The sequence below is a fragment of the Ignavibacteria bacterium genome (genome assembly GCA_017302895.1).
GTDB lineage: Bacteria > Bacteroidota > Ignavibacteria > Ignavibacteriales > Ignavibacteriaceae > UTCHB3.
The window spans coordinates 692,059-807,401 of sequence record JAFLBV010000001.1 but is presented as its reverse complement, the minus strand read 5'-3'; the positions used below and the strand labels follow the sequence as shown (position 1 = coordinate 807,401).

The 115,343-nt window shown below is 43.3% G+C and carries 77 protein-coding genes (2 of these 77 only partly in view); 43 read left to right on the top strand and 34 right to left on the bottom strand.

The annotated features are described in order from the left end of the window. The 6 genes from J0L60_03100 to J0L60_03075 all read left to right on the top strand — a co-directional run. Positions 1-69 carry the 3' end of a MarR family transcriptional regulator gene (locus J0L60_03100; GenBank protein ID MBN8545098.1) on the top strand. It extends 363 nt beyond the left edge of the window, so the window shows 69 of its 432 coding nt (coding positions 364-432); its start codon lies beyond the left edge, outside the window; its stop codon occupies positions 67-69. Between the two features lie 60 nt (positions 70-129). Continuing rightward, positions 130-1,014: an NmrA family NAD(P)-binding protein gene (locus J0L60_03095; GenBank protein ID MBN8545097.1), complete on the top strand. Its 885-nt coding sequence runs from the start codon at positions 130-132 to the stop codon at positions 1,012-1,014. Between the two features lie 225 nt (positions 1,015-1,239). Continuing rightward, positions 1,240-3,471, top strand: a complete 2,232-nt coding sequence (locus tag J0L60_03090; GenBank protein MBN8545096.1) for a T9SS type A sorting domain-containing protein — start codon at positions 1,240-1,242, stop codon at positions 3,469-3,471. Between the two features lie 239 nt (positions 3,472-3,710). Then, positions 3,711-4,562, top strand: coding sequence for a T9SS type A sorting domain-containing protein (locus J0L60_03085; protein ID MBN8545095.1), 852 nt, complete (start codon positions 3,711-3,713; stop codon positions 4,560-4,562). Between the two features lie 217 nt (positions 4,563-4,779). Beyond that, positions 4,780-6,837: a pullulanase gene (locus J0L60_03080; GenBank protein ID MBN8545094.1), complete on the top strand. Its 2,058-nt coding sequence runs from the start codon at positions 4,780-4,782 to the stop codon at positions 6,835-6,837. Between the two features lie 204 nt (positions 6,838-7,041). After that, on the top strand, positions 7,042-8,040 hold the full coding sequence (locus tag J0L60_03075; protein ID MBN8545093.1) for a site-specific DNA-methyltransferase: 999 nt from the start codon (positions 7,042-7,044) through the stop codon (positions 8,038-8,040). Positions 8,041-8,087: 47 nt separating this feature from the next. Here the strand turns inward: J0L60_03075 and J0L60_03070 are convergent, their stop codons facing one another. The 3 genes from J0L60_03070 to J0L60_03060 form a co-directional block, all read right to left on the bottom strand. Then, entirely contained in the window at positions 8,088-10,661 is a 2,574-nt protein-coding gene (locus J0L60_03070) for a BamA/TamA family outer membrane protein (GenBank protein ID MBN8545092.1), read from the bottom strand. 98 nt (positions 10,662-10,759) lie between these two features. Continuing rightward, on the bottom strand, positions 10,760-13,378 hold the full coding sequence (gene clpB, locus J0L60_03065) for an ATP-dependent chaperone ClpB (GenBank protein ID MBN8545091.1): 2,619 nt from the start codon (positions 13,376-13,378) through the stop codon (positions 10,760-10,762). Between the two features lie 160 nt (positions 13,379-13,538). Then, positions 13,539-15,791 (bottom strand): tetratricopeptide repeat-containing sensor histidine kinase, encoded by a 2,253-nt coding sequence (locus J0L60_03060; GenBank protein MBN8545090.1) that lies wholly within the window; start codon positions 15,789-15,791, stop codon positions 13,539-13,541. Positions 15,792-16,168: 377 nt separating this feature from the next. Here J0L60_03060 and J0L60_03055 point away from each other — a divergent pair, with 377 nt between their 5' ends. Next, positions 16,169-16,327, top strand: coding sequence for a hypothetical protein (locus J0L60_03055; GenBank protein MBN8545089.1), 159 nt, complete (start codon positions 16,169-16,171; stop codon positions 16,325-16,327). An 87-nt stretch (positions 16,328-16,414) separates the two neighbouring features. On the opposite strand, the gene J0L60_03050 is transcribed toward J0L60_03055, so the two are convergent. Genes J0L60_03050 through J0L60_03010 form a run of 9 tightly spaced genes read right to left on the bottom strand, consistent with a single transcriptional unit; the run spans position 16,415 to position 30,080 of the window. Continuing rightward, positions 16,415-18,430, bottom strand: coding sequence for an agmatine deiminase family protein (locus J0L60_03050; GenBank protein ID MBN8545088.1), 2,016 nt, complete (start codon positions 18,428-18,430; stop codon positions 16,415-16,417). Positions 18,431-18,437: 7 nt separating this feature from the next. Beyond that, entirely contained in the window at positions 18,438-19,619 is a 1,182-nt protein-coding gene (locus J0L60_03045; GenBank protein ID MBN8545087.1) for a SpoIIE family protein phosphatase, read from the bottom strand. Then, entirely contained in the window at positions 19,619-20,635 is a 1,017-nt protein-coding gene (locus tag J0L60_03040; GenBank protein MBN8545086.1) for a chemotaxis response regulator protein-glutamate methylesterase, read from the bottom strand. The genes J0L60_03045 and J0L60_03040 overlap by 1 nt, the downstream gene beginning before the upstream one ends. After that, positions 20,632-23,334 carry a response regulator gene (locus tag J0L60_03035; protein ID MBN8545085.1) on the bottom strand — a complete coding sequence of 901 codons (2,703 nt, stop codon included), beginning with the start codon at positions 23,332-23,334 and terminating at the stop codon, positions 20,632-20,634. Before J0L60_03035 ends, J0L60_03040 begins: the two co-directional genes overlap by 4 nt. Positions 23,335-23,336: 2 nt before the next feature. Then, positions 23,337-24,008 (bottom strand): chemotaxis protein CheW, encoded by a 672-nt coding sequence (locus tag J0L60_03030; protein ID MBN8545084.1) that lies wholly within the window; start codon positions 24,006-24,008, stop codon positions 23,337-23,339. Continuing rightward, positions 24,005-25,270, bottom strand: coding sequence for a hypothetical protein (locus J0L60_03025; GenBank protein MBN8545083.1), 1,266 nt, complete (start codon positions 25,268-25,270; stop codon positions 24,005-24,007). Before J0L60_03025 ends, J0L60_03030 begins: the two co-directional genes overlap by 4 nt. Beyond that, the gene (locus tag J0L60_03020; protein MBN8545082.1) at positions 25,263-25,721 is read right to left on the bottom strand and encodes a purine-binding chemotaxis protein CheW; all 459 of its coding nucleotides are present in this window, start codon (positions 25,719-25,721) and stop codon (positions 25,263-25,265) included. Before J0L60_03020 ends, J0L60_03025 begins: the two co-directional genes overlap by 8 nt. Positions 25,722-25,724: 3 nt before the next feature. Continuing rightward, a complete protein-coding gene (locus J0L60_03015; protein MBN8545081.1) occupies positions 25,725-27,854 on the bottom strand; it encodes a methyl-accepting chemotaxis protein in 2,130 nt (709 codons plus the stop codon). Positions 27,855-27,857: 3 nt separating this feature from the next. Further along, a complete protein-coding gene (locus tag J0L60_03010; protein MBN8545080.1) occupies positions 27,858-30,080 on the bottom strand; it encodes a methyl-accepting chemotaxis protein in 2,223 nt (740 codons plus the stop codon). Between the two features lie 232 nt (positions 30,081-30,312). Here J0L60_03010 and mutS point away from each other — a divergent pair, with 232 nt between their 5' ends. Further along, positions 30,313-32,907: a DNA mismatch repair protein MutS gene (gene mutS / locus J0L60_03005; GenBank protein MBN8545079.1), complete on the top strand. Its 2,595-nt coding sequence runs from the start codon at positions 30,313-30,315 to the stop codon at positions 32,905-32,907. A 9-nt stretch (positions 32,908-32,916) separates the two neighbouring features. Here mutS and J0L60_03000 read toward each other — a convergent pair whose 3' ends face one another. Beyond that, complete coding sequence (locus J0L60_03000; protein MBN8545078.1) at positions 32,917-33,714, bottom strand: SUMF1/EgtB/PvdO family nonheme iron enzyme; 798 nt, start codon at positions 33,712-33,714, stop codon at positions 32,917-32,919. A 15-nt stretch (positions 33,715-33,729) separates the two neighbouring features. Beyond that, positions 33,730-35,853, bottom strand: coding sequence for an SUMF1/EgtB/PvdO family nonheme iron enzyme (locus tag J0L60_02995; GenBank protein ID MBN8545077.1), 2,124 nt, complete (start codon positions 35,851-35,853; stop codon positions 33,730-33,732). A 226-nt stretch (positions 35,854-36,079) separates the two neighbouring features. Between J0L60_02995 and tkt the strand changes: the two genes are divergently transcribed. Beyond that, entirely contained in the window at positions 36,080-38,014 is a 1,935-nt protein-coding gene (tkt, locus tag J0L60_02990; GenBank protein MBN8545076.1) for a transketolase, read from the top strand. Positions 38,015-38,081: 67 nt separating this feature from the next. Here the strand turns inward: tkt and J0L60_02985 are convergent, their stop codons facing one another. Beyond that, positions 38,082-39,020 (bottom strand): DUF4922 domain-containing protein, encoded by a 939-nt coding sequence (locus tag J0L60_02985; GenBank protein MBN8545075.1) that lies wholly within the window; start codon positions 39,018-39,020, stop codon positions 38,082-38,084. A 76-nt stretch (positions 39,021-39,096) separates the two neighbouring features. Between J0L60_02985 and J0L60_02980 the strand changes: the two genes are divergently transcribed. Then, positions 39,097-39,714, top strand: coding sequence for an HAD family phosphatase (locus tag J0L60_02980; protein ID MBN8545074.1), 618 nt, complete (start codon positions 39,097-39,099; stop codon positions 39,712-39,714). Positions 39,715-39,768: 54 nt separating this feature from the next. Here the strand turns inward: J0L60_02980 and J0L60_02975 are convergent, their stop codons facing one another. From J0L60_02975 to J0L60_02965, 3 genes are read right to left on the bottom strand one after another with little or no spacing between them, the layout of a single operon-like run. Beyond that, positions 39,769-40,731, bottom strand: coding sequence for a GDP-L-fucose synthase (locus J0L60_02975; GenBank protein MBN8545073.1), 963 nt, complete (start codon positions 40,729-40,731; stop codon positions 39,769-39,771). Between the two features lie 51 nt (positions 40,732-40,782). Continuing rightward, positions 40,783-41,442, bottom strand: coding sequence for a ligase-associated DNA damage response endonuclease PdeM (gene pdeM, locus J0L60_02970; GenBank protein ID MBN8545072.1), 660 nt, complete (start codon positions 41,440-41,442; stop codon positions 40,783-40,785). 23 nt (positions 41,443-41,465) lie between these two features. Then, on the bottom strand, positions 41,466-43,937 hold the full coding sequence (locus J0L60_02965) for a ligase-associated DNA damage response DEXH box helicase (protein ID MBN8545071.1): 2,472 nt from the start codon (positions 43,935-43,937) through the stop codon (positions 41,466-41,468). A 246-nt stretch (positions 43,938-44,183) separates the two neighbouring features. Here J0L60_02965 and J0L60_02960 point away from each other — a divergent pair, with 246 nt between their 5' ends. The 7 genes from J0L60_02960 to J0L60_02930 all read left to right on the top strand — a co-directional run bounded on the left by J0L60_02960 (position 44,184) and on the right by J0L60_02930 (position 55,913). Then, entirely contained in the window at positions 44,184-44,429 is a 246-nt protein-coding gene (locus tag J0L60_02960) for a DUF433 domain-containing protein (GenBank protein MBN8545070.1), read from the top strand. After that, on the top strand, positions 44,426-44,776 hold the full coding sequence (locus tag J0L60_02955) for a DUF5615 family PIN-like protein (GenBank protein MBN8545069.1): 351 nt from the start codon (positions 44,426-44,428) through the stop codon (positions 44,774-44,776). The genes J0L60_02960 and J0L60_02955 overlap by 4 nt, the downstream gene beginning before the upstream one ends. A 144-nt stretch (positions 44,777-44,920) precedes the next feature. Then, positions 44,921-46,033, top strand: coding sequence for an alkene reductase (locus tag J0L60_02950; protein MBN8545068.1), 1,113 nt, complete (start codon positions 44,921-44,923; stop codon positions 46,031-46,033). A gap of 160 nt (positions 46,034-46,193) precedes the next feature. Continuing rightward, positions 46,194-49,574, top strand: a complete 3,381-nt coding sequence (locus J0L60_02945) for a S8 family serine peptidase (GenBank protein MBN8545067.1) — start codon at positions 46,194-46,196, stop codon at positions 49,572-49,574. A 387-nt stretch (positions 49,575-49,961) separates the two neighbouring features. Next, a complete protein-coding gene (locus J0L60_02940) occupies positions 49,962-51,269 on the top strand; it encodes a hypothetical protein (GenBank protein ID MBN8545066.1) in 1,308 nt (435 codons plus the stop codon). Between the two features lie 11 nt (positions 51,270-51,280). Next, complete coding sequence (locus J0L60_02935; GenBank protein ID MBN8545065.1) at positions 51,281-53,038, top strand: right-handed parallel beta-helix repeat-containing protein; 1,758 nt, start codon at positions 51,281-51,283, stop codon at positions 53,036-53,038. A gap of 166 nt (positions 53,039-53,204) precedes the next feature. Further along, positions 53,205-55,913: a hypothetical protein gene (locus J0L60_02930; GenBank protein MBN8545064.1), complete on the top strand. Its 2,709-nt coding sequence runs from the start codon at positions 53,205-53,207 to the stop codon at positions 55,911-55,913. A 107-nt stretch (positions 55,914-56,020) separates the two neighbouring features. On the opposite strand, the gene J0L60_02925 is transcribed toward J0L60_02930, so the two are convergent. Then, the gene (locus tag J0L60_02925; GenBank protein ID MBN8545063.1) at positions 56,021-59,950 is read right to left on the bottom strand and encodes an alpha-amylase; all 3,930 of its coding nucleotides are present in this window, start codon (positions 59,948-59,950) and stop codon (positions 56,021-56,023) included. A gap of 105 nt (positions 59,951-60,055) precedes the next feature. Next, positions 60,056-61,360: a thymidine phosphorylase gene (locus J0L60_02920; protein ID MBN8545062.1), complete on the bottom strand. Its 1,305-nt coding sequence runs from the start codon at positions 61,358-61,360 to the stop codon at positions 60,056-60,058. A gap of 198 nt (positions 61,361-61,558) precedes the next feature. On the opposite strand from J0L60_02920, the gene J0L60_02915 reads away from it, so the two are divergent. The 8 genes from J0L60_02915 to mfd all read left to right on the top strand — a co-directional run bounded on the left by J0L60_02915 (position 61,559) and on the right by mfd (position 72,691). Beyond that, positions 61,559-62,551 (top strand): acyl-ACP desaturase, encoded by a 993-nt coding sequence (locus J0L60_02915; protein ID MBN8545061.1) that lies wholly within the window; start codon positions 61,559-61,561, stop codon positions 62,549-62,551. A gap of 76 nt (positions 62,552-62,627) precedes the next feature. Further along, on the top strand, positions 62,628-63,983 hold the full coding sequence (mnmE, locus tag J0L60_02910; protein MBN8545060.1) for a tRNA uridine-5-carboxymethylaminomethyl(34) synthesis GTPase MnmE: 1,356 nt from the start codon (positions 62,628-62,630) through the stop codon (positions 63,981-63,983). Beyond that, on the top strand, positions 63,980-64,339 hold the full coding sequence (locus J0L60_02905; protein MBN8545059.1) for an endonuclease domain-containing protein: 360 nt from the start codon (positions 63,980-63,982) through the stop codon (positions 64,337-64,339). The genes mnmE and J0L60_02905 overlap by 4 nt, the downstream gene beginning before the upstream one ends. A 690-nt stretch (positions 64,340-65,029) precedes the next feature. Further along, complete coding sequence (gene mnmG / locus J0L60_02900; protein MBN8545058.1) at positions 65,030-66,907, top strand: tRNA uridine-5-carboxymethylaminomethyl(34) synthesis enzyme MnmG; 1,878 nt, start codon at positions 65,030-65,032, stop codon at positions 66,905-66,907. 23 nt (positions 66,908-66,930) lie between these two features. Further along, the gene (rsmG, locus tag J0L60_02895) at positions 66,931-67,611 is read left to right on the top strand and encodes a 16S rRNA (guanine(527)-N(7))-methyltransferase RsmG (GenBank protein ID MBN8545057.1); all 681 of its coding nucleotides are present in this window, start codon (positions 66,931-66,933) and stop codon (positions 67,609-67,611) included. Next, on the top strand, positions 67,608-68,543 hold the full coding sequence (gene murQ / locus J0L60_02890) for an N-acetylmuramic acid 6-phosphate etherase (protein MBN8545056.1): 936 nt from the start codon (positions 67,608-67,610) through the stop codon (positions 68,541-68,543). Before rsmG ends, murQ begins: the two co-directional genes overlap by 4 nt. Beyond that, entirely contained in the window at positions 68,536-69,291 is a 756-nt protein-coding gene (locus J0L60_02885) for a phosphatase PAP2 family protein (GenBank protein ID MBN8545055.1), read from the top strand. The genes murQ and J0L60_02885 overlap by 8 nt, the downstream gene beginning before the upstream one ends. Positions 69,292-69,295: 4 nt before the next feature. Beyond that, a complete protein-coding gene (gene mfd / locus J0L60_02880; protein ID MBN8545054.1) occupies positions 69,296-72,691 on the top strand; it encodes a transcription-repair coupling factor in 3,396 nt (1,131 codons plus the stop codon). Positions 72,692-72,699: 8 nt separating this feature from the next. Here the strand turns inward: mfd and J0L60_02875 are convergent, their stop codons facing one another. Next, complete coding sequence (locus tag J0L60_02875) at positions 72,700-72,909, bottom strand: hypothetical protein (GenBank protein MBN8545053.1); 210 nt, start codon at positions 72,907-72,909, stop codon at positions 72,700-72,702. 116 nt (positions 72,910-73,025) lie between these two features. Here J0L60_02875 and mscL point away from each other — a divergent pair, with 116 nt between their 5' ends. After that, positions 73,026-73,439 (top strand): large-conductance mechanosensitive channel protein MscL, encoded by a 414-nt coding sequence (gene mscL / locus J0L60_02870; protein MBN8545052.1) that lies wholly within the window; start codon positions 73,026-73,028, stop codon positions 73,437-73,439. Between the two features lie 43 nt (positions 73,440-73,482). Here mscL and hslU read toward each other — a convergent pair whose 3' ends face one another. The 6 genes from hslU to rpmH form a co-directional block, all read right to left on the bottom strand. Continuing rightward, positions 73,483-74,850, bottom strand: coding sequence for an ATP-dependent protease ATPase subunit HslU (gene hslU / locus J0L60_02865; protein MBN8545051.1), 1,368 nt, complete (start codon positions 74,848-74,850; stop codon positions 73,483-73,485). After that, positions 74,847-75,404, bottom strand: a complete 558-nt coding sequence (hslV, locus tag J0L60_02860) for an ATP-dependent protease subunit HslV (GenBank protein ID MBN8545050.1) — start codon at positions 75,402-75,404, stop codon at positions 74,847-74,849. Before hslV ends, hslU begins: the two co-directional genes overlap by 4 nt. A 110-nt stretch (positions 75,405-75,514) precedes the next feature. Further along, positions 75,515-78,247, bottom strand: a complete 2,733-nt coding sequence (locus tag J0L60_02855) for a patatin-like phospholipase family protein (protein MBN8545049.1) — start codon at positions 78,245-78,247, stop codon at positions 75,515-75,517. A gap of 28 nt (positions 78,248-78,275) precedes the next feature. Beyond that, positions 78,276-80,141 carry a membrane protein insertase YidC gene (gene yidC, locus J0L60_02850; GenBank protein ID MBN8545048.1) on the bottom strand — a complete coding sequence of 622 codons (1,866 nt, stop codon included), beginning with the start codon at positions 80,139-80,141 and terminating at the stop codon, positions 78,276-78,278. Between the two features lie 69 nt (positions 80,142-80,210). Continuing rightward, on the bottom strand, positions 80,211-80,627 hold the full coding sequence (gene rnpA, locus J0L60_02845; protein ID MBN8545047.1) for a ribonuclease P protein component: 417 nt from the start codon (positions 80,625-80,627) through the stop codon (positions 80,211-80,213). Continuing rightward, entirely contained in the window at positions 80,624-80,776 is a 153-nt protein-coding gene (rpmH, locus tag J0L60_02840; protein ID MBN8545046.1) for a 50S ribosomal protein L34, read from the bottom strand. Before rpmH ends, rnpA begins: the two co-directional genes overlap by 4 nt. 397 nt (positions 80,777-81,173) lie before the next feature. Here rpmH and dnaA point away from each other — a divergent pair, with 397 nt between their 5' ends. The 3 genes from dnaA (at position 81,174) to J0L60_02825 (ending at position 84,553) form a co-directional block, all read left to right on the top strand. Further along, positions 81,174-82,583, top strand: coding sequence for a chromosomal replication initiator protein DnaA (dnaA, locus tag J0L60_02835; protein MBN8545045.1), 1,410 nt, complete (start codon positions 81,174-81,176; stop codon positions 82,581-82,583). A 320-nt stretch (positions 82,584-82,903) separates the two neighbouring features. Next, positions 82,904-83,530, top strand: a complete 627-nt coding sequence (locus J0L60_02830) for a DUF47 family protein (protein ID MBN8545044.1) — start codon at positions 82,904-82,906, stop codon at positions 83,528-83,530. Positions 83,531-83,566: 36 nt separating this feature from the next. Further along, the gene (locus tag J0L60_02825; GenBank protein ID MBN8545043.1) at positions 83,567-84,553 is read left to right on the top strand and encodes an inorganic phosphate transporter; all 987 of its coding nucleotides are present in this window, start codon (positions 83,567-83,569) and stop codon (positions 84,551-84,553) included. A 62-nt stretch (positions 84,554-84,615) separates the two neighbouring features. Here J0L60_02825 and J0L60_02820 read toward each other — a convergent pair whose 3' ends face one another. The 6 genes from J0L60_02820 to J0L60_02795 all read right to left on the bottom strand — a co-directional run bounded on the left by J0L60_02820 (position 84,616) and on the right by J0L60_02795 (position 92,572). Continuing rightward, positions 84,616-87,021: a S49 family peptidase gene (locus tag J0L60_02820; GenBank protein MBN8545042.1), complete on the bottom strand. Its 2,406-nt coding sequence runs from the start codon at positions 87,019-87,021 to the stop codon at positions 84,616-84,618. Between the two features lie 146 nt (positions 87,022-87,167). Further along, positions 87,168-87,731 (bottom strand): hypothetical protein, encoded by a 564-nt coding sequence (locus J0L60_02815; protein MBN8545041.1) that lies wholly within the window; start codon positions 87,729-87,731, stop codon positions 87,168-87,170. Between the two features lie 4 nt (positions 87,732-87,735). Further along, positions 87,736-88,581 (bottom strand): zinc metalloprotease HtpX, encoded by an 846-nt coding sequence (gene htpX, locus J0L60_02810; GenBank protein MBN8545040.1) that lies wholly within the window; start codon positions 88,579-88,581, stop codon positions 87,736-87,738. A gap of 74 nt (positions 88,582-88,655) precedes the next feature. Beyond that, positions 88,656-90,647: a T9SS type A sorting domain-containing protein gene (locus J0L60_02805; GenBank protein MBN8545039.1), complete on the bottom strand. Its 1,992-nt coding sequence runs from the start codon at positions 90,645-90,647 to the stop codon at positions 88,656-88,658. 110 nt (positions 90,648-90,757) lie between these two features. Continuing rightward, positions 90,758-92,248 (bottom strand): ATP-binding protein, encoded by a 1,491-nt coding sequence (locus tag J0L60_02800; protein MBN8545038.1) that lies wholly within the window; start codon positions 92,246-92,248, stop codon positions 90,758-90,760. A 102-nt stretch (positions 92,249-92,350) separates the two neighbouring features. Next, positions 92,351-92,572, bottom strand: a complete 222-nt coding sequence (locus J0L60_02795) for a hypothetical protein (protein ID MBN8545037.1) — start codon at positions 92,570-92,572, stop codon at positions 92,351-92,353. A 204-nt stretch (positions 92,573-92,776) separates the two neighbouring features. Between J0L60_02795 and J0L60_02790 the strand changes: the two genes are divergently transcribed. From J0L60_02790 to J0L60_02770, 5 genes are all read left to right on the top strand, one after another. Next, the gene (locus tag J0L60_02790) at positions 92,777-92,962 is read left to right on the top strand and encodes a hypothetical protein (protein MBN8545036.1); all 186 of its coding nucleotides are present in this window, start codon (positions 92,777-92,779) and stop codon (positions 92,960-92,962) included. Between the two features lie 614 nt (positions 92,963-93,576). Then, positions 93,577-93,738 (top strand): hypothetical protein, encoded by a 162-nt coding sequence (locus J0L60_02785; protein MBN8545035.1) that lies wholly within the window; start codon positions 93,577-93,579, stop codon positions 93,736-93,738. A gap of 31 nt (positions 93,739-93,769) precedes the next feature. Further along, on the top strand, positions 93,770-93,961 hold the full coding sequence (locus tag J0L60_02780; protein MBN8545034.1) for a hypothetical protein: 192 nt from the start codon (positions 93,770-93,772) through the stop codon (positions 93,959-93,961). Positions 93,962-94,247: 286 nt separating this feature from the next. Then, on the top strand, positions 94,248-96,155 hold the full coding sequence (acs, locus tag J0L60_02775; GenBank protein MBN8545033.1) for an acetate--CoA ligase: 1,908 nt from the start codon (positions 94,248-94,250) through the stop codon (positions 96,153-96,155). A gap of 209 nt (positions 96,156-96,364) precedes the next feature. After that, complete coding sequence (locus J0L60_02770; protein MBN8545032.1) at positions 96,365-99,685, top strand: choice-of-anchor A family protein; 3,321 nt, start codon at positions 96,365-96,367, stop codon at positions 99,683-99,685. Positions 99,686-99,745: 60 nt separating this feature from the next. On the opposite strand, the gene J0L60_02765 is transcribed toward J0L60_02770, so the two are convergent. Then, on the bottom strand, positions 99,746-100,240 hold the full coding sequence (locus J0L60_02765; GenBank protein ID MBN8545031.1) for a DUF1648 domain-containing protein: 495 nt from the start codon (positions 100,238-100,240) through the stop codon (positions 99,746-99,748). Positions 100,241-100,532: 292 nt separating this feature from the next. Between J0L60_02765 and nifJ the strand changes: the two genes are divergently transcribed. The 9 genes from nifJ to ppc form a co-directional block, all read left to right on the top strand. Beyond that, positions 100,533-104,120, top strand: coding sequence for a pyruvate:ferredoxin (flavodoxin) oxidoreductase (gene nifJ / locus J0L60_02760; GenBank protein ID MBN8545030.1), 3,588 nt, complete (start codon positions 100,533-100,535; stop codon positions 104,118-104,120). Between the two features lie 44 nt (positions 104,121-104,164). Beyond that, a complete protein-coding gene (locus J0L60_02755) occupies positions 104,165-105,157 on the top strand; it encodes a dihydroorotate dehydrogenase-like protein (protein ID MBN8545029.1) in 993 nt (330 codons plus the stop codon). A 203-nt stretch (positions 105,158-105,360) separates the two neighbouring features. Further along, positions 105,361-107,343: an oligopeptide transporter, OPT family gene (locus J0L60_02750; GenBank protein ID MBN8545028.1), complete on the top strand. Its 1,983-nt coding sequence runs from the start codon at positions 105,361-105,363 to the stop codon at positions 107,341-107,343. A 168-nt stretch (positions 107,344-107,511) separates the two neighbouring features. Beyond that, positions 107,512-108,693: an ATP-binding protein gene (locus tag J0L60_02745; GenBank protein ID MBN8545027.1), complete on the top strand. Its 1,182-nt coding sequence runs from the start codon at positions 107,512-107,514 to the stop codon at positions 108,691-108,693. A 64-nt stretch (positions 108,694-108,757) separates the two neighbouring features. Then, entirely contained in the window at positions 108,758-110,452 is a 1,695-nt protein-coding gene (locus tag J0L60_02740) for a proline--tRNA ligase (GenBank protein MBN8545026.1), read from the top strand. Positions 110,453-110,532: 80 nt separating this feature from the next. Beyond that, positions 110,533-112,374, top strand: coding sequence for a PQQ-binding-like beta-propeller repeat protein (locus J0L60_02735; GenBank protein ID MBN8545025.1), 1,842 nt, complete (start codon positions 110,533-110,535; stop codon positions 112,372-112,374). Between the two features lie 6 nt (positions 112,375-112,380). Next, a complete protein-coding gene (locus tag J0L60_02730) occupies positions 112,381-113,022 on the top strand; it encodes an HAD family hydrolase (GenBank protein ID MBN8545024.1) in 642 nt (213 codons plus the stop codon). 88 nt (positions 113,023-113,110) lie between these two features. Further along, the gene (locus tag J0L60_02725; protein MBN8545023.1) at positions 113,111-113,662 is read left to right on the top strand and encodes a hypothetical protein; all 552 of its coding nucleotides are present in this window, start codon (positions 113,111-113,113) and stop codon (positions 113,660-113,662) included. Positions 113,663-113,728: 66 nt separating this feature from the next. Beyond that, positions 113,729-115,343, top strand: the 5' portion of a protein-coding gene (gene ppc / locus J0L60_02720; GenBank protein ID MBN8545022.1) for a phosphoenolpyruvate carboxylase. Its footprint extends 1,148 nt past the window's final position; 1,615 of the gene's 2,763 nt are visible here — the first part of the coding sequence; the start codon lies at positions 113,729-113,731; the stop codon falls past the right edge of the window.

The following is a 115,343-nucleotide window of genomic DNA, read 5'->3' as shown; positions in this document are numbered from 1 at the left end:
GGCGAAACTCATGCAAACCTGCTTACAGTATCGATTTTTGACGCAGCAGTTAAACTTGACAATGCCTGATTTTTTTATCCCCATATTTGTATGTAAAAACAATCATTTTTAATAACCAAAGGAGCAGCCATGTTTGTAATAACAGGAGCAACCGGTAACACCGGTAAAATAATCGCAACCCGACTACTTGAAGCCGGCAAAAGTGTAAAACTTATCGGCAGAGACCCCGAAAAGGCAAATGATCTAATTACCAAAGGTGCTGAATTCGCAAAGGGGAGCCTTGACGATGTTGAATTTCTTACTACGGCATTTGAAGGTGCAGCAGCAGTTTATGCAATGATTCCACCTGCCTACAGGGAACCAGATTTTTACGGCTTTCAAACGAAAACAGTTGATACACTGGCAACAGCAATCAAAAATTCGGGCGTAAAATATGCAGTGTCCCTGAGCAGTCTTGGAGCGCAGCTCTCAGAAGACACAGGCGTTGTTTTCGGATTGCATTATATGGAAGAGGAATTCAACAAAATTGAAGGGTTAAATGTCCTTCACCTCAGACCCACATTTTTCATGGAGAACCTTTTTGGTCAGATTCCCCTAATTAAGGAGAGCGGTATCATGGGCTCACCTGTCCTCGCAAACATTAAAATGCCTATGATTGCGACTGTCGATATCGGAAACTACGGTGCCGAAAGAATTCTTAAACTCGATTTTACAGGGAAGTCCGCTCAATATCTTCTCGGTGAAAGAGACCTGACCTATCCTGAGATTGCCTCCATTCTCGGAAAAGCCATTGGCAAACCCAACCTCTCCTATATTGAATTCCCGTTCGAAGGGATGATTGCTTCCATGGTGCAGATGGGTGTTGGTGAAAGCATGGCAAACCGCATGGCTCTTTTCCTGCAGGTCGCCAACACCGGTAGGATTACAGAGGGTGTAATCAGAGATGCAGAGAGCACAACTCCAACCAGCATAGAAGAGTTCGCCAAAACATTCGCTTATGTTTATAACTCGTAGCGAAAGCGTTTAGCCGTCTTTTCAATTATAAGGCTGTTCGAATATCATGTTCGAGCAGCCTTTTTTGTTTCTCCCGCCGTAGCTCAAACTGAGACCCACAAGAAGCAGTACACCAGCCTGTAACACAAATCACAACCTCCTTAATAATGAATATTTTCGCTTGTTATTTAAATTATTTTTACGATTTTAATACCCGTATTTAATAATATTTAACCGAGATATAATATGAAGAAGACACTTCTACTCATTGCAATGTTTTGTCTTACCTTGAACGCCCAGTTGTGGCGAGGACAGACAATTAATCCGCCCTACCGGCTCAACGATGTCGATTTTCAAACAGATATTGGTATGGCAGTCGGAGAGGGCGGAGCTGTATTTATAAAGCTGGGTGATTCCCCCTGGACGATTTTCCGAACGGGGGCTCAAACCGAGTGGTTGAATGCCGTGGACATAGTCGGATCCAATGCATGGGCAGTTGGAGAAAATGGAGTAGTATTGAAATTTAACTTCAATACACAGGAATGGACCCAAATACAGTTGAACACTAACGAAAACCTTAAGAAGGTTTATTTTGCCGGTCCTGATATAGGCTATATCGTCGGATATGGAAGTACACTATTCAAGACCACCAATGCCGGAGCAACCTGGACAAAGCAGAACTTCAACTCCAATGAATACCAGTTGACATCCATTGCATACGGAACCGACATGTTCGGTGCCATGGGTTCCCTTGCGGCTTCTTCCACAATCAGCAGATTGCTCGTTACCGAAAACGGAGGTGCCGGATATCTTCCGCTTTCGCTTCCCTATGTCGGAGCGATATTTAATGTTTCCGTCCCAAACGATCAGGTCATTTATGCAGCCGGCGAGTTTGGATTGCTGAAATCAACCAACCGGGGACTTTCCTGGATTAATCTGACTCCCAACATTCCGGGTTTTATATATCCCGGTGACATGTTTTTCTTCGATGCAATGCGGGGTGTAATTGTATTGAACGACGGAATAATTCACAAAACAACCGATGGAGGAGCGACATGGAACCACGAAAATGTTTTTCCTTATAATAGCAATGTTGCATTGGGACTGTACACACAAGATCTTGAAAACATTCATGTGGTCGGTTATGGAACAATGCAGGCATGGCAGAGGAGAGCGCCCTTGATGCTTTGGCTCGAGGATGTTGCGCTTTTTGCGGGCGACACGGTAAAAATACCGCTAAAAATCACAAACCCCAACGGATATAAACTGTACTCGGGACAGATTTACCTGAACAACTTTTCTCCCAAGCTCAAGTTTATAGGTGTTAAACCTGAGGCAGGTACTCTCATGAACACTTCGGGCTGGTCATTTTACACAAATCAGACCAACGAAAATCTTCGATTTATCTCTTACGGATCTGATTTTATTAACACCAATGGAATTCTATGTTACCTGCAATTCAAAGCGACTCCAACTGATCCGACAAAAAGAGATACTGTATTCATCAATTTCGACTCTGCATATTTTAACACAAATGATTACCCTGTTATGACAAAAGCCGGAAAGGTTGTGATAAAGACCCGGTTCCCCGGTGATGTGGATCTGAACGGGGTTGTTCAGGCTTTTGATGCATCAATGGTGTTAAGATACCTGGTCAATCAGATAACCCTCGACGACGAACAGCGTGGAAATGCTGAGGTTACAAACAACAGCACAATCACTGCGGCCGATGCATCAACTATTGCACAATATGTTGCGGGGTTGATACCTTCACTTCCGTGGGGTAATTTCCCGCAGGCAGCCGGTACACCTCAGATTGTGGATGTTAATGCACCCTCAGGACAGATTATCGAAGTGCCGGTATACTTAAACAACCCGGAAAACCTGTTTACTCTCGAGGGAAATATTTCGTTTGATGCCACTGCTTTTAATTTTGAGGGATTGCAATTTGCCCCTCAATTTTCGGGTGCACTCCGGGAAGTACGACATGAGGATGGAGTGGTGAAATTCGCCATAGCATCGCTTCAGGAGGTTCCTTTAACACCCGGTATTCCCGTTGTTAAACTCCGTCTTTCATATAACGGCAGCTTGAACAACGGCCAAAGTACGGTGAGTTTTACAAATCTCCGACTAAACGAAAACATTTTTATACCTGATGCCGGGCAGTCGATAATCCATATCGTAACCGGAATCACTGAGAGTGAAAATGTACCTCTCGAATTTGCGCTAAAACAGAATTACCCCAATCCGTTTAATCCAACAACAATGATCGCCTTCGCGCTCCCAAAAGAGGGCTTTGTCTCTCTCATTATCTACAACTCGTCGGGAGAAAAAGTAACTGAACTTATAAACAGAAATCTTGAAGCCGGCTACCATGAGATTGGATTCAGTGCCGCAGATTTGCCGAGCGGAATTTATCTCTATAAACTGACTGCAGGAAATAACACATCCACAAGAAAAATGATCCTGATGAAATAGAAAACTGAGAACTTGAGTGACTTGAGTACCTGAGTACTTGAGTCACTCTGGTACTCAAGTACTCACTTCATACCTGATTCATTCCGAAAACAATCTAATAATACCTTTCATTTATTAAATCTTCGTGTTATTATCTTCGGATTATAGATTTGCGATGTCTTTTCGACGAATTAATCGATTATTATTTTTTATTATAAAGAATAATCAGAGTCAAAAATCTCATCATCAGGAGAACAGCAATGAAAATGATCGCATTATTTATACTATTGGCATCAACTCTGGCATTCAGTCAGATACCGAACGGTGATTTTGAAACATGGAACAGCGACGGTCCCTCGGGATGGGCAACACCAAATGCTCCAATGTTACCGCAGTTGGTTACTCAATCACCCAATGCAAAAACAGGCAGTTTTGCCGTAAAAGGAGAAGTGGTTCAGTGGTCACCGGGTCTCGTCGTGGCTCCCTTCATCCAGTCGGGTGACGATGCCTCCGGTTTTCCATATACCCAAAGGCCTGTCAAGTTTACCGGCAACTACATACTCAACCCTGTGGGGAGTGACAGACTTTCCGTATCAGTGTTGTTGATGAAAAACGGTGAACTGGTTGGAATCGCAGCCCGTACATATTCTACTGCAACACAAAACTATCTGCCACTTGAAGTACCGTTTCAGTACATGAACGATGACACACCGGATACCTGCGTAGTTACAATCAGCATTATCGGTCCTGTAGCGGGAAGTGACTACCACCTCGGAACCTCATTTCTTGTCGACGACCTGAAGTTTTCCGATTCCCCTGTTTCAGTAGAAGAAGAACTTAACAATCCGAAAGCCTTCAGTTTAATGCAAAATTATCCTAATCCTTTCAATCCGTCTACTGTTATCAGATTTAACCTGCAGGCAAGTGGAATGGTTGAACTGGGTATATTCAATGCAGCAGGTGAAAAAGTGGCAGAACTCGTGAACGGTCAGATGGAGTCGGGCAATCACGAAATAAGTTTTAATGCGCAGAATCTGCCGAGTGGCACCTATTTTTATCGCCTTACATCAGGGAACATCACTGAAACAAAGAAAATGCTCCTTATAAAGTGAAAAAGGGCCTTTCTTCAGGTCTCAGTTAAAGAGGAAGTATAAAAAAAAGGAATTGATGACTTCTCTCCGGGGCTCAATTCCTTTTTTCTTTTATTCTGCACCCCCTGTTTTATTTACCTTTCACAGTCATCTTCCGCTACATCCCTGTTTTAGTGGATAGTTCCCCCGATTTTCTTAAATTTAGAATTGTATTATTCTAAAAAACGGATTGACTATTATGATTTCAAAATATCGATTTTTCTCACTATTGGTTACACTGCTCATCATGTCGCATACGATTATCAAAGCACAGAAAGAAGATGAATTTCTAAACGCCTACTCTGACAAGAAACTTGGTTCGTTTGTCGAGAAAGGAAACACTGTTTTTCGTGTATTCGCTCCCAGAGCAGTATCTGCAACCCTTAAAATCTTCAAGAAAGTTGACGACGACTACGGTCAGGAACTGAAGATGGATAAAGACAATGACGGAGTCTGGGAAGCAACCATTCAGGGAGAGCAATATGGTTTATACTATGGTTATATCATTATAAATCCCGAGGACAGCGTACTTGAAAAATCAAAAGTGGTGATTCTCGATCCTTACGCAAAAGCAGTTGCAACATTCAATACCTATATGAACCCAAGGCTGGGAATTGTGGTGAAGGATGGTGGTTTCGACTGGGGAAAGGACAAATGGATTCAGAGAGACTGGAGAGACCTGATTGTTTACGAGATGCACTTAAGGGACCAGACTGCACACCCCTCGTCAGGAGCAAAAAACCCGGGTACCTACAAGGGGCTCATCGAAAAAGGGAAAAAGGGTGGTATCGACTACATCAATTCACTGAATGTTAATACTGTGGAGCTCCTTCCTGCTCAGGAATTCGGGAATATTGAAATACCCTACAGAGATGCAGAGCACAACAGATTTAACACATGGAATCCTTATGAGAGAAACCATTGGGGCTACATGACCGCTGCTTTCTTTGCTCCTGAAGCATATTATGCTGAAAACTGGGCAAAATTGAGATGGAATCAGTGGATGGGTCACGAAGACAAAGCCCGTCACGATTTCAAACAAATGGTAAAAGCTTTTCATAAAGAAGACATCGCTGTGATGATGGATGTGGTTTACAATCACATCTCCGAATATGAACTCGGAAGCTTTAAAGAAATTGACAAAAAATATTACTTCAGACTGAATGATGACGGCAGTTTTAAGGCTGAAAGCGGTTGCGGAAACGACTTCAGAACAGAAGCTCCAATGGCGAGAAGACTGATCATCGAAAGCCTGAAATACTGGATGACAGAATATCACATCGACGGTTTCAGATTCGATCTTGGAAAACTGATCGACTGGAAAACGATCGAAGAGATCATCAAAGAGTTAAGGAAAATAAATCCGCAGGTCGTTATTGTTTGTGAACCATGGGGTGGCGGCTATGATCCAAAAGGATTCTCCGAAAGGGAATGGGGTTCATGGAACGATCAGATCAGAAACGGTGTGAAGGGTGAAAATCCAAAAAACAACCTCGGTTGGATTTTCCAAAAGTGGTTCGGCGACAACTCCCCGCAAAGATTAAAAAGTTATGTAAACGGTACACTGATCAGGGATGAAAAAGGGCTCTTTGTAAAAAAAGAACATTCCGTGAATTATCTCGAGTCACACGACGGTTACACTCTGGGAGATTTTATCAGAATCGGACTTGGAGACCTTAAGGAAGGTGTCACAATTCTCGACATCGATAAAAACGCCAAACTCACCACCGAACAAATGAAACTTAACAAACTCGGTGCACTTTTCCTCTTCACCTCGCAGGGTATGACCATGATTCATGCAGGTCAGGAATTCGGGCGTTCGAAAGTAGTCCCCGCTGATGTCGATGTAAACGATCCTCTAAGAGGCAAGGTTGACCACAATACCTACGACAAAGACAACGAAGTAAACTACATCAACTACCGTCATGTCGAGATGAACAAAGAACTGGTTGACTATTATGCAGGTCTGGCAAAGCTCCGCTCTTCCTTCAAGGCGTTTAGAAGAGCTGACTATGAAGAAGTGAAATTCATGGATTTGAAAGATGAATTTACACTCGGATACGAACTTAATCACAACAAAGAACATTTTGTGGTGCTCTTCAACGCAAACCGGGACAAAAAAGTTGAATTCTCTCTTCCAAAAGGGGAGTTCGAAGTGCTGGTTAATGACAAAAAAGCAGGAACAAAGAGTCTCGGGAAAGCAAAAGGGAAAATTACACTTCCGGCTTCCTCGGGCGTGGTTCTAAGGAAAAAGTAATAACATATTCCGGATACCCGGTGGATGAAAGGAACTTGAGCCTGTCTCCTGTTCCTTTCATCCTTTTATTTTATTATACCAATCCGCTCGCTGTTTGAGCAAATTGCGATAAAACACACATTAGGGAACAATTTGACTCAAATTTCCATTTTATATTAATAATAGTGTATATTGGTACAAAATTCTAATTTTTTCGGAGAAGACATGCCTGCACCAAAGGCAAAAAGAAACAAGACAATTTCACTGACAGAAGAGCAGCTCGAGAATTATTCTGCGAAGTTAATCGATTTCAACGAAGCCGTTACCCTTGACAAGATACTTGATAAAACCATAAACCGTAATCTTTTTGATATTATCAAGTACCTTCCTGACGAGTTTGTTGATTTATTGATTATCGACCCGCCATACAATCTCGATCGTGATTTTGGTTCTGCCAAGTTCAGAAAACTTCCTGTGGAAGAGTACTCGATGTACCTCAGAAGCTGGCTCCCTCAGATGCTCAGACTCCTGAAACCCGAAGCCTCCATTTATATCTGCGGCGATTACCTTAGTTCACTCTCCATATTTTCAGTGGCCAGTGAATACTTCAAATTGCGAAACAGAATCACCTGGCAGAGAGACAAGGGGCGCGGAGCGAGCAAAAACTGGAAGAACTCGATGGAGGATATCTGGTTTTTCACGATGGGAAACGATTATACCTTTAACCTCGATGCCGTAAAAGAGAAAAGAGCTGTTATCGCTCCTTACAAAGAAGATGGTGAACCAAAGGACTGGATGGATTCAGACGAGGGGAGATTTAGAATGAGTCACCCTTCAAACATTTGGACTGATATCACAATTCCATACTGGTCGATGGCTGAGAATACCGAACATCCGACGCAGAAACCCGAAAAACTGATGGCAAAACTGATTCTTGCATCCTCTAACGAGGGGGATGTGATTTTCGATCCTTTCCTTGGTTCCGGGACCACTTCGGTTGTTGCCAAAAAACTGAACAGGCACTATGTCGGCATCGAAATCGACAAAAATTACGCGGCCACTGCTGAATACAGGCTCGAACTTGCCGAGGCTGACAATACCATTCAGGGGTACTTCGAGGGTGTATTCTGGGAGAGAAACTCACTGAAACATCAGAAAAAATCGAAGAAGAAGAACGACAGTGATAACGATGAAGAAGAAGGCGGTTTCTTTAACTTTATGTAAACATCAGGCAAAGACTCAAAAAACAACCTTTGGGTCTTTGCTTCATATCAAAAATTCACCTTGGTGGAAAGAGAAAGATTAACTGTCTCCTGTGAGAACGCGATAGAGGAAGCAATCACCAAAGACCTGTCAAAAATATGCGACCAGATTCCCACCCCATTACTCACATGCCAGAGTGTCGAAGATTCACCATTGTTGAATACCCGTCCTGCCTCGGAGAAAAGATACAGCCCTATATTAGATGTCACCAGGGTTTTAAGCCGTCCGAGTGATATTCTGAGCTCCGCACAGCCATACAGAGAAGCATCGCCGGAGAATCGTTCGTTCCTGAATCCCCTGAGATTTTTCGATCCGCCAAGGAATGCCGACATGAAAAACGGGAAGTCACCCGAAACCTTCTCTCCTGTCACCCTTAATGCCAGGGCAGAGTTCTTAAGTAGTGGAAGCGGGATGTAGCCCCTGACATCGAAATTGCCGGAGTATGTCTCTCCTCTTGTATCGAAGAATTTTGGAGTGTAAAAACCGGATGCCTTAAAGTAGTAACCCGCAAGAGGAAGATCAGGATGATCCCTTTTATCGATCAAGAACCCGGTACCAAAGGTAATTGTGGTGAGTACCCCAACTCCATATTGTCCCGCCGGAAAATTCACCAGGCCACCCGGGTAATTTACTTCAGTGTCATTTCTCGATAGCCTTATCTGATAGAAATTGTGTAATCCCGAAAAGAGATCATAATCAAGAGAAACTTCAGCTGCATAGTGAACCCTGGAGATATTATGTCCCCCTTTTGAGGAAAATTCCGAATCGAATGCTGTTTCATTCCCGTAACCGTAGTACCTGTTAAAATCGATGGATTTTCGAAATGCTTTGAAACCGATGGTCGTACCTTCAATGATTGAATTGAAGTAACCTTCGAATTCAGCATCATAGTCCTTTGGTCTCGTGGCATACGAAACAACAAATGAAATTTTTGAATCCCAGGGTTTCTTCCGAAAATCGTAATTAGTGAAAACGGGACCGCCCCCGAACTGGAGTCCGAGTGTACTCGAAAGATCAAAAACCGGATTAATACTCATCCCCCTGCCGTGCTGTGGAACCACAGGATCAAAAAACTCCTTAACTTCGTTTTCTGAGAAAGGTTTTTCTACTCTGAAAACAGTTCCGGGACCTTCAACCACCACAGTTGCAGGGTCATCGTCGAAAAAGATGTTTTTGTTCTCTGCCCTTCTGAACGGCAGAAAATTCAGGAACCAGCCTTCTACCTTTGAAGAGTCAATAAAATAATCTTTTCCTCTACCCCCGTCGATTCTGATAAGGGGACCTGACTCTGCGTATCCGGTGATCTTAACCTTGTCATCCCCTCCAACTAAATGGATTCTGATATCTTCCGTGATACGGCTGTCAAATTCCTTCTTGTAATGCACGGTTGTCTTCCCCTCCGGATCGGACTCCGGATTTGAGAAAGCAATAACCGTTGAAGTGTCAGTCCTGATTATCTCAACTTTGTCATTGAGGTCCGTGGAGAAAATATCAACCACCTTGTTGATATAATTGTAGTAACCTGCTGAAAATTCTTTCAAACTCCCACTTCTCTCAACAAGTTTGTTTTTCAGAGAAGCGGCGGCACCGGGGCGATACTCCTTGGGAAAACGGTTTAGAGCCGTGTCAAAAAGTTCATCTGTCAGTTTAGTCACTACGAAATTTGTAACAGAATCCCAGTCGTTACGGGAAATTTCGGAGAGGAACCTTTTATCGAGGAATCTGCCCGTCCGGGTTGCGAGGTCGGGAGAGGGGAACGAACCATTGAATGAGGTCCACTCGGGAAGAAGAAAGGAAGCCGCTTTTGGATACAGGCCATCGAATCGTGAGAATGCCTTGTCTCTGTTTTTTGGAAGAGGTTTCCAAATATAACCGCCGGAACTGGTGGATTTTACCCAGTCCCACTGATCAGGTCCTCTGTTCCAGTCATTCACAAACACATCAAACAGCCTTGCCTTCAAATAGGCGTTGCCGTCAACTTTTTCGTTTTGTTCTCTGAGCAGTCTTTCTATCAGATTTTCTGTCGAGATTACGGTGGTGTCAATCGACCTTGAGTCAATTTCAAGGGTACCGGGCAAATTCTTAAACTCGTCTCTGAAATCGCCCAGCTTAACATCATCCGGCATAAAACAGAGCAGCGGGGTTGAATGCAGGATGCCAAGGGAATCCATCATTGGTGAAAGTATCAGTGTGACGGCGGGGGGAGCGGCAGCCGTCATTTCTTGAAAAAACTTCCCGGCGAAAGTGTTTTTAAGATCGGGGTGAAGTGTAACATTGGTATTCTTGTTTAACGAGCGAAATTTCCAAATTTTGCCGCCACTTCCCTGCAAAAAGAGAGTAGAGGTTTCCGTGGAGTCATCCTTCCTTAAGGGGGTCAAACCACCGTCCAACTGTTTCAGGTCGAAGACGGGAAGTTTTACAAGGGTCGTCCAGAGGTCACGCCATAAGTCACCATATAGCATCCGGTGAATGCTCCCAGAGTTGTATTCTGCTCCGGCTGGGACTGTGATTGAATCGGGTTTCTGTGGTGATGCCGCAGAAAGGCACAAAAGGGAAAAAACCAGAATATGGAAGATTTTCAACGGCGATCTGAATTATTATTAAATAGAAACAAAATATATAAAAAGATTAAGTATCAGAGGCTGCCTTTATTGAGACAGCCTCTGAGCAAAACAGAAGATTATGATTTTTTAAAGACGATTCTTCCTCTGTCGTCAACTTCAGCTAAGACTGTATCACCATCAGAGATGTTTCCTGTAATCAGTTCCTGTGCTAGAGGGTTGATAACATATTTCTGAATGGTCCGTTTGAGTGGTCTGGCACCGAAAGTAAGGTCATAACCAAGGTCAGCAATCCAGTCTTCCGCCTCCTGAGAAATCGAGAAGGAGATCTCTTTTTTGGAGAGCATTTCTCTAACTGTCTCCAATTGGATCTCCACAATCTTTCTTATTTCAGAATGGCGCAGTGGTTTGAAGAGGATTACATCGTCAATCCTGTTGAGGAACTCGGGTCTTATGGTTTTCCTCAGCAGATCGGAGAGTTGCATCCTTAAAGTGCCCATCACCCTGTCGATATCTGCATCCTCCATATTTGTCAGGCTTTCCTGAATGATATGGGATCCAAGATTCGAAGTCATAATAATGATGGTGTTCTTGAAATCAACAGTCCGTCCCTGATTGTCGGTAAGTCTTCCGTCATCGAGAACCTGCAGCAGAACATTAAACACATCCGGGTGAGCCTTCTCGATTTCATCTAAAAGAATGACAGAGTAGGGTCTCCTCCTGACCGCTTCGGTAAGTTGACCACCTTCTTCGTAGCCGACATATCCCGGAGGTGCACCGATAAGCCGGGTAACGGAGAATTTCTCCATATACTCCGACATGTCTATTCTTATCATTGCATGTTCATCGTCAAAAAGGGCTTCCGCGAGGGCTTTTGCCAGTTCCGTTTTCCCGACACCGGTGGTACCGAGGAAAATAAAAGAACCAGTCGGTTTGTTGGCGTCCTGCAGCCCCGCTCTGGATCTTCTGACGGCATTCGCAACAGCATATACCGCTTCCTCCTGCCCGATAACCCGCTTGTGGAGCTGGGTTTCGAGGTTGATTAATTTTGCCCGTTCGCCTTCAAGCATCTTGGTAACCGGGATTCCTGTCCACCGTGAAACGATTTCTGCAACATCATCGGCTTCCACTTCCTCTTTCAGGAGCCGTTTTTCAGTTTGAACCTTGTTGAGATTATCCGTTTCTTCCTTAAGCTGTCTTTCGAGTTCGGGAAGTGTACCGTACCTGATCTCAGCCACTTTAGAGAGATTTCCCTCCCTTTCAAACATTTCGGAGTCGGCGCGGAGTTTTTCGATCTGCGATTTTATCTCACGGATATGCTGAATTTCCTCTTTTTCCTTCTCCCAATGGAGCCTGATTCCGCTTCTCTCCTCGGTGAGTTCAGCGAGTTCCTCATTGAGGTCTTCGAGCCTTTTCACGGAAGAATCGTCTTTTTCTCTCGAGAGAGCAACCTTTTCGATTTCGAGTTGTTTGATTTTTCTCTCGAGAATATCCAGTTCCTCGGGCATCGAATCGATTTCAATTCGAAGCCGTGAAGCGGATTCATCGATCAGGTCAATTGCCTTGTCGGGCAGAAACCTGTCGCTGATGTATCTATTGGAGAGTTGAACAGCGGCAACGATGGCACCGTCTGTAATTCTGACACCGTGATGCACTTCATATCTTTCCTTCAATCCTCTCAGGATTGAGATTGAGTCTTCCTCATTCGGTTCGGACACGATAACGGGCTGAAACCGTCTTTCGAGGGCGGCATCTTTTTCGATGTACTTTTTGTACTCATCAAGGGTGGTCGCACCAATGCAGTGGAGTTCTCCCCGTGCCAGTGCGGGTTTAAGTATGTTTGCAGCGTCCATTGCCCCATCGGTTTTTCCGGCACCGACAAGAGTGTGGAGTTCATCAATGAAAAGGACAATTTGTCCGTTCGAGTTCTGAACTTCCTTGATAACTGCCTTAAGTCTCTCCTCGAACTGTCCTCTGTATTGAGTTCCCGCAATAAGAGCTCCGATGTCGAGGGCGACAAGCTGTTTTGTTTTGATTGTCTCGGGAGCATCACCCGAAACAATTCGCTGTGCGATTCCTTCGGCGATAGCGGTTTTTCCAACTCCGGGTTCACCAATCAGCACAGGATTGTTTTTGGTTCTTCTTGAGAGCACCTGCATTACCCGTCTAATCTCGTCATTTCTGCCGATCACGGGGTCAAGTTTACCGGCACGGGCGAGATCGTTCAGGTTTCTGCCATATTTTTGAAGTGAAGCGTAAGTATCTTCCGCGTTTTGGGATGTTACTCTGCTCCCTCCTCTTATTCCTTCAACTGCACGGGAAAGGTCCTCTTTGGACACACCCGCATCTTTCAGGAGTCTTCCGGTCTCCCCGGGATCACCAGCGAGGGCAAGGAGCAAATGCTCGGTGGAGACAAACTCATCCTTGTACTCACTTGCGAGTTTCATTGCATTTTCAAAAAGACTTGAGGAGTTTGGCGAGAGTTTCAGGTCGCTTGCGGCACTTCCGGAGACTTTCGGAAGTTTATCCATTTCAGCTGATACTTTTATTCGAAGGCGGTCGGTGTTTGCTCCCGTTTTTTGGATCAGGGAATCGGCAATTCCACCTCTCTCTTCGATAAGAGCAGCGAGAATGTGTACGGGCTCTACTATTTGATTTCCGTAACTGCCGGCAATTTCAAGCCCTTTTTGGATGGCTTCCTGAGCTTTTACGGTAAACTTATTGATATTGAATGACATTTTAATTCCTCCAAACAAACCGCAGACAGTAATAACAAAACTGCGGAATTTGTTCTATTTTATGAGAGATTAATGAAAAATGATTTTCTTTGAGTTCAACAATCATTTCCATTAATTACAATCTGAAAATTAGACAAATTTCAGGATTAAAAAGTTCCTTTTATTCCCCTGCTTTTACGGGAAGCTCCAAAATAAACCGGGAACCGATTCCGGATTCGCTCTCGACGCGAATAGAGCCGCCGTTTTTTTCAGCAAATTCCTTACAGAGACCAAGGCCAAGCCCGGTGCCTTTTTCGCCTCTGGTACCCTTTTGGGATTTGATAACATTGGCATTAAAAATGTTGGCTCGGGTTTCTTCATCCATTCCGATACCGTTATCCTTCACTTCAATAAAAACTCTGTTTTCGTCAAGTCTCGAATTCAACTCAATTCTACCATTCTCATCGGTATATTTCAGGGCATTATTTACAAGATTCCGGATGACAATCTCGAGCATGATGCGGTCAGCAAAAGCTACAGCAGATCCCGGTATGTTGTTTATCAACCTGACTTTCTTTTCAGATGCCTGAATTTCGAACAGCTTTACTATCTTGGAAGCCACTTCCCAAACCGACACTTCCGAAGGATTAAAATCGAGCTTTCCGATTCTTGAAGCTGAAATGTAGAGAAGATTCTCAAGCAGGTCAAAAGATTTCCGTGCCGTCTCATTCAGCATGGTAATGTACTGGATTTTCTGACTGTCGGTCAGTTCGTAATAGTCTTCCCTCAGTACTTCACTTAATCCGAGAAAACTCTGGAACGGACTTCTAAGATCGTGTGCGATGATAGAAGAGAGTTTGTCCCTCGCCTCATTAAGTTCGATCAATTCCCTGTTCTTTGCTGAAAGTTCATTCGATTGCCGCTCGATCATTTCCTTGTTTTTTTGCAATTCAATATTGGTGTGCTCTTTCTTTTTGTTCATCCTCAAAAGCAACCATGCAGTCACAACAAGAAGAATGAGCAGGACAACAACACCTGAGATGATTAACCGCTGTGTTTCATTTTCAAAAGTCTTCCTCTGCAGGTCGGTCTCATATTTCTGGAATTGAAATTTATTCTTCAGTCCGATGAGTTTTCTGCTCATTTCCTCGTCCTGAATTTGCTGAGCAAAAAGAATATGCTTTTTAATGTAAAAATAAGCGGAGTCTGTTTTCCCCGAGCGTTCATAGATTTCGCTAAGGAGTTTGAAAATATCCCTCAGCAGTACTTTGTTGTTAATCGATTCGGCATCCTTGATACCCGATGACAGATATTGTTCCGCAGCAACGATATCATTTTGGGCAAGCCTCACCTCTCCAAGACCCTTAAGAGCTTCTGCCTCTCTGAGCATTATTTTTTCTTTTTGCGCAAGCTGATACATCTGTGTAAAATGCCCCTCGGCAACTTCGTAATTTTTCTGCTTAAGATAAAAATTGCCGATCCCCTTCAGTGAGAGAATCTCCCCCGGGACATACTTTGCTTTTTTATAGGTCTCGAGAGAAAGTTTCAAATAGTATATTGAAGAGTCGATATTGATCGGTTCGAAGGCATATCCAAGCCCCTGATATGCGTATCCGACAACCTGTGTGTCCTTTGAGGCGATAGCGTAGGGCAGACTTTCCCTGTAATACTGAATAGCTTCTTCGTGCTGGGATGTCTGGTCGTATACCTGTCCAATATTGGACAGACTGATGGTGATTCCATAATTATTGTTAATCTCTTTTTGCAGAGCGAGAGATTTCATATAGTATTCAAGGGCTTTATCATAGATTGCCCAGTTAAAATAAATTGTCCCCAGATTGTTCAGGGTTGAGGCATGGTGGTCGTTGTTGGAGAGTTTGCTTCTTACATCGAGAGCTTTATTGAAGAAAATAATGGCACTGTCAAAGTTCGATTCCTGCCAGTACATGAATCCCACATTATTCAGAGCCGACCCTACACCGGTTGAATCGCCTGTGACTTCGCAAACAGAGGCCGCTTTTTTAAATGAAGCAATGGCATTGTTGCGGTCCTTAAGTCTAAAATAGGTCTTCCCTTGATTATCAAGTCCTTTTCCCAGTTGAAGACTCAAGCCGTGTTCCTCGGCAATCGCCACCAGTTTTTTGTAGGAATTGAGTGCAGATTTATAATCACCCGTGACATAGTGATATTCTCCCGCAAGGGACAGAGCTTCAACCTGCTCTTCGGGGCGGTCGCTTCTGTTCGCCATATTAATCAGAGAATCGAGAAGTTTTGGATATACGGGGTCGTCACCCGGAGTTTTTTTAATCTCCTCTTTTAGTGACTTGTATTCAGATGAGATGGAATGTACCTCACCCTTGTCACAACCGGTTGTGATGAGCAGAAGAAGAAATATGGTGAGTGCCGGCAAAAATACCGGAAATAGTTTGTGCACAAGATTCCTGCTGAATTGAGTAACCCGAAATAAATTAAAAATCTTTTCGGCGTATCGAAACTTACTAAATTTTAAGCTATGAAATGTTACCAAAAAACCGTTAAAACCGGCAATTTTCAAGCTTTTTGCAATGTGTTGAATAATTATTTTCCCTGTTGAATTTTTAAACAGGGTTAATCCCTTGTTTTATAAGCGGTTAACTGGTTTCCTCATTTTGTGTGTTGAATATTTCCACACTTTCCCGAAGCCCTCATTTTGTTACAAATCCTGTAACCTGTTGTTTATAAATGAGTTAGAGGCTTTTAGGTTTTCTTGGCACGCTATTTGCATATATAAAAGCAGAAATGTAAAACAAGTGCTCGGGAAGGAGACTCAAAATGGTAGTTATATTAGTATTATTGACATTTGCTGTATTGATAGTATTAGACGGACACAGAAGCCGTAAACAGGTTACAGCGCATGACATAGTCATGGATCACGGAGGCTTGGGTCTCACGATGGCTGATGGAAAGCCTGAAGAGAAGAAAAAACAATAAGTTTCATAAAATAAACCTGCCTGATTAATTAATCGCACAGAAGCAGGGCGGTGGTCTCCGTCCTGCTTCAACTATTTTAAACAGTATTTATTTTGAGAGTATCATTTTCTTAACAGAGGTGAAGCCCTTTCCGCTCCCTGTTGCAATGACATTCAATCTGTAGAAGTAAACCCCCGCCGGCATGTTTAATGCGTTGAACTCAACTTTGTGAATCCCTTTTTCCACCGGACCATCGAGAAGTTGTGCCACTTTTTCACCAATAGAGTTATAAACAGCGAGGTTCGCAATTCCCTCTTCTTTCATGCTGTAGAATATCACAGTAGAAGGATTAAAAGGGTTGGGGTAGTTCTGATAAAGTGTGAAATCAAACAGCTCCACTGATATATCACCACCGTTGTAAAGCTTGAATGAACCATCGTGGTCTATTTGTTTAAGACGGTAACTGAAGACCCCTGTACCGGGATTTCTGTCAGTAAATGTGTATTCTGTCGGTAAAGTGGTGGTACCTTTTCCGGGGACGATTCCGGCTGTTATCCAGTCGCTTCCTCCTTTTACGGCTCTCTCAACAACAAACTCTCTGTTATTCAGCTCGGAAGCGGTTGCCCATTTAAGCACCACATCTCCGTTTTGTGTGAAGAGATCGAATGAAACGAGTTCCACAGGGAGTGATCCATCAGCGGTAAAGTTGAAATTGTTTGCAGGAGCAGTAACAGGTTTTGTACTCATCCTGTTTGCAGTAACAGCCTCGATATAGTAATATACCTTCGTTCCCGTTGACACTTCGGGGATATATCCCGCAACTGTGTCACCTGATAAAATCTGCATTGGTACCTGACTCCAGCCCGCGGTGGTGTCGAGGGTGTAATAAAGCTTTTTCGAGATGAGTGGCAACTTGCTTTTCATGTAAGCTTTTATCTGATAACCGCTTCCCGGTTCAGCCTTTCTGAATGCAAGTCTGTCGTGCACGATGTGAATCTGATCAACAACTCCGATTTCCTTCGTTATGCAATGAATGGCACCACTTGCGGGAATGATGGAATTACAGTTGATCCCCACCACATCGTATCCGGGAAGAGCCTCTCTGTATATCCTCAAAGCGGTGGAGTCGTAACGCAGGTCATAGGTCGGGACAATTACAGTTTTATTCACAAAAACGGAGTTTGTGAAGGTTCTGTAGTCGCCACCCTGGCTTGGGTACTGGTTGCTGCCGTCCGGTGGCATGGGAATTCTGACAACCTTATAAGGTCTTCCGAAAGGTGTGAGAAAATTATTGAGGACATATTGAAGATTCAATTCAATTTGGGGACCATCTGATACACCTTGGGGGTACTGCCCCACGAGAAGAGTTTCCTCATCAAGCAGTTTCATGTGCATGTCTATATGATGTATGCCGTCATAAGGGAGGACATCCATCTTGGCATATCTGTTGATTCCCATGAAGTCTGCCATGATCGCATTGATCTGTGCATCGGTTTTATTTGTGTTCTCATTTACGATAAGCTTAGATGAAAAAGCAGTACCCAACCCATCCACCATAAAGTTGCCTCCGGTGGCAACTAAACGGTACGGTTCGTTTATTGTCTGATACAGAGGCAAACCCGACCATGTGGAGAAGACCTGCGAAATAACATCATCACTGGGTCTGGGACGGTTATAAACCCAGTCGACCAGTACGAGTGAATCGACACCGCCGCCATAAACCGCCCATGGACCGTAATCCCTGATCCAAATTGAATTGAAAGCAGCCTGAATAAACTTAAGATTCCGGATTGGAACTCCGCCCGAAGTCAGGTAGGTCTTTACAGAATTTGAATCGCTGCAGACGATAACGACGAGGCACTCCTCCTGAGCATAATCGACTATTTGTCGAAGAATCGACTGATAACTTGTCCATGTGATCAAAATCGAACTCAGGGTTTCCCATTCTGCCATCGTTCTCACGGGGAACGGCGGGGGCGTTGTAAATGCCTCAGTTGATGACGGGAAGCGATAATCCTTCATCATCTCCTGTTCGGCAGGAGTCATTCCTTTTGGAAGGTCCTGCGATACAACCTGAACTTGAAGGAGAAAAAAGGAGACGAGCAGAATCAGTTTTAAATTCATGTTTTTATCAGAAAGAAAGTTTTAGTATTGAGAAATCATCGGGCAGATTACTGTCGCGATTGAGCATTTTAATATGTGTATAAAGTTTATCGAGTTCTGAGTTGTCGACCGACTGTTCTTTCCCGACCAGATCCCTCATCTCCTCGAGAGTCCACATCTTTCCCGGTGCCACTTCCACTTCATAGACACCGTCGGAGAAGACATAGAATTTAGAACCTTCCGGCACATCCACTTTGGCAGATTTGTAAGGAAAACTTGGAAGATGCCCAACAATCAGATTCTTGGTGATCAGTTCCTTGACCTCACCACCGGGAATAAAGAGGAGGGCAGGGGGGTGACCCGCACTTCCATAGACGAGTTCACGGGTTGTCTTGTTGAAAACACCGTACCAGATGGTAAAATAGAGATTGTTCTGTTTTTCCATCACAAATGTCTCGTTTAGTGTGTTGAGCACCGAAACGGGGTCTCTAAAATCGGTATTGGGAAGTGTCTGACTTCTTAAAACATTCAGTGCGGAAACGGAGAGAAGTGCGGGCCCCACACCGTGGTCACAAACATCGAGAAGATATACGGCAAAATGTTCGTCATCGATCCAGTGATACCCAAAAGAGTCACCTCCGAGATCAGCCGAGGGTACAAATCTCCACTCCGAGAGTACGATCCCCTTTTTCAACGGGTCGGGCAGAAGAGAAATCACATATTCCGCAGCACGGTTAAGTTCGTTTGCAAGTGCCTCCTTGCTTTCGAGGAGAGCCTGATACATTTCATTTCTCTCCATCAGGGCGATATAACCTTTGGAGTGGTACCTGATTCTTGCGATGAGCTCAATCTTGTCGGGGAGCTTCACGAGATAATCGTTCGCACCCACTTCAAATGCATCGGCTTTTGTTACCGCCTCCTCTTTTGAGGAGAGAACAATCAGGGGAACATCCTTCAGCCTCGGATGCCCCCTGAAGAATTTTACAAGTGTGAGGCCGTCGATATCAGGCATCACGAGATCCTGTAAAATAACCGTTGGTTCTATCTCTTCCGCTTTGGAGAGTGCAAGGGCAGGCTCCTGACAGAAGTGGAACTCAATATCTTTTTCTGTGGAAAGCATCATTGAGACTGCACTTCCGACAATTTGCTGATCATCAATCAGAAGGACTTTTATTTTGTACTTTTTAAGTTCCTTGTTCTGCTGTATCATTATTTAAATTCCTTTCTTCCATAAAGAAGTGACAGTTCGAAAGCTATTTTAGCGGGATCAAGTATTTTTTTTGCTGCATTAATGTCTGCCGCAGCTTTGGGCATTCCGTAAACTATTGAGGACGCCTCATCCTGAGCGATGGTCAGCCATCCGTTTTCCTTTAACTTGAGCAAACCTTCTGCACCGTCCTTCCCCATTCCCGTCAGAAGTACGGCGGTGTCTTTTGCACCCCAGTTATCGCAGAGGGAATGGTAAAAAGCATCCACCGAGGGGCGGTATGGGTAATCCTTTGGTTCTGTCACATACGCAAACTTGCCGTGACTGTCAAGAATCAGATGGTCATTCGTTCCGGCGAGCAACACCTTCCCGGGTTCGGGTGCCTCTCCCTGAACGGCAATGTTTACGCTTAGCTGAGTCTGTTTATCCAGCCAGCTCGCCAGTTCCTCTGCAAATCTTTGATCAACATGCTGTATAACAACGATGGCAGCGGAGAATTTTTCGGGAAGTGCTGAAAAAATGGTGGCAAGTGCCTTGGGGCCCCCCGTAGAGGAACCAATGGCAACAAGAGGGAAGTCCATTTTTGCGGGCTTTGGTGCAATAACCGGTTTAAAGTAACTTTTCCCTTGAATCAGTCTTTTCAAAGAGTTTATTTTGTTGATCAGTTCCTGGGCACCTGTGGCGTTTCCCGAAAAGTCGAAAACAGGCGTGGCAACAGCATCAAGGGCACCGTGCCCCATTGCTTCAAAAACCTTCGACGAGTTTGCGCCAACCGATGCCGTTACCACAAGGATTGCGCACGGGGATTTTTTCATAATTTCCGCGGTAGCCTGAACTCCATCCATCTCCGGCATAATCAGATCCATCAGAATCAGATCAGGTCTGTCTTTTATTGCAAACTCTACCGCCTGCTTGCCGTTGTAGGCAACCCAGGCAATTTCGAGGCCATCGATGGCTGAAACCACCCTCCTGAGAGCTTCGACAGCGAGGGAAAGATCATTAACAATTCCTATTCTCATTTTGCCTCTCCGATCAGATCGATCACTGCATTAACGAGTGATTCGTCATGAAACGAACTTTTGGTAAGATAATAGTTTGCTCCGGCATTCAAACCCCGGAGACGGTCTTCTTCCCTGTCTTTGTATGATACAATCATGACAGGTATGGTTTTAAATTTAGGATCGGATTTTATTTTTTCAACGAGTTGGATTCCGTTCATTCTTGGCATATCGACATCAGTGATCACAAGATCGAATTCCTCTCTTTGCAGCGAATTAAAGCCGTCGACTCCATCAACCGCAGTTGTAACACTGTAGCCGTTGTTTTCGAGGAGTTTTCGTTCCACTTCCCTGACAGTGAGAGAATCATCCACCACGAGTATTTTTCTGGTTTTACCGGATATCATAAAGCTTGATGTTACTTTGTCGAGCTTCGAGCCGTGAATATACTTCTCGATGGAACGAACAAGATCGTCGGGGTCGATGATCAGGGCGACAGACCCCTCCTCGAGAATTGCCGCGGCTGAAATGTTTGGTATCTTCCCAAGTTTTCCATCCATGGCAGAGACAACAAGGTCTCTCTCTCCGAGGAAGGCATCGACAGCAACAGCATACTTCGCCGTTCTGTCACCAATGACAGCGAGATTGATAAACGCCCCTTTTTCACTTTCGCCGGGGAGATTCATCAGTCTGGCACAATTTACTATGCCAAGATTCTCATTATTCCATTTAATAAACTGTCTGTCTTCCACCGTAAGTATTTCCTCTTCCCTGATGCTGAGGAGTGTTTCAACCCTTGCAAGGGGGACGGCGTAAAGTTCTGCGTTAACCTTAAACAGCAGGGCTCTAATGACAGAGAGGGTAACGGGCAGTTGAAGTGTAAACACACTCCCTTTTCCGGGCTCCGATTCGATCTTGGTTTTCCCACCGACCTGATGGATAAGGTTCATGACGATGTCAAGACCGACACCCCTTCCGGAAACCTTGGTCACTCCGGCTTTTGTGGAGAACCCCGGGAGGAAGAGGAAGTCGAGGATTTCGGATTTACTGAGGCTGCCAGCCATTTCAGCGGTGACATACCCCTTCTCGACAATCTTTTTCCTTAACGACTCATCATCTATTCCCTTACCGTCATCCGATACTGAAATGGTGAGGAATCCTGCTCTGTGTCCTGCCTCGAGGAGGATTTTGCCCGTCTCTTTCTTTCCGGCTTCGATCCTCTCTTCGGGTGATTCGATTCCGTGGTCGGCGGCATTGGCAATCAGATGTGACAGGGGGGCCTCAATTTTATCGAGAATGTCCCTGTCAATCATTGTATCCTCGCCAACTATTTCAAGACGGATTTTCTTTCCCGAATCTTTTGCAAGGTCCCTTACCATTCGGGGAATTCCGTGGAGGCCGTCGGAAATTGGCCTCATTTTTGATTCAATAACCTGATTTCCGAGTGATTCAGAAAGTCTTTCGATGTTTCTTGAGAAGACATCGAACTTGTCGATCATAGTATTGATGTTCCACTCGAGTCTTTCAAGCACCTCCTGCGTACTGTCGAGTTCTGCAGCCACTTCCGGGAAGACCCCAAGGTTTTCCATGGCTGCATTAAGTCCTTCCTGACTTCTCATGGCTTCTCTCAAAGTCTGCTTTGTTGCAAGCAGATACCCCTGAAAAGGTTTGGTAAACTTTGCCTGAATCTTTATTTCACCGGCGAGACCCAAAAGTCTGTTGAGGTTTTCTGCAAGCACCCTTACAAAGAGGGCGTCTTCCTTTTTCTCCTGCCGTTGTGTCTGCGGCTGAGGGGAGGGAGGAGGCGAAGCAGCCTGAACTTGAACCTGCGACGGAGAATCAGATTGTTTTTCCCCGCTTTCAACCGTTGTTTTTGGTGTCTGTGCAGGTTGAGGTGGTGCCGTTTCACCTTTTGACGCTGCAGTAAGGGCGGAGGAAAGGGAGTTGATTTGATCTATATTATTGTCAATTTCTGAAAAAATCTCATCAACAGGGAGTGCGGCTATCATTTTAAATAAATCGTTTCCCTTAAGGAGCAGATCGATGTGATTTCCTGTGAGCCTGATTTCCCCCTTGAGGGTATGACTGAGCAGGTCTTCCATCGCGTGGGCAAGTCCCACTGCCTGATGGACGCCAACAATTCTGGCAGCACCCTTGATCGAGTGGGCGGAACGCATAAGGGGTTCAAGTTTCTCGTTGGAGGTCTCCCCTTCGGCATCCACAAGTCCCTTTTCCAGCACTTTGGTATGAGATTCAAGTTCTATCTTAAAGAGGTCGACGAGAACGGGATCGTAATTGGGTTTTACTTCTTTTTTCTCTTTTTTCGGGGGTTCCTGCTGAACAGGTGCAACAGGTTTGCTGAAATAACCGGCAAGATCCTGAATTACACTCCTCTTCTCTGCGAGAAATCCGGCAAGATCTGCGGGCTCTTTGTTCCCGAACTCTCTGAATATTTCACCTGCAGTCACGAAGAAGTTCTCGTGGAGTTCCGAAAGATTTCCGCCCGACTCGATGAGTTGGTTAAGAAACGATTCCATCGACTTGCACAACTCTGCAACCGGATCGATACCAACGACTTTCGCAGCCGACCGGATTGCCTGAACGGTGGAAGCTATCACTTTCAGATCATCTCCCGTACCGGAGGAAACAGCAGACTCAAACTTCGGAAGGTTGTCCGTGATTACGCTGCGAAATATCTCTAAAAGGGCACTGTTTTGCATGCTTATTGAAATTTAATTGATGATCTGAACGATTCACAAATCTTATGCTCATCGAGCAGGGCTGCAGTTATCTCATCGAGTTCGAATATCCCTTTCGAGAATATTTCACTCGATTTCTGAGCAGTTGAAGGAAGTTGTTTAATGGTCCCGGAGATGATACGCGATACACCGATCACTTCATCCACTTCGAACACCACTCTCTCACCCGCTCCTTTTATTGCTATCATTCTTTTATACACTGCCTTTTCTGACTTTACCTCTTCCCCGGACCGGGAGATGCCAAGCAGTGCATCAAGATTGAAACAGAGCAACAATTCACCGTCTATATTAACCAGACCTCTGAAGGTACGGTTTGTTCTGAACGGAACAAAATGGACCGGTTTCAACTCCACGGCAACAAGGAAACTGTTTGTATCGATGGCGAGAAACTCCGTACCCAGTCTGAAAATTGTTACGGGAAGGTCGCCTCTCTCTTTGGTCTCTTTCTTTTTTGAAAGCGCCAGTGTCCATGAGTCGAGAAACTCGTGTGGAATCTCACGGTCGAAGAATTCCTTGGCTGAATTTGAATAAACCGGACAGTGTTTGCAATGAAGGTATTCTGCGAGACTTTCACATGATTTGTCCCCAAAAACACCGATTACCTTCCAGCACCTGTTCTCTTTTTTAATTTTCATCGCGACCTCTCCTGAAGCCGTTTTATTCTGTCTTTATAGATTGACGCTTTATCCCTGTCCCCCTTTTTTTCATAAAGAAGTGAAATGTGTACAAGGGATTCAAGATGATTCGGCTCGAGATACAATACTTTCAAAAAGTTGTTCTCCGCTTCATCCATCAGCCCTGTTGCAAGATCAATCTCTCCCATCAGACAAATAAGGTCTTTGTTTGTGGGATCATTAAAGAGAAGCTGTTCGCACTTTTTTCGGGCGGGTGTCAGTTCCCCTCTGTTGGCAAGTTCTTTTATATAGTCAAGATCGAATTGCTCCTCTTTTACGACGATTTCAACACGGCTTGAAGTAAAAAGGGTTGACCGCTGCTGCCTTGGTGGCAGGAAAGGAGATGCCGGTTTTGCCGGTTTGGGCTGAAGAACTTCTCTCGTCTGCCGAAATTCCGTTGCGGGCTTCTGGTGACCGGCCTCAAAAGGTGAAAGAGCGAACGATTTTGCCCGGGGGATCGCCCTGAAACCGGAAGAAGAGAAAAACATTACTTCTGTATGCCCCGCAAAAAGGATACCATCGGGCCTCAAAAGTCTCTTTATGTTCGCCACAGCAGTCTCCCTGCTTTTCCCGTCGAGGTAAATAACCAGATTCCTGCAGAAGATCATATCATAACCGGATCTGTTTTTGAAGAACGACCCGGAAACAAGATTTTCATTATGAAATGTAACCATCGATCTGATTCTCCCCGCAATAATAAATGCGTCTTCTGATCTCACAAAGTATTTTGCTATCATCGCCTCATCTTCACCCCGGAATGATGATTTACTGTAGACTCCTTTTTTTGCCTTGTCGAGTGCATTCAGGCTGATGTCAACCGCATCAATGAGTAACAGGTCGGGAGGATAACCAATATCAAGCAAAGCCATGGCGATTGAATAGGGCTCCTCACCTGTGGATGAAGGAACCGAAAGAATTTTTAATGGACGGACCTGATCCGTCATAAATTTGGATTGAACCTCTTCTTTTAGAAATACAAAAGGCTCGATATCCCTGAAAAACCAGGTTTCAGGAACCACGATCATTTCAACAAAAGCCTGCAACTCGCTGTTGCTGCTCCGCAAAAGGATGCCAAAAGCGGTAATGTCGTTTAATTCAAGTTGCGACATTCTTCGTTTTACCGCGAGTTCGATGCTTTTAATACCTATTGTTGAATAGTCCAGCCCTATTTTTTCAGCGAGCAGTTGTGTGATTTCCTGAAGACCTTGATCGAAACTACTCACTTGCAAGCTCCGTAAAAAGGTTCTTTTTTACATAAGCAGGGAGCAGGTCATTTATGGAGACCAACTGGACGATACCGGTTTTAAGATTGATCAGTTTACCGAGATAACTTGCCTCCTCTGTAATGTACCCGGGTGATTGAAGTTCATCAGGCTTTATCCTGATGATATCCATTACCTTTTCACACAGAAGACCAAGAAGATGAGATTCATTTTCCACGAAATAATTTACGACTATTATACGAGTGCTGAGAAGCCTTTTTGTGGAAAAGCCCATAAGAAGGTCTCGCAAGTCGATAACGGGAACAATGCTGCCTCGGTAGTTGAACCTTCCTGCAAAATAGGCGGGTGCCTTTGGCATGGGAAAAAGATTCACAGGCGGAATAATCTCCACCACTTCCTTTGCATCCACTGCGTACCGGTTTTCACTTATCTCGAAAGTAAGGCAAAGCACCTGTCAGCTCCCGAACTTGAATTTTGAAACCACTTCACGCAGGGACCTGACGGCTCCGTCGAGTCTGGATGTAATCTCACTGAATTCCGAAATCGATTCCCTGGTGTGTACCGCTACTGCATTCAACTCACTCATCGCATCGCTGATTTGTGCTGCGCCGTCTGTCTGCATGTGCATTTGTGAACTGACCACTTCGAAACTCGGCAACACATCCCTGGTATATTGAATAATCTCATTGATGCTTTCGGCAATTCCGGAGATTCTGCCCGCACTTACCCTTGTCGTACCGGCATAAGCCTCAACTCCCACAACGCCCTCCTTAACAGCCTGTTGCATTTCATGAATCATCTCCTCAATCTCGAGGGCTGCCATGGCAGTTTCCTCGGCAAGCCGCTTAATCTCTGCGGCAACGATCGAAAATCCGGCTCCATATTCTCCAGCTTTCTCTGCTTCAATCGATGCATTGAGTGAAAGAAGATTGGTTTGTGTAGCAATTTTTGTGATGGCTGTTATTACATTTGAGATGTTGCCGGTCTTCTGATAGAGCATGGCAAGTTTTTCCGAGATGTCTTTTGACCCCTCCTCGAGGGATGCCATTGAACCTGTAATCTCATTTAATCCGGCGACACCTGTATCCGCAAGCATCAGAGTTTTTCCTGATTTATCCGCCACTTCCTCGACTGTTTTGGAGAGGTGGATGGAACTGCTGTGGATCTCTTTCCCGGTGGCATTCACTTCTGCGGTTGAGGCAGCCTGTTCATTTATGGCTGTGTTCAGTGCCTGAATCGAAGAGGTTATCTGAGTTACTGAGGAAGTGACCGCGATGCCGGCTTTTCCGACTTCACCGAGTAGAATTTCAAGATCAAAGATTGTGCTTCTGACAGCACGGAAGAGGTTCCATATCTCATCCTTGTCTTTCGACTTTTCCTCACCCGAGATGCGGTAGGTAATCTCCATTTTGTGAATTTCTTCCTTCGCAGAGTTTATATCTCCCTCGGCAAGGTTCCTGGTAATAGCAGCAACACCGTACACCGGTTTTATTATGCCTCGTGCTGTAAAATAGATAAAGATCAAAGCGAGAACAAATGATGCACCGGCAATAAACAACCTGAAAAGGATGCTTAAGTAGAAAGTATTAATACGGGTATCGATCACCTTCTCAAGTTCATCGAGGGTGGCTGTCCAAAACAGGAGGCTTTCATCGAGTTGCTCGGAGGTAAGAAGAGTAAGATCCTCAACACCGTATAACTTGTTGTTTCTGATGATGTTTTCATAGATCTCAATAAGAGAACCGATACCTGTTTTATATTTTTCGACCATCGGGGGAAGTGTCTGAGAAAGGGATCCGGATTTTCCGTGAAATTCAGGGTCCTGTTCAATTGCACTGTTTATGGAACCGGGAATATCATCCATTATCGCTGTTCTTAAGGTCCTGTTCAGATAGATAATCTCTGAAAGCCTGTCGAAACTGTAAACCGTGTCCTGCTCATCCTCAACCGCAAGATAAAACGAGTTGGAAAGCAGTTCCTGCACTTTGGGCATCCTAAGGACTGCCACATCCATCAGGTAGTATGAGTCACCTTCGGGGTCAAGAATAAGCTTTGACTTGATAGACACCAACTTCATCAGTTTGTAAAAGTCATTTATCAGTTTGTCATATTCCTGCTGGACCTGCGTAGTCTGTCCTGTTTTGCTGACGGTGAGGAGTTTCTCCCATTTTCCCTGAAGTGCCCTTGGTGAAAGGTCGTAGTCCTGTTTTTTGGAGAGTGTTTCCTGATCAAGTTCGATGTTCGCTCCCTCTTCGTCTGCGGTCATTATCAGTTTATCAAACTCATCCTTTATTCTGGAATTAAGGGCTGCGATGTGCGACTGAAAATCAGCTTTCGAGGAGGTGCCGGCAAATGTGAATGATTTGTGTTCGAGGATGTGAACCTTCAACGCGCTAAGAGGGCGGATAAAACTTATGCCGCTTTTCTCTTTTTCTGCAAACTCGACTCCCTGCCAAAGTGAATTCAGATTTATTGCAAGAAGTATGGTCAAAGGAATTCCAAGCAGCAAACCGATAAAAACGAGTTTTTGCAAAACCGTCAGGCGACGCAGAAGGATATTGAAAGTTAATTGAAGCTTTTCCATAACTTAGCTTGTCTTAAATCGTTGTAATTCGTCATTGAGCGTGGAAACTGCACTATTCAACTGGCTTGTTGCGGATTTGAATTCCTGCAGCGACTCTCTCGTCTGTTCGGCTGCAACAGAAAGCTGCTGCATCGACTCGCTTATCTGCTCTGCCCCCTCCGTTTGGCGTCTCATACCGTAGTTAAACTCCTCGAAGTGGGGGGCGAGTTCGTTCACATTGTTGATTACATCGTTAAGCCTCTCGGAGATTGTCGAAACAGTAATGCTGTCTCTCCTCACCTCTTCAGAGAATTTATCCATTTCCATTACACCGGAAGAAACCGATGACTGCATTTCCCTGACCATGTGTTCGATGTCGTGAGTGGCGATCGCTGTCTGGTCGGCAAGCCGGCTGATCTCTCTGGCAACCACTGAAAATCCTTTTCCGAACTCACCGGCTTTTTCCGCTTCTATGGCAGCATTCAATGAAAGGAGGTTCGTCTGATCGGAAATCTTGTTGATAGTGGTAACAACAGAGGAGATTTTATTTGCTTTGGTGTTTATTATCGAAAGTTTGGCGGATATCGAACCCGTCGCATTTATCAACTGGTGGATGGCAGACTCGAGTGTTTGAAGATTGTTTCTTCCCTCGAGGGCGGTAGTGGCAGCAGTCGAGACACTGTTGCCGATGTTCTCCTCGAGAGTTTTTAAAAGGCTGTTGGAAGTTTGGAGTATCTCCTTCGCAGTGGCAGTGACTTCCTTTATTGATGCTGCCTGTTCGGCCACTGTTGCTTCCAGTTCCCTCGCTGATGCGGTAATCTGTGTGACTGAGGAATTTACCTGAACTCCCGAAGAGCCAACCTGACTGAGGAGAGAGAAGAGGTTCTTTGCCATCTTCTTTACGGCTGCCACGAGTATCAAAGATTCATCGCTGTCTTCAATCTTGAACAGTTTTGCGAGGCTGAACGATTTTTTATGTTCAATTTCAAACTTTTCAAGGAAATCGTTTCCCGCCTTTAAATCACCGATTGCGATTTTCTCAACACTTCCAATAAGTTGAGTCACAGGTTCGGTTATCTTGTTGCTCAGGTACCAGCCCACAAGGAGTGTGAGAGTCAGGATTCCGAATGTCCATAACAAAATATTCAGAGTGAACCCCTTCGTTATGGCATCAATTCCCTCCTTGGCGGAGTAATATTCATCCTCGTAAGTGGAGGCAACAATCACCCAGTCCCAGCTATAGAAGTGAATCGCAACCGAAATTTTCCTCCTTGGCGCGTTGCCACTTCCCGGTTCCGACCACATATAAGAGTGGAACACCGCATCTTCAGATTTAACGGCTTCATCAATCAATGTCTGTACATAATATTTTCCGTCGACATCTTTGTTGTACCAGGCACTTTCACCCTCTTTTTTACCGTCCTGAGTAATCAGGTATTTCCCTTTTCTCTCACCCGTTGCACCATAAACGGTAACCTTGCCCGTCTCACCGACCTTTACAGACTGGATGTTTTTTCTAAGGGAGGGAACTGCTTCTATCTGTTCTCCGACACTAAGAACCGCGATAATCTGTTTGTTGTCATCAAAAACGGGCTCGTATGAAGCGATGTACCAGGAGCTTCCGACAAGTGAGATTCCCTTGTAACTCTGCCCTTTCAGAATTGCTTCCACCACTTCGTTTTTTGTACCGTCAGGCTTTACCGCAGGGATAAATGTTCCGAGTGATCTTTGCTGCGAATTGGTTGAAACATTGGTGGCCACTCTAATCAGGTCACCTTCGTTGTTCATTCTTTGAAATACGCTTGAAACCACACCCATTGAGTTGTGAATTTCGTCGACAATTGGAACCGGTGTGGAGAACGAAGTGACCTGTCCGAGCCACTTCCCGCCGAGCATAAGTTTTGGAATGGTAACTTTGATGCTTTTTTTGGTATATTGATCAATAGCTATCCATTCAACTTTGTCACCGCTTAACTTTAGTCCGCCATCTGCTTCAAGTATTTGCCATGCAATTTTCTGGGCACGGTCGACTTTTTCCTGAATTAGATCGTTGGAGGTGCTGCAGAGTGAGAACATATCCCAAACTATCTGCTTGAGTGCCTCCCTGCCGAGGGTATCAAGTTCGGCTTCCGTTCTCTCGCTTATGTTTCCTTTTATACGGAAAACTGCGATTTGAGTGACAACAAGCGGCAAAAGTGCGGCGAACAGCACGAGTGCTATTACTTTACGCCTAAGAGTAAGCTTCACGGCTTCTCTCCTGAATTTTTAATGATTGATGATGTAACCGGAATACGAATTCTATTATAAAACAGAAACTTAATTTCTTAAATAATTGAATCATATACAAATATAAAAACCAACTAAATGATTATTTTTTATCATTATTTTTAAAAGTTTCTTCAAAAAGAACAATTTTGTATTTTTTCAACCTTTGAAGCGTCACGAAAGAATTTAATTCCCTATGTCTCAAACCCCTTTAATGGCTCAATATTTCAAGATAAAACAGGCAAATCCAGATACCGTCCTCCTCTTCAGGATGGGGGATTTCTATGAGACATTTGAAGAAGATGCACGAATTGCATCAAAAGTACTCGGTATCACCCTCACCAAAAGAGCAAACGGTGCCGCTGGCGAAGTGCCCCTCGCAGGTTTCCCCCACCATGCAGTGGAAAGCTATCTCCCGAAACTCGTGAGAGCCGGTTACCGTGTCGCAATCTGTGAGCAGGTGGAAGACCCGAAACTCGCCAAGGGAATAGTGAAAAGGGAAGTCATCGAAGTGGTTACTCCCGGAGTTGTTTTCTCGGATAAAGTGCTCGACCTGAAAAAGAACAACTACCTTATGGCTGTGAATTTTGCGGATCCTGTCTCGGGTGTGGCGTTCTGTGATATCTCCACTGGCGATTTTTCCCTCTTCGAAGTGGAGACTGCACACCTCACCGATCAGATCGGTGTGATTGCCCCGGCGGAAGTCCTCTCTCCGCGAAAATCGAGGGATGTTGTCACCGCCCTCCTCTCTTCCTCGGGAAGTGAAGCGAGAATAACCAAACTTGACGACTGGATTTTTAACCGTGAGTATGCAAAGGAAATCCTTTTGAAGCACTTCGGAACGGTTAATCTAAAGGGATATGGTGCGGGTGAAATGGAGGTCGCTCTCCCTGCCGCAGGTGCGGTACTCCACTATCTACAGGAGACACAAAAAGCAAACCTGACCCACCTGACAAAACTCTCGGTTTACAATCCTTCAGAGTATATGGTTCTCGACTGGTCAACCAAACGAAATCTTGAGATTACATATTCGATGGCTGACGGAGGGAAAGACGGGACACTTTTTGCGGTCCTCGACAAAACCGAAACTCCAATGGGCGGAAGACTCCTCAAAAAATGGATATCCTCCCCCCTCACGAAGCTTGAACCGATACTTCAAAGACAGGAATCTGTTGAAGCCCTCTACAATGTGAAAAAGACGAGAGAGAAGCTTAAAAAAAGCCTCTCCAACATCGGTGATCTGGAAAGGCTTATCTCCAGAATCTGCACGGGACGAGCCACACCAAGGGAAATTGTGTCGCTGAAATATTCCCTGCTGGAAATTCCTGAGATAATCAAGATTTTATACGAAATCGACAACCTTGTAATGAACCGTCTGAGGGAGTCACTTGTACCCCTGAACGATGTCACTGCAAAAATTGATGAGGCAATCTCCGATAATCCTCCGCTTTCTCTCGCTGATGGAGGAGTAATCAAGCGCGGATACAGCATCGAACTCGATGAAATGAGGGAAATCCTCTATTCGGGCAAGGACTGGATCACCGACCTCCAAAAAGTGGAACGGGAGAGAACGGGAATCTCCTCTCTTAAAATAAGTTTCAATCGTGTCTTTGGTTACTACATCGAAATAAGTAATGTCCACAGGGAAAAGGTACCCCCCGAGTACATCAGGAAGCAGACCCTCGTGAACGCTGAAAGATACATTACTCCCGATCTCAAGGTCTATGAAGAAAAGGTTTTGCACGCGGAAGATAATATCCGTTCCCTCGAGTCGGAGCTTTTTAACGATGTAAGAATGTACACTTCATCATTCACGGAAGTGGTGCAAAAAAACGCAAAACTGATAGCCATGCTCGACTGTCTAAACTCGTTCGCGGAAGCCGCTGTTGAGTACAACTATGTAAAACCTCTCGTAAACGAGTCAAAAAAGATAGAAATATTCGATTCCCGTCACCCCGTGGTTGAAAGGATACTCCCTCCCGGAGAGAAATTTACATCCAATGATTACCTGCTCGACTGTGAAAAGGACCAGATAATAGTGCTCACCGGACCAAACATGGCAGGAAAATCGGTTTATCTCCGTCAACTTGGGTTGCTGGTGTTGCTCGCACAAATCGGTTCCTTTGTCCCGGCTAAAAAAGCTGAAATCGGAATAGTTGACCGGATTTTCACCCGTGTGGGAGCAAGCGATAACATCACTGCCGGTGAAAGCACATTCCTGGTTGAGATGCAGGAGGCGGCTAATATATTGAATAACGCAACTGACAAAAGCCTCATCCTTCTCGATGAAATCGGGAGAGGTACCAGTACATTTGACGGACTCTCAATTGCGTGGTCGATGACCGAATACCTTCACGAAAACCCCCGCTCCGCTGCAAAAACACTATTTGCCACCCATTATCACGAACTGAACGAGATGGCGGAAATATTCCCGCGCATCAAAAATTACAGGGTGCAGGTGAGGGAATACGATGACAAGGTAATCTTCCTTCACAAGGTTTCACCGGGAAGTGCAGATCACTCCTACGGTATTCAGGTAGCGATGATGGCGGGTCTCCCGTTGGAAGTTACTTCGAGAGCAAAAGAGATTCTCTCAAACCTTGAAAGCAAGGAACTTACTCCTTATGAAGTGAAAAAGGCAAGAAAGATCAAAAAGGAGCAGGAAGAACAGGGATTTTATCAATTGTCACTCTTTGAATTTACGGATGACGCACTGAGGAAGGAGATTTCGGATATAAAAGTTGAGGAACTTACTCCAGTTCAGGCACTGAACAAACTCGATGAACTGAAGAAAAAACTTAAGGACTGACGGAGAGACCTATCCGACTTTTTTCACAACTCTGAAACCAAATGTGGCAGATCTCGAGTTGGGTGATGTGTAAAATCTGTTTGAGTTTCTGGCTGAGTTGCTGTCATAATTCCAACTTCCACCGCGGAGAACCTTTCCCGTTCCCTTGTCAGGTCCCTTGGGATCGATAACCTGCTCACCCGAGTATGGAGCATACCAGTCCCAGCACCACTCCCAAAGATTTCCCGACATATCGAATATTCCGAGTTCATTGGGCGATTTCTGCTTCGGTGGACGCATTTTTCCGTTCGAATTCTGTTTATACCACCCGACCTGTAGAGGATCATCATTTCCGCTGAAAAGTTTCATTTTGCCCGATTTGCCACCCCTTGCAGCGTATTCCCATTCCGCTTCGGTCGGCAACCTGTAGCCGTTTGCCTTGAAGTTGCAGGTGACTTTCTGTCCGCGTATTGTGTAACAAGGATTCAGATTGTATTTAAGGCTGAGGTTGTTGCAAAACTTGACGGCATCGTACCAGCTTATGTTGTTTGCAGGAAGCGAGGGCTCACGCACAATTGAAATGTTGTTTCCCATTACATCTTCCCACAATCCCTGGGTTATCTCGGTCGTTGAAATATAAAAAGCATATACCGTAACATCCCTCAGTTCCGATTCATCATCATCACACGGAATCCTGGGATCGAAACAACCCATGGCAAAACTCCCTCCCTCCACAAAAATCAAATCAAGTGGCTGTGCCCCTTTCTCTTCATTCACAAAAGAGAACGAGAAAAGGGAAAGTGCCAGCGCTGTGAAGAGGAGTTTCATTCGTATCGCACGCGATTAATTGCCTTTTCTGACAAGGCGAAGACCGGTGGTCGATTTTTTCTGTCCCATTCCCATCGAATCACGGGCAGCGACCCTTGATTTACCTTCTGTCGAGTTCCAACTCCCGCCTCTGACCACGATTTTTCTTCCCGATTGCGGTCCTTTTGGATTGGCAACTTCATTCGGGTTGTATTTATCGTACCAGTCGTTACAGAATTCTGCGACATTTCCTGTCATGTCATATAAACCGTTGGTGTTTTTGTTTTTTTGGGCAACGGCATTGGTCTTTTTGCCTGAATTGGAATTTATCCATCCGACCATTTCGGGTGAATTGCTGCCTGAAAAACGGAACTGTTTTAGGGAGTCGGAACCTCTTGCGGCGAATTCCCACTCGGCCTCGGTCGGCAATCTGAATCCTGTAGCAGCAAAATCGCAGGAGACGGAATCCCCTTCAATTTTATATGCGGGGGTAAGTCCTTCCTTCTCACTCAATTTGTTGCAAAATGCCACCGCATCCAGCCACGAAATGTTTTCGACGGGAAGGAGTGCTTTGTCTCCACCCGCAGCAAATATTGAGGGGTCACTCCCCATTATTTCCTCCCAAAGGGCACGGGTGACTTCGGTTGTTGCTATGTAAAACTGATCAACAGCAACGAGGCGGACGGGTTGTTCCATCCTCGTGGTCGAACCCTGTTCAAGTGTGGCTCCCATGTAGAAATAACCGCGGTCTATTTTATTCATCACAAATCTGTTTTTTACCATCTCCGAAACAAGCATGTCATCACTTCCCGGTTCAAGTTTTAGATCGAGGGCATAAGATTTGTCTTCAAGAATGGTTATTTCTTTTCTCAATCCTTTGTGTCCTTCACAGGTTACAACAACCGTGTAATCCCCGACAGGGAGTTCCTCAATAATTTTGGTGCCCGTAAACTCAAATTTCTTCTCGAAATTTTGGATAAGTTTCACTTTGCTCGTAAAAGGAACCGAGTTGAAAAGGAATGTCCCTTTTATTCTTTTTAGATCAATCTTCACATTCGTCGTTTTGTTTTTTGCCACGGAGATGTTTTGTGAAAAAGGGTACCAGGATGAATCAATCTGTGCTGTCAGGAGATGTTCTCCGGGAGAAAGTTCGACTCTGTTTACAGCGCCGTAATCAACACCATCAACATTTATCCGCACATTATCAGGTTTTCTTGTAACAGCCAGAACTCCCGCGTTTTTCTTCAGGTTTACATTAACCCGGGAGGTTTTCCCTTTTTGAATAGTAACTTCGGTGCTGTATGAGTCATGAAGATCGGCGGAAAGGGATATCAGGTACTTCCCCGGTTCAAGCTCAACGGTTTTGATGCTTTCGTAATTTGCCTTGCCAATCATCACGAGTGAGTTTGCGGGGGTTACATTAAGCTGTAAAACACCCGTCAGTTTCTCAAGATTTGCCTTTATTGTGGTAGTTTTCCCGCGGGTTATGGTTACTTCAGTCCTGTATTCCGAATAATTTGTGCCTGTTACCTTGACCCTGTGAGTGCCGGTAACAAGTTCATACTGCTGCTGTTGTTCAACCACCTCGCCATCTATTTCGACGATCAGATTTTGTGCATTTGAATTTATTTTTAGGAATCCGGTGTTCTTAACCAGTTTCAGATCGAGGGTGTAAAGCTTTGCAGGAACGGTTCCGTCGATGGTTTGAACCACGGGGAGATACTTGTCAAGCTCAACCCTCACGGTATATTTCTTTACAGGGAGGAGATATCCCGCATCGCTGGTCCCCTTAAATTCATCATCAATGTAAACCGAGGCACCCTGGGGTGTCGTTTTTACGAGCAATCCCGTAATATTCTCCGGTTCCATTATAAAAATGAAGTGGCGGTTGTTCTCCGATACAGTAAACTTGCTGTTATATGTTTTGTAACCCGCTTTTGTCAGTTCCACCGAGTATTCACCAACGGGAAGTTTTTTCACTTCCGCAGGCACCACGACTGTGCCGTTTATTTTGCATTGAGCGTCAAAAGGTGATATCTGAATCGAAACGCTCTGTACAATATCCCCTTTCTCTTTATGAAGAGAGGTTGAAAGAACCGGCATCGATAATATTATCACTGCCAAAAAAAGCGTTTTTACGAATATGGTTTGAAGTTTCATGGTACCGGAATTGTGTTTATAGTAAAGATTGATTATCAAACCTAAAATTTAACCATTTAGGAAGTATTTGCCAAATCCGTGAGGGGGAGGGGTGGGAAGACCTTGTACTGTGAACAGCATAACCTCCCCGTTTAGTATATTTGTTGTTTGAGTTTAACAAATTACTTGATTTGGAGTCGTTTTGGATATTCACAATTTATCGATAAATACTATTCGTACCCTCGCAATGGATGCTGTTCAGAAGGCAAATTCAGGGCATCCGGGTGCGCCGATGGGTCTTGCCCCGCTCGGTTACTTCCTTTTTAACGAAGTGATGAACTTCAACCCCAAAGAGCCGCATTGGATAAACAGAGACAGATTCGTCCTCTCGGGCGGACATGGCAGCATGCTCCTCTATTCCCTTCTTCACCTTTCGGGGTTCGATCTTTCACTCGATGACATTAAAAATTTCAGACAATGGGAAAGTCTCACACCCGGTCACCCCGAAAGAGGTCACACAAGCGGTGTCGAGGCAACGACCGGTCCGTTGGGTCAGGGTGTTGCAAACGCAGTGGGAATGGCACTCGCTTATGAGTTTATGGCTGCCAAATTTAACAAACCCGGGTTCGAGATATTCGATCATTTTGTTTATGCCATCTGCGGTGACGGTGACATGATGGAAGGAATTTCCCATGAAGCTGCATCTTTCGCAGGGAACCAGAAACTCAGCCGCCTCATCCTTTTTTATGATGACAACGGTATCTCGATCGACGGAAAAACCTCTCTTTCTTTCACTGATGAGACTGAAAAGAGATTTTTAAGTTACGGCTGGAATGTCTATAATATTTATGATGTGAACGAACTGGACAGACTCAGGATGGTGCTTCACGAAACCAGAAGCAGTGACCGCCCCTGTCTCGTGATTACCAAAACAAATATCGGATACGGCAGTCCCAACAAGCAGGATACTGCAAAAGCTCATGGTTCCCCTCTCGGAGATAAGGAAATAGAGCTGACCAAAAAGAACCTTGGCTGGGAATACCCCGAGCCGTTTACCGTTCCTGATGAAGTGAAGACACACTTCGCCACCGCAGTTGAAGATAAAATTAAAACATGGGTTTCGTGGAACAACCTTTTTGCTGAATACAAAAAACAGTACCCTGATGAAGCGGCACTTCTTGATCTGGTTTTGGGTGACGGACTCAAAGGTGAATTTCCCATTGACGAATCGATGTTCCCCGACCTCTCGGAAAAACTTGCATCCAGAGCATCTTCGCAAAAAGTGATTAATACCCTGGATAAGGCATACCCCACATTGCTTGGCGGTTCTGCCGATTTAACCGAGTCAAATCTTACTGATTTTAAGGAATTGCCCTCTTTTTCACCCGCCAACAGAAAAGGAAGAAATCTCCATTACGGCGTTCGCGAACATGGAATGGGCGCTGTGATGAACGGGATGGCGATGTATGGCGGAATAATTCCTTTCGGCGGCACTTTCCTCGTTTTTTCCGACTACATGAGGCCGGCAATTCGTCTTGCAGCGATGCAAAACCTTCAGGTAATTTATGTGTTCACTCATGACAGCATCGGACTTGGTGAAGACGGTCCTACACACCAGCCGGTTGAGCATATTCAAAGTCTGCGGATGATTCCGGGTTTAACCGTGATCAGACCTGCCGACAGTCACGAAACAGTTTATGCATGGAAAGCAGCTCTTGAAAACACAACAGGTCCAACAGCACTTATTCTTTCCCGTCAAGGTTTGCCCGTTATCAAAGAGAAAGCCCAACCGGTAGAAAATCTCGCAAAAGGTGCCTATATAGTGAGGGACTGTGAAGGAACTCCCGATGTAATCCTTATCGGAACGGGTTCGGAACTTGAACTTGCTGTAAAAGCAGGTGAAAAGCTTGCGGAAGCCGGTAAAAAGGCAAGAGTTGTAAGTTTTCCTTCATGGGAACTGTTCGAACTCCAAAGTGAAGAATATAAACAAAGCATTTTCCCCGATGAAGTGAAAAATCGAGTTTCAGTTGAAGCCGGTACAGGTTTTGGCTGGGAGAGATATACAGGAAGCCGAGAAAAACAAATCTCTCTCGATCATTTTGGTGCCTCAGCCCCTGCCGGTATCCTCTACGACAAGTTCGGGATTACGGTTGAAAAAATCGTAGAGGCTGCAAACAAATAAGAATATAAATATGTTTTTAACGCCGTTACAAATTGGTTCTGATACCTTTAGTGTAACGGCGTTTTTTTTATTCCACTACTTTAATCAAAATTTCTCTGCTGACAAAGACCTCGGTCATAAGTTCAGTAAGGATTTCCTGAGTAATCCTGTTGAAATCGTCTTCCACGGGAATTACGCCAACTCCGCCGATATCCACTGATGCGGGTGAAAGGAGAATTCTCTCTTCCCCTTCTGCGAAATAGCGACGGGGACGGTGCTTCTCTCTCAAAAAGACCACAGCTTTGAACCCGTTTCCATCGTGCCAGGCAATGATATTCAACAAAGGCTCTTCATCGAGATGCATTGCAGCTTTGTATTTTTCGTAAACTTTGTAAAACTCTGCGGAAACGGAGTTTACCTCTTTTCCCTCGAGAAATATCATTTTCCTGATTCCGTCATCAATCCCTGAAACGGATACGCCTGAAACCGACCGGGAAACAACTGTGTATTTTGCCTTCAGGGAATCAAAATCATTTTCCACAGTCATGAAGTTTCTTGTTCCCGCCTGAAAATGGAAATGATCAGGAGCGGAGGCGCCGCATTTGGGTCCGTTGTAAAAAACCGTGTAATTGCCGTCAAGATCCTCTGCAAGAGTGAGGAGCATTTCAAAATTGCCCGAAATCTGCTGCGGAAGATGTTCTCTGTTGGGAATTGTAAAATGTTCGGGGAAAATCGGGAAAGGATTTACCAGAATTCTGTATCCGTTTTTATACTCGAGTCTTTCCTGAGCGGGCGGAAGACTCTCCTCGCAGAGGAAGCATTTCCTCTCTTTGATGCTTTTAGGGTCCACTTTTGCGGAAGTGGAGGTCATTCTTCCGGGGTTGTACTGCACTTTTAACGAAAATCCGTCGTACCTGAATTCGTGTGTTATCACTGTGGCAAGACTTCCATAACCGTTCACGCACCAGTCCCAGTCTCTTTTTTGCCTCTCTAAAAGTTCTTTTGCTTCTGTTGAATATTTTGACATTTTAATCCGGTTCCATAAAATTGAATGTGCAAAATTATGGATATCTTTGCAGATCAAAAAATTAACAGTGTGAAAAATGACAGAAATAAAGGCAGTGGTCTTCGACCTCGGGATGGTTTTAATCCCTTTTAATTACGATTTTGCCCTGAACAGACTGAATCTTATCAAACCGGGTTCGGGTGACAAGGTAATGGAGTTTGTGAAGGAAAACTACCACCATTTCAGAGCGTTTGAAGCGGGAAAAATGAGTGTGGACGAGTTTATTCCGATGCTGATGAAAGCGGGAGAAGTTGAGGGGATTATCGACAGGGAGAAGTTTTGCTATATCTACTCGGAGATCTTCTCGATTAATTATGATGTGGTGGAACTGCTCGAAAGATTGAAACAAAATTACCGGCTTTTCCTCCTCTCAAACACAAATCCAGTACATAAAAAATACGGATATGAGAATTTCAAGTTCCTCCGTCACTTTGAGAAACTTTTCCTCTCGCATGAGATTGGACATGTAAAGCCCGAACCTGAAATCTACAGGGCAGTTGAAAAATATTCAGGATTGAAACCGGAAGAACATCTTTTTATCGACGACATTATGGACTACGCCGAAGGTGCCCGTAATTGCGGGTGGAAGTCAATTCGGTTTATTAACTACAGCGATTTAATTGATAATCTCAAAAATCTGGGAATAACGATTTAAGATTTTTATCCGTACATGACCTCTACCCATACATGACCCCTTCCGGGGCCATTGTTACATCTTGTGTTGTTTGTACCAGTCGTAAGTAAGTTTGATGCCATCCTCGAGTGAGGTTTTATGCTTCCAACCGAGGGCATTGATGCGCGACACATCCATTATTTTTCTTGGGGTACCGTCGGGTTTGGTCGAATCATAAACAACTTCGCCCTTAAATCCCGTGACGGAGGCGATTATCGAGGCGAGTTCGGAGATCATCAGATCAACGCCGGTTCCGACATTCAAGTGTGTAATCCCGTTATCGTAGAGATCGGAGGCATCTATGTTCTCGATCGAAAATCTTATGGCACCGGCGAGGTCGTCAACAAACATGAACTCTCTTTTTGGTGTGCCAGTCCCCCACAACTCAACTTTGTCACTTCCTTCCTTCACCGCGGTATCAAATTTTCTCATCAAAGCAGGGAGTACATGCGAGGTTTTCAGATCAAAATTGTCATAGTAGCCGTAAAGGTTTGTCGGCATCATTGAGAAAAAGTTTGAGCCGTATTGTTTGTAGTAGCTTTCACAAAGCTTAATGCCCGTTATTTTAGCGATGGCATACGGTTCGTTGGTATATTCGAGGTAACCCGAAAGAAGTGATTCCTCTTTTAAGGGCTGGGGAGCAAGTTTCGGGTAGATGCATGAACTTCCGAGAAAAACCACTTTTGAACAGCCGTTTAGATGTGCTGCGTGAATGAGGTTTGCCTCGATCATAAGGTTATTATATAAAAATTCGGCACGGTAGGTATTGTTCGCGAGGATTCCTCCCACTTTTGCAGCGGCAATCACCATCACATCGGGTTTCTGCTTTGCCATGAATGATTCCACACTCTCCTGACGCATCAGATCGACATCGTCTTTGTCGGCGAGAAGCAGATTTGTATATCCGTTTGACTGAAGATTGCGGGTGATGGCTGATCCAACCATACCCTTGTAGCCCGCGATGAATACTTTTTTGTCTGTGAAGTTCTCTTTTTGCATTTACCTTAAATTTCCATGTTTTGACATACAAATATACCAAAAAATGGTGTTTTAGAACTTAACCGTGAACACTTCCCCGTCATGAGCCATGAAAACGGTATCACCAGCCTGAATTTCCGCTTTTGCATTGCCCGTAAAGGAGCCAAATGCCTGAAGCACCGCCATCTTTTTGCTGAAGAGAGAGCAGCCGAGCCGAAGTCTTTCCCTTCCTCTCCCCTTAAGAGTAATCCCGGGATGGAGGTGACCGCACAGCACATAATAACCCTCCCTCGGTTCGGGATAGTGCTTCAGAAGAAACTTATCCCTGACAATCAGTTCCTGAAACACCTTTATTAGCGGAATCTCGGGTATTCCGTCGGATGAAACATCGTGATTCCCCATGAGAAGGGTAAACTCCACATCTTTGTTTGAGTTGAACCAGTCCCTTAGCAAAGTCAGCACTTCGGGGGTCTTTGAAGCTCTGTGATGGATGAGGTCGCCGAGGAAAGTCACCTTTTTTGCCTGTGTCAGTTGAAGTGCATCTGATAATCTTTTGAGGTCGTCCCTTGTGTTTCCCTCGGGAATCGGTATCCCCGTGGCTCTGAACGCCGCACTTTTTCCAAAATGTGTATCTGATACGAGCAGTGTCTCTTCCTCAAGCCAGTAAACAGCTCTCTGCGGGAGGGCAATAAACGATGAATCGAAAATTTTTATAGATGGAAAATTTAACATGAGGTGTGCAATTTACGAAATACTTACTTTTCGGCGGCAGTTTCAAGTCCCGCTACAAGTCTTGCAATTCTGTCGGCAAGCCTTTCAGTCGTCAGTTTTTCCCTCAATCTGTTTACAAGAAGGGGAAACGCAAGGGGTGTGATGTACGGAATTTTTATGATCTTTTTTCTGCATTCAGCCATTTTTTTGATTGCTGAAATCATCCGTTTTTCTTCAAGTTGAGTTTCAAGCACCTCCCTCGAAGCCTGTTGAATGAGCAAATTTCCGGGATCATATTTCGTCAGCACTTCGTACAGAAGGGAGCCCGACGCCTGAATCTGTTTTGGTTTTTTACTGCTGCCGGGATATCCCTGAAAGATCAGACCTGCAATTCTTGCAATATCGCGAAACTTCCGTCGCGCCATTTCGGAAGTATTGGTCACCTCAAGCACATCTTCCACGATATTGTCCGTCGAAAGAAGGTACCCGAGGGCCTCCCCGTCGAGGTCATATTCATGGTTTGAGAGAATCTCGAAGCCGTAATCATTTGTGGAGAGCGAGAAAGACGCCGGTGACATTTTCGAAAGTCTGTGCGCAAGAAGTGATGCAAGCCCCTCGTGCACCAGCTTTCCTTCAAAGGGATAAAAAAAGATGTGGTACCCCTCGACTGTCTTTTTCGTTTCTATAAGCAGTTCATCTTCAACGGGAATCGCCGACCATTTTTTCTGAAGCTTAAGAAGAGGGACAATTGCCGACATTTCGACGCTGTCTATTTCCCCCTGAAGTGCCTCCCTTAGCTTAATTCTTACCTCACTTGCGAGTTCTGTCGAAAGGGGCATCCTGCCTCCCATCCACTGGGGAATCGGACCTTTGTTTTTCTCTGAACTTTTCACATAGAGCACCATCTCTTTCATTTTCTGATATTCGAGAGTCCTGCCTGCGAAAATGAATGAGTCGCCTTTTTTCAGTTTTGCCGCAAAACTTTCCTCCAGGGTGCCAATCGTTCCACCATTCATAAACTTAACCACCACCTCCGATTCAGAAGTTATGGTACCTATCGACATTCTGTGCCTTCGTTTCAAGGCTTCATCCACAACGGTGAAAACTCCATCCCGTTTTATCAGTTTGGAGTATTCCTTATATGCCCTGAGGGCTCTTCCTCCCTGAATTACGAACTCCATAGTCCAGTCCCATTCCTCTTCCGTGAGATTGCGGTAGAACCACGATCCCTTCACTTCAGCGAAGAGTTTTTCACTCTCAAATCCCGAGCCTGCAGCTACTGTTACGATGTGCTGAGCGAGTACATCGAGAGGTTTTTCAATTGGAATGCGGGGCTCTATTTTGTTTTTTGCTATCCCGGCTCTTGCGGCAGCAAACTCAATCAGTTCAAAGGAGTTTGTGGGAACACAATAAATTCTGCTTTTTGCTCCCGGCTGATGCCCCGATCTCCCTGCCCGCTGCAGAAGGCGTGCTATTCCTTTGGGGGAACCGACTTGTATTACCGTATCAACGGGAGAAAAATCGACTCCGAGGTCGAGACTGGAAGTGCAGACGACACATTTCATTTTCCCCTCTGCAAGGAGTTTCTCCACTGCATTTCTGCTCTCTTTATCCATGGAACCGTGGTGCAAGCCGAGCATCCCCGCCCACTCTGTTTTTTGATCGAGAATGTTATGATACCAGATTTCCGCCTGTGACCGTGTGTTGGTAAAAAGTAGTGAAGAGCCCGATTTTTCAATTATAGAAATCACAGGTTCAAGCATGGTTATTCCAAGGTGCCCTGCCCGCGGGAACCTCTCGATCACTTTGGGCAAAACCGTTTCCATCTCCACTTCCTTTGCACACCCCGACCCGATCACCACCTTTTCCCCTGTATGATCTCCGAGTAAAACTTCCAGCGAGGTGGCGGTATTTCCCAGAGTGGCAGATACGCCCCATATTTTGACGCCGGGAGCTGCTGAACGGATTCTGCTTAAACCAAGTCCCGTCAAAACTCCCCGTTTTGATCCAAGCAGTTCGTGCCACTCGTCAATCACAACAGCTTTGAGTCCCGAAAATCTCTCCTCAAATCCGGGGTACGATATCATCAGTGAGAGGGATTCAGGAGTTGTAATGAAAATTGTTGGAAGCTTTTCAGATTGTCGTTTCCTCGTGGATTGGGAAGTGTCGCCCGTCCTCATACCGACACTGAAATGAGGGCAAAGTTCGGCGGTTGCAAGCTCGATCGACTTCAGAGTATCGTTCGCAAGCGCTCTTAGCGGAGTAATCCAAAGCAGTTTTATTGGCGGAGAGGAAGATAAATTCCGATCCTGCTTTTGTCCTCTTTTTTTCGGAGTTTCGTTTTTGGCGGCTTTTACTTTTTTGTTGAAGTCAGGGGAGTTCATCTCCTCAATTAATGGTCCGAGGAGAGCTGCGTATGTTTTCCCCGTACCTGTGGAGGTATGAATCAGTCCGCTTTTACCCTCACAGTATGCAGTCCATGCCTCCTCCTGAAAAGGGAAAGGTCTCCACTTCATGGTCCTGAACCACTTCTTTACTCTTTTGTGTCCGTAAGAATCGACTATCGGGTTTTCCTCACCGTGGAATAATTCTTGAATAATATTAAAATAACGGTTTTACTGCAATAGTTCAAATTTATTTTTGTTAAATGAGGACTTTGTCAAGACTGATGAATAGTGCGGGAAGGTATTGATTGGTTTGTGTACAAATAATTTTGTATTTTCGGTGACATAAAGTGTTAAAATTGCAAAAAGGAATTTAGCGTGAGTAACAAAGAAATTTTGGAAAGAATAGAGATAAACCCCAGTATCTGCCACGGTAAACCGGTAATTCGCAATACAAGAATCCCGGTCTCACTAATTCTTGGTTTTCTTGCAGCAGCACAATCATTCGAAGAAATTCTTTATGAATACCCGGGCTTGACAAGAGAAGATATTTCTGCTGCCATAGGTTATGGCAGTTATCTTGCCGGTTTCGAAACGCTTAACTACGAAAATCTTGCTTCATGAATGTTTTCGTTGATGAAAATATCCCCCTCAGCATAATTCAACTCCTGACATCAGCAGGATATACAGTTTGGGATTTGCGAAATACGGAACATCAAGGTTTGGAGGATGACAAAGTCTTTCAACTCGCTCAAGGAAAATCCGCCTTTTTTGTCACAACTGACAAGGACTTTTTCCATACTGTTCCATGGAATTTTTCCAGCCACTGTGGTGTAGCAATCCTGGCATTAAGGCAACCAAATACTCACACTCTTAGAGAGAAAATGGAATGGTTGCTCAATAATTTTCAGTTATCCAATCTCAAAAACAAGGTTATCCTCCTCAGAGACAATACATATACCGTGATTTAGTAAAGAACACTTAACCGGTATCACAAGACATCAAAATTTAATCTTCCCCCCCTCTCCAAACAATATTTCCCTGAATGGAACCAACCTCAGAAAATAGATGTTATAACATATATTGACATTCACAGTTTAAAATCAGGAAACAAAATGGAAAAGAATCTTTTATCAGAAGTAACGGTTGGCAGACTTAATCTTAAGAACAGAATGGTTATGGCACCGATGACAAGAAGTCGCGCTCCCCAAAATCTTGCCACGGAATTGATGGCAAAATACTACAGTCAGCGTGCTTCTGCCGGATTGATAATCACCGAGGGAACTCAAATATCGGAACAGGGTGTCGGCTATCCCTGGACACCGGGGATTCATACACCGGAGCAGGCGGAAGCCTGGAAGGTGGTAACAGATGCAGTACATGAAGAGGGGGGCAGAATTTTCGCCCAGATCTGGCATGTAGGCAGAATCTCCCACCCCGTTTTCCACAATGGTAATTTACCCGTTGCTCCTTCGGCAATCGGAGCCACCGGTAAACATTTTACCCACAAGGGAATGCTCGATCTCGAGACTCCAAGGGCTCTGGAGCTTCACGAAATCCCGATGGTAGTTAACGATTATGCCAAGGCTGCACTTCTTGCTTTGGAGGCGGGATTCGACGGTGTGGAAATTCATGGCGCAAACGGATATCTTGTCGACCAGTTTATCAACTCAAACAGCAACAAAAGAGATGATATTTATGGCGGAAGTGTAGAGAACAGGGGAAGATTCGCTCTTGAAGTGGTGGAAACTGTAGTTAAAGCCGTTGGTGCAGAGAGAGTCGGGATAAGACTTTCCCCCGGTGGTGTAACAAGCGGAATGCTTGATGAGAATCCGGTTGAATCGTATGGTTTTGTAATAAAAAACCTGAACCGGTTCGGTCTCGCTTATCTACATTTAATGGAACCCCTCGCTCCAATAGACGGACTTCCTCAATATCAGATATTTAAGCAGGGAGTTGCAAAAACATTCAGACCGCTGTATAACGGAACCATAATAATTAACGGCGGATACAACAAGGAGAAGGGAAATGCGGTAATTGCAGCGGGTGATGCCGATCTCGTTTCTTTCGGTGTACCTTTCCTCTCAAATCCCGACCTCCCCGAAAGGTTCAGACTCGATGCCCCATTGAATGAGGTGATGGGGAAAGAGACTTTTTACGGCGGCGGCGAAAAAGGATATACCGATTATCCGACTTTGATGGCTGAAGCTCTGAAGGCTGAGGGCTGAATTCCTGAAGTTTGAAGTCAGAAGTATGAAGTTTGATAATTGAACTTCTGAAGATTGAATTCACGGCTGTCTCGAGAGGGGCAGCCTTTTTTATGAAACAGCGACAACTTCCCTTTTTTTCATATCTTTGGGTTTTACTCTTAACTTATTTGGTGAAGTTGTGTTAAAATCTTTCTTTCTCTCCCTAGTCGTTGCCATTTCTCTTTTTACATCCGGTTATGCCCAAAGAGGCGGTGATCTTGTTCCCGGCGAAATAATCATTCAGTTGAAACCTGCTGCGGAAGCATCGAATGTGGTTCCTGATTTCAAATCATTTGATCTGAAAACAGAGAGGCTGCTTTCCCGAAGAATGAACATCTGGCTGATGAGTTACAATACCCAAAAAGCCAGCGGGGACGATGTTTTATTCTCTTTGAGAACCCACCCTTTGGTGAGTATCGTTCAGTATAACCACTATATGGATATAAGGGATGACCGAAATTACACGGAAAGAAACCCTGATGCTTCGGCACCAAAAGAGACAGACGAAAGAAGCACCCTCCCGAATGATCCGAGATTCAATGAACAGTATGCACTTAACAACACAGGACAAAGCGGCGGAACTCCCGATGCGGATATAGATGCCCCGGAAGCCTGGGACTATTCTACAGGAGGGGTAACAGCACTGGGAGATACCATAGTGGTAGCTGTGATTGACGGCGGGGCACAACTTAACCACCCCGACCTCGACTTTTGGGTGAACCGTTTTGAGATTCCAAACAACAGCATTGACGATGATCAGAACGGTTATGTTGACGATTATCTCGGTTGGAACGCCTACTCAAACAACGGAACCCCCGGCGGTGACAGTCACGGAACGCATGTCTCGGGAATTGTAGCCGCAAGAGGGAACAATGCCCTTGGGGTATCGGGTGTCAACTGGAAAACCAAGGTGATGATTATTGCAGGATCATCCTCGTCAGAGGCAACCGTCGTTGCAGCTTATGCCTTTGCACTTGAACACAGAGCAACTTATAACGAAACAAACGGTGCAAAGGGAGCATTCGTGGTTTCAACCAACTCCTCTTTCGGTGTGGATTATGGACAGCCTGTTAATTATCCGATCTGGTGCGCAATGTATGACTCTCTCGGTAAATATGGTATTCTCAGCTGCGGTGCCACTGCCAATCTCGGTATCAATATCGATCTTCAGGGGGACATCCCAACTGCATGCCCAAGCAATTGGCTTGTAAGCGTTACGAACACAACAAGAACTGACACCCGCAATTCGGGTGCAGGGTACGGACTGACAACGATTGATCTCGGTGCACCCGGAACATCAGTTCTCTCGACAGACCAGACATCCACATACACAACCAAAACGGGAACCTCGATGGCGACCCCCACGGTTGCAGGTGCAATTGCACTTATGATATCTGCTGCAAATCCAGGACTTCTGCAGGCATACAAAACCAATCCGGGAGCAACGGCTCTCCTTTTCAAACAGTATCTTTTGGATGCGACCGACCCGATTCCTGCTCTTTTGGGTCAGACTGTAACTGGCGGGAGGTTAAATGTTTATAATGCAGTTCTTGCAGTCGGAACTCCACCTGACACAGTGCCACCAACCCGGATTACGGATCTTGCAGTTTCAGAACCAACATCGGGGAGTCTCAAACTGACCTGGACTGCCCCGGCAGATACTTCACGAAACGGTGTGGTTTCATATTTAATCAGAAGAGCAACTTCACCGATATTAACCCAGACAGATTTTGAGAATGCCACACCTTTGGCTTTTCAGGGAAATCCAAAACCTTCGGGTCAGCAGGAAGCTCTTGTTGCAGAAAATCTCCCTCACTCGACAGCTCAATATTTTGCCATTCGATCACAGGACAACTGGGGCAACACTTCCCTTATCTCAAATTCCGCAGCGGGGACAACTCTTCAAGCCCCTTCTCTTCTGGTTTCGACGAGGAACCTGATAAGAACCATACAGTCGGGTACATCGGCAGTGGATTCGATAATTATCACCAATTCTTCGGCAAACCCTTCAACACTTTCATACAGCGTTGAAATGATAAACAACACATTCCCGCAGGGGAGTCTCTCCCTTTCATTATTGGGGGTCAATAAAGATGACTTTAGTCAGATAATTAAATTTGCCGATAAAAACAAACCTGAATCAAGATTCGGGTACGCAATCGAGGGCGCCGGTGGACCCGATTCCGCCGGATACAAATGGATCGACAGCCGGGAACCAAACGGACCTGTTTTCAACTGGGAGGATATCTCAACCACAGGTACGGAACTTACAAACTGGATTCAGACGGGTACCTACAATGCAAAAGATGAAGGATACGCCGCCGTAAACCTGGGATTCAACTTTAAGTTTTACGGGCTGACCACCTCGACCGTTTATGCAGGATCAAACGGTTTTGTCAGTTTTGCAATACCAACCGTTAACTCTTTCACAAATGCGACAATTCCAAATTCTGCAAATCCGAACGGACTTATGGCAGCGTTTTGGGATGACCTGGATGGAACTGATGGCGGACAGGTTTTCTACAAAAACTCCCCTGACAAGACCATAATCCAATATAAAAACTGGAAAAACTACGCGAGTGCAACATCAAGCCTGAACTTTCAGATTATTCTCTTTAATTCGGGAAAAATCGTTTATCAGTATCAAAACATGACAGGCACGCTTACCTCAAGTTCTGTCGGAATTGAAAATCAGACGGGGAGCACAGGACTTGGTGCCGCCTACAATTCATCTTTCATCCAGAATAATCTCGCTGTGCGGTTTCAGGCTCAACCTGAATGGGTAACGGCAACAAATCTTGCGGGATTGTTATACAACGGAAACTCTTCAGCAGTCAGACTCGCAATGTCGGCAGTCGGCATCCCGCTCGGAACATACACAATGGATATTCTGATCAGATCGAATGATCCCGTAAAACCTGTTGATACGGTAAAAGTAACGATGATTAACTCCTCGGAAATACCCGTTGAACTTGTTTCTTTCACCGGCAGCGTATCCAACGGACGGATAAAACTGGACTGGACAACAGCGACAGAAACCAACAATTTTGGCTTTGAAATTGAAAGAAACAGCGGGAACGGAATTTGGGAGAAAGCGGGCTTTATAAAAGGAAAAGGAACCACCACCACCCGCAACGACTACTCATTTACAGATGAGGGAATTTCTGCCGGGAAATATCAGTATCGCCTGAAACAAATGGACAATGACGGAACCGTCTCCTTTTCAGATATGGTAAATGTGGATCTTACACTCCCTGATAAATTCTCACTCGATCAGAACTATCCAAATCCGTTCAATCCATCCACCGTTATACGATTCAGTTTACCTGTTTCGGCGCCCGTTACGCTTGTCGTATATAATTCGTCAGGTGAGAAAATCGAAACTCTGATAAACAAACAAATGGAAGCGGGATACCATTCAGTAAACTTTAACGCTTCCCGGTTCCCAAGCGGAATTTATCTGTGTGAACTGCGGGCGGGCAGGTTTGTTTCCGTGAACAAGATGCTTTTGATGAAGTAGAACCCCGGAACCTCAGAACTTCAGAACCTCAGAACTTGGGAGTTCTGAAGTTCTAAAAGATGGCAGCCTTTTTTGTTGTCAGGTGTAAACAGACTTGGAAGCCACAAGTCTCCTCGAATATAACACAGAAACAAAGGCTTTCTAATTCAATTAAATAATTTATATTTGTACTATTAATTATTAATAAATCAATGTTAATTTAATCGAAACAGCAAGTCGTCTCCTTGGGACGGATGTTGACTTCAGTTAAAGTGCGAAAGTGGATTAATTTTCTCCGCGAAGATGTGAATCAGCATTAAGACCATTCAGCCGGATTCTGTTTTCGGAACCTGAAGCAGGGTTCCGTGAATATTTTTGATGATCTATTAACGATACGCGGAGCAAACTATGAAGACCGTACAGTTGCAACTGTTTTTGTTGCTGATAACATTAAATGTTTACGCACAGAGACCTGATTCAATCCTCACAGGGACATATCTTACTTCTACACCTGACAAATGGTTTACTCTCTACAATTATTCATTAGTAAAGTCTCTTGGATTCAACACTATACTGCAAAGGGCAGTAGTTCCCATTTCAGGCAAACAGACATCAAATTTTGACAGCCTTGGTTACTTTCAAAACATCATCGCATTAAATGATTCCGTAAAAGATAATGTATTCCATGAACCTAATGCAGACTGGGTATATTATTTAAGCAATGCACTTTATTCGAAATGGGTGCCTGATCAAAATTTTATTCCGGATTTGAAAGGTGATACGGGGCTCCGTAAACTATTTGGAACTGTGACAAGTGATGGTGTTACTACAGGGACGGATACAAGTTTTACCGGTAAATTGTTTATAGACGGACCAAATTATGGTCAGTACAGAAAATATGTTTACACCAACAAGTATAATTCAAACGGATTAATAAACTACACCGTTGTTTTCCGGTTGAAGAACATTCAGTCAATCGGGGCAGGAGAAGAGGTGTGCATGATACAGGCAGTAATAGGAGCGGGACCGGATTCGATAGTATTAGCGGAAAAAATAGTTACAAAAAGTATGCTGGGAGAAGGCTACACGGATATCAGTATGGAATACGACTACAGCCAGGATACTCTTCCCCAAGGCGGGAGGGGAGATTTGCCACTGCCACCGACGACAATAGCTCCGGGAGAGGGTGTTGAAGATTCATACTTTCGTGAGAGTAGAAGAATCCGCTTCAAAGTCATATGGCTTGGTAATGCGGAACTGGGTTTGAAGCATGTTGAAGTCTATGATAACAGCATATGGAAATATTATTTTGTTAAATTTAAGAATCTGAGAGATCAAAAGCTTAATGAATATCTATCAAGATTCAGCGGACTTCAGCCAAATTTGAAGTATTTTATAACACTTAATGAGCCCAATTCACTCGATTCTTATTACCCGATAAAGACACTTCAGTCTGTGCTTGATTCCCTTGGATCACAAGTCTCGTTGATGACTCATTTTTACCCAGGATGGGACAATATGAGGGAATCAGGCAATGCATTGGGCAGTTGGTACAAGTATGTAAAACCAAGACGGCTAATGTATTGGTATTTCCCTTATGGGGTAAACACACCCTCCGAAAACGGTCTCTATTTTTACGGAAGTACATTTGCTTCTACCTCACGGCTGAAATCGGGTCAAAACGAATCTGTCAAAAAACTTGTATTGTTAAAATGAGGGAGAGGGTGATGAAAAATCTGGTAGGAGTAACAATAGCACTTGCACTGATAATGTCACTAAGCAGTAGTGCTGAGAGACGATATGTCAGCAAGACCGGGAACAGTACACCACCATACACGAGTTGGGAGACTGCAGCCGACAGTATTATGAAGGTGATGAGAATATCGGGTATTGGTGATACGGTTATAGTCGGAGACGGTATCTATACAGAGGTTGTAAGGTTTAGTGCAGGAGTTGTGTTGTTGGGGCTTGGATGGGATAACACATGGATCCAGATTCCGCAGGATTCGACTACCGGTATATGGATGGAAAACGATTGTAGCATAAGTAATCTGAAGGTTGTTGGTTGGGGGATGTTTGAAGAATTTCATACAGGTATATATTCATATAGAAAAGGGGGGCTAAGGATGAAAATCCGGATTCAAAATATCAAAGTGTCAGATTGTGGAGCCGCAATCCATGCCACTGCTTTCGGGTTCAGTAATATTGACACAGTTTTTGTGCAGAACAGCGTCATTGATTCGTCTTTGATGGGATTTGTTGCCAACTCCACCAAATGCTTTGTATCCAACAATTACATTACAACTAGTGAAAATTGTATTTACTTTGCGGTATTATCCGAGGTCGATGTTTACAACAACATCCTTGTGGCGGCGCCATATAATCGGTTAAGTGACAACTTTAAGATAACTATTTGGGCAGACAACCGTCCTTCCAGGATCCATAATAATCTGATTATCAGTCTGTTCCCAAATGTGACTGAATACAGTGTCGGTTCAGAATTGGGACCAGATACAATAAACAATAATGTATATATCGGAAATTTTGGTAAAGTTATTAATACCAACGGTACTTCAAGTTATCGTGACATCTTCAACAACCAAATATCAGGCGGCAAGTATTACGGATTCAACGGAGAGAGTCCTCTAAGATTCAATAATTTTTGGAACAACCGTGTAAACTGGCGATCGACAGGTGGTGCCTCAGTCGACACCATCTCAAACATCACCCGGTTTCCGATGTTCGCCGACGAGACTAAAGATTATCATCTTCAGGCTTACTCTCCTCTTATAGATGCGGGCGATACGCTCGTAAAAGACCCTGACGGAACAAGAAGCGACATTGGCATGTACGGAGGGCGCGACGGTAAATCGTACACTTATCTTGATCTTGCCCCACTTGAACCGAGAGGTATAGCAGCAACAGTTGCGGGTGATACTATCCGGATTGACTGGAAGAGGAACCACGAGAGTGATTTTAAGCAGTATCTTGTCTTTGGGGACACAACACAAGGATTCAATTCAGATTCATTAAGTCTGATTGCAAGAACAACTGATACATCCTTCACAAAGATCATCCAGGGATTCAGCGGAGGTTATTACCTCAGATTGAGATCAGAAGACAATCAGGGGAATGTATCAGAGGAAAGTGAAGAGATCAGGATCATCCCGGTTGGGATAACCGGGGAGGGCCATGAGGTTGTACAGGATTATCAACTGTTTAACAACTACCCGAACCCGTTTAATCCTGAAACAGTGATAGGATACAGGTTGAAGTCACCCGGAAGAGTGATACTGACGGTTTACACAATAACGGGAGAACCTGTGAGGGTATTGCAAGACGGGGAGATGCCATCCGGATACCATGAGACAAAGTTCAGAGGTGACGAACTTGCCAGTGGGATTTATCTCTACAAGATAGATGTGAGATCACCGGAAGGAGTACCTGTTTACTCATCTGTCAGGAAAATGTTGCTCTTGAAGTAGCGGAAGATCGCAGTTGCAGAGCTTCAGAGTTTCAGAACCTCAGTACTTCGGAATTACTGAGGTTCTGAGGTTCTTCGAGCCATTTTGTTTTAAAGACTAATATTATTATTTTGAATATTCAAAATAGAATCATAAAACAAATCGGAACAATTCATCGGACAGATAAATGAGAAATGGAGTAATATCAGTTTTAAGTTTGATTTTTGTGATCATTCTTGCCCTTCCCTTAAAATCACAGGTACCGGACGGGATACTTTTCGGGAAAAATTTTGCACAAAACAGCTTTTGGAATATATCTGAACCCGATGAAAGCCAAATTGACTGGGAGAAACTATTCTCTCACGGTATCCATAATGTTTGGGAAGCAGAAGGAGGCAGTGGTGGCAATTTTTCCGGCACTGTCAGAATGAACCGTGACTCCAATTACACAACTGTCATAAGCGATCAATCGGGGAGTTATGTCAAAACCAAATTACCTGAAAAGTGGCTGACAGACACAACCTGCAACAAAACCCGCCAGGAAATCACACTCGTTGAAGGTCCATTTATTTATCAGGAAAAGGATTACAGCTTTACAAATCTGCCGGGACTTCCAAATTCAATGCTGATACAATATCTGGCACAATTTAAGTTAAAGGGAGGAGGAAGGCCTGATTCGAACATCACGGTTTGTTCATTACGGGTGAATCTGAACCTGACAGACATATCAGGAAAGACGACAACCGTCACATTAGCGGGAAAGGAAGTAAAACGGGAAGATTTGTCTGATGAGTATTTTACGCTGATCATTCTTCCATACGATTTGCGAATAATAAGCAGTCCCAATAACAGTTCATCCGGTACAATCGACCCGCAAAGCATAAAATCGATGAATATATCGTATGCAGTTGTACTTCCTGAAGGTATCAGCACAGTGACCCACGGAGAACTTTACATCGATAATATTGAAGTGATGGATGAGTTAATCTGGTATGTTTACGGCAGAGACAAGGAAAGAATCCTGGAACGCTTCTCGCTGAAGAACGGCCAAATGCTCAGTAAGACGAACAGCAATATAAAATCAGGATACCTCAACAAAAAAGATGAGATTGCTGAGAAGGGTCACTCCGGACGGACTCCTCATTCAGGGAGTGGTCGGGCTGTTGTGCCAACAATCCGCTATGTGAAAGCGGGCAACCCGACACCTGTGTATCCATACACAAGTTGGGCGACTGCATCTGACAGTATACAGAAAGTTGTGGACATGTGTGAGAGCGGAGATACGATACTGATCGGGACGGGTATCTACAGGGAACAGGTGGTATCAGAACACCAAGGGAGAGACCTTGCGATAATCGGTATTGATGTTGACAGTTGCATTGTGGATTTGAGTGGGTTTCCTCAGTTTCAGTTTTTACAAGCTTTTAAGGTAACTGATAATCTGTATCTTGAAAATTTGACCATTAGAACATACAGCTACCTGAATAATCACTCAGGCGTGTATTTGCCACTGTTTAGAGATTCTACTCACATCAATATAAGAAACAATAAATTTATCGGTGGATTTTACAGGGGGATATGGACCAATCTTGCAACCGGCACAATCACCGGTAATTTTGTAGCGAGATCAACTTTTGGAATCGATGTTGTTACAAGACCAAATACACTACAATCAATGAGTGTATCAAACAATCTGGTTTATCGTTGTTCCCATCCAATTGCTGGTTCATATGGGCGATTTTATAATAATATAATTTTGGAATTTTCAAATGCCGGCATATACATACCTTTATTTGGAGGAGCAGGTCGATTCTATAACAATCTTATGGTTGGTAAAAATGGTGAAGGAACACATGGCTTGGATGAGGCGAGCGGTTTATTCGAAAACAACATTATTCTGAATTGTAGAGTAGCTGTATATCCTTGGAGCGTGCAACCATTACATCTAATAAATAACAACATCGATTCATGTGGCACAATCTTCGATCTTTCAAATTCAGGAGTAGTTTCAGGCAACATCAGTTACAACAACTTCTATGGCAACGGCACAATATCCAATGATATTTCAAAACTTAATCCCGATACTCTGATCTACACTTCATTTGACCCGATGTATGAGGGTACCGACAGCAGCAACTACCGTCTTCAGATGTATTCCCCCCTCATAGATGCCGGTGACCCGACCATCCTTGATGTTGACGGAACCAGAAGTGACATCGGAAGGTATGGAGGTCCCTACGGTCAGAGATACGAATATCTTGATCTTGCACCCAAAAAACCAAGGTTTACTCTTGTTACCTCACCCCCGACCCCTCTCCTAAAAGACGAGGGGAGAATGGAGATTCACTGGCGGGGAGGTACAGAGGCAGATTTCAATTCATTCTCACTTCACAGGGATAGAGACCCGTATTTCATCCCGGGAGAATTAAACAGAATATATACAGGCAGAGACACAATGTTTACCGATTCACTCTCTGACCCGACAGGAAACTATACATACAAAATTACAGCGAAGGATAATCAGGGACTTGTAAGTAAATGGGACAGTGTAACGGTGGTACTGACAGATATCGCAGAAGGCGGAGAACTTTCACCCAAGGGAGTGGTACTCTACCAAAATTATCCCAACCCGTTCAACCCATCCACAACAATAAGATTCAGGCTTGAAGAACCGGGAGAGGTGATACTGAGAGTTTACGATGTAAACGGGTCAACCGTTGCGGTATTGAACAACGGCTGGCTACCTGCAGGAGAGCATGAGAGGGACTTCACCCCGGGAAAGACAGGAACGATGAATGACATGGCATCAGGGGTCTATTTCTACAACCTCACAGTAAGGGATGAAAACCTGAAACCCGTGTTCATCCGGTCGGATAAGATGCTTTTTGTGAAGTGAGTACCTGAGTACTTGATTATCTGAGCACGAATATCCAAATCCATCACTCAGGTACTCAAGTACTCAAGTACTCCTGAGGTTCCTAAGCTCTGAGGTTCTTAAAAAAATCAGCTCTTCTTTTTACCTGAAGTTGATTTTTTGATCTTTGGCTGAGCCGGTTTTTTTGATTCCGGCTTTTCTGTTTTCTTCGTCTTTGCTAATGGCTTTGCTTCTGCTTTAACTTTTTTTGTTTTTGCCTTCACTGTTTTTGCCGGTTTTGCTGTCTTTACAGGTTCAACTTTTGGCTGATAGATGGAATCGTGAAGCTTTGGAATCGCCTGAAGGAACGGCTCAAATCTGTATCCTGAGTGGATGGCGAGATCTACGAGACCTTCCACATATTGTGACATCGTCTTAATGCTTTGAGTAAAATCTTTCGATTTGAAAAGTTTGAAGATGCTTACAGGGTCTTTCGTTTTTTCGGAATTTTTCCTGACGACCCGTTCCGCATGCCTTAATCCATTTAGTGTATAAATCCAGGTCATCAACTGAACAAACTGTTCTTTGCTGAAGTATTTAATTCCCTGAAATTCATTCACACCGATGAATGCCTTCACTTCCTTCGTCTGGAGAAGAGTTATTGTAGGCAACTGGTCATTCAGTGATTCCTGCTTCCCTTCGGGATTAAATATACCTTTTCGGGTATAAACATTCTCACTTGATTCAAGAATTCTAAGTAAATCGAATTCGTATTTGGCTTCCTGATACTTGTCGCCAAGTCTGATTATCGACTGCCACAGCGGTTTTTCCAAAAGAAGCGAGTCATACAGTTCGACAGGTTTTTCACCCGTTGCCTCCTCGATTGTAATAAGGAGTCTTTTCACCACAGTATAGAGAATCAGAATATCGGTGTATATCTGGTGTTCCTCTTTTTTGTTCAGGAGCCAGAAGTTATCAATTCTCGCAGAACCTTTCACACCATCGCTCTGACTGTCGATAAAATTGGCGTATCCTTTAAGAACCAGCAATTCCTTTTTGAGAGATGACATTACAATGTTGCCGTTGAACTGTACTTTTTTGTACTCCGCAATCCTGTTCAGAACATTCCCAAACCTCATCGTGAAAGTTGTGCTGAATTCATTGATTGGCTGAGGATCAGGAACCAGACCGGCGAACTTCTTCATTTCAAGCAATATTTCCTTGTTGAAGAATTCCATTACGGCATGATGAACATTTATCAGATTCAGTTCCAGCAGGGTGAGTGCGAGAGATGGTGTGCCCTGTCCGTGCAGAAACTGATTGAGACGCAACCAGCTTCCATCAGTGTCAAACACTTCTCTGAAGCCGACATAGACATGATATTCATAACCGTTCAGCGTCATTCCAAAGCCGTCATCATCGATTTCCCTGCCCGACTTGATGTATTCAAGGCCAGTTATCATATCCTTAAAGGTGTAGTAATAACCGTCGTATCTTTTCAGTTGAAGTGCGGTTGAAAGAGACTTAAACTCAAGTTCGTTGGGAGAGACTTTCTGATCTTCAACATTTGAGGCTTCCCAGTTATCTTCGGTTGCGGCGGAATCGAGATACTGTGGTTTTACCCTTTTTCCGACGGAATTTTTAATCATTCCCGAAGTGTGGAAGAAAGAATTGTTGAAGAAGACGAGAGTTTTTTCCTCACCAAACCTGTTGGTGAACGCAAGGACATTTTCGTTTACATGACGGTAGTCGTCGTGGAAATCGAAGAGTTCGAAATTCTTAACTTGTGAGAAGAGGTAGCGTTTTTTAAGGAGAGGGAAAATTTCCTTACGGTGTCTTTCAACGAGGTGGTCGTCCACAAACTCATTGTAATATGCCTTCCGGTATTCCATTCCGTATTTTTCGGTAAAGCCTTCTATCTGTCCGTGGGCAAACATCGGAAGTCCGGGAAGTGTCGCCATCATGACGCAGATACCGAAATATTTGTCGCCTTTACCAAACTGGTTGATCGCAGTTTCTTCATCAGGATTGCTCATGAAGTTTACATACCGTTTAAGAATCTCGGGATCGAATTCTATCGTATTTCTGATGAGATTCCGGTATTTGTCGTTTTCTTCCTTCATGAACATGTGCATGAAGGCGGAGTTGTAAACCCTGTGCATGCCGAGGCTTCTTACAAAGTAACCCTCCATCAGCCAGAATGCTTCTGCGAGAAGGAGTGTGTTTGGCATCTCCTCGTTGAATCTGTCCACCACTTCACGCCAGAATTCCTTCGGCATCATTTTGTGGAAAGTCTGTTTCGATATGGCATAATCTGAACGGGAGGGGATTGCTCCACCGGCACCCGGAGCAGGGAACCACAGCCTTTGATAATGTTTTTTACTTAAAATCATTGCCGCATCGAAGCGAATAATCGAGAACTTTGATGCCACTTTCTGGATGGTTCTTATAAGCTCCTCACGAACGACGGGATCGAGAAGGTTAAGCTGGGCAGTATCGTTCCACGGCATGTTTGTGCCGTCGTTTCCGTGATAGATGTAGCGGGTTTTTCCGTTTCTTCTGTCGATATGCTGGAATACAACTGCCGCATCCTGACGGGTGTAGTAGCGGTCTTCTATTCTGAGTTCTATATCGGGATTGTCGGAGAGATTGGGTCCCGAAAAAGTGTAATTCGGATATGGTGGTTCCTGTGCCTGAATGAAATATTCGGGATGGTCGATTATCCACCTTGAGTAAATTCCTGTGTGGTTTGGCACCATGTCGCTTGCGAGTCTTATCCCGCGGGCAGCACACCTGTCACGAAGATTTTCGTAAGCTCTTTCGCCTCCGAGTTCGGTGGCAATGTCATAATCGTAGAGGGAGTAGGCAGACGAAGCTGCTTCGGGATTTCCGCAAAACTGTTTTATTTTCGCCGAGGCGGTCGATCTTTCCCACACACCAATTAGCCACAGGGCATTAAAATTCCATTTCTGAAGTGCGTCCAGTTCCTCATCCGGAATTTTGTCAAGGGTATCAATTTTTCTCGCGTACTTTCTTGAGAGCTGGTCGAGCCAGACGAGAGTATTCTTGGCGATCATAACAACATTCGGCATCCACTCAATGTCTTCAGTGAACCGCTCTTCCTCGACCATGAAACTGAGTTCCACATCATCAAAATCGATCGGTGCGGGTTGTCCTTTTTTGAGCGACTCTTTCAGTTTGGCTGCATATTCCTTGTTGAAATCGTACTTGGGTACCGGTGGTGTCCCTTTTCCGCCTCCGCCACCCTGGAAGAGTCTTGCATCTTCCTTCAGGAGATCGGAACCGAGGAGGACGAGGTCTTCCAGGGGGAAGTCGAGACCGAGGGGCCAGAATGCCCTGAAACTTTTTAGCTGTTCGACTATTTCGTATGGATTTGAAAGGATTACCGATTCAAGTGCATCGATAAGAGAGATGCCAAAAAACTCTGCCGGTTCTTCTTTTTGGAAGAATGTCTTCGCCTCTTTTATTAGAACCTTATATTTGGTTCCTTCTTCAAGCGGGGCGCTGTTGAACATTTCTTTAAGGGAGTCGAATGCGGGATTTAAGTTTTCGAGGTGAAGAATAATCAATTCTTCAATTATGATTTCTTTGTTGGCTTTTTTGTCTGTGTAGCCGGCGAGGTATTCCTTTACAGTGGAGGTGCCTTTATATACAGAAAGTGGCGGAAAAACCTCCACATACCTTTCGAGCACTTTTGCGAAGTCGTCGCCACCGAGCATTTCGGAGAGATGATTTACGGTACGGGAAAATACGCCGGGATTCTGAACCTGCTCATAATTTCTGAGCACAAGGTGAATGAGTTCGTGCAACAATCCGAGAGCGTTGATCTGCCCGGGTGTTACAAGTTTGTCAGTGAGCTTCTCTTCCGTTCTTTTACGGTTGATTCTCGCCGCAAGTCTCCTTGATGCTGCAAAATTGGCAACAATAAGAGTGCCTGTCTGTGAAAACAGTTCCTCTTCAAATGCGTATTTACCTCTGGCTTCTTTAGAGACATGGAAATAGCGAACGGACTTGTCAAGATCACAACCCGGGTATATCTCCTTTAGCCTTAAAATCATCTTTAAACTCCAAATTTTCAACTTTTCAAAATAAAGTGCGTCACAGCCCGCAATTCTCCTAATATAGATTAGGACAAGTTGAAAATTAAGAAATTTTTCTGAATCTTAGTAGATTATTTCCTTAATTAGCTTCAGTTTCTCTACCTTTTCTTCGCTGAATGAGATGGAGTTCAGTATCCTTTCCTTCACAGCTTCTATCTTTTCAGGGTCTTCACCGTCAAGGTAGCCAATTTCCTGTCCTTTGTAGTAATGCTCTCCAACTTTTGCCTGAAGATGCAGACCTGACTTGAAGTCGATATCATCTTCCTTCGCCATTCTTCCGGCTTTCAGATCGATAAGCGACATCCCGATTTCATAACCGTTAATTGCTGATACATAACCGGTTGCGGGAGAATACAATTTTTCTCTTATTGAGGATACGGGGTATTTCTCGGGATTTACAACGAAACTGATGTCCCCACCCTGAGCTTCCACGATCTCGAGGAACTTATCGAACGCCTTGCCTGTACTTACCATTCTCCTGGAGATCTCAATTCCTTCCTCTATTGTCTCTGCTTTTCCGCCGAGCATAATCATTGCACCAGAGAGAGCGAATGAGATTTCACACAAATCTTCGACATAAAATCCCTTCAGAATATCAGCGGATTCCTGAATTTCGTTCCAGTTTCCGGTTTTATATCCGAGTGGCTGGCTCATCTCAGTAATCATTGCGATACACTTTTTGTTAAAACTCTTTGCCACTCCCTGAAGACCTTGGGCAAGATTCCTCGACTCTTCCAGGGTTTTCATAAATGCACCCGAACCTGTTTTTACATCAAGAACAAGACCGTCAGTTCCCTCAGCCATTTTCTTGCTCATTATGCTTGCAATGATGAGAGGAATTGTCGGCACGGCACCTGTAACATCTCTAAGAGCGTAAAGCAGCTTGTCGGCAGGGGCAATTTCTGCGGTTTGACCTATGATAAGTCCGCCTTGCTTTTTCATAATTTCACGGTATTGCTTGATGTCAATTCTGGTGTTTAATCCGGGAATTGCCTCCATCTTGTCGAGGGTGCCACCTGTGTGGCCGAGACCTCTGCCCGATATCTGTGGCGATTTGATGCCGGCGGCGACAACAATCGGAAGAATGATAAAAGTAGTTTTGTCTCCCACTCCGCCTGTAGAGTGCTTCCCGATTTTTTGACCCGGGATGTCTGAAAGATCGATTATGGTTCCACTGTAAAGCATCGTCTTTGTAAGAGTGTTGGTTTCCCTTGCTGAAAATCCCCTGATAAATATTGCCATTAGAAGTGCAGCAGCCTGATAATCGGGAATTTTTCCCTGTGTGTAGGAGTTTATAAAAAATTCAATCTCTTTGTCAGACAGCTCAAGACCGTCTCTTTTCTTTACTATGATTTCTACCGGATTCATCCATTTTTCCTAAATTTTAACCTGTAAACTTAACAAAAATTGATGTGAAATTTTATACCCGAAAGGTCTACAACCGTTTATGCCCTCATTTAAAAGAAGTCTATGATTATATTAAAGTTTAATTTATCAAAAATTATTGTTTTTATTCTTTTTGAAAATAATTACCATCTGGTATAAATACCCGAAAGGTTGTAAAATATGGAAATAATCGTGAACTCCCCACCAAGCCTTGAGTCTGAAAGCAGAAGCAAAGCGGAGGTGTTGCAGACTCTCGAGACTGAAGTGGCTGAAATGATGGACGAGCATCTCCAAAAAAGAAGATTGTGGTTCCCCAGTGATTTTCTTCCTGCTGATGAAAAGATGAGTGATGATGAAGTTAAAAATATCCAAATTCTCCGGGATCGGGCAAGAGGAATGGATGATTCTGTAAGGGTGGCAGTTGCTCTTGGTCTCCTGACAGAGGAAGGATTGCCCCACTTCCACCGCCTCCTGGCAACCTATCTCGGTGAGGAAAGCGTCTGGAAAACCTGGAACTCAATTTGGACTGCTGAAGAAGACAGGCACGGTGGAATTCTCCGTGATTATGCACGCGACTCCCGCCTCTTTAATTTTAGATGCGTCGAAATTATGCAGTATGCCTATCAGGAAGCAGGTTTCAGACCCGCATGGGATAAAGATCCCTATCGCGTTTTTGCCTACACTTCCCTTCAGGAAAGGGCAACCCAGGTAACCCATGGCAATACGGGGAAAACTGCCGGGAAATATGAACCACTCCTCGAGGGTATTCTCTCATCAATCGCTGCGGATGAAGCACGACACTATGCTTTCTACAGGAAGGTCATGAAGTCCCTCCTTTCGATTGATACCAACAGAGCACTTGAATCCGCTCTGCATATTCTTCCCTCGATCGAAATGCCGGGCTTAAGCATGCCCAACTTTAAAGAAATGGCTGATGTGGTCAGACGATCGGGAATTTATGGTCCATGGGACTATAAAAAGATCGTCGAAGATGTGCTGAAATTCTGGGAAGTGGAGGCTCTGACCGGATTGAATGAAGCCGGCAGAATCGCACAGGATAAACTGCTCGCCATCCCCAAAAGGTTAAAACAGGTCGCAGAATATATCGACAGAAGAGTGGACACAAAATCGTTCTCTTTCGATTTCATATACCACAGAGTGTTTGCAATTTAATATTATTTATTTTATATAATAAGCTCGCTGCGGCTTTATTTTTCTTTGCGGTTTTATTTGTTTATTTTTGTAACTTATGAATTTCAAAGAAGATACAATTACGGCCATAGTCACTCCGCCGGGAGTTGGCGCCATTTCGGTTATCAGGATCAGCGGTGAAAACGCAATTTCCGCCGCTGACCGGATATTCCGGGGTAACCAGCCACTCATAAATGCAGCTTCCCACTCCCTTAAATACGGGAAAATCATTTCCCCCGATGGCAATATTGTTGATGATGTAGTCGTTTCAGTTTTTAAGGCCCCCAACTCCTACACAGGCGAAAACTCGATAGAAATCTCCTGCCACGGGAATCCGACAATTACCAGACGGATTACAGAACTGCTTTACGATCTTGGAATCAGAAATGCAGAGCCGGGTGAATTTACCAAAAGAGCTTTCCTGAACGGCAGAATCGACCTCTCGCAGGCGGAAGCGGTAATGGAGCTCATTTCAGCCCGTTCCGAAGCTTCACTTCGCGGAGCAAGAAATCAACTGGATGGTCTGCTTTCATCGAAAGTAAACGAACTGCGTTCCATGCTCGTAAATACCTCCTCTTTGGTTGAACTGGAACTCGATTTTGCCGAGGAAGATATCGAATTTGTTGACCGGCATGAACTGATCAAAAGAATCACAAGTATCATCTCCGAAATAGACCAGCTTCTCTCATCATATGCATTTGGCAGGGTTATCAGAGATGGCGTGAATGTGGCTCTTGTCGGACAACCAAATGTGGGGAAATCTTCACTTTTAAACTACCTCCTTAAGGAATACAGGGCAATAGTCAGCTCCATTCCGGGTACAACCCGGGATATCATCAGGGAGGAGGTGGTGATTGACGGAGTCCTGTATCGCCTCTTCGATACTGCCGGTATTCGAGAGACAGATGATGAAGTTGAAATTGAAGGTGTAATGCGGAGCAGAGAGGCGGTAAAAAACGCCGACCTCGTTCTCTTTATCAACGATGTAGTACAAAATATCTCAGTCGATCTTTATGATGAAATTAAAGAATTAACAAGTGAAAACAAAATCATCGTGGTGCTCAACAAAGTGGATATCAAACATTCCTCTCTTCTAAAAGCCGACATTTCGATATCAGCAAAAACGGGTGAGGGTATCTACGAACTTTTTGATTTATTAAAAGAGAAAGCTCTCGGCTCAGAGTCATACAGCGAGAAGGGTGCAGTAGTGTCAAATATGCGACACTATAACTGCCTCAAACAGGCAAAACAAAATCTCGAAAATGCCCGGGAGTCATGTAATCTGAATCTGAGCGGAGAATTTATCTCTGTCGATCTTCGAAATGCCGAAAACTCGCTGGCAGAAATTACCGGTGAGATTACAACCGATGATATCCTGAATAACATTTTTATGCACTTCTGCATTGGAAAATGACAGATCTTTTCAATAGAAATTATCTCAAAGACAGAAGAAAAAACCTCCGGAATAACGCCACTTCCGCAGAACAAAAGCTGTGGGACGAACTAAAACACAAAAAGACCGGTTTCAAATTCCGAAGACAATACAGCGTCAACAACTACATTCTTGATTTTTATTGTGTCGAGCTAAAACTCTGTATCGAACTTGATGGCGATTCCCACAACGGTGTAGAAGCTGTGGAATATGATCTCGCACGAGATAAATATCTTGAATCTATCGGAATTGAAACCATAAGATTCTTTAATGAAGAAGTCTTTGATGATATCAATAAAGTTTTGGAGAGAATAAGGAAGCATCTTCCGGTAAGGTGATGACTGCTTTATTGGCTTCTCGGGTTTTTAGGGTGAGTCCCGACCGCCCCCCTGCCCCCCTCCTTGTAAAGGTGGGGGGAGCATTGAGTTCGTTTTGGGGTGGGGGTTGGGGTTTTTCGGTTAATTTAATTTTTTCTGTTATTGAGATTTTTGTCAGCCGAAAATCTGCTTTCCCATCGATAAGTTTCGTCAATCAAGCCCCCCACCTTTACAAGGAGGGGGGTTGGGGGGCGGTAAGGAGAGTAATTTTCCCAAGAACGCTTGGGCATTTTTGATCTCTTTTTCATGTTGTGCTGATGATACACCTTTCATTTTGTCGCTGTGTTTTGGATTTGATTTTTCGGTGGAAGAAAGTCTCCACCGCCCCCCTGCCCCCCTCCTTGTTAAGGTGGGGGGAATGTTGAGTTTGTTTTGGGGTGGTGGTTGGTGGTTTTTGGATCGATTTTAGATTTTTTTATAAGCCCGATTTTTTTGTTTTTGATATCAAAAACTCCCAATCCCCTGCGACAAAGTTTATCCATCGAGCCCCCCCCCACCTTTAGAAGGAGGGGGGTTGGGGGGCGGTACGGGGCGGTACGAGACGGTAGTAAAATGTTTCACATGAAACAAACTTCACTTTTATATTTTTTAACTAAACTGACACTAACACAACTATTAAAATGTTTCACATGAAACAAAACAGAAGATTAAATGCGTAAATATGATGTAATTGTAATTGGTGGCGGACATGCCGGAATAGAGGCTTCAGTCGCTGCAGCAAGAATGGGATGTAAAACAGCTCTTGTTTCGATGGATAAGTATGCCACAGGAAGATTATCCTGCAACCCGGCGGTAGGTGGAACTGCAAAAGGGCACCTGGTGCGTGAAATAGATGCTTTGGGAGGTGTAATGGGAGAAATTGCTGATCGTTCCGGCATACAGTTTAGAATGCTGAACAGAAGCAAGGGTCCCGCTGTATGGTCACCAAGAAGCCAGAATGACAGAGACATTTATTCCCAAATTGCTCTTGAAGTCGTGGAAAAAACTCCAAACCTTGAAATAATATCTGAATCAATCGTTGAAATTCTGATCGAAGATGGAAAAATTATCGGAGTGAAAACAGCTCACGGTGAAGAAATCGATGCCAAGGCGGTTGTTCTATCTTCCGGTACATTCCTGAATGGATTGATGCACACGGGATTACAGGCAACCCCCGGTGGCAGATTTGGAGAAAAACCTGCAACGGGAATCACCGAATCTTTGATTAAAGCAGGATTTGAAACAGGCAGGTTAAAAACAGGAACACCACCAAGATTACATAAAGATTCCATCGACTGGAATGCTCTTGAGGAACAACCCGGCGATGAGTCTCCCCAACCATTTTCTCACAGAACAGATAAATCGCTATTTCCCTTCCTGCCACAGGTTTCCTGTCACCTCACTTATACCGATGACAGAGTTCATAAAATACTTGAAAAGGGTTTTTCCAGTTCACCAATGTTTACGGGAATTATACAGGGAACCGGGCCACGGTACTGCCCGTCGATTGAAGATAAAATAGTCAGATTTTCCGATAAACCACGCCATCAGTTGTTTCTCGAACCCGAAGGATTGGATTCTGAATTGATTTATGTGAATGGTTTTTCCACTTCACTTCCTGCAGAGATCCAACTTGAAGCTTTGAAACTTATAAAAGGACTTGAAAACATTGTTATGGTTCGTCCCGGTTATGCGGTTGAATATGACTTCTTCCCGCCTCATCAAATTGATCTTACGATGGAAACCAAACTGGTAAAGGGATTGTATTTTGCCGGACAGATAAACGGTACATCGGGATATGAAGAAGCCGCCGCACAGGGTCTTATGGCAGGTATCAATGCTGCGCTTAAACTCAGGAACGAAAAGGAACTGGTTCTGAAGAGAAGTGAAGCTTATATCGGTGTTTTGGTTGATGATCTGGTCGGGAAATCAACCACGGAGCCTTACAGAATGTTTACATCCAGAGCCGAACACCGGCTCTTGCTACGGCAGGATAATGCTGACACAAGACTTTCTCATCATGGTCACAGAATCGGTTTGATAAGCGATGATGAATTAAAGATTGTCAAGGAAAAGGAAAGTAAAATCTTTCGTGGCATTGAGCTTTCAAAATCTGTTAAAATTACACCTGACATACTAAACCCCTTCCTTCGGGAATTCTCTTCCTCGGATGTACAATTCTCCGAGACTATTGAGAAGATTATCAAGCGACCTGAAATAGATGCATATAAACTGGGCAACCTGATTATTGAGGCGGATTCCCCCGAACTGAAGGAAATATTAAGCGACAAAGAGACGGCCTTCCAGATAGAATTGACGCTTAAATATGAAGGATACATAACCCGGCAGCAGGACACAATCAACAAACTCGAAAAATATGAAGACCGGGCAATCCCCGTTGATCTTGATTACAAACAGGTTCAATCCCTTTCTGCTGAAGGAAGAGAGAAACTTTCAAGGGTAAAACCACGAAATATAGGTCAGGCATCCCGTATTTCCGGTGTTACTCCTTCAGATATTTCTATCTTAATGGTATATTTGAATAAGTGATTTAAGATATTTCGGAGAAATTATTGATATCTGTTGATACTTATTTAAGACAACTAACCCACTTTTTTTGGGAAAACAACCAGAACCCTGACGAAAACACCCTGGGAAGACTTGCGTTTTTTGCGGGACTTCTTGCAGAAAAGAATGAAGTAATCAATCTTGTTTCGCGCAAAGATATCGCAAATGTTGTTGAAAATCATGTTTTCATTTCGGCATATATCTCCAAATTTTTACCTGAACGGGCAACTACATTTCTTGACATCGGATCGGGTGGCGGGCTCCCTGGTATTCCATTTGCAATAATGAGACCTGATCTTCAAGGTGTACTTGTTGATTCCATAACCAAAAAGACAAATGCTGTTTCGGAGTTTGTGGATAAACTTATGTTAAGAAATGTAATTGTTGAAAATACAAGGGTGGAGGGTGTCGAGTTTGTAAAAAAATATGCGGGTAAATTCGACATAATTATCAGCAGAGCAACGGTTGATCTTTTATCACTCGTCCAATTCTCAGTCCCCCTGATAAAAGAAAAGGCAGCAATGCTGATTATTAAGGGAGGCGATATCACTGCCGAGTTTGAAGAGGCAAAAGCTAAATATGGCTATATGTTCAAAAGATCCACAATCTATGAATTAAGATATAAGCCAACAAATACTAAGAATGAAAAAGGTAAAAAACTTGTTTACCTGGAGTTATACAAATGATAATAAACGGCACTGACCAGTCCCTTTTTAACGAAATAGCCGGCCTCTCAACCGAACAGAGAAATCCCCGATCCATGGAAATAGATGCAGCCTCAGTGGATGAAATTCTCCATATTATGAATGAAGAGGATAAGACAGTCCCTTTTGCTGTAGAGAAGGAAATTCCATACATCTCAAAAGCAGTTGAGGCAATAGTAAAGTCCCTTAAAAGCGGAGGGAGACTTCTTTACTTCGGAGCCGGAACTTCAGGCAGGCTTGGTGTCGTGGATGCATCTGAATGCCCCCCTACTTTTGGTACTCCTTTCGGCATGATCGAGGGATATATAGCAGGTGGAAAAGAAGCAATGTTCAGGGCACAGGAGGGAGCAGAAGATCACGAAATTAACGGTGAAAGGGATGTACTTGCCGCAGGTGTCACCGCAAACGATGTTGTATGCGGTATCGCTGCCAGCAGGAGAACTCCATATGTAATTGGTGCGGTAAAAAAGGCGAAGGAAATCGGAGCAACTACGGTTTATGTAACCTGCACTCCGAGAGAAGCGTTTAACATTGAATCTGTGGATATCCCAATTTGCCCCTATGTTGGGCCGGAAGTGGTAATGGGCTCCACGAGAATGAAAAGCGGCACTGCCCAGAAACTGGTATTGAATATGCTTACAACCTGCTCCATGATAAGAATGGGTAAGGTTTATGAAAATATGATGATCGATCTCCAGATGACAAACAAAAAGCTTGTGGAGAGAGCGAAAAGAGTTGTAATGACCATAACCGGTCTCGATTATGATGAAGCGACCTCGTATCTCACAGAAGCAGGCGGGCATGTGAAGACGGCTCTCGTGATGATAAAAGCAAATGTCTCCGCTGATGAAGCAAAAAGAAGACTCGATTTAACTGACGGCTTTGTAAGAAAAGCCATTGAATTTGTTGATTAACAATAGATTAAAACACACACTTATATTATTTGTTTTATTATTTTCTTCTATAATTTCTCAATCATCCGACCTCGAGAAATTTGGAGATTACGGGGAGAGCATTTTAAAAACCTCAACCCGGTTCAATAATAACGATCTGCTCAACTACGGAATTACCGCCGGAAGCACTCTGCTGGCATATAATTTCGATGAAGATGTGAACAGTTTCTTCAAAAAAAACAAGACTCCCCTGCTAAGTCCTCTTTATGAATTTAACAAATACTCCGTTTACGCTGTCTTTGCAACAGCAGGCGCTCTTTACCTTCAGGGAAGTATTTACGACAACGCCAAAAATAAAGACCTGGGTTTAAAACTGGGCTCGGCTCTTATATATTCCACTCTCGTCAATCAGGCTCTTAAGATGCTGACGGGAAGAGAGAGACCAACAATCTCCGATGACAATTCCAACTTCCACTTTTTCAGGACAGCCTGGGATGAAACCTCTTTCCCTTCGGGCCACTCAACTGCGGGCTTTGCTTTTGCATCCGTAATGGCACTTTCTACTGACAATGATCTGGAGAAGGTTGTTTACTGGTCGATTGCCGGTTTGATGGCGTTTGAGAGGCTCTATAACAGGCACCACTGGCTTTCTGATGTTGTGTTGGGTTCTGCCATTGGTTATTTCACAGGAAGCCTTATTGGCAGCAAAAACAGCAACGATCCGTCAACTGTGACAGTTCCGGTATTCGTCATTAACTACCGGTTTTGATTAAATGGAAAATTTTGAATTGATTTCCATATTTGGAAATTATAAGGAAATCAGAAATATTGTAAGGGCAGTTTCATCAGAGAGAGGTAAACTGCATACACTTCCCTTCCTCCCGGGGAGTTCTAAAACCCTGCTCGCTTTACAACTGAAACTGAAGTTCGACAGAGTAGTGGTACTTGTTCCTTCTGTGAAGGATGTACTGGAAACCTCCACCGAAATCAAACTGATGGGTGTAAAGTCACCTGTGATTTCCATTTCGGAATTCAACTCAAAAAAGATCCAGGAGACACTCAACGATCTTTCCTCTTTGAACGGCTACTTCCTGGTCTCCACTTACGATATCCTTCTCGTAAAACTTCCATCAAAAAGGGATTTTTCGGAGAGTCTTTACAAATTTTCGACCGGCGATTCGATATCATACGACAAGTTTGTAGCGCTCCTCGCGGGATATAACTACAAGCGAGAGAAATATGTGGAGGAGAGTGGCTTCTTCGCTCAAAGGGGAGCTATAATTGATTTTTGGTCGCATAGTGAATCGATGCCTGTCCGTATTGAGTTCGATGGTGATTTCATCGAGTCAATCAGGTTTTTCGATCCGGAGAATCAAAGATCGGTACAGATGGTCGATTCGGCTACCATTTCACCTGAACTGGAAGAGCTCTCCACAAACGATGAGAATACATTTAATGATGATATTTTCGACTATGTTACCGACTCCCTGATAATTGCAGACGATTACTACCTGCGTGAAGCTTCCTACAAGGAAGTGAAGATTTCCGCCCCTGATGATGAAGTAGAGGCTGACTCTGTCAGTGAACCCCTCTACAACGAAGATGCATTCCTCGATGAGTTTCCTGAAGATGTTGCCGAGGTTGATGAGATAGAAAAATCTGCCAAAATCGCCTTTTCTGATATTATGAAAAAAGGGGGAAACACCTGGCTCGTTGAATCAGGACTTTCGATTGAAAACTCTCTTGGTCTGGATATTGCCGCTGCTCCATCCATAAATTCCAATTATGCTCTTTTGTTTAAAACCCTCACCCAGTTTTCTGAAAACGGGTACAGCGTTAATATAGCTGTGGAAAATGATATCCAGTTCGACAGACTTAAAGATCTCATCTACAACGCAAAAGATGAATTCGGTTTGATGATCGAAGACGGGACAATAAAGTTTACGATGCTTCCCCTAAAGGAGGGGTTCTTCCTTAAGTCCGAAAAAGTTTTGATTCTCTCCGACTATCAGATTTTTGGTAAACCGTTCAGAACAAAAATCGTCTCCTACAAAAGAGCGGTCAAGTCGAGAAGAAATGAACTTGCATCGATTAAGCCGGGCGATTTTGTGGTACACGAAGAGTATGGAATCGGAAGATACGCGGGTCTTCATACCGTTAAAATCGGTGATATGGAACAGGAATCTATGAAGCTCCTTTTTGGTGAGGGTGGAGTGGTTTTTGTGAACCTGAACTACCTGCACCTTGTGAAAAAATATTCGTCGAAAGAGGGAGTGGAACCCCGAATATCAATTCTGGGCACCAACACCTGGGAGAATGCAAAAACCAAGGCGAAGAAAAAAATCCGTGATATCGCAAGGGATTTGATAGAATTGTATGCAAGAAGGAAATCGACAAAAGGTTTTTCGTTCGCCGGGGATACCGTCTGGCAAAAAGAACTTGAAGCTTCTTTTATTTATGAGGATACCCCCGATCAGATAAAAGTGACGAATGAAATAAAAGAGGATATGGAGAGCGTCAGCCCCATGGACAGACTGGTCTGCGGCGATGTCGGTTTTGGAAAAACCGAGGTGGCAGTCAGAGCTGCTTTTAAAGCAGTTCAGGACAACAAACAGGTTAGTGTACTTGTTCCAACAACAATCCTGGCTGAACAGCACTATAATACCTTTCGGGACAGGTTGAACCAGTTCCCGGTACGGGTGGAAGTGATGTCAAGATTCCAGTCGAAGGTGCGACAAAAAGAGATCGTGGAAAAACTGAAACAAGGGGAAGTGGATATAGTTATCGGTACCCACCGCCTCATTTCAAAAGACATCGAATTCAAGGATTTGGGCTTGCTTATAATCGACGAGGAACACAGGTTCGGTGTGAAGGCAAAGGAGAAACTCCGTTCGATGAGAGTGAATGTCGATACTCTCACCCTCACAGCTACACCTATACCGAGAACTCTTAATTTCTCCCTTCACGGTGCACGCGACCTTTCGATAATGGCGACACCTCCGGCAAACAGACAACCTGTCTACACAAAAGTTGATCTTTTCGACATCAGGAAAATTCGCGAATGGCTGCTCTCCGAGTTTGCCCGAAACGGACAGGTATATATTGTCCACGACAGAATAATGTCGATCCACAAACTTGGCGATTACATAAAACGATTTGTGCCCGAAGCAATTATCGGAGTTGCTCACGGAAGAATGACCCCCGACCAGCTCGAGGATGTGATCCACGGCTTCCTGCAAAGAAAATTTAATGTTCTTCTTTCCACCAAAATTATCGAATCGGGAATCGATATCCCGAATGTGAACACAATTATCGTAAACAGAGCCGACCGTTTTGGTCTTGCCGAACTTCATCAGTTGAGAGGAAGAGTGGGAAGGTCCGACAGACAGGCTTATGCATTCTTCCTCGTTCCTTCCCTGACCGCACTGAAGAAGCAAACATTGAAGCGTTTAAGAGCGATTGAGGAGTTTAACGAACTTGGTGCGGGATTTAATCTCGCAATGAGAGACCTCGAAATCCGCGGTGCAGGTAACCTTCTCGGTACAGAACAAAGCGGCTTTATCACAGATGTTGGGTTCGATATGTATATGAAACTTGTGGGTGAAGCAGTTGAGGAACTGAAACATACCGAGTTTAAGGAAGTATTCAAACATCTTGGTAAATCCACTCAGAGAACCGATCCAAAAATCGATACATTCTTTGAGATAGGAATACCCGAACAGTTTATGCCAGATCAGACTGACAGGTTAAACTTCTACACCTCCCTCATCTCTGCAGGCACCCTTAAAGAAATTGATGATATAAAGGAAGAACTGAGTGACAGGTTTGGACTTCTTCCGATAACAGCTAAAAGGCTTGTCATGACAGCCCGGATGCGGTATTATGCATCGTGGGCGATGTTCGACAGAGTAATAATCCAACGCAACCGAATAATGTTGGTACTCCCTCACAAAGACAGGGAAGAGTTCTACGAATACAATTTTAAAGTCCTGCTACATCTCGTAATGACAAAACTCAGGGACTCAATCAAATTTGATCAGCAGCGCGATTCCATGAAATTAATAATTGAGAATACATACGAAACCCCGGAAAGAGCTATCGATTATCTTATGGATTTGTTTCAGCAGATTATGAATCTTTATGGTGTGAAAAAGGAAGAAACAGAATAAGCCGCGTGCTATTCCTGCGGGTTATCTTTATCTGTCTTCTCTTTTTTAAATGAAAATGTCATCACAAAACCTGTGAATGCCCCGTACAAGGTGGTGTAGAGTGCATTACTCTGAATCGGACAACCGTTTTTACATCCGATAAAATAATAATATCCGTATCCTGCCAGTCCGCCAAGTAAAATCCCGGCAGTCATGCTGATTATTTTTTTTCTATTCATAAATCTCCATTTCATTTTTCTGTTGGATGCTTTAAATTCGTTTAGGTTTCAAAAGCGAAGAAATTCACAAAAAAGTTTATTTTTACTTATTAATTATTTAAAATAAGGAAAGCAGTATGAACAGTTTCTTTTCTGAATTCAAAAAATTCGCGATGCGCGGCAATGTGATTGATCTGGCAGTCGGCGTTATCATTGGCGGAGCTTTTGGAAAAATAGTTGCATCGTTTATTAATGATGTTGTGATGCCACCGATAGGTCTTATTCTTGGTGGTGTAGACTTCAAAAACCTGAAGGTATTGCTTAAAGCCGGTTCGAAAGATGGTGACAAGGTGGTTGACCCTGTTTATATCAGCTACGGTGCTTTTATTAATACCGCAGTTGAATTTTTGATAATTGCTTTTGTGATCTTTTTAGTCGTAAAGGGAATCAACTCAATGAAAAAGAAGGAAGAAGCCGCTCCTGCTGCGCCTAAACCACCGGCTGAGGATATTGTACTCCTTACTGAAATTAGAGATTTGCTAAAAAAATAGAGAATTAGAGAAAAGGCGACCGGAACCAACCGGTCGCTTTTTGTTATAATATATATTTGCTAAGATCGCGATCGGTTACTATTTTTTCAAGTTTTTGTCTCACCATCTCACCGGTAATCTCTATTAAATGATCCGGCATTATATCGGGCACATTAAACAAAATCTCATCAAGAAGAGTTGTAAGAATTGTGTGAAGCCTTCTCGCACCAATGTTCTCAACCTGCTCGTTTGCCTTTTGTGCGAGTCGAGCGGTTTCTCTTATACCATCCTCTTTAAACTCCACCCTGACCCCTTCTACTTCAAGAAGAGCTGCATACTGCTTCAAAAGAGCATTTTGTGGAATCGTCAAAATTTTGATAAAATCATCCTCGGTCAGACTCTTAAGTTCTACCCTGATAGGAAAACGACCCTGAAGTTCCGGAATTAAATCGGAAGGTTTCGAAACATGAAACGCACCCGAGGCTATAAAGAGGACATGATCGGTTTTAACAACTCCGTACTTGGTGTTCACATTGGAACCCTCGACTATAGGAAGAAGATCCCTCTGCACTCCCTCTCGGGATACATCCGGTCCGTTCCCTTTGCCACCACCGGCTATCTTGTCAATCTCATCTATAAACACAATCCCGGTGTTTTCCGCACGCATGATAGCTTCTTTGTAAACGGAATCGAGATCGATCAGTTTTTGAGCTTCTTCCTCTGTCATCAAATCGCGGGCTTCTCTGATGGTGGTTTTTCTTTTCTTCTTTTTCTTGGGCATCATGGATGACATGATTTCCTGAATATTTATACCGAGATCATCGCCACCAAACGGACCCATAACCTGCATCCCAACTGCCGCCTGTTGAATGTCGTACTCAACCATTTTATCATCGAGTTCGCCATTTCTGAGTTTTTCTCTCATCCATTCACGGGTTTTCTGATTCTGATATGCATCACTTCCCTGCTCCTCCTCGGGTTCACCGGAAAAGTTTTTCCTCACCGGCGGAATCAGTATATCAAGAATCCGTTCTTCTGCGAGGGCAACTGCCTTAGTTCTTACTTCAGCAGTCTTTTCCGATTTTACCAAATTTACGGAAAACTCGACGAGGTCTCTGACAATTGACTCCACATCCCTGCCGACATATCCAACCTCTGTAAATTTGGATGCCTCCACTTTCACAAAAGGAGCATCCACGAGTTTTGCGAGTCTTCGTGCAATCTCTGTTTTACCGACACCGGTGGGTCCGATGAGAATGATGTTGTTGGGCATTATCTCATCTTTTATGGCTCCCTGGATTTGCTGCCGTCTCCATCTGTTTCTGAGTGCAATTGCCACTGCTCTTTTTGCATCATCCTGTCCGATGATGTATTTATTCAACTCCCCAACTATTTTTGTTGGTGTCAAGTCATTGTTACTGTAGGGATTCAATGCGTCTCCTCTTGGTTTTCTATGGTTTCGACGACAATATTTTTGTTTGTATAAATACAGATTTCCGAAGCCGTTTCCAGACTTTCTTTTACAATTTCCTTCGCAGAGAGGGTACTGAATTTCTTAAGCATTTTTGCCGCAGCCAGAGCAAAGTTTCCGCCCGAGCCAATAGCTACAATTTTATCCTGAGGCTCAATTACATCACCGTTTCCGGAGATTATAAGGGCTGTATCGGCTGATACAACAGCAAGGAGAGCTTCAAGTTTGCGGAGGTATCTGTCAGTTCTCCACTCTTTGGCAAGTTCAACAGCGGCACGGTTTACATTTCCTCTGTATTGCTCCAGTTTGTCTTCAAATCTCTCCATCAGAGTGAAGGCATCTGCAGATGCACCCGCAAACCCACACAAAACTTTACCACCCGATATCTTTCTGATTTTCATTGCGTTGTGTTTCATGATTGTATTGCCAAGAGTGACCTGACCATCACCACCAATTGCCGCAACGCCGTTATGAATTATCCCGATTATCGTGGTCGATCTGATTTTAGCTTCCATCTTATTCCTGTTTCTGACTTTCTGTCCAATTAAAAATTAATTAAAACCCGATTATAATTTATTGATTCCAATTCTATTTCTTTGTGACGCAATCTTTGCCCTACCCGGGATCAATAGTAAAACCCGATGGAGAAGTAGAACACAACAGGTCCCCAGGAGATGGGACTTAATCCTTCTGTTATGTTTTTAACAAAAAGGAATGTTCTTCCGATCGCAAAATCCGCCGGACCAACAGGTGTATCGAAAGACAATCCGATACCAAGTGCATGCCTTAAATCACCGAGTTTAATTTTTTCTTCCTCTTCCCAGATTGATCCTATGTTATAGCCTGCACTTACATAGGTGTCGAAAAAGATTTTAAATGGGAGTTTATATCTGTAGTCAACGCCAAGTTTGAAGAGTTGCCGTCCCCTGAATTCGTCCTGATACATGCCGTAGAAAGACCGTAATCCACCGAGTGAAAACTGTTGCGTAAGAGGAAGTGTCTTGTCGGCGAAAGCTATTTCTGCGGTTGTTGAAACGGTGCTGGATTTTGTTATTCCAAGATAACCCTCAAACTTTGCACCGAAGGATGTGTAGCCTGTGGATGCTTTTATGAAATTGAATGCCGTTTCATAATAGCCGTTAAAAAGAATTCCATCTGTCGGATATGGATATTTGTTTTTTGTATCAATGGTGGTGGAAAAGTTGAGGCTGAATACAGGATTATCAAAAACAAGCGGCTCACTGGCTGTTATGTTTTCGATTCTGTTGAGCTCATACTTTGCTTTTCCGATAAAATTACCAAACCTGCCTACCTGGGTTCCCAGCCAAAAAGAAACCCCCGCAAGCGACTGCCTGTATTCGCCAAACTGTGACCGGGTATAAAATGTGGACGATCCTGCCGGGTCATCACGATATGTAAAAATATCTCTCTGTGAATAATGGAATCCAAGTTTATATGTCAGGTATGTATCGAAAAGCCGGTTGGCTCTTGATTCAAGTTCTGCTGAAAATTTCCTTGGACTGATGAAGAATATCAGACCAAGCTCCCCCCCGGTCGAAAAGATATTGGCATCCCGGATATCGATGTTTAACTGTGGTGCATTTTCATTATCAACCTTAAACCCGAAACGCGCAATCTGTGATATCTTTTCATCAACCTGAATTTGGAGAATGTTTTTACCGTCTCTTTTAACGACATTCACAGTAAAGTTTTCAAACAGATCTGTCGAGTAGAGGTTTTCGAGTCCGCTTTTCAGTTTTTCCACATCAAGATTATCACCAGGTTCAATAGGGATTTCTCTTAGTATTACTGTAGGGTTTGTGTTGATGTGACCGTTTAATTCTATTTCAGCAATTTTTCCGCCGTCAAACTCGAGACTCAACTCGCCGTTTTCTTTGTTAAAATCAGCCTTCATAAGAGAAAAGAGGGCGTTCCCCTGGTTTCTGAATCCTTTAATGATCTCTTTGATATAAGCAATTGCTGCAAGTGGTGAAAAAGGTTTTCCGACCGAAAGTATGGATGAGGAATCTGAAAGCACGGAATCCTGACCGTCGATCTTTATTTTGATTTTTGAAACAACCGGGTAAAGATATGGCTCTATTCTGAGGATGTTTTTCCCTTCGGGTGTTCTGAACAAGGATGCTTTTGTTTCTTCGAATCCTGATTTTTTCTCTAAAAAAACAAGCTCTCTGTAAATATCAGACAGTTTGACTCTGCCGTTTTTGGAGGCTTTTGAAATCAGTCCTTCGGCATATTTACATTCCGGATGAGGATACAAATTATCGATAACCATGTCACCGGAAGCAAAAGATGTATAAATAACAGAATCTATCTTTTGCTGAAGTTGTTGAGCCGCTATTTTTCCTGCTTCATATCCGGCTTTAATAAGAGAGTCAAACCCTGAAAAGTCGCCGGAATTTTTATCGCCTATCTCCGGAGTAACTAAAACATCAGCGAGGCGTAACTCCTTTTCATTCAGTTTTTTCATGGGAATGCTCAAGAACTGATCAGCGAGTACCAGCGGGTTTTTAAGTCTGTCTTTAGGATTAAGAGGACTTGTGGAATTGACAGCAAGTATCAAACCATTTGACATTCCTTTGGCAATAGAAACCGGGATGTTTGCTACAAGTCCGCCATCAGCCAGAAGTACTGTATCATATTCAACCGGCGAAAGGAAAAACGAGACACTGGAACTTGCTCTTATTGCTTTCGAAATCGATCCTGAATTTATAACATACGGGCTACCCGATTCGAGGTCGGTACAGACGGCTCTAAACTTGTATTCAAGGTCGTCAAAATTGTATCTGACCCCAATGGGTGATTGGAATGAGAGGAGATTCAACTGGTTGAGAAGTTTTTGGCCGTCGTTGATTGAGTTCGGAATCAGGGGTGTAAGACCATCGAGACGAAGCGAAAATACAGCTTTATCTTCGGTAATTTTCTGATCAACAAAAAGATTGTTTCTGTTTTCCCGGTAGTTGAGAGATATAATGGAGTTCCAGTCAATGGTGCCGGCGAGTGAATCAAGATCATCCACTGAGTATCCGAGAGAATATAAACCTCCGACAATACTTCCAATGCTTGTTGCAACCACGGAGTTGGGATAAATTCCTTTTTCCTCCAAAGCCTTCAACACGCCAATCTGGGCAATGCCTCTGGCACCCCCTCCACTTAAAACATATGTTATGGGAGGATAGAGGACCGGTTCTTTATACTCGATTCCAAACGGGTGGGTAACTTTGCGGTAATCCAGTTTAAGTTTAAGTGTATCGCTATACTGAGAATATAGCGATACACTCAAAAACAGAATAAATATGAATGTTTTTACCCTCATTGAGGGTATTCGAACGGTTTTCATTAAAATGCATCTTTATGCTTGATGACCGTTATTTTTTCTTCTTTTTTTGTTGCTGTTGAGACTGAGCACTCTTCTCAGCAGCTTCGGTTAATTTTGCCATAAAACCTTTTTTTCTCTTTTCAGCAGGTATTGGAACAAGCTCTTCCTGTTTCCCGTATTTATTTATATACTGCTGTTGGAGAATGGAGAAAAGGTTAAACATGAAATAATAGAGGTTAAGACCTGACGGGAAAGTCATAAACAGGATGGTCAGGACAATCGGCATTATGTAAACCAGCGCTTTCTGAGATGGATCTTTTGTGGTCATCTTCTGCTGTATGAATGTTGTCACACCCATAAGAAGAGCGAGTCCTGAAATTTCCTGTACACCAAAAATTGGAATTGTAAAAGGAAGACTAAAAAGAACATCGGGTCGTGAAAGATCGTGTATCCAAAAGATAAATCCTTCACCTCTCAACTGGATTGCAGTCTGGAAAGTACCAAAAAGTGCGATAAAGATAGGCATCTGCAGAATCATGGGGAGACATCCACCGGCAGGATTTATGCCGTATGTGGAATACAGCGCCATCGTTTCTTTTTGAACCTTGGTCGGATCGTCTTTGTATTTCTCTTTGATTTCAGCAATCTTTGGTTGAAGCATCTGCATCTTTTTCATCGACTGGAAAGTGTTCTTTGTCAGCGGATAAAGGATGATTTTTATGATCAATGAGAAAATTATTATTACTATTCCGTAGTTAGGAATAAAGGAATAGAGGAAAATAAACAAAGGCAGAAGGAAATATTCAGCTATCGGTCTTACAAGAAATTTGATCCCAAAGAAGCTTCCAAACTCAACTATCTCGGTAAGATTGTTTCCATATCCCTTAAGGATATTATAGTCTGCTGGTCCAATATATAACAGGAAGTTGTTTACGGAGTCGCTGTTTCCCTTGTAGTCAAATCTAACCGATGCATCGTAAACTTTCCAAATGTGATCAGGTTTTACTGTGTAGTTCTTTGCAGAAAGCTCATAACCCTGTGTGGTTTCACCAATCGGCACAATTGTCGAAGTAAAGTATTTGTTTTTTACAGCTATCCAACTCACAACGCCGGATGATTTTTCTTCTTTTCCGCTTTCTGATGAAAATGTAATATGCTCATCACCATAAAAAACAGACGCATTCGAGTAATTTAACTCATCTTTTATGTATTGTTCAACATGGTTGAGACCGTTTTTCCAAGATACCTGATACTGATTTCTTGAGATTACTTTGGAGAGATTATTCAGTTTAATGGCAAATCCAAGTCCGTAATCGTCACCTTTAATAACATACCGGAATCCAAAACCCGCACCGGTTGAATCCTTTTTAGATGAAAATTCTACAACAAGTGAATCTTTTCCCTTTAGAACGATTGAGTCCTTGTTGAGATTTACAGAAAAATTAACCGTTCTTGAGTCGATCCACTTCCCGGAATTGTCCATAAATTCCAGACTTAAACCGCTTCCTCTTTCATAATCCATGATTTGAACAGATTTTTGTTTCAGAGATGCGTTTGCCGGGAGGGTATCGTTGAACCAGTTTTTATAGTTCTTGAAGTAAATCTTTTTAAGGGTACCGCCTTTGGAAGAAAACTCCATAATGGCAAGATCGTTCTCAATGGTGATAGTTCTTGCCGGAACTGTGTCTGCAGAGAACTGTACAGAGGAAGAACTCTCTTTTACTGCTTTGGCGGACGAATCCTTTTTAACAACAGCGAGGGAATCCGCTTTTAATGCTTTTGCAGAGTCAATAACCTTGACACTGTCTTTTTTGTTTGTTTTGTTGTCTTTTGGTGTCTCCGGAGTACTCCAGTATAACCATACCATTAATATCAAGCCAATCAAAATAAAGCCGATTGTTGCTTGTCTATCCATTAAATTTCCTGATTCTTGTTATTGTGTAAAAAGCAAAGGTTGTTCGGGGGGTAAATGTCCTGATGCGGGCTACTGTAGACCCGGATTGTTTCTATTAACGCTGTAGCTGATCTTGTTAAGAATTTCAACAATACTGTCTGTAAAATATGCGAGCCTGTATCTTTTGTTTTTATCAAGAAAAGAGTAGGGAGAGAGCAATATATAAAGTCTTATTCTCTGATCTATCCGACCATTAATTTCAAACTTGTTAAGCCTGTAAGATTCCCTGAGCAATCTCTTTATCCTGTTTCGGAACCAGGCTTTTCCGGCTTTTTTCGAAACAGCCACAGCAATTTTTATCTGTGGCTTTTCTTCAGATTCAATAACTTTATATATCGCCCGTACTCTCTTGTCGGAAGATATTAACTTTGTGCCCGATGTGTAGATTTCTTCAAAGGATGTTTTTCCTTTTATTCTTTCTCTTTTATTTAGAGAAAGTTTACTCAAAATCTTGACTCGTCACTTACTGTAAGTTTGTGTCTTCCTTTTTTGCGGCGGTTAGCCAATACTTTTCTACCACCAACACTGCTCATTCTTTCTCTGAAGCCGTGTTTGTTTCTTCTCTTTCTGTTGCTTGGCTGGAAAGTTCTTTTCATTCCAAAAACTCCTTTTCATTAAAGACTGCAAATTTACGACTTTTTAAAGAATTACACAACTTTTTATTTTATTGAAAAACTCTTTTTTTATAAAAAATCACTTGCTTGATATTATCATAACCTGATAAATTTCCATTGCAAATTATTGCAAACAAAATGTGGATAACTTGTTGATAAGTTTTGAGCGTGAAAAAGTTTCACGCAGGTTTCACACCGTTTCACAATTTACACACCACACCAATTGTTCAAGTGTGTAAGAAGAATCACCCTAACAAGTTTATTTTATTACACTTACCCGATTTTACACATTGTTGATAACTTGTTAACATTTTAAATAATTAATTAACCAAATTTAGTAACTCACTAAAAAATCAGCACTTATATTTGTGGATAACTTATGCTAAATTCTCAAACTTCTGCACACAGCACCCCCCGGGATGCAGATTCTGTATGGAGAGAATGTCTTGAACAGATAAAACCCCTTGTTCCGGCAATGACCTTTAATACCTGGTTCCTGCCGATCAAGCCAATCGCCTTAAAAGGTGATTCTTTAACTATACAATTACCCAATAATTTTTTCTACGACTGGATAGCCGAACGCTACAATTCTCACATTAACAAAAGTGTGAAGGATGTGCTGGGAGAGAACGGGTTGATTGATTATGTTATTGTAAACGAAGAGACCAAAGAACCCTTTATGCATACTCAGCAACCTGCTCAAAGAATTATGGTTGATCCCTCCTCCCTTGTTCAGGAAGAGGATGACGAATATTTCGAGTCGAACATAAACAACAAATACACTTTTGATAATTTCATCAAAGGTGAATCGAACCAGCTTGCCAGAGCTGCTGCCTACGCCATTGGTGAAAACCCGGGCGGCACTTCCTTTAATCCCCTCTTTATTTACGGGGGTGTGGGACTCGGTAAAACACATCTCATTCATGCCATTGGCAACGCTGTCATGCAAAAAGACAGATCGAAGAGAGTACACTATATTTCTGCTGACCGTTTCACGGTAAAATTTGTGGAGGCAATTCAGGAAAATAAAAAACAGCAGTTCACAGGACAATTTCAAAAACTTGATGTTTTAATTATCGACGATATTCAGTTCCTTGCCGGAAAGGAAAAAACCCTCGATGAGTTTTTCCTCATTTTTAATACCCTGCACCAGTCGGGAAAACAAATTGTACTCACGAGCGACAGACCTCCAAAAGATTTAATCGGGATAAACGACAGACTTATCTCAAGATTTAACTGGGGACTGACCACCGATGTTCAGCCACCTGATTTTGAAACGAGACTTGCCATCCTTAATAAAAAAGCTGACAGTTATAATATCCGGTTGACAGGGGATATGCTCGATTATATTGCCACCCACATCACATCTAATATCCGAGAACTCGAAGGTGTATTGCTGAAACTGCTGGCTAAAATCTCTTTTGGTTATTCAGATATCAATTTTGACCTGGTCAAAAAAGTTGTAAGAGAAATTTCCACCACAAAAAAGGTGAATATCGGTATTGATGTAATTACCAAAGTGGTTTGCGAACACCTTAAAGTTGATGAAAAGAAAATAAGGGATAAAACAAGAAAGCAGGAGATAGTTGAAGCCCGTCAAATAGCGATGTATCTTTCGAAAATGATGACAAATTCAACTCTTAAGATGATAGGACTTCACTTCGGAGGCAGAGACCACTCAACAGTAATTCATGCTGTCACAGAAATTGAAAACCAGGTGAACACCAGCACCCGCTCGAAAGAGATGATCGAAGAGATTAAAAACAAGATTGAATTGCTGTGTTCATAACTTGTTATTTAAGTGTTGATAAGCATGAATTATCTTGTTAATAAGTCATGCTTGTCAACACAGTGTTGGCAACCTTTTTTTATCAAATCTTTTATCCACCCGGAATCTCCTTTAACTTGCTTCCCAACTTCTTTTTTTTCAACATGTTAACACAGATATCAACATATCAACACGAATACATATACATTATAGATTTAAAATAAAGTAATATTTATATATTTATTCGGGGTGTGAAGTGAAGAGCAGAAAAGTATTTTATCGATTCGATTGTAAAAATATCACATTTTTACATGTATAATTTTTAATTTTCCGGAAAAAATATGTTTAAGAAATTTTTACCCAAAGAAGAGTTATATTTTTCAAACTTCATTTCGATGATTGACATCGTTGCTCACATGGGAAAAATATCAGCCGACTTTTTCTCTTCTGAGGAATATGATACTGATATGTTTACTCAGTTGAAACCATTGGAAAAACAGTGTGACGAAATTGCCACCAAAACGATAAAGAAACTCGATGAAACTTTTATTACTCCATTTGACCGCGAAGATATTTTTGCTCTCGTAAAGAAAATAGAAGATATCAGTGAAATTCTTCTTTCGGTTACAATTCGAGTAAACACATACAATGTAAAGAAAAAAGTGGCCGGTGCCGGTGAGATTGCCCAGATTATCTACAAGCAGGTACTCCTTTTGCAACAGGTGTTGAATAAACTCGAAAAAAATGAACACGACCATACCCAGCTCGAAGAGATAAGAAGTCTTGAATCAGATGCTGATAAAATATACAGAGATTCTCTGAAGGCGATGTTTTATGACGAAAATGCAAATGCAAATGCGATAGAAATAATAAAAAACAAAGCAGTACTCGATCAACTGGAAAAAGCTGCGGATAAATGTCAGGCATGCGTAAATGTTATCAGATCCATACTGATCAAGAATTCATAATATTTTAATCTGTTTATAAGGAAAAGATTTGTGGATATCCCTTTTTCACTGATATTTATTGTTTTTCTGGCTTTGGCATTTGATTTCATAAACGGATTTCATGATGCCGCCAATTCCATAGCAACAGTGGTTTCCACCAGAGTCCTCTCTCCAAGATATGCTGTTATGTGGGCAGCCTTCTTTAATTTTGTTGCATTTCTTATCCTCGGGCTTCATGTGGCAAACACCATAGGTAAAGGAATCATCGAGCACGATGTTGTCGATCTCACCGTCATAGGCAGCGGGCTCACAGCGGCGATCATCTGGAATCTGCTAACATGGTGGCTGGGAATTCCCTCGAGTTCGTCGCATACGATGATTGGGGGACTGGTCGGGGCTGCAATTGTCAAAGGAGGATTTGCAGCTATCTTTGGATCGGAAGTGCTGAAAATTATAGTTTTTATTTTTGTAGCACCAATGATCGGTATTTTCACAGCCTATTTCTTTTCTCTCCTCGTTTTATATCTTTGCAGAAACATATCACCGAGAAAAGTGGATAAACTGTTCAGAAAACTTCAGTTGCTTTCATCTGCGGCATACAGTCTGGGTCACGGATCGAACGATGCACAGAAGATGATGGGTGTTATTTTTATGGCGCTTGTAACAACCGGATATCTGGGATCCAAAGATGAAATACCCCTTTGGGTGGTTTTGGCCTGTCACGCGGCAATTGCCCTGGGAACTTTGTCTGGAGGCTGGAGAATAGTAAAAACCATGGGACAAAAAATTACTAAATTAAGACCCTTTGAAGGTTTTACTGCAGAAACAGCGGGCGCCATGACTCTTTTTGGAACGGCATTATTTGGTATTCCTGTCAGTACCACTCATACGATCACCGGTAGTATAATAGGTGCGGGAATAACAAAAAGACTGAGTGCCGTAAAATGGCAGGTTACTTACGAGTTACTTTGGGCATGGGTTTTGACCATTCCTGTAACCGCAGTTTTTGCAATGGTAATATATCTTGTTTTTAGAATGTTTTAAATGAAAAAAGGGTCTCACCCGGAATAATTCGGACGAGACCCTGGTTTAATTTTAATTATAAGCTAAGGTTCCGGGACTTCACGGAATTCATCAGGAATAAGAAACAAGGGAACTCCATTATTCTTTAATCTGAATTTCAGGTCTTTTATCATTTCCGAACTCTCGAGCGAAGGAATTGAAGGAATACCGAGTAATTTCCCAAGATCAAACCACGGTTGATTAGGATATTCCACTATTTCATATTCATCAAGTCCGGCCTTTGAAGCAGCAATTTTTATGGCATCATCGAGACCGCCGAGAACATCCACCAGCCCGTTTTTAGACCCGTCAATTCCTGACCAGACTCTTCCCTGAGCAAGTTTCTCGACCTCATCAACGCTCATTTTTCTGCCAGTTGCAACTTTTTTCTTGAACAACTCATAGTTGTTCATAAAGTATTCTTTAACTTTGTCCTTTTCTTCAGAAGTAAGGTTCCTGGAGGGTATTGTTACACCGAGCAAAGGAATAGTCACCCCGGAAAACAAATCAGCTCTGTCACCTTTTTGAACCTGATCGCTCGTCAAACCGGTGAGGTCCGAGAAACCCTTGTTGTAATACCATCCGCCAATCACTCCTATAGAGCCTGTGATTGTGTTTGGAGCGGCTAAAATGGTGTCAGCATACATTGAGAGCCAGTAACCACCCGAAGCAGCCACAGAGCCCTGAGAAACTATAACCGGCTTGTGCGAAGCATACTTCTTCAATCCTTCTGCTATATAGTCTGAAGCTTTTCCGTCACCTCCGGGGGAATCAACTCTAAGTACGATTGCCTTCACATCTCTGTTGGCTGCGGCAGCTCTGACATCATTTATGAGACTTCTGGCATTTATGCCTTCATCCATTGCGCAGGCACCGATTACATAGATAATTGCTATTTTGCTTTTCTTTCCCCAATATCTGTCATCGTAGATTTTGTTGTTTCCTGCAGCGGAAATATTTGTAACACTTATACCTGACTGAATCATCGACTCAAATATTTTAGGCAAATCGTCGTAGCGGGCAATTGTATCCACGAGCCCGGCCGCCACTGCTCCTTCAGAATCGATTAAAACCTTATTATTCACAATATTATCGAATGAAGAGGCAAGCCCGGGTCGGGAAGTTATAATATCCTGTTTTGCCAGTTCATAGAAATCATCAATGAGAGCCTGTCTCTGCTCTTTATCGGCATCACTTCCCTTGTCGCGTGCAACAGTTTCAAACGCAGATTTATATTTGAAAAATCTCCATTCCTCAACCCCTATTCCAAGCTTGTCGAGTGTACCTTTCATATAGGTTTTACTGATAGAGTATCCCGGAAGATTGATCAGTGAGACGGGGTCAATCACTATTTTGTCGGCGACTGATGCAAAATGGTAGAGATCGAATCCTCCACCGTCGATATAAATCAATACTTTTTTCCCCTGTTTTTTCAAGTCTTTGAGGCGTTCCCGAAGTTCCCAAAGCATTTCCTTGTTTATGTTTGCCCCCGACATGTTAAGAATAATTCCCTTGTATGCGGGATTGTCCTTTACATTTTCAATATCCTGAAGTGCATTCAACAAGGTGTTTGAGCCATCAAACAATTTATATTTTTGATATTTCAACCCGCCAAACATGTTTGAGTAAGCTACCATATTTTTCTTTGTGATGTCAATCAGGTTTCTGTCGTAAGAGCCAAATCGTATACCGTATGTCTGATAACCGACTCCGCTTCCTTCAGCGAGATGACTCTGACTGAAAATGGAAATATTGCCGAGACCTACCTGCAGACCTACGGTCATGCTTTTGTTTTCGAAATATCTGAATACTGCCCTGAGACCGGGAAGAGGTTCAACAGCAACCCCGGCTGCCCACCTGTTTTTTAAAGGGTTGTCTTCTTTTTGAACTATGTAATCAAAGAAGCCTGATACCAGTTCGTTGCCTGTCGGACGAACTGCCAAAGAAAAAACCCACTCGTTAAGATCGCTGTTCTCGGGATAAACTCCCAAAGCTGAAAGGGAAATCTGTCTGACAGGTCTGTAGAACACACCTGTTTGCCAAAAATTTTGTCTGCCGAAAAACGATCTCTCGCCATTGGACCAACCGTATCCGGCACCTATGCCGAACCTTTCATCACCAACGGAGAAATTTATTCCATAGTCGTTTATTTTTCTGTCATTCCTTTTCTCTTCATTAAAGTAAAAACCGAAATTTGGAGAGGCCGAAACAAATCCCCATCTGGAAAAATTCGCATCTTTTACAGGCGCAGCACCAAAAAGAGTGAGATCATTTCCCCTGTAAGCTGATAAAAATGCAGGATTATCATAACCGTAAAGACTGTAACCCATAGCACCGGGAGAAGTGAACGATATGTTATTTCTGGAAAAAAAGGAAAGGTTGTCGGTCTGTGCAAAAATCTGTGTGCACGATAAAAAAAGAACTGCAGATAAAAGAAGTGTTTTCTTCATTTTGATGCCCGGAATGAGTGATTAAATAAGGCACAAAACTACAAAAAAAGGATAATTCAGTCAGAAAAGAATGGTTTAGACGGTAAAATTATGTGTTGGATGTTTAGTTTCAAGTCCGACACGGGATATTTGAAAGGGTTTTGAAATCAGTTTGTTCTTACTGTGAAAAAGAGAATTACAGCCAGAACAGTTGCACCGGCAGCTATCGCAATGTTTGTAAAACTGCCCCAAAAAGGTTCTTTTGGTATATCGGACATTGTGAAAGGCAGACCCCTGTTTTCAAGTTCTTTTACTTCAGAAAGTTTTATTGTATCAACTGTTTCAAAACGAAATTTTGTTTCGGAAGAACCCATATCACCCGAAATAAAGGCAGTACGCTCTGTAAAATAGTCTCCCAGAAAATTTTTTGTAAAGGGGGGACTGTATGTTACAGCAGCATTTTTTAATGTGATAACCGCAGCAGCGTTCCCGGATACAAGCATGATACCATTATCAGTCAGATTTTTACGAAAGGATGCACTTAATACTTTATAATCGCCCGGAAGTTCAAGAGATGCAGAGGGAATACGGTCGCCCGGAAAAAAGTTGGCGGATATAAATGTGGAGGCTACACCGGTAAGACTTTCAAAAACATGCAGATTAGTGGGTGTTTGCCCACTAATCTGAGTAACAAAAAGGAACGCAACAATTACAAAAATTGATTTTTTCATCTGATTAAGCTCTGCCGGCAGCAATTTCCTGCAGTTTTTTAACTCTCTCTTCAATTGGAGGGTGTGTCGAAAACAGTTTTGTTATCCCGCCCCCACGCAGAGGATTCACAATAAACATGTGAGCTGTGGCAGGTCCGGCAGCATCCACGGATTTTTGGGAATTGTATTCCGACAGTTTCTGAAGAGCCGAAGCAAGTCCAAGAGGATTCCCGGAGATTTTTGCTCCCGAAGCATCAGCAATATATTCTCTTGATCGTGATATTGCAAGCTGCAACATCGTGGCTGCAATTGGAGCTACAATTATCAGAACCAAAGAGCCGATGAGACTGTTATCCTCATCATCCCTTCCACCAAAGATCATAGCCCATTGTGCCATGTTTGCGAGCATAGTTATCGCTCCTGCAAAGGTTGACGCAACTGCTCCAATCAGTATATCACGGTTTTTGATGTGAGCCAGTTCGTGGGCTATCACACCCTCGAGCTCACTGTTGCTAAGCAGTCCTGTAATTCCCGATGTTACTGCCACCGCAGCATGATTTGGATTTCTCCCTGTAGCGAAAGCATTTGGGGTAGCATCGTTAATTACATACAATTTAGGCATTGGTATCTGAGCTTTTTGAGCAAGTCTTTCAACCATGTCAAACAGGTACGGTGACTGACTGCGGTCTACTTCAATCGCACCGTACATTTTAAGCACTATTTTATCTGAGAACCAGTAACTTCCGAAATTCATCACAACGGCAAAGAGAAAAGCGAAAAACATGCCTGTTTGTCCACCGATCAGATTACCTGCAAGTACCACCAAAACGGTTAGTACCGACATAAAGATTACTGTTTTTATCGTATTCATTTCTTACCTCTAATTATGATCAAATCTCTTCGAGATTACTATAAAATACATTAAAACGGGCAAAAAAGTTCAATTTACTTCAAAAGAAGCATTTTTTGCCTTAGTGTTTTTCCACCTGAATTCAGAACGGCGAAATAAACACCACTCGGAAGATTCCCGGCAAAAAAGCTTATTTCATGGCTTCCCGCGGAATAATCCCCTTTTGCCAACACAGCCACTTCTTCACCATTCGTATTGAAAACAGACAGAGTCAAGTAACCGTCATCGGGCAGGGAAAACTTGATTTTAGTTTCCGGATTAAAAGGATTTGGATAGTTGGCGTGTAAAATCATCTCTACCGGTACAGCATCCTCATTTTCCACAGAAACCACGGTCGAAGCAACTTTTAGAACAATCTCATTATTCGGATCAAACATCAGCGATACCGGTTGTCTTGTAAAGTTGAATGAGAACAATTGGCTGTTCTCATCATTAAACACCCGGACTGTGGTATCTCCACCATCGGCAAAAAAGATTTTAAGTTCGATGGGCATTTTGAAGAACACGGTGTTTGTTTGTGTCTGTCTTGCTGTGAAGTTTACTAACCAGGAGCCATGGACAGGCGAATAAATTGAATAAGTGTTGGCGTAAATCGCGTGATTCGGATTGTAGAGCCACTGTTCAAAGAACCATGACATGTCCTGTCCGTATGCATCGCTCATCTTCTGAATAAACTCAGGGATGCTGCAACTTCTGTAGCGGTAGCGCGGATCTGAAGTATATGACTTTATAGCAGAGAAGAAACTGTCGGAACCCATCACATATCTTGCCATCGCAAGCACACATGAACCTTTTGAGTAGGTGATTGCAGTGTTAAAAAGAGTGTTCACATCGGGAGTAACCACTGCCCATGACGGGTTATAGATGGGCCAGCCGGGGTTTGAGTTTTTATATTGATTTGCGTCATTTAAAATCATGTTTTTAAATGCATCGTAACTTCCACCGGTCTTCACTTCTTCCCAGACAGCTTCGGAGAAGGTTGCAAACCCTTCGTTCAGGAATATATCCGCCCAGGTTGAGGGACTTATCATGTCGCCGAACCACTGGTGCGCAAATTCGTGAGCTATCAGGTTTTCCGACCAGCAGCCTGAACAGAGGGAGGTCAGGGTCTGGTTTTCCATCCCCCCCCATGTAAACTGCGAATTCAGAGTGGCATACCCGTTCTTCTCGAAAGGATAGGGGCCGTAACTTCCCGCAAAGCCATCAAACTGATTTAATATGGCTGTTCTGATATTGGAAGAAACGGTCTCGCCCGGGTTCGCATAAAGTCTTACGGGTATTGTATCACCCGAAACAGGATCAACCCAGGTCAGGATAATCAACTGATAGTTTACTCTGGCAGAAAGCACCACAAGATATGTAGCCACAGGGTCTCTGCTTACCCAACGGTAATAAATTTCGTTACCTGTATTTACAGAATCCTTTAACAAACCGTTGGAACCAAGTTTAACGGTAACCGGCACTCTGGTTGTAATATCCACGGTTGCTTTGTCGGAAGGTCTGTCGTAGCAGGGAAACCATTTCCGGGCACCCTCTGGTTCAGCATCGGTAAAGACAGTCCCTCCACTCGCATAAAATGCCCCGTCAGAGACATTTTTGTGTTTGTAATAAACCTTAACTTCAGTTGTGTCACCTGGTTGATAAGTTCTGTCGAGTGTAATATTAAGTAAATTGGAGGCGTGTGTAAAAGCAGTACCTGCCATGGAAACGGAATCCACCTGAATTGAAGTGTTCACAGCGTTCAGAGTGATGCTGTTCAATGTTGAATCAACGGCAAATTTAATGACGACACTTCCCGTATACGCTTTTGAATAGGGGGATATGAAACAGTTATAAATATCAAGATCGAGAGAGTAGTTCAACACATCGAATGAATGTTTAATCTCCGAAACAGATGCATACTTAAGGAGTGACTGAGAATTGCTGTTGTGTCTTTTTTCAGCACAATATTCATATCCTCTTTTTTCCTGAGCAAAAATAGAGGTGGTAATAAGTACTAATGCTACCAGTCTGGTTGCAAGATTCATGAGAGGGTCCGGTAATTTAAGTGGCAGTTAAAGAATATTAATTAAACTTTAAATTACGGATATAATCACATCATAACAATGTTTTTAATAAGGTATTAAAAGGAGTTGAATCAGCCTGTTTTCTCCCTGTCTGCGAGGATAAATGAAAGGATTTTTCTTCCGTTGTCGGAAGCGACACAAATTTTTTCGGGATCAATGTAGATGTTGTTCAGATATTGAAGTTTCAGGATGTCACCGTTCCTGAATTCCGGAATTACGCCGCCAAAAAAGAATCCGGTTTCCCGAAATTTGGGCACCAGAAACATCGTGTTGGGATCAGACAGGGGAAGTTCGAGGTAAATTGTGTCGACTTTCTTCATGCACAGTTCTTTTACACTGTTTTGAACGAGTGGAACTATGTCCTCGCCATATTTTTCAATGCTAATGATTGCAGAATTCAAATCGGGTTTGAAAGCCGTTTCGCTTATTGTTACACCCGAGAGTTCGGAAATATTTTTGTATGTGTTAAAATAATTAAGTTTTCTGCTCAACCCGAGATCGGCATAGATAGAGGTAATCATCTCTTTATATGTTTCAGGGATGAAAACTTCCCTGTGCGGTTCTTCATTTATTTTCAGATAATAGAGCATAACCGCCTGCCTTTGGGAGAGCCCCTCATCGTTTATTTTCTTGAAAGAGATGTGTTCACCTGTGAATGCTATAAGAGAACCTATTTCCTTTGCCCCGAGTGTTATGTTCCCTTTTTGAGTGTAAGGGTGTATGGTCACACTTTCGCTGTAGAGGCCGTACATTCCGGTTTCTTTCCCGTGTTCCACAGCTTTGGCCTTCATTCTTTTAAAAAGATTGTGACCCCTGTAGCGTGGATCAACAATCGCCATACCTGAATCGGCCACCTTTGAGCCTGGTTTGTCGAAAAAGAGACCCAGATTGGCGATCATTTCATTCTTTGAATTGTGCACAACCACTGCTTTCATGTACCCGTAGTCAAGCAATTCCTTTAATTTCTCGGGGAAATATGCGATACCCATATAGGTGTATCCATAAGCCCTGTAGGTGAGTCGGGTTAAATCAAGTACATCGGCTGGTTCTATCATTCTAAAGTGAAGTTCTTCATCGAGCGGAGCGGGTTCAGTTTTTTGTGCCGCCTCCCTCTCGAGAATTTCATTGATATCACCCTCAGGGATATTAATTACAATCTCGAGCCGTTTCCCGTCTTTCCCAAGATTGACAAACTTGAATTCATCGGCAAGGTGTTTGATTATCAGGATTCCCAAAGCCGAGTGTTCCTGTTTTTCCAGCATAGAAACATCGACCGGCAAACCCTTGTCCTCGAAAGACAAAATCAGTTTTCCCGGTTTGAAACGGACGAAAAACCTGATTTCCCCAAATTCCTCGGGATCGAAAGAATTTTCCACAATGCTTACAAAAGATTCTTCTACAATCAGATCTATGTTGTTGAAGTGATCTTCATTGAAGCCGAGCCATTTGGCTATGGTAGTTGAGATGTTCTGAAGTATTGGAAGGTAGGAAATGTTGGCTGGAACCTTCAGTTCCGCGAGCAATCCGTTAAGAAGAATTTTTTTATCGATTTTTTTATTCACAGTCTTACCGGCTCCATCAAAATTTGGTTCAACAAGTAAACAAGATAAGCAAAAAAGATGAAAACTTGAATACCGGCAGGAAAGTCCCGCAAGAAGGGAATTCTAATGTCCTGTCATATGATCGAATTTGCGTGAAGCATGCAAATCTTCATATTTATTTTTTGCATCCAATTCTTTTTCAAACTTCATTACATTTCTTTTGTAACAGTATTTAAAGAAATAAAAAGATTCGATCACCCCAAACTCCCCGTTGCTGTATTTAACTATTTTCAATGAATACTTGGGAAACCGGATTCCTTTTACTACTTCGAATTGTTCGGGCATTTTGGCTGGACTTCTTATAAAATGTGCGATTATTGATGCAAAATAAACATTTTTCAATATATTTAATAAAAAACTTTTTGTTAAATCTGCATTTCTTTTTCTACGGCAAAAAAGTCTATTCGACATACATCACATGCCTTAAGGGAGTATTTCGCTATATTTGCGTCAGGAAAAGCAAAAAATTTTGAAATAATCGAAGATTTAATGAAAAAAGACATGTACGGCTGGCACATCAAGCAAGGTGATTACCGGCAAAATGATGAATATGATAAACTCTATTTGCGGAACCGCAAATTAGAAAAAACAAAAAAGAGTGCTCTCTGGATCACCGCCGGAGTCGCCCTTACCGTTGCGATGTACTTTATTTTGATGGCAGTCGCCAAAATCTGACAAACCCACTAGAATTCCCCCTTACCCGACTCAGAAATTCTTTTTAAAAATATAACAATCTTCAGCAATTAATCTTGCTGAAAACCCGCATTTTAATATAACATACAGTATGTTAAAGCAAAATCGAAAGATAGTTGATAAAAAAAGCCAACTTATTTAAACTTTTTTCACTTATTTACTTGACTTTAAAATATATTATGATTAACTTTGTGCAGGTTTAAGGTGAGGTTTAAATGACCATTGGTTTTTCACAAAAAATGGAGGCATTTTCTTTTAGATTTTTATTGTTATTGTAGAGGCGGGATGTAGTCGATAAACTGTGTTTGGTGTGGTGAGGGAAAAGGCACGCTATCGCCGGTTTATAAGTTTCTAATATTGCAGCAAGCTGCATCCCCTTTTACAATGAACCCCTCAAGCTTATTCTTATCTAAAGAACCGCAATTTTTACTTCTCAAGTTGAAAATCATCGAATTTTTATGTCCTGTGCTATGTGTATGACCAGTCATCGCCCGTAGCCGGCTGCCGGTTTCGCCAGCATCTCCGAGCTATGTTGTCACAGGATCTAAAAAATATAACATAAATAACAATAATTTAGTTACTTTAATGGAGAAGGTATGTTCAAGGACGATCAACCTGGCAAATTCGATCACGAAAAGATTACCATTGTCAGATTGATGCTCCTTGTTGCAGTTTACACTCCTGTGGTTTGCTTAATCATTTTGTTTTCTCCATTTCATGTAATAAGACTGATGGCAGAAAAATTTATGATCAAATAACCTGTCAATAAACATTGAATTGAGGATTAAAATGCAACAGGAAATCACCTGGTACAGGTGGAGCGTTGAAAATGGAGACTACCGCAGTACCGGTGAGTACGACAGTCTCTACTATAAAAGGAAAAAAAAGGAAAAACTTTTTCGTAATGTCATTTGGTTAGGTGTGGCGATTGTTGTGTCACAGGTCTTTTTTAAGATTCTCGCATACACATCGCAAATGTGAAATCCCCCGAGGTGAGGATAGAGTTTCGATTTCTCTAAAAGAATGTGAGTCCCTCACCTAACTAAACCTTGCCCGTTTATCTTTCGAGATGGCGGGCACTTTTTTTACCATTCCTTACCCTCCTTTTTAACTAATATGCCTGCAATTGAATAAACCCTGTTTTTTGATTCAAAAAAAATTTGCATTAAAAATTCAACATTCTTAACTTGAGAATTCGTTATTAAGATTTATCCATGGCCTCGTAAACAAACATTTCCAGATAAAATTATCCACAGGAGCATCAAAAATGAGTGATGAAACAGGCATTAAACAGTCTGAAGGAGAAATTTTCCACCCCTCGCAGTCAGTTATTGATAAAGCTCTCTGCAAAGACTACGATTCGATGTACAAAAAATCGATCGAAAACCCGGAGAATTTCTGGGGAGAAATCGCAGAAGAGTTTGTATGGTCTCAAAAATGGGAGAAAGTTTACGATGATTCCAACCCGCCGTTCTTTAAATGGTTTACTGGTGGTAAAACCAATATTGTTACCAATGCCATCGACAGACATTTAAAAACTTTCCGGAAAAACAAAATTGCCCTGATTTGGGAGAGTGAAGCCGGTGATGATGTCAGAACCTATTCCTATTTTGCCCTTAATCGCGAAATTGTAAAATTTGCCAACATTTTAAAGAGCATGGGGGTACAGAAAGGCGACATTGTTACGATATATATGCCCCGTGTTCCCGAATTGATGTTTGCAATGCTTGCCTGTGCAAAAATAGGAGCTGCTCACTCGGTGGTTTACGGTGGTTTCAGTGTCGAGGCTCTTGCGGAAAGAATAGAAGATGCTCAAAGCAAAGTGCTTATCACTGCCGATGGTGGTTTTATGCGCGGTAAAATTGTAAACCTGAAGGAAATTGCCGACGAAGCACTCGCCAGACAAGGTACAATCGAACATTGTGTGGTTGTAAAGCGGACTGGACACGAAGTGTATATGGAGCCCGGAAGAGACTACTGGTACCACGACCTTCTAAGCGTACCAGTGGTAAATCAGCCATGCGAAACCGAACAAGTGGATGCCGAGACGATGCTATTTATCCTGTACACTTCAGGAACGACAGGCAGACCCAAAGGAGTAATCCACACTCACGGTGGTTACATGGTTTATACTGCCACATCATTCAAATATGTTTTTGACATCAACGATGAAGACCGTTACTGGTGTGCTGCAGATCCGGGATGGATCACGGGCCACAGTTATATCGTTTACGCACCACTTCTAAACGGTGCCACAAGTTTCATGTATGAGGGCGCTCCCAACTTCCCATATCCAAACAGATGGTGGAAGATGATCGAGAAATACGGGATTACTATTCTCTATACAGCTCCCACGGCTATCAGAGGACTGATGCGTTTCGGCAATGCCTGGCCCAACAGACATGACCTCTCATCACTCCGAATTCTCGGAAGTGTCGGCGAACCGATAAATCCTGAAGCCTGGAAGTGGTATTACGAGGTGATCGGAAAATCAAAATGTCCGATTATGGATACATGGTGGCAAACAGAGACGGGTGGATTTATGATCACACCTCTCCCCGTTACTCCCCTGAAACCGGGAAGTGCAACAAAGCCATTCTTTGGTATTGAGGTGGATGTTATCGACTCTGAAGGCAAGAGTGCGGCTCCAGGTGAAGAAGGCATTCTCGTTATCAAAAAACCTTGGCCCTCGATTATGCGGGGTATTCTGCACGATCCTGAACGATACAAACAGCAGTACTGGAGTAAATACACAACCATGTACGAGGCGGGCGACTCCGCCAGAAAAGACAAGGACGGTTATGTGTGGGTAATAGGCAGACTGGATGATGTAATTAAAGTGAGCGGTTACAGGCTCGGAACTGCAGAAATAGAATCCGCGCTCGTTTCACATTCAGCAGTGGCGGAAGCTGCAGCCATTGGTTTGCCGCACGAAGTAAAAGGAAATGTAATTCATGCCTATGTGGTACTCAGAGCCGGATATGTAGCCTCCGAATCATTAATGGAGGACCTGAAAAAACATGTCGGTCACGAGATAGGACCAATCGCAAAACCGGAAAAAATCAACTTCATGGATGCTCTTCCCAAAACAAGATCAGGTAAAATAATGAGAAGGCTACTGCGTGCCAGAGCTCTCGGTCTTCCTGAAGGTGACAAGAGTACGCTGGAAGAGTAAATGAATGCTATAAACAGGTAACAAACCGGTTTTCTACAGTTTGCCGATGGGGATTCCCTGTCGGCAACTGTTTTTAATGTCGAATTTTGATACATTTTCTCAAAATAAAACAGGCGTTTTTTTTAGAAAGCTGTCAAAACAGGCGTTTTTTCTAAAGATTGAATTGGTATAATTTTTGATGGTGTAAATTGACAAAACAGAAGAAAAATATGCAAAAACATTCTACTATTCTAAATAAAATGCTGTTTGCCTTAATTTGGGTTATCTCAACAGCAGTTGTATTTCCTATCGACACACTATCGGTCTCAGGAACCGAAAGCAATACAAAATATCCGGCTGAGTTTTTTGTCTCCCCGGATGGGATAACAAGCAGTATTGCCAAGGTACTGGCGATTGATAAAGGGACAAATGGAATAAAATTTACCGACCCCTATAATCCTACAAAAGTATTTAACGCCTGGGCAGGCACTTTTAGAGGCGAAATAAACAGTCAAACCGAAAATTTCTATTGTATAGACATTGCCCATTCGCTCGCTTTTTATACAGCTTCACAACCTCATCTCTATATAGATTCGGGTACAACCCCGTCACAAATAACCTACATATTGATGAATTACTATCCATATAAGGCCTACCCTTATACAGGTGCGATGACGACGGTTCAAAAGGAAGCCGCGGCCATACAACTCGCAATCTGGCATTTTGCCGATGGAGTTAATCCGAACACCATACAGACTGCTGATATTAAGGCAAGAACCATCGAAATAATTAATGAAGCAAACGCAAATTCCAATGGTTTTGTGCCGGTAAAAACCTTGATAATTCTTCCGTCAGCAAACCAGTATTTTACAGGAACAGATGCTCAGTTTAGAATTAAAGTATTTGATGAACTTGCACGACCTGTTGCAAACAGACAAGTTACGCTTTCTGTTTCTGCCGGGTCACTTAGTCAAACGGTTGTTACAACCGATGCAACGGGCACGACACCAGCAGTGACACTAAATCCCGGCTCTGCGAAGAATGTGACTCTTACTGCAACTGCCGTCATAACAATTCCCCAGGGAACGAGATATGTTCACCAGGTACAACCAAACTTATTCCAAAAAATTGTGCTCGCCACACCGGCCACGGCTCAAAAGAATACATCGATAAACCTTGAGTGGACAGAAAGAGTCGATATTAGTCTGACAAAAACAGTAAGTAATGCAAATCCTAATAATGGCGAAAATGTCACATTCACAATCTCTGTTTCCAATGCAGGACCTTCGCCCGCTTCAGGGGTGGTAGCGAAGGATTTTCTGCCGGGTGGTCTTACTTACATCAGTTCGAGTGCCTCACAAGGCAGCTTCAACTCCGCAAGCGGTGAATGGACAATCGGGAACCTTGCCAATGGTGCCAACGCTTCGCTTGCTGTAACAGTAAAAGTTGATGTCGCTGCAAATTATCTTTTCAGTCTCGGTGCTGCAGAAGGATACAATGTATTTACTCTTCAGGACATGAATCAGCCAACCGCGGATGTGGAGGGGAAAGTGGCAGTCGGAAGAGACGGGTTTTTCTCCAACTTCAGTGTCGGTGATCTCCTTCCCGCTTCGGGGGGAACAGTTGATGTGCTGGTGGTTGGAAGACATCTTACATTTGCTTCAGGAAATGTAACCGGAGGCAATGTGGTTTACGGTACATCGGGAACAGTTTCTCAACAGGTTGGGATAGTGGACGGTACTCTGAGGCAAGGAAATCCGGTCGATTTCAATGCAGCGGGTGCATACCTTACCGCTCTTTCAACACAACTGGCCGGTTACACAACAAACGGTTCAACAACCATGTCCGGAGTTACCCTGACACTTAACGGTGCAGATCCGTTCTTAAACACATTCTCAGTTACTGCCGCACAGATGACCCAGACTCAGGAAGTATATGTAAATGTACCCAATGGTTCGGTTGCTCTTATCAATGTGGCCGGAGACAGCATCGACTGGGGTGGTAATCTCGTTGTGTCAGGTACACCAATAACAAACTGCATGTTTAATTTTCACGATGCAAAGAAGATAACAATTCAGTCAATTGATGTAACCGGTTCCGTTCTTGCACCATTAGCGGATGTAAACTTTATTAGCGGTGTTCAACACGGACAGATGATATGCAAGTCTCTTTCCGGCGGAGCACAGTATAATCTTGCAAATTTCATCGGAAACATTCCCCTTGACACAACAATAACAAATATTGCAGAAATTATCAGATGCGACCAGCTCGATGTGGATTCAAACCCGGGATCGGGAGGGGAGAACGAGGATGATTATTCCGCAGCAAGCGTTCATGTCAGGGGAACGCACGCCGGAGGTGGTGGATCAATAAATACCGGAAACTGGCAATATGTCGGTTCTGTAAGTCAGGAATATTTTATCTGGACTTTTATGCGGGCACAGGACGGGTCTATGATTGCAGGTACCTGGGGTGGAAAAATTCTAAGATCAACTGATCAGGGACTTACATTCTCTGTTATCAACAACGGTATGAATGTCGCCTACATCTGGAGTCTGGTTCAAACACCAAACGGTGATTTCTATGCCGCAACCGAAAGAGGCGTTTTCCGTTCAGGTGACAACGGAGTAAACTGGAATTCCACTTCACTTCCACAGTACGATGTCCGTTCTCTTTTATTCCATGATAATACACTTTATGCCGGTCTATGGGGTCAAGGAGTTTATAAATCGACTGACAACGGTGCAAACTGGGTTGATGCAAGCAGCGGTATGATTATCAAATCAGTTCAGGCTCTCACGAAAGATAACAGCGGCAATATTTACGCCGGTACATTCGGAGGCAGTATATACAAGAGTGTTGATGGCGGACAAAACTGGAACTCAACAGCAATGAACTATCCGCATGTCTGGTCACTCGGTACTACTTCCACAGGCATAATTGTTGCAGGAACCTACGGGAATGGTCTCTATCTCTCTGCCGATGGTGGAAACTCGTGGCAACCACAAACCTCCGGAATAGCTGCAACGCACATTTACTCGGTTTCTGTTGATAACGGAGACAATGTTTTCGTCAGCTCCTGGAATAACGGTGTTTATTTTGCACATATCACCTCAACAGATGCCCCTGCTTCAGCCTGGAATTATATCGGATTGAAAGGTGTGAAGGTAAGTGCAATCAGTTTCGATCAATCAAACGGCAGGTTGTTTGCTGCCACCTCAGATGGCGGAATTCTCAGAAACGACTCTCCGACTTCGGTTAAAGAGATTGAAACGACATATAGTCCTGCAGGTTTCGTTCTGTCAGATAACTACCCGAATCCATTCAATCCGGAGACAGTAATCGAATTCTCCATTCCATTAAAAGTGAATGTGAATCTTTCGATTTATAATGTTCTCGGTGAAATGGTCAGCACGCTTGCGACAGGGGAGTTGGAAGCAGGAAGATACTCCGTAAAATTCGATGCAAAACAGCTTCCAAGCGGTATATATATTTACAGACTGTCAGCAGGAACCAATGTCATTTCCAAAAAAATGATTTTAATGAAATAGTTAGTTAATACCAGGTTTCTGCGTTATTGTGAGCCTCCGGAGGAAATGCCGGGGGCTTTTTTATTTGCCCGATTTTATGAAATATCCGATCATCTGAATGAAGGTTATGACAATGAATGTTATTATCACCGCAAAGAAAACTTCGTCGCTGATGTAAACCGGGAAAATGGTTTTGGCGATGATAAACGAGAATAAACACACAAGCATCATTTTTAGCCAGCGGATCATTCTGACAGCGGTTGTATATTGTCGCAGGGCATTTTCGCGGGTGATTTCTGTCAGATAGTTAAACGAATGCGGGAATCTTTGTGCGATTGTCATACCGGCGTAGAGTAAAATTAGTATTCCAAAAAGGAAAAACAATTCTGCTTTGTCTCCCATACGGTCAACATTTCCTGAGAAGTCATAATGCATCGGCACTCTTTCATCAACAGAAGGGTACTGAAACAGAAATAGTACACTTATTGTCAAAAGTACAGTGGCAGATACAACCTCGACAATTTTGTCTGCAACAGAACTTTCAAGTTCTATCCGGGGCCTGTTTTTTGTTTCCAAATTTGGTTGTCTGATTTAAAGTGAATAAATGAAAATTTAATTATCAGCGATCAAAAAAACAATTCGAATTTTCCGTTTTACGCCTGCGGCAAACCCTGAAAAGGGATTTTATTGGCACTTCGAATACAATCTTCTTCTAAAATTTAAGAATATCTTAACAAATCCGGCAAACATTTTTTCATTATTGGCAAAAAGTGACGAAAAACCTTGAAAAAGAGCCTTTATTGTTTTGGCACAATATTTGCATCATTGAATTGATTTTTATTCACGAAAAATAACCGATGGTAAGAAAATGGAAAGAAAAAAAGTAACTATTGACGGAAATGAGGCGGCGGGATATGTAGCCTATCACACTAACGAAGTGATAGCAATATACCCTATTACTCCTTCGTCTAACATGGCAGAATGGTGCGATGCATGGGCATCGGAAGGAAGAAAAAACATCTGGGGAATTACACCATCTGTCTCTGAACTTCAAAGTGAGGGCGGAGCCTCCGGAAGTGTGCACGGCGCACTTCAGACAGGTTCACTTACAACCACCTTCACAGCATCACAGGGTCTTCTATTGATGATCCCTAACATGTTTAAAATTGCCGGTGAACTGACTTCCACAGTATTTCATGTGTCAGCCCGTTCAATAGCTGCATCCGCTTTGTCAATTTTTGGCGATCACAGTGATGTTATGTCAACCCGTTCAACAGGTTGGGCACTCCTCTCCTCAAATTCAGTTCAGGAAGTAATGGACTTTGCTCTTATAGCACAGGCTGCAACGCTTGAAGCAAGAGTACCGTTCATCCACTTCTTCGATGGTTTCAGAACATCACACGAAGTTGCCAAAATTGAGCAGCTTACCCCCGATGATATGAAACATATGATCGATCAGAGACTTGTGTTCGAACACAGAAAAAGAGGTCTGAATCCTGACGCACCAGTTCTTCGCGGAACAGCTCAAAACCCTGATGTTTACTTCCAGGGCAGAGAAACTGTAAATCCGTTTTATAATGCATGTCCTGATATCGTTCAAAAATACATGGACAAGTTTGCTAAGCTTACAGGCAGACAGTATAACCTTTACGATTATTACGGTGCACCGGATGCAGAAAAAGTAATCATCATTATGGGTTCAGGCGCTGAAGCGGTTGAAGAAACCGTGGAACACCTTACAGCAGCCGGAGAAAAAGTCGGTGTCTTGAAAGTAAGACTCTACAGACCTTTCTCAATGAAACATTTTATAGCAGCAATACCCAAAACCGTAAAAGTTATTGGTGTACTTGACAGGACAAAAGAGCCGGGAGCATCGGGAGAACCTCTCTACTTGGATGTTGTTAGCGCAATAGCCGAAACCTTTAACGAAGGAACCCTGCCTTTCGCATTCCCTAAAATAGTCGGCGGAAGATATGGTCTCTCTTCAAAAGAGTTCACACCTGCAATGATTAAATCAGTGTATGACGAACTCGGAAAATCCAAACCTAAAAACCACTTCACCGTGGGAATAAAGGAAGATGTAACCAATACAAGTCTCGAATTCGATCCTTCATTCTCCGTTGAAAACGAAGATACATTCAAAGGTAAATTCTACGGACTTGGTGCTGACGGAACAGTTGGAGCAAACAAAAACTCCATCAAGATTATCGGTGAAGGCACCGACTTCTACGCACAGGGTTACTTTGTTTACGATTCGAAAAAATCGGGTTCGATGACTACATCCCACCTGAGGTTTGGACCAAAGAAAATCAAATCAAGCTACCTCATCAACCGTGCAAATTTCGTTGCATGCCATCAGACAGTCTTCCTCGAGACTACTGACATGCTTCGCGATGCAGTTGAAGGTGCTTCATTCCTTCTGAACACTCCCGCTTCCAAAGAAGAGGTCTGGGATACACTTCCTGAGAATGTTCAGAAAACCCTCATCGAAAAGAAGATGAAATTCTACATTATCGATGCTTACAAAGTTGCCAACGAAACGGGCATGGGCGGAAGAATCAACTCCATCATGCAGACCTGCTTTTTTGCAATTTCGAAAATCCTTCCAAAGGAAAAAGCAATCGAAATGATCAAGTACGCTATCAAGAAAACCTATGGTTCAAAAGGCGAAAAGATCGTTCAGATGAATTTTGACTCGGTTGACAGAACACTCGATAACCTTTTTGAAGTGGAAGTGCCGAATGTAATTACATCAAAATTCAATATCCGTGACGCGGTTCCTGCAAATTCACCCGAATTTGTAAAGAATGTAACCGGAAAGATTATTGCCGGTTTTGGTGATGACCTTCCTGTAAGCCTTATGCCCGTGGATGGTACATTCCCGACCGGAACAACCAAATACGAAAAAAGAAACATAGCCCTTGAAGTTCCCGTTTGGGACGCTGATGTTTGTATTCAGTGTAACAAATGTGCACTCATCTGCCCTCATGCTTCGATTAGAGCAAAAATTTATTCAAAAGATCAGCTTGACAAAGCTCCTGAAACCTTCAAAGCAGTTCCTTTCAAAGCAAAAGAACACGGTGAAGGCCTCTATTACACAATTCAGGTCGCAGTTGAAGATTGTACGGGTTGCGGACTTTGCGTCGAATTCTGTCCTGCCAAAAACAAGAGAGAAGTAAGATTCAAAGCTATCAACATGCAGCCACAGCTTCCGCTTCGTGAAACCGAACGCTTAAACTGGGATTTCTTCCTTGATATTCCTGAATGGGACAGAACTGATCTTAAGCTGAACACGGTAAAAGATTCACAGTTCCTCGAGCCATTGTTTGAGTTCTCGGGTGCATGCTCAGGTTGCGGTGAAACTCCTTATGTAAAACTCGTCAGCCAGCTATACGGTGACAGGGCAGTGGTTGCCAACGCAACAGGCTGTTCATCAATCTATGGCGGTAACCTGCCAACAACACCGTGGAGCAAAAACAAAGACGGACGCGGACCCGCATGGTCAAACTCCCTCTTCGAAGACAACGCTGAATTTGGATACGGTTTCAAACTTTCGATCGACCAGTTTAACGAGCAGGCAAGAATTCTTCTCGTAAAACTCGGCGAAAAAATCGGTGACAGACTCGTTTTCGACCTCCTTAATGCAGATCAGAAAACTGAAGCCGGTATCAGAGACCAGAGAGCAAGAGTGGAAGAACTGAAAACAAAGCTTGCAGAAATCGAAAATTCAACATCTGATGAAGACCTTAAATTCGACGCAATCAACCTCAAGAGCCTTGCTGACTATCTCGTGAAGAAATCAGTTTGGATCATGGGTGGTGACGGATGGGCTTACGATATCGGTTACGGCGGTCTCGATCATGTGCTCGCATCGGGCAAAAATGTAAATGTTCTCGTTCTCGATACCGAAGTGTATTCAAATACTGGTGGTCAGATGTCAAAATCGACACCAAGAGCCGCTGTTGCAAAATTTGCTTCGGGTGGTAAACTTGCTGCGAAAAAAGATCTTGCACTGATGGCTATGAGCTACGGTAATGTTTATGTTGCCAAAGTTGCGATGGGTGCAAACGACGCTCACACAGTAAAGGCATTCATCGAAGCCGAAGCTTATGACGGACCATCCTTGATCATTGCCTACAGCCACTGTATCGCTCATGGTATCGACATGTCAACCGCTACCAGAAACCAGAAAGCGGCAGTTGATTCAGGTCACTGGCAGCTCTTCAGGTATAATCCTGATCTCGTTGCAGAAGGAAAGAATCCTTTCAGCCTCGACTCAAAGGGCATGAAGATTCCTTTCAAAGATTACGCATATCTTGAAACCAGATATAAAATGTTGACAAAATCGCATCCCGAAGCTGCCGCCAGATTGATGGACGAAGCTCAGGAAGATGTTTCCAAGCGTTGGAAAATGTATGAAAACATGGCGAACCAAAACCCAAATGTTAACAATTAATTACGGTTTCAAGAAACGATTAACCTGATTTTAAGGAAAATAAAATGGATCTGACAACAACATATCTTGGCATGAAACTTAAAAACCCTGTGGTTCCATCCGCGGGTCCAATTTCTCAGGAGATTTCATCAATTAAGGCTCTCGAAGATGCAGGTGCTGCTGCTGTGGTGCTCTATTCACTCTTCGAGGAGCAGATTGAAAAAGAATCCCTTGCCAATCATTATTATACAACAGCGCATAACGAAAGTTATGCAGAAGCCACGACTTACTTCCCCGACCATATCGAATATAAAGCCGGTCCCGAAGAGTATCTCGATCTCATCCGTAAGGCTAAAGAAGCCACAGACATCCCGATAATTGCCAGCCTCAATGGTAAATCTTTGGGCGGATGGGTAAAATATGCTCACAACATGGAAGAAGCCGGTGCCGATGCACTCGAGTTGAACATCTACAAACTTGCCACCGATTTCAACACCGACGGCAGGGAAATTGAACAGCTCTACATCGACATAATAAAAGAAGTTAAAAGAAATGTGAAAATCCCTGTTGCAGTGAAACTGAGCCCTTTCTTCAGTTCAACTGCATGGATGGCTGACCAGCTTGACAAAGCCGGTGCAGACGGTCTCGTACTCTTCAACAGATTCTACCAGCCCGATATCGATCTGGAAAATCTCGAAGTGGTGCCCAATGTCCTACTGAGCACTCCGATGGCGATGAGACTTCCTCTCCGCTGGATTGGTGTTCTTTACGGCAGACTCGACTGCGACCTCGCTGCCACGAGCGGTATCTACAGTGAAAAAGATGTCATCAAAATGATCATGGTTGGTGCCAAGGTCACACAAATGATGTCGAGTATCCTGAAGTTTGGACCAAACCACATTTCTGATGTACTTGCAAAAATGAAATTCTGGATGGAAGCCAACGAGTACAACTCGGTGGAAGACATGCGTGGTTCAATGAGCTACATGAATGTTGGCGACCCCTCTCAATATGAAAGAGCCAACTATATGAAAGTAATCAGCTCGGTCAAATTATAGTGCTATCATCGTCCGCTTTGTAAGAAGGCGGTAGTTGTTTGTTTCTTACCACCGGCTGTTTCATTCATTTGAGGCGGCCGGTCTTTTTTTTAATGCAGTAATCCAATAATGCAGTAATTTTGTGTAATGCAATAGTTCATTATTTAATATTGCATTAATTTTCTTATTCGATAATTATTCTAAATACCAATTACGGAGATCAAATGAGCGGACATTCTTCCGGGGAGGTCAAAGGACTTCCAAAAAATGCTTATTCCGAGTTGAAGCCTGGTGAAAAATACCAGCCAATCATGTCGCCACTCGCTATCGTTCCCGAGGTTAATGTTTACACTATATCATTGGGATTGTTAATGGCAGTGCTCTTTTCTGCAGCGGCAGCCTATCTTGGTCTTAAGATCGGACAGGTTTTCGAGGCGGCAATCCCGATTGCAATTATTGCGGTTGGTCTGTCGACACTTCTGAAAAGAAAAAATGCTTTGGGTGAGAATGTGATCATCCAGTCGGTAGGTGCCACTTCAGGTGCTGTAGTCGCGGGTGCCATTTTTACGATACCTGCCCTCTACATCCTCGATCTTGAAGCCACTTTCCTTCAGGTTTTCCTCTCTTCACTTCTTGGTGGATTTCTCGGAATATTGTTCCTCATACCCTTTAGAAAATATTTCGTCGCCGATATGCACGGTAAATTCCCCTTCCCTGAAGCCACAGCAACAACAGAAGTGCTGGTTGCGGGTGAAAAGGGTGGTTCACAGGCACTTGTTCTGGTTTCTTCAGGACTTGTCGGTGGTGTTTACGATTTTATTATCGCCACTTTTGGATGGTGGAGCGAAACTTTCTCCACAAAAGTTTTACCAATTGGCGATATGCTTTATGACAAATACAAACTTGTTTTCAATATAAATATTGGTGCTGCCGTTACAGGACTCGGTTTTATTGTAGGTCTTAAGTATGCCGCAATCATAGCCGCAGGCTCATTCGTTTCATGGTACCTCCTTATTCCTGTGGTTTATTACATCGGTCAGGGACTCGTAGCTCCATTTGGTGCCAATGTAACAATATTGATAAAGGATATGTCGGCTGAACAGATTTTCAGAAATTATGTCCGTCATATCGGTATCGGTGGCATTGCCATGGCAGGAATTATCGGTATCGTCCGTTCCTCCGGAATTATTGCGGGAGCATTCAAACTTGCTGCCAAAGAAATCGGTGGTGGAAGGGCTGCTGCATCCGGTGCACTTCGTACCGAAAAAGACCTTCCAATGTTCGTCATCGTTTCAGGTATTCTTGCTGTTGGTTTGGCCCTCCTTCTTTTCTTCAACTTTGGAGTTACCGGAAGCTGGGGAGATGCTCTGATCGGACTTCTCATTGTAATGATCATTTCATTCCTTTTCACAACAGTTGCGGCCAATGCTATTGCAATCGTGGGTACAAACCCTGTTTCAGGTATGACACTCATGACCCTGATTCTTTCTTCAATTATTCTGATTTCATTCGGAATCAAAGGAAAAGAAGGAATGGTAACAGCCCTCTTGATTGGTGGAGCGGTTTGTACCGCACTTTCATGTGCAGGTGCGTTCATCACCGATCTTAAGATAGGTTACTGGCTGGGAAGTTCACCTTACAAGCAGCAGACATGGAAATTTGTCGGAACTGCAGCCTCGGCAGCAGTGGTCGGACTTATCATCATGGTTCTTAATGAAGCATACGGCTTCAAAGGTGACAATGCACTTCAGGCTCCTCAGGCAAACGCAATGGCTGCAGTTATCGAGCCTTTGATGTCAGGAAAAGATGCTCCCTGGATGCTCTATATCGCCGGTGCTGCCATGGCTCTGATCCTTACCATGATCAAAGTTCCTGCTCTTGCATTCGCACTGGGGATGTATATTCCTCTCGAACTCAACACGCCGATTCTCATCGGTGGTATCCTTGCACACATCGTTTCAACCCGCAGTAAAGATGAAGATCTTAACACAGCCCGTAGAGAACGCGGAACACTTATCGCATCAGGCTTTATAGCCGGTGGTGCATTAATGGGTGTAATAAGTGCAGTAATGAAATATTTCGATGTGGATCTAATGGCAACGCACTGGGTTGAATCCAACGGTGCCATGTTTGTTGGTCTCTTCATGTTTGCCCTCCTTTGCGGATATGTGATCTGGGATGCAATGAGAGCAAAAAAAGAGAGTTAATTATTCCGGCTTAAATGCCTTGTGATGTTTTTACTGCCTCCGGAGAAATCTTCGGGGGCAGTTTTATTTTGTGCAAAAATTTTGAGGAACTGGCCCTGGAGCAGATAAATTTGCTAAAATTTATGTATATTTGCAGTCAGACTGCAAAAATACAAGGTTTTCACCCTGATGAACAATTATATCTCTCGAACCGCAGAAAATACTCTGCTCAAATATCTTTCAGCATTCCCTGTTACGGGTGTTACAGGACCCCGCCAGTCGGGTAAATCCACGATGCTTAGTGCTCTCCTCAAAGACGAGTACAAGTATGTGACATTTGATGACCCGGTGACAGTTGCTGAATTCAGGGATGATCCTGAAAGGTTTATGAGAATTTATAGTGACAAAGTTATCTTTGATGAGGCACAGAAAGCACCTGAAATATTTTCATATGTGAAAATCGCCGTTGACAATGACCGCGATAATTACGGCAAGTTTATCCTATCCGGTTCCTCTCAGTTCACTTTGCTGAAGCATATTTCTGAATCTCTCGCTGGAAGAATTGGTTTGCTTTCACTCCTTCCATTGCAGTTCAGCGAAATTCCCCAAAAACTTCACGAAGAATCGATATTTAAGGGGGGATACCCCGAGCTGGTGAAGAGAGATTATCAGTTTGGAAACGAGTGGTATCAGGCATATATCAATACCTATCTTGAAAAGGATTTAAGGTCGATCAGTGATATTGGGAATATCAGAGACTTTTTTAGGTTAATCAGATTCCTTGCTGCAAGATGCTCTCAAATGATTAATCTGTCCGAAATCGCCAGCGAGCTGGGAGTAACTGTAAATACTGTTAAACACTGGTTGTCGGTACTTGAGGCATCTTACATTATCTGGTTTCTGCCACCGTTTTATGAAAATCTTGGCAAACGGATAATAAAATCTCCAAAACTTTATTTTTACGACACCGGGTTGGTCTCTTTTCTCACCGGAATTGAATCACAAAGACAGTTTGAAAACAGTATCCTGTCCGGTCCACTGTTCGAAAATTATATAGTATCTGAAGTCAAAAAGATTCTTGAGCACAATAAGCTGTTTTGGAATCTCTACTATTTCAGAACATCATATGGATTGGAGACAGATCTTGTCATCGATAAAAATTCAACCAGAGATTGGGTCGAAATAAAAACAAGTGAGACATTCCAGAAAAAGTATATCACTGCTATTGAAAAAACCAAAAGCCCCGAAGAAAAAGGATTCCTGATTTATAAAGGGATTTCCAAACCGGGCACAGATGGCATAGAAATAAAAAACTACAAAGACTTCCTTAACGAATTTCAGGATACCGCAAGACCAGCTCATAGTTCATAGTTCATACATCATACCTAATTTTACTATCTTTGTAATTCAGTTTTTCAAAAAATTCAAAGACAAAATGCGACAAAGCAAATCATTTATACCGACACTTAAAGAAGTACCAAACGACGCCGTTGTACCGAGTCATGTCCTCATGCTGAGGGGTGGCTATGTAAGGGCACTTGCCGCCGGAATCTATTCATTTCTACCGCTCGGTTACCGGGTGGTTAAAAAAGTTTGTGAAATCATCCGTCAGGAGATGGATGCGATAGGTGGACAGGAATTTCACCTGCCGGCACTTAACCCAAGGGAAATCTGGGAAGAAACAGGCAGAGTTGAGGCATTTGGCGACACAATGTATCACCTCAAAAACAGGGATTATGTGCTCGCACCAACTCATGAAGAAATTATAACTTTCCATGCCCGTAAAGTGGTGAAATCTTACAAGGACATGCCGCAGACCTGGTACCAGATACAAACAAAATTCAGAAATGAGGCCAGACCAAGAAGCGGTGTGATTCGCGGAAGACAATTCCTGATGAAAGATTCCTACTCACTGGACATCGATACAGACGGTCTCGACAAGTCGTATGATCTTCATGATCAGGCTTACAGAAATATATTTTCAAGAGTTGGCTTAAAGTTTTTCGTCGTGGGTGCCTCAAGCGGTGCGATGGGTGGAAGTGGCAGTGAAGAATTCATGGTGGGTTCTGATGCCGGCGAAGATACAGTTGCACATTGTGAAGCCTGTGGATATGCAGCCAATGTTGAAGTGGCTTCATCTGTCATCACTCCGGTTCAAAGAGATAATGAATCAAAAGAAATTTACGAAATCAGCACACCGAATGTGAAATCGATCGATGAACTTTGTGCTTTCCTCAATATTAACGAGAGACAGACGGCAAAATCGAGGGTTTATATCGCTGACGGCAAAGCAGTTTTGATACTTATGTCAGGGAATGACGAGGTTAATGAAACCAAGCTTGAAAAAGCTCTCGGAAGCGGCATCAGACCTGCACATCCCGAAGAACTCAAAGAGATTACGGGTGCAGATGCAGGTTCCATCGGACCGATCGGTTTCAACGGCAGAATAATTGCCGATTTCAGGATTCGTGACTGCAACAATCTCTTCTCGGGTGCGAATAAAAACGATTACCACATCGGTGGCATCGACTTCAAGAGAGATGTTCCGACTATTGAATACGCCGATCTTCGTACTGTCACTTCCGGAGAAGGTTGCCCCAAATGTGGAAAGCCACTCGGTGTCTTCACAGCAATAGAACTCGGACACATTTTCAAACTCGGAACAAGATACTCCGCTGCCATGGGTGCAACTTACCTAACCGAAGCGGGTGATGAGAAACCGATCGTTATGGGCAGTTACGGAATTGGTGTCGAAAGAGTTGTCGCCTGCTCCATCGAACAAAGTCACGATGAAGCGGGTATAATCTGGAACAAGGCAATCGCTCCATTCCATGTCCACCTTCTTGGTTTGAACATGAAAAAGGAACCGGTTGCGGAAGCATCCGAAAAAATCTATTCTGAATTACTGGCATCTGGTATTGAAGTGCTTTTTGACGACAGAGCTGATGCACAGGCAGGTTTCAAATTTAAGGATGCAGACCTTCTCGGCATGCCTTTACAGGTGATTGTTGGCGAGAAAAAACTCGCTGAAAACAAAGTGGAGATAAAAGTCAGAAAAACGGGTGAAAGACTCGAAGCTCCTCTCGAAAACCTCGCTTCGACTCTCAAAGACCTGCTCGAAAAACTTTAATTTTAACCCATAAGGAAGGTTGACCAATAATTTATGGTTATCCTTCCTTTGGGAAAATTTACCTTCCGGAAATGAATAATATGATTAGATCGAAGATTTTATTACTAATTCTTTTTATCGCCGCATACTCTGCAGGCGGGCAAAATCTCAAATTTGCGTGGCTTACCGATATTCATGTGGGATATGCAAAATCCGATTCTGTGATCCTGAAACAAATCGACAGGATTAACTCGCAGAATGATGTTGGATTTGTGGTTATCACCGGTGATATTTCCGAGACAGGAAAGTGGGAGGAACTTGAAAGAGCCCAAAAACTCCTTTCAAAACTGAATAAAAGGTTTTTAATTATTCCCGGCAACCACGATACAAAGTGGTCGGATATGGGTGGAATGGAATTTCCCGCCATTTTTGGTGACAATAAATTCCGGTTCGACACACTCAATTATGTATTTATCGGATTGAATTCCGGTATTGTTCTACGAGGTGGCGGTGGTCATGTAGTTCCTGAGGATATCGACTGGCTCGAAAAACAGCTCAAAAACATCCCTGATAACAAGGAAATCTACTTCTTTATTCACCATCCCCTCGATGGAGATGTGGACAACTGGTATAAGGTGACAAATCTTCTTCGCAAAAAGAATCTTAAATCCATCTTTGTTGGTCACGGGCATGCGAACAAGAAGATGGAATTTGACATGCTTCCCGCTTTTATGGGAGTTGGCTCCACATCAAAAACAAAGCTTTACGGCTTTAACTTCGTTGATCTTACAAAAAAAGAGATGAAGATAACCTGTATTGCTTCGTTAAGAGGGGATTCATCTTTCGTCGATACCGTATTTACATGGTTTGACGAGTCAAAAGTGCCCGGAATAAATCCAGTGCCAACCGATTCACTGGACTTCATCGACTACAAGGAAACCAAAATAATTAAAAAAATAGACCTTGGTAAAACCATGGTTTCTGCTCCGGTCCCTCATAAAGACGGAATCCTTGTGCCAACACTGGAAGGGGTTCTCTTCAATCTGGATAAAAATCTCACCACTCTTTGGTGGGTCGACCTTCAGGCACATCTCGTATCAACCCCTGTTGTGGTGGGAAAACAGGTTTTTGCCGGGAATGCAGGTGGCGACCTTTATCAGATTGACCTTGAATCGGGTGAGGTTCTTCAAACTCTCGGTTTAAATGAACCGATTACATCAAGGCTCGTTTCCTTTCCTGTATATTTCAGAGACAGACAAACAACAGCACTCCTTTTTGGAACCGCAAATGGTACAATCTACGCCTATGAAGCGTCAACACTTACACCGATGTGGAAAAACTCCGATGCAAAAGGAAGAATCGAATCACTTCCTGTTGTTATTAATGACCGTGTAATATTCTCTGCATGGGACGGAATGGCTTATTGTATCGACTTGCGCACGGGTAAACTTAACTGGAAATGGTCGGAAAATGTAAACTTTTACTATTCAACCGCAAGTTGCACCCCCGTCACAAACGGAGATTACATCTGGTTTGTTTCTCCCGATAAAAGTGTTTCATGTGTGGATGTGCTGCTTGGGAAAACCCAGTGGAGCACCAAGGAATTTAATGCATGGGAGTCATTGGGACTCAGCGAAGATGGGAAGACACTTTTTATCAAGTCAATCGAAAACGAATTCCACACCGTAAATGCTCTTACAGGAAAGAAGATCAAGACTCACAAAGTGAAGTGGGGGCTCGATACAAATCCTGTTCAAATCAAAGAATTCGATAAAAGTGCAATATTTGGGCTGAAAAACGGCAATTTTCTCCGTTTTCAGAAAGATAAGTTTACAAATCTCTTCTACCTCGGTCAGGCAAGAGCCTTAACTGTCGAGAAATTTGGTGATCTTTTTATTGCATCCAACATGGACGGGACAATCCTCCTTTTTAAATTAAAGTAGCGGCTGATGGCACTGAAATATAAACTCTTTATTTTCGATATCGATGGTACACTTACCTCGACAAATCAGTTGATATTTGACTCATTCAACCACATTAACAGCAAATATTTCGGTAAAATCCTCTCCCCGGATGAGGTAATCGCTCTATTTGGTCCCACTGAAGAGGAAATCATCGTGGAGTTGTTTGGAGACAACGCTGAAAAAGCTATTTCCGATTACTTTGTCTATTACAAGGAGAACCACAATATTGCATCCCTGCATGACGGTATCGAAAACCTGCTGGATCATATTATCGAAAATGGAGGCAGAATTGCGGCTTTCACAGGAAAAGGGAGAAGATCAGCAGAGATTACCCTGAAAGAACTTGGCGTTTTCGAAAAAGTTGAGTTACTTATATCCGGTGATGATGTTATTCAAAAAAAACCGTCGGGCGAAGGCATTCTGACAATTCTTAAAAAACTTGAGATTAAACCCGAAGAAGCAATTATGATCGGCGATTCTTCGGCAGATATAAAAGCAGCAAGGGAAGCCGGTGTAGCTGTTGCATCTGTGCTTTGGGACTGCTGGACACCGGAACTTGTAATGAAAATGAACAACGGGATGCTTTTTAATACTGTGGAAGAGCTTCACAACCACATTTCCGGCTGATATTGTTCTCTTTTCCTCGTTGGGGGAGTTGTTTCTTGTTTATCATTGGTTATTTTCACTATCCTGATATTTAATTTTATTTAATGCCATGTCACAACACGAGATACCCGAACCAAGAGCCCAAATAGATTCATTGCTCGCACAAACCAGGCAAAATCTCCTCAGATTAACCCAGGCAGCGGACACCAAGGCTCACATCCTCATAGTCATTTCAGCATTCACGCTGAATATTACACTTTCGCATCTGGATCATCCGGTCCTTCGGTATGCAGCACTAACAATGCTGGTTCAGGCATTCATCACTGTTATTTTTTCTTCGCTAAGTATAATGCCGAAACTGATTCAGGGTAAAGCTAAAAAATCCGAGGTTACCGATGAGACAACACTTGAATCGATCTTCGCAGGATACTACATCAACTATGACTACAAAACATTCGAAAAACTGATGGCAAACACCTTAAGTGATCCGAAAAAGACATATCAGGTGCAGTTCAGGGAGATTTACGATTCCGGTCTTATTCTGATCCAAAAGAAGATGAGATATTTAAGGTATGCCTTTATTTCCCTTTTGATAGGTACGGGTTTTGCAATTTGTGTCACGGTCTTCTCATTGCTTCTGCTGAAGGGGAGTCCGTTCTAACGCAAAATGCTTGAAGTTTGCTGCCTGAATTCCCTCTGTACCAATTGCTTCCATAAAGGATATTAAATGTTCAAACCAACCCTTTCAGAAATTGAGAATTACGCAAAAGATTCCTCCCTGAGTTCGACAATTCGCGACCTTGGCATCCTTCTCGGTGAAGTGATTAAGGAACAGGAGGGACAAAAGGTTTTTGAAAGCGTTGAAGAGCTCCGGTCTCTCACTAAACAACTCAGAAACTCGTATAACGGGGAAACGGTTGAAAAAATCAAGGAAATCATCGCTGCCCTTTCAATTGATGAAGCCATAAGGGTGGTGAAAGCCTTCTCCATCTACTTTATTCTTGTGAATGCTGCCGACGAAATCTATACCCTGAGAAAAAACAGGGAAAGGCAGGGTGCCCACAGAGCAGAGGAACCTGGTACCTTCGACCACACACTGGCAACCTTGAAAAATAACGGATTGGATGAAAAAGAGCTTTCCCTCCTTTTAAAGAAAATTGAAATTACTCCCGTATTTACTGCGCACCCCACGGAAGCCTCCCGCCAGACTGTAATGCGTAAAATTCTCAAAATTTGCAATCTTCTGATTCTCAGAGATGAGAAAAACTACCGACACTTCGGAATAATTCAAAAACTGAAGGCGGAGATTACACTTCTCTGGCAGACTAATGATGTAAGAACCCACAAGGTTTCTGTGAGTGATGAGGTTCAGAGAGGTCTCTTTTTCCTTAAAGATGTACTCTATGACCGGGTAGAAGAGTTTTATCACCTTTTCAATTATGCACTCCACTCATCCGGTTATCAGCTCTCTGCGGCTGACCCTGTGGTAAGGTTTGGCTCCTGGATCGGTGGTGACCGCGACGGGCATCCGTTTGTTACCCCGGCACTTACCCGCGAAACTCTTCTCCAGCATAAAGAGGAGATTATCAGGCTCTACAGGCAGGATCTCGACAGGCTTTACACGAATCTTAGCAATTCCGTCAACCATGTCCCCGTTTCAAAAGCTCTTAATTCATCGATCAACAGTGATGTGAAATCGCTGAATACCGGCGATCACCCCTGGTACAGGGACGCCTCGGAACTCTACCGTAAAAAACTTCTTCTCATTTATGAGAAACTCGGAAGAACACTCTCCGGAAGTGAAGGCGGTTACCCCGATGCTTCTGATTTGGTGGATGACCTTGCTCTTATGGCAGAGAGCCTCAGGGAAAACAAAGGTGAATTGATAGCGGATACAATTCTGCAACCGTTTATTTACAAAGTGAAAACCTTTGGATTTCATTTTGTGAAGATAGATATCAGACAAAATTCAGCCCTTGTAAGGGAGGCAATTGAAGAAATTCTCTTCCTCACCGCAGCATCGCCGAATTTCAGAAATCTCCCTGAAGAGCAAAAAATAAAGGTTTTGCGGGATGAAATATTGTCACCAAGACCGTTGATCAACTCTTTTTCCAGTCTCTCAGAGAGGACAGCTCAGGTACTCGAGGAGATATCCCTGATCAGATGGGCAAAAGAGAATATATCAAAAAATGCAGGAAAAGACTACATTATCAGCAACTGTTCCAAAGTCAGTGATATTCTGTCTGTTCTCCTCCTTGCCAGAGAATCAGGACTTGTAAAAGTTGAAGAGGAAAGAATAGTTGCATCGGATATCGATATACTTCCGCTGTTCGAGACAATAA

Excerpts from the sequence above, each read along its gene's own strand:
- J0L60_03095 (MBN8545097.1), top strand. The coding sequence starts at position 130 with ATGTTTGTAATAACAGGAGCAACCGGTAACACCGGTAAAATAATCGCA.
- J0L60_03090 (MBN8545096.1), top strand. The coding sequence starts at position 1,240 with ATGAAGAAGACACTTCTACTCATTGCAATGTTTTGTCTTACCTTGAAC.
- J0L60_03085 (MBN8545095.1), top strand. The coding sequence starts at position 3,711 with ATGAAAATGATCGCATTATTTATACTATTGGCATCAACTCTGGCATTC.
- J0L60_03080 (MBN8545094.1), top strand. The coding sequence starts at position 4,780 with ATGATTTCAAAATATCGATTTTTCTCACTATTGGTTACACTGCTCATC.
- J0L60_03075 (MBN8545093.1), top strand. The coding sequence starts at position 7,042 with ATGCCTGCACCAAAGGCAAAAAGAAACAAGACAATTTCACTGACAGAA.
- clpB (MBN8545091.1), bottom strand. The coding sequence starts at position 13,378 with ATGTCATTCAATATCAATAAGTTTACCGTAAAAGCTCAGGAAGCCATC.
- J0L60_03055 (MBN8545089.1), top strand. The coding sequence starts at position 16,169 with ATGGTAGTTATATTAGTATTATTGACATTTGCTGTATTGATAGTATTA.
- J0L60_03050 (MBN8545088.1), bottom strand. The coding sequence starts at position 18,430 with ATGAATTTAAAACTGATTCTGCTCGTCTCCTTTTTTCTCCTTCAAGTT.
- J0L60_03045 (MBN8545087.1), bottom strand. The coding sequence starts at position 19,619 with ATGATACAGCAGAACAAGGAACTTAAAAAGTACAAAATAAAAGTCCTT.
- J0L60_03040 (MBN8545086.1), bottom strand. The coding sequence starts at position 20,635 with ATGAGAATAGGAATTGTTAATGATCTTTCCCTCGCTGTCGAAGCTCTC.
- J0L60_03035 (MBN8545085.1), bottom strand. The coding sequence starts at position 23,334 with ATGCAAAACAGTGCCCTTTTAGAGATATTTCGCAGCGTAATCACGGAC.
- J0L60_03030 (MBN8545084.1), bottom strand. The coding sequence starts at position 24,008 with ATGAAAATTAAAAAAGAGAACAGGTGCTGGAAGGTAATCGGTGTTTTT.
- J0L60_03015 (MBN8545081.1), bottom strand. The coding sequence starts at position 27,854 with ATGGAAAAGCTTCAATTAACTTTCAATATCCTTCTGCGTCGCCTGACG.
- mutS (MBN8545079.1), top strand. The coding sequence starts at position 30,313 with ATGGCTCAATATTTCAAGATAAAACAGGCAAATCCAGATACCGTCCTC.
- J0L60_03000 (MBN8545078.1), bottom strand. The coding sequence starts at position 33,714 with ATGAAACTCCTCTTCACAGCGCTGGCACTTTCCCTTTTCTCGTTCTCT.
- J0L60_02995 (MBN8545077.1), bottom strand. The coding sequence starts at position 35,853 with ATGAAACTTCAAACCATATTCGTAAAAACGCTTTTTTTGGCAGTGATA.
- tkt (MBN8545076.1), top strand. The coding sequence starts at position 36,080 with ATGGATGCTGTTCAGAAGGCAAATTCAGGGCATCCGGGTGCGCCGATG.
- J0L60_02985 (MBN8545075.1), bottom strand. The coding sequence starts at position 39,020 with ATGTCAAAATATTCAACAGAAGCAAAAGAACTTTTAGAGAGGCAAAAA.
- J0L60_02980 (MBN8545074.1), top strand. The coding sequence starts at position 39,097 with ATGACAGAAATAAAGGCAGTGGTCTTCGACCTCGGGATGGTTTTAATC.
- J0L60_02975 (MBN8545073.1), bottom strand. The coding sequence starts at position 40,731 with ATGCAAAAAGAGAACTTCACAGACAAAAAAGTATTCATCGCGGGCTAC.
- pdeM (MBN8545072.1), bottom strand. The coding sequence starts at position 41,442 with ATGTTAAATTTTCCATCTATAAAAATTTTCGATTCATCGTTTATTGCC.
- J0L60_02965 (MBN8545071.1), bottom strand. The coding sequence starts at position 43,937 with ATGAAGTGGAGACCTTTCCCTTTTCAGGAGGAGGCATGGACTGCATAC.
- J0L60_02955 (MBN8545069.1), top strand. The coding sequence starts at position 44,426 with ATGAATGTTTTCGTTGATGAAAATATCCCCCTCAGCATAATTCAACTC.
- J0L60_02950 (MBN8545068.1), top strand. The coding sequence starts at position 44,921 with ATGGAAAAGAATCTTTTATCAGAAGTAACGGTTGGCAGACTTAATCTT.
- J0L60_02940 (MBN8545066.1), top strand. The coding sequence starts at position 49,962 with ATGAAGACCGTACAGTTGCAACTGTTTTTGTTGCTGATAACATTAAAT.
- J0L60_02935 (MBN8545065.1), top strand. The coding sequence starts at position 51,281 with ATGAAAAATCTGGTAGGAGTAACAATAGCACTTGCACTGATAATGTCA.
- J0L60_02930 (MBN8545064.1), top strand. The coding sequence starts at position 53,205 with ATGAGAAATGGAGTAATATCAGTTTTAAGTTTGATTTTTGTGATCATT.
- J0L60_02925 (MBN8545063.1), bottom strand. The coding sequence starts at position 59,950 with ATGATTTTAAGGCTAAAGGAGATATACCCGGGTTGTGATCTTGACAAG.
- J0L60_02920 (MBN8545062.1), bottom strand. The coding sequence starts at position 61,360 with ATGAATCCGGTAGAAATCATAGTAAAGAAAAGAGACGGTCTTGAGCTG.
- J0L60_02915 (MBN8545061.1), top strand. The coding sequence starts at position 61,559 with ATGGAAATAATCGTGAACTCCCCACCAAGCCTTGAGTCTGAAAGCAGA.
- mnmE (MBN8545060.1), top strand. The coding sequence starts at position 62,628 with ATGAATTTCAAAGAAGATACAATTACGGCCATAGTCACTCCGCCGGGA.
- J0L60_02905 (MBN8545059.1), top strand. The coding sequence starts at position 63,980 with ATGACAGATCTTTTCAATAGAAATTATCTCAAAGACAGAAGAAAAAAC.
- mnmG (MBN8545058.1), top strand. The coding sequence starts at position 65,030 with ATGCGTAAATATGATGTAATTGTAATTGGTGGCGGACATGCCGGAATA.
- murQ (MBN8545056.1), top strand. The coding sequence starts at position 67,608 with ATGATAATAAACGGCACTGACCAGTCCCTTTTTAACGAAATAGCCGGC.
- mfd (MBN8545054.1), top strand. The coding sequence starts at position 69,296 with ATGGAAAATTTTGAATTGATTTCCATATTTGGAAATTATAAGGAAATC.
- J0L60_02875 (MBN8545053.1), bottom strand. The coding sequence starts at position 72,909 with ATGAATAGAAAAAAAATAATCAGCATGACTGCCGGGATTTTACTTGGC.
- mscL (MBN8545052.1), top strand. The coding sequence starts at position 73,026 with ATGAACAGTTTCTTTTCTGAATTCAAAAAATTCGCGATGCGCGGCAAT.
- hslV (MBN8545050.1), bottom strand. The coding sequence starts at position 75,404 with ATGGAAGCTAAAATCAGATCGACCACGATAATCGGGATAATTCATAAC.
- J0L60_02855 (MBN8545049.1), bottom strand. The coding sequence starts at position 78,247 with ATGAAAACCGTTCGAATACCCTCAATGAGGGTAAAAACATTCATATTT.
- yidC (MBN8545048.1), bottom strand. The coding sequence starts at position 80,141 with ATGGATAGACAAGCAACAATCGGCTTTATTTTGATTGGCTTGATATTA.
- rpmH (MBN8545046.1), bottom strand. The coding sequence starts at position 80,776 with ATGAAAAGAACTTTCCAGCCAAGCAACAGAAAGAGAAGAAACAAACAC.
- dnaA (MBN8545045.1), top strand. The coding sequence starts at position 81,174 with ATGCTAAATTCTCAAACTTCTGCACACAGCACCCCCCGGGATGCAGAT.
- J0L60_02830 (MBN8545044.1), top strand. The coding sequence starts at position 82,904 with ATGTTTAAGAAATTTTTACCCAAAGAAGAGTTATATTTTTCAAACTTC.
- J0L60_02820 (MBN8545042.1), bottom strand. The coding sequence starts at position 87,021 with ATGAAGAAAACACTTCTTTTATCTGCAGTTCTTTTTTTATCGTGCACA.
- J0L60_02815 (MBN8545041.1), bottom strand. The coding sequence starts at position 87,731 with ATGAAAAAATCAATTTTTGTAATTGTTGCGTTCCTTTTTGTTACTCAG.
- htpX (MBN8545040.1), bottom strand. The coding sequence starts at position 88,581 with ATGAATACGATAAAAACAGTAATCTTTATGTCGGTACTAACCGTTTTG.
- J0L60_02805 (MBN8545039.1), bottom strand. The coding sequence starts at position 90,647 with ATGAATCTTGCAACCAGACTGGTAGCATTAGTACTTATTACCACCTCT.
- J0L60_02795 (MBN8545037.1), bottom strand. The coding sequence starts at position 92,572 with ATGCCCGAACAATTCGAAGTAGTAAAAGGAATCCGGTTTCCCAAGTAT.
- J0L60_02790 (MBN8545036.1), top strand. The coding sequence starts at position 92,777 with ATGAAAAAAGACATGTACGGCTGGCACATCAAGCAAGGTGATTACCGG.
- J0L60_02785 (MBN8545035.1), top strand. The coding sequence starts at position 93,577 with ATGTTCAAGGACGATCAACCTGGCAAATTCGATCACGAAAAGATTACC.
- J0L60_02780 (MBN8545034.1), top strand. The coding sequence starts at position 93,770 with ATGCAACAGGAAATCACCTGGTACAGGTGGAGCGTTGAAAATGGAGAC.
- acs (MBN8545033.1), top strand. The coding sequence starts at position 94,248 with ATGAGTGATGAAACAGGCATTAAACAGTCTGAAGGAGAAATTTTCCAC.
- J0L60_02770 (MBN8545032.1), top strand. The coding sequence starts at position 96,365 with ATGCAAAAACATTCTACTATTCTAAATAAAATGCTGTTTGCCTTAATT.
- nifJ (MBN8545030.1), top strand. The coding sequence starts at position 100,533 with ATGGAAAGAAAAAAAGTAACTATTGACGGAAATGAGGCGGCGGGATAT.
- J0L60_02755 (MBN8545029.1), top strand. The coding sequence starts at position 104,165 with ATGGATCTGACAACAACATATCTTGGCATGAAACTTAAAAACCCTGTG.
- J0L60_02750 (MBN8545028.1), top strand. The coding sequence starts at position 105,361 with ATGAGCGGACATTCTTCCGGGGAGGTCAAAGGACTTCCAAAAAATGCT.
- J0L60_02745 (MBN8545027.1), top strand. The coding sequence starts at position 107,512 with ATGAACAATTATATCTCTCGAACCGCAGAAAATACTCTGCTCAAATAT.
- J0L60_02740 (MBN8545026.1), top strand. The coding sequence starts at position 108,758 with ATGCGACAAAGCAAATCATTTATACCGACACTTAAAGAAGTACCAAAC.
- J0L60_02735 (MBN8545025.1), top strand. The coding sequence starts at position 110,533 with ATGATTAGATCGAAGATTTTATTACTAATTCTTTTTATCGCCGCATAC.
- J0L60_02730 (MBN8545024.1), top strand. The coding sequence starts at position 112,381 with ATGGCACTGAAATATAAACTCTTTATTTTCGATATCGATGGTACACTT.
- J0L60_02725 (MBN8545023.1), top strand. The coding sequence starts at position 113,111 with ATGTCACAACACGAGATACCCGAACCAAGAGCCCAAATAGATTCATTG.